Source organism: Chryseobacterium tongliaonense (assembly GCF_041224435.1).
Lineage (GTDB): Bacteria > Bacteroidota > Bacteroidia > Flavobacteriales > Weeksellaceae > Chryseobacterium > Chryseobacterium tongliaoense.
In genome coordinates, this window is the sequence record NZ_JBGFFD010000007.1 from 1 (window position 1) to 115343 (window position 115343).

Sequence of the window (115343 nt, forward strand, 5' to 3'; positions counted from 1 at the left end):
GTAGTTCTTCTCTTATGGGATCAGAGGAAATTTGCTTTTCTTTAGTAAGTTTGCCTTCTCTGTGAAGTTTTCTCCAATTGACTAGACTTTCTTTGCAAATCCCCAATTCTTGAGCTACCGATGATACATTGCCGCTTTGCTCACTTAATGAAACTGCCCCAATCTTAAACTCTAAACTGTAATTTTTTCTAACTTTTTTCATAACATTAAAGTTAAAGAGTATAAGAATCGTGTCCTAACAAAGGTAGCAACTCCAAAATCAATCATATACCCATTATTAAACATTTTATAAAGTGTGGTTTTTGTTTGACCTTTTCCTGAACTTCTCATAGTTCTATGAGTTCTCCGGAACAAACTCTATAGATTTTTTTTACTTTTTTATCAATAATTAATGAAATGTAAGTCCTATCCTTCATTGCAATACAATTTGAGGTTTTAGGACCCGATAATTTATTTTGTTTTAGTTGTAAAATATATTTATATGTATCTCCATCGTTATATTTATTGTTCAAAATATAATCTCTATCTACTTTTTGAGTTTTTACAATTGTATTTAATGTATTAAGTATTGTAACTTCATCTTTTCTATACAAGCTTGTCAAATTATTGAATGTCCCTGAATAATCATCCTCAATGGTTTCTTCCATTACAAAAATGGAATCTTTGGGGAAGTCAAATAAGATTTGTTTCCTATTACAATCATTAAATTTAGAATAATAAGCAGATAATTCATTAAGGTCTTCATCTTTTGCTTTATTAACTTTCTGTTTCTTTAGAAAAATGGAATAATCATTTTTCATATTTTCACTTATCATTTTTGTATAAATATCACATTGACTTTTCATTTTGCAACTAAATGCTGTAAGTAAAATAAATGTTAATAGAATTCTTTTAGTATTCATAATTATCTGTTGTAATTGGTTGATTTGTAGGATAATCTTCTGCTTTATTAATATGCAGATTTTTTTTATTATCAGGTGTTAAAAGAGATGTGTCTTCTCTATAAGGGTTATATTGTGTTCTAAGAGGGACACCATCCACTTGCCTAATTTTATTTTCTATATGAGAAGCTTTTATTTCGTCGACTGTCATATTTTTTCCACTGGGTGTTTGATACCAAGTATCATCTTTACCTTTTTGTTTAATTGCATCTGATTTAGCATGTCCTAACTCATGCCCAAGCACTAAATAGGGATCAGCATCTTTCAATCCTTCTGTAGTAAGCATTGAAACGGGTTGGTCAGTAATATGAACTGTCCCGAGTCCAACTAAATAAGCATTATCTTTTCCAAGCATTATTTTTACATCATTACCTTTTTTTGAAAAGAAATCAATGAGCTCTGATTTACCTGCAGAATTTTCTTTGAGTTTGTTTAAACTTTTTATAATTCCCGTAACCTTAGAAGTATCCCCTTCATATTCCGTAGTAGACCATCCTCCCTTACCATCTTGTCCATATATTTTACCATCCATATATTTTACTTTTTGTTCTGCTCCCCATTTATCATAAATACCTAAAGAAATAATAATATCTTTTCCGTCCGGGTCAATAAAACGTATTGGATCATTTGCTGCATAATTATACGCAGAAAATTGAACATATTTTTCTGCTTTTTCATCAATCACACCCCATCTACCAACATCAGCCATATACAACCTTGCTCCGTAGTCGTACATCCCCGTTTCCTGTAGTTCTTTTCCATTGTACTTATAATTCTTATAACTACTCTGAGCAAAATACGCACTACCTGTTTTCAGGTGGTTCATTCCGAAAGGGTAATAATCATTGCTGTCTACAATTTCAAGAGCTCCTGCGCTGTTTCTTGCGAAACTTACTCTCGTATTTCCCAAGTGGTCTTTGTACTGATAAATATATTGATTTTTTTGATAATCATAAAAACCTTCTGCAGTTGGAAAAAACTGAAGTTCAGGGTCTTTTAAACCGGTTACCGCTTCACCTAAAAAAGAATCTGGGGTAAAAGCCTGTACCTCAAATGCTCTTTCTGATACATCCGTTGCCAAGGAACTGGTACCGGGATCACCTGTGCCCGGGCCCGAAGTGGCTTTACCATAATACTGGAAGCCATCTAAATAATCGGTAACTTCTTTTGTGATGGTGGTTCCTGCAATCCCTATTGAGGTTTTGGTATTTTCTTTTCTTACTTTTATACCATCTGCCCTGTATTTGGTGGCAATATCTGAGGTTACCTGTCCGAAATTGATGGCAATTGTATTAGGGAGGTTTAAGTAATTATAGCCGATTCCTGTGATCTGTTTGTCAGCCATATTTTTCATATTCCCGTTCAGGTCATATTCAATTGCAGAGCCTACTGTTCCTTCATAACCTGTACTGTTTCCACTGTTATCTTTGATTTTAATGGCCTGGTTACCCTGGTAATCATAGACCAGATTATCAATGACAGTGGCTATGGTGTTTCCGTTTTCTATAACAGAGGTCCTGTAAAGGTTTGTTATATTTCCGTTTGGATCATAAGTCAGTGATTCTGTATTTTCTTTGCTGTTCGGGTTATTCGGGTTCTGATAGTATCCTGCAGTAAGCCTGTCGGATTTATCATAGGAATAACCATACCTTTTCGGTGTCAATGAAGGATAATCTCCCAGAGTCTGTACAGCCCGCCAATCTACCTCGGCGATATTCCCATTGTATTTCGGTGCTACATTTTTACCCGGAAACTGTACTGCATCCGGATTTTCTACACCATCACGGCTCGTATATTTAATTTTGTAGGCGAATAATTTTCCACCCAGATTAGATACAGCCATCTGACTTTTATTGATTTCCGACAGCCAGCCCCGGATATTATAGTTGTAATCGATACTCTGCAAAGGAGCTGAGCCCGAAACAGATCCTACTTTTTTATTGATCAATTGTGAAAGCTCATTGTAAGAGTTTTCTGCCAATAATTCCTCGGAATTGCTATCTACCTGATGGAAATGTTTCTGCATTCTGCCCTGGTCGTCATAAGTAAAATGCTCTTTTACTACAACTTCAGGAGAAACCCGTGTTTTTGCATGATAGGTATAGGCTTCATCTACCAAGCCTGTAAAATTAAGCTTCAGGTCTTTATTGGTATAACCGCCTAAATGATTGGTCGATTTAGTGGCAATTACCCTTCCTTTGGAGTCATAATACTGATAGGTTCTGGTCCACTGGTCATCTTCAATATTTTTAATATAGGAAGCCGTCAGCAAACTTTTGGTAGATGCATCATCACTGCTTCCCAAATTCTGAGCAAGTGTGTACTGGCCTAAAACAGTTGCAGGAATCGATAAGGCGTCCGGAGGATAAGTATCATAATAATTAGTTGTCAGAAGCTTCATGTTGGTCGTAGGATAACCTTTGTTATCATAATAAATATCTACACCCAACAAGTTAAACGGAGTACTACTTCTTTTTTCATTATTATAAGGATTAGCTGCCAGATTGTTTAAAACATTTTGCAATACCTGTCTTGTTGCAGTATTTGAAAAGAATCCTGTATAAGCCACTCTTCCAAACTCATCATATTTGGTAAAAAGCCAACCTTTCGTATTAAAGGTATTATTAAGGGTTCGTAAAACACCATCCTGCACAAAAACCAGTCTGTCTTGTTTATCATACACAAAAAATTCCCAATCTTTACCCGGAAGCTTTTTTTCTACCAATCTGTCTTGTCCGTCGTATTTATATTGATAACACAATTCATTTAGAATGGTAGCAGTAACAGTATTGTTATTCTGTTCAATTTTCTTTACCGCTTGGGGCGGAATCACAAATGCTTGCTGGTTGTATTCATTATACACATAATAAGTATCTAAATTTTGTGTTCCATCAGTTTTACGAATCAGAAGGGTTTGCCCACGACCGTTTTTAAATTGAATCACAGGGCTGCCGTCTTCATCCGTTATGGTATTTTTATATAAGATACCGGCTGCATATAATCCGGCACTTCCTGCAGGGATTGATAAAGCTGAGATTGTATTGGAAACACCACTTACAGTATTAATCGTAGTTGTGGTGACAAACTTTTTAACCTCACTCGCTGCATTGGTCTCATACTTAAATTTTTGAATATGTCCGGAACTCATCTTCCATTCATCCCCTGGGTTTGCCTGTGAAAGAATCCTGTCTAATGGTGATTTTTCAAGTTCCTTTTCACTGTAGGCATTGCTTACCCCATAATAGGTATTGGCGGTGTTTTCATCGGTTATGGCGGTGTGGATCAATGAATTCTGCGTAGCTACAGGAACGGGTAGTATGTCTTTTACCTGTCTTCCAAATCCGTCATAGATAACAGGAGTAACCATGTCTTTCCCTGTAGGAGTTACCTTAACGGCTATAATCTGCTTAGCCCTTCCGAGTCCGTCAAAATAGGTAATGGTTTCGGATTTCTTAGTACAATCCCCGCTTAAGCAGGTTTTCGACTGTATATAATTTTCCGTACTGGTTTGTCCATACGATATGCAGGCAATGGCCAGACTGAATATAGTAATCGTTTTTGTTATTAAATATCTTTTCATTATTTGTGTGGCTATTGTTTGTAGTTGTAATTATACTCTTTCACTTTTTTAAAGACATAGCTTCCGGTACTGTCTTTTTCCCTTATTTTTACTTCCTTAAGCCTGTTTGCCGTGTCATAAGTATACACCTCACGGATTCCTGTAGGTGGGGTAATACTTGTTACCCCAATTAACGGATCATAAGTGAAAGTGGTAACCTGATAAGCCGAAAGACCGGTATTCTTCCTGAAATTATCGAGTGCTGTAATAAGTGCAGGTTCATTAGCCGGGGTAGTAGCATCCGAATCGGATGCAGTTACTATGGCTGGGACAATCCCTAAACTCTCTAACTGAGTATAAGTTGCGCCTTCTACTTTGGCAATAGGCTGGGTATTGTTATAACCCCAGACAATGGCTACCGGCATACCGTCTTTGGTGGTATACTGCAAAATATTGCCTTTAGAATCATACTTATCGTAAGTAATATCCGTAGAGGCAGCACTATTTAATTTATCATAGGATTTTTGAGATAATGGAAGCAGTAAACTCCCTGTTTGAGTAGTCGGTAATGCCGTTGGATATAACGTTTCTGTTTTTGACAAAGTTTTAACCGTACTGCCTACAGTCTGCGTAGTTGTAGTCTCCAAGGGAACAGCAATCATGTTTTTATCGAGCATTAATTGATTTCCTTTTTCATGAGCATATTTGTAGGCAGCTTCATTAAATGACGCATCAGGCTGAATAGTTTTCTGGCTTGTAAGCTGATGGTGGAGCGGGTTGTTATAAAAATACTGGGTCTCGGTTTTTACAGCCTCCCCGCCTAAATAATCTGTTGATTTCTGTGATTTTAAATAGTTGAAGTAGGAAACGTTTTTGTACTGTACAATATCCAGATTATCCAACTGATCATCAAAAGCAATAACATCACCAATATTTTTACCATAGCATTGATGTTTGTAAAGTAACGTTACATTATTAGCTCCTGGTGTATAGCAGTTTTTATAGCCATCCGCAGATTTCCTGAAATGATTATGATTGGTAGTACAGTAAGTTTGTTCATATGTTGCATTAATATTTTCAGCAGTACAGGTCTGTGTAACATTCATTGATACCGGAACATCATAATTTTTCCTGATGGCAAAACCATCAACCTGAGTTTTTCTCGTGGTGTCTTCTTCATAATTCATCTCCACTGTTCTTACAAGATTATTTCCATTGTCCAGATATTTGGTAAGAATCTCATTCCCGTTGCTCCAGCCAAAGTTCGTCCAAGGTGCTGATTTTATATCTGCTCCCCGTAAAATTTGCCCGAAATAATCAGATTCTATGGAATATTGATGAACAATGGTTGATTTACCATCAATAACTTCCTGCACGGTTTTGTAAAAAAGATTAGGATGCGTGGCATTGAGCTGATTGATATTAGATGATGTTAAAGCATAATAGGTAAATCTTTCCACTCCCCATGGAATACCTCCCCCAGTACCTCCCGGTGGCGGATCCTGAACACAGGTTCTGGTTTTGTTTAATCCCTCTGTAAAAACAGGTTCTCTAACCACTGTTGCATTCGAAAATGACTCTCCAATATCTTTATAGATGAACTTACGGGTTGTGGCAACACCACTTTCCGAATTATCAATAATTTTACTGATTCTTACTCCCGGAATATCAGTCTGTACATCACCATAAACGGCTTCAGCTGCCGTATAGTTAGTTGCTACAGATGATCTTGTACACTCAAAAGAAGTGGTAATCGAGAGTTTTAGTAACAAGTTTTTGGGAATCTGGGCATAAAATGTATTCCCATTTAAAGGCAAAACAAATGTAGTTCCTATAGCAGTGGTGGATCCTCCTTGATTTTTAATATAGAATGGAATAAGTTCCCCACTCGGTTTTGTAAGTTTAACGACCGCTCTGTGTTTTCCTGTTACCTGTAGGCTGGGATCACATTTTGTGGCATTGAACGATGCTGACCCACCAAGCATAATTTCTTCATCTTTGATGGAAGTAAAAGTTTCTGACTTTGTTATATTCGGATTTGTCACATCAGTGTCGGTACTTTCAGCTGCTATTGAAAGACCATTGCTTTGACCCGGAGTAATAAGTTTATACTGTTTTTGGGTATGATTTTCATAAGAAAATTCAGAGTTTCCTTTGGTTGGATAAATAATTTTTTTAAGCATTCCAACCTGTGATTTAGTAGGAACTACTCCCTGAGTTGCGCCGGGGTAAGATACTGATGGTATTGAAAGCTGAGGAATAAGATTGGTGTTGGTTGATATTCCATTATAATAACCTCCCGTATCTCTGGCAAAGGAAAGCCTTACCGGAAGCTCTTCAGGATTGGTATATTCAAATGAATGAACCGCTTTTGATATATTGTCATTGATACTGTTTAAAAACAATCTTTTATTAGCAGTAAGGGTATAGTTAAAATTGATATCATTGATGGTTACAGAATTTAGTTTTCTGACAACTTTGGAAAGCTTTTGATAATCTTCATTTCCTGTGGAGGTAGTATATTCAAACGTAATTTCTCCATAGTTAGGATTATTGCTATAAATTCTTTTGACCTGTTTTCCACCCACAGACTGTAAATGACTAATCAGTCCTCCAACCACAGGCGGAAGGGAAAACGCCGAGCCGCCACACACTGAGGGTTGTGCTGCTCCTAAGGTATATCTCATCATTTGAGAATTACTCAATGTGGCAGAATATCCTGCATTCTGATTCTCAATAATAATTTGTTCCCCATTGGACGGGTCTTCAATTTTGGTCAGATACCACGCTGTTGTATTGCTCGATAAAAGGGAATGCCCATCACCTAAAGTCCTGTTCTCTGTGGTTTCCTTATCTGTAAAATAATATTTAATACCATCATCCATTGTGATGGTAAAAGAACTGCCTCCACTTTGTCCTTCAATGATGACATCCTTCTGAGAATACACAATAGGCGTTCCTCGTCTGTCAAATACAAACTTAATGCTGTTTCCATTAAAATTAGCCATATATAGATCCTGCTCCGAGTCGACCAAATCATTGGATGCATCCTGAAAGTACTGCATGACTGTTGGATGTCTTACCCCCAAGGTTCCAATATCATTTGGGAAAGAAATGTTTACATTTTCTTCATCAGGAAGGTCCCTGATGGTTCTTGTAATTACCCCAGCTGTAATCAGATTCCAGCCGAGTCCGGTGGAACCATTCATATCATCGATTTTAATCCCATTAGATCCGTAGCTAAGTGCCACAGGAAGGCTAAGATTTCCGGCTTTGTAATTTGTTAAAGGAATATTTATGTTCGCTGTACCTGTAAAAAGACTTACAGGGATATTTCCATAGCTTCCTAGTTTAAAAGCTTCCGGAGAGGAAGGAAGTATTTTGGGTAAGGTAGAGGGATAACTGCCGGTTACTTGCGGCCCTGATCCCTGCGCCGCAACTGTAATGACTGCAGAGCTAAAAAGTAAATTGATAAATTTATTCATTGTGTTTTTATTTCTTTATAAGTTTAGCATTCGCTGTTTTATTCATATCCGTTTTCACTACCACAAGGTAAGTTCCCTGAATAAGTCCCTGGGTATTAATCTTGGTCACCGGATTCTTTGTTTTCAGACTTTGTAATTGCCTTCCACCCATATCATACATCACAATCTCAGCTTCTTTGAAACCTTGTTCTGAGCCTGCCGAAGGAAACCCTATTTCCACATAAGCATAATCAGTCACAGGATTCGGGTAAATCTTAATATCCTGTTTTTCGATTAATTGGTCTATCTGTTTATCACCCAGCTTTACAATCTTCCAGTTCTCTTTTCCGAGTTCTTCAGCACTTGTACCTGCTAAAATTATAGAACCGTCCCTGTTAAGCTTAATATCCGAGAGTCTTTCTTCCCTTTTTCTGGATTCTCCTTTCACATGTTTTCTCCACTGTTCATTACCATTTTGGTCCAGATACAGCATCCAGAAAGTTTCATCATCATTTTCTATTCTTCCTTCTGCCTGGGTGTATCCTCCGAGCAGGATGCCTTTTGAAGATTTATCATCCAAAGAGTGTAAAACACTCATTCCCATGAGTACATCCCTGTTTTTAAAATTGTAGGGTTTCTGCCAGAGTTCTTCGCCTCTTTCATTAAGTGAGATCAGCCAAAGATCGGTTCCTTCTTCGATCCCAACCGATTTATTTCCTGATCTTTCCGATCTGGATTCTCCACCGATTAAATAGCCTGTTGATGTTAAAGAAAGGGTTCTTAAATGATCATCACCTTTTCCACCGAAATTCTTTTCCCATTCTACTTTCCCATCCTTGTTAAGTTTTACGATCCAATAATCTCCTTCCCCATAATTTTCTGTTTTCTTTGATCCTGTGGCACTACTTCTGGAATACATTCCTAATAAAGCTCCACCGTCTTTCGTTGGGATCATTTTCTCAACTTCATCCAGTCCTTTTCCTCCTAAAACCGTTTGTGAGATTTCTTTCCCATTTTTATCCAGCCTTACAATTAAAATGTCTTTTGATCCATAGCCTTTTGATGAATTCTGAACATTTCCAGCCACAAAAAATCCTAAGTCTGTAGTTTGAATTACTGATCTTGCCTCTTCGTCTGCATTGCTTCCAATAGTCTTTTGCCAAAGTTCATCTCCAAATTCTCCCAATTTTATAAGCCAAATGTCAGATCCTCCTTTGGAATCCTCTTTTTTATCCAGTCCCTTCCCGGAATAGGAAGTCCCGGCTAATAAACTGCCTCCTTCCTCAGTGGTAACAGTTGCAGATAAAAAGTCATGATTTTTTCCTACAAAGAACTTTTCCCAGACTTCATCTCCTTGCTGATTAAGTTTTACTAAGTGGAAGTCGTAGCCGTTGTTTTGTTTTTGGTCCTTGGTCCCTGAGCTTGCCGAAGGGTGAATACTGCTTCCTGTAATTAGATACTGCTGATCTATTGTTGTGGTGACTTGACTTAAAAAATCCTGGGTAGAGGATTTAATGTCTTTTTGCCATGCCACTTCTTGAGCAGAAACACCCAAGAATGTGTACATTGTAAGTACACCCATGTAGAATTTTTTCATCTATTTGCGCATTATAAGGTTAATAGTCAATTTAGTTAGTAAAATTTTGCAAATTTAACTATTTTTAATAGTTAAAAGTTTTAATTAATGAAATTTAATTTAAGTTTATCATGTTTAAGAGCTATATTACAAAGATATTTGTACAAGGCGACAAAGCATGTCGTATTATAAAATATGAGCTTAATTTTTTTGAAAATTGGCTATGCCCAGAACTTCTCATCTTTTTCTTAAACCGAAAAATAGAGAATATTGTTTAGTAGAAGAAATAGTGCCTCAAAAGTATTATAATCATGTTTTTTCATGTTATGGTGATTAGTATGCGGCTAAGATAATATCGACTCTTTTAATATTTAATAACTAAGGTTATAAGTTTAATAACTAAGGTTATAAATTTCATAAATCAATACATTAATATATTTTTTATACTTTAGCGAAATATTTCATCAACTATGACAACTTTAGGGACAAAACTTGCTAGATTAAGATCGAAAAAAGGATACTCACAACAGGAAGTAGCAGACAAATTAGGCATTTCACAACCTGCATATCATAAATATGAAAGTGATGAAGTTAAACCCGGTCTTGAAAATTTATTTAAGATTGCTGAAATTTATGATGTAGAAATAGGAGAATTAATGGATGATGTTCAAAACATTATATCACACAATACCATTGATTCTTATATAGCTAATGCTGCAGGAAATGTAATTAATCCTGTATTCAATATGCATTCGGAGGAATTAATCGAATGTGTTATGAAAAGTCAACAAGATCTTACTGAATTAATGACCAGTCAAAATAAATTAATTGAGATATTGATTAATAAACTAAAGAACTAGCATAATTATTAGAATCTAAAATTTATATTTTTAGAATAATTTTCTATCAGAAGTATTTTAATCTAAAATTCACACCTTAACTATCCTCTTACCTTAATAATAGTCTTTAAATATCTAAGTGACCTTATCCTTCCACTTTCTTGACCTTTGCCTGTTTTATAAGGTGAGTCAATCTTTACCATGCAGCTCTTAACAATTTTATTAATTTGTCTTTTATCTGCTACATTGACAAAAGCTACATCTCCAAAGAGCTTTATATAAAATTCTTTTCTCTGCTCCGGGTTTCTGGGAACAAGGGTTACAAAGTCATCGGAAAAACGGCTGAATATTTCTGCAAATCCTACTTTATGATTATTGATCCCTTTGGTGATCTTTGACCTTAGTCCATCAGCCCCAATCATATACCATGCGCAATTACTTTCTGTTGCATTGATAATTCCTTTAAGTTCCAGATAAGCGGTGTATTCAAGATCCCCGGCTTCATCAATGCAAATGAAAGGGTTTTCTAAAATATTGATCGCATATTTTACATTTTCCAGTATTTCATAATGTTTTCCGGTGGTGTCACATCCTAAACTGGCAGCAAGCTGGCGGATTAATCGTATTTTGGATTGCGATTGTGAAGCATCTACATAAAAAGCATTTTTCATTTGGCTAATAATGATTTTAGCACAGTATGTTTTTCCAATTCCACAATCATCAACCAGAATCATGGAGACCTGGTTTTGTTGGCAGAAATGAAAATTATCTTCAAGCTGCGTGTAAACTTCCGTTCTGGCTGTTTTCCAAAGATTATCATAAGCACTTACCTGAAGCTTTCTCCCAATAGTAAACCAGGTGGATGTCGATGTCACTTTTTCAATTTCTCCTTTCCGTATTAAATAGTAATCCAAGAAATCAATGCCTAATGATTTTGCATAGGCAGAGTGGGCTCCGCTAAAGTTTTCTTTTCCTTTTAACATGGCTTCCCGAATATTATGTTTTAATTCTGTAGTAATTTCCATATCTTTTTATTGTTCTTCGTCTTCTTTTTTGATTTCTAATATTCTAGCTTCTATTATCTAAAATTGGAATCCCAGCGTCTTGATGTAGAAGTTGAGTTTTGGCTGTGACCAGAGTTTATAGAATCTGTGCTTTCTGGAAACTCTGTATTTTTTATGGTTTCTACGTGCTTTGTGTTTTCTATAGTTTCCGAGTATTCTGTATTTCCTGTAAATGTATATTCTTCATTTTCTATGTCTTCTGTTTCCAGATGTATTTCTTCGGCAGTGGTATTATTGGGGATATATTTTCTAAGCCCCGGAATCTGGAATTTATTATTGAGAGTCTTTTTACGGTGGTCTATAATCATTACCTTTTCTATATTTTGTTTTCGCTCTTTCATAAAAGTATTAACAGTATTTTCATAAGCACTCATAAGTTCACGGCTTATATCTCCATCTTTATCTCTTTCATGAACGGATCTTGAATATTCGGGATGGGGAACCAGATCACAAAGCAGCATATCATCATAATAGATCATGGCTTTTAAAACGTTTCCATCATTGCCATCGAGCCAATAAATAGTAAATTCCTTGCCTTCAATACGTGTCATAAGACCTATCAGAGTTTCACTAAGCGCAATTTTTCCTTCTGATCCCAGAACAAAGGTGGTATTTCTGAACTTAACGATTCCGGCATTACAGCTCGATATTTCTGCCCTGCCAATATAAGGAAGAAAGGCAGCCCATTGGGTAGGCATGGTATTTTTATTCTGCCTTTCACAAAATACTTCCCACCTTGTTTTATCAGGATACAGGGAATGGGGCATATTATTCCATGTTTCTATATCATGTAAAGACTGTTCTATAATAGCATCGAAAGGAATAATAACTTCTGTGTCGCCGCTTTTCTGGTTTTCTTCTTTGAGTGCATGGGGTCTGGCCATCCAACCTAAATGGCTTTTTTCATGGCGGTATCTAAGCTCTTCAAATTTCCGTTCTACTACTTTTGATCTTGCTCTGTTTTTGTAAATGTTCACATGGTCAAATAGTACTCCGTTTTTAAGGAAAGTATCTTTAAAACTGCTATTGAGGGAACTTTCACATTCGAGTCCCAATGGGAGATTGAAGCCCCATTCTGAGTAGTTTCTAACCATCTGGCGGTAAAACTCTACAATGATTCTTTTTTTATCTTTCCCCCATACCCATACGGTCCAGGCTTCGGAGGCTACATCAATACCCATATAGAACCACGCCCGTTTCCTGTTATGATCATACATGAATGGAGGTTGCCTATCATCAATGGACAAAAGGGTTCCGGCCTCTTTTATTTTTTTGAGCTTATGCCATGGGATAAACTGCTGCATCAATTTTTGACGGTTTCCGGAGCGTCGTGCATAGGTACCTATTTTATTTTCCCATTTTCCAAGCCATGTGATAATGGAGTTTTCAGATATTTCTTTAAAGTTTGAATCCATACAATCATATTCTTCTCCGGTATTTCTATTAATGATACTGAGTTCACCTTTTAAAAAAGCCTGATATTGATCGGCTACTTCTGTTCTTGAGGGCTTATAGTCCTGACCGGCAAATAGATCATTTAACAGGTCTATCATTTCCTGAGTTACTTTTTTCCGGTTCTGGTTTTTCAGCTTCCCGGAAATAAGGCTTTCATAGTTAAAGTGGCTATGTTCCGAGCCGGGATGAGTTTGTTCTTTTTGATCAGATGGAACAATAAATAATTTCCATACCCTGTCAAAACCTCTATAAGAGGAAGGGATACTGTGGTGCGTGTTAAATAGTTTGGGAAGATATTCATTGAAAGTGGCAATGTCTGTACATAGTTGTGAGGCCAATCCCCGAAGAGAGGTATTGTGTGTTTTATTTGTTTTTCTCCATTCTGTTAGACGTGCTGTTTTTAATTTCTCCGCAGCGATCAGTACACTGGCATTTACAATATATTCTTCTTTGAAATTTTCTTTTAGCGGTGTGCCATCAGGGGACCGGTAATCAGTATAAAAGCGGACGGCAGTAGGATCATACCTAAAAAATGGGATAAGAGGATGGGTCATTTTACGCGGATCACCAATGCTGTCACGGATCTGCTCCGGTAAGCTGTCAAAATCTATCAACATCGGTCTGTTATAACATCCCCGCTGTACTTTTTTAATTCCATAAGGAAGGTGAGCGTACCTTCTAATTTGGGAGGTAAGGGAAGCCAAACAGCTATAGTAGGTTGGAATAAGTTCGTCTTTGGTAACGACTAATAAAGTTCCCCAATAATGTGGCATAATCTTTTTAACTCTTTTTGATATTCGTTGTTACGCAATCTTTGACCATTCCCAGTATCTTTTTTCTAATATTCCAAAGATTAAAATAAGCGTAACTTCCTCTCTACCAGCAAATATTGCTAGACTTTTTTAATAAAGCAAGCAAATAGGCTGGTTTTTTGCTTATTTGTGTTCTGCAATTTGCTGATGTGCTGTAATTTATATAGTAAAGATTATGAATGTTTAGAAATTTAGAGTTTCATATTGAATGGTTATATAACAAACTAAGGGATCATGGATGGTATAACAAATAAACAAATTAGGGAGTAAAGGAAGGGGAAATGACCGAATATGAATATCAGATTTCTTGTAATATTAGCTAGAATATAAAACAATTTCGGGGAAACACCATTAAACAGCTGGCTATCAATACTCTTTATTTAAAACCTCATGTCCCTATATATACTCGAATAATTAAAATGCGGGATTTTTGATGGGTTTTTCAGCCCCTATATATACTTGAATGTTACTTGAAAAACCAAGGTTTGCACCTCCAACTGCACCTCCAAGTGCACCTCCAACTTTTTTTATTGCAATTCAGGATGAATTTTTTGACTACGGCTTTTGTTTTAAAAAGATTAGTAGATGAATTAAGAAAAAGCAGACGAAAAGACCAGAATAAATACATATAAGTAGATGAAGATTACAGAAAATAAAAGAAAATTTTCACACTTTAATGTAAAATATTGTTTATCAGTATCATAATTATAAAACCCCATGTCCCTATATACCCTCGAATAATTAAAAAATGCCCTTTTTTGCCTATTTTTGGGCCCCTATATATACCCCAATCCGACTTAAAAAACCGGGTTTTGTAACCCCAAATGCAACCCCAACTGTAACCCCAACTTTTTTTCATGGCTTTTTGAGGAAATTAAAGATAAAAGTCATCATGTGAATTTTATTATATAGTGTAAGAAAACAATACATATTTAAATTGCTTATTACCAGTAATTTACAAAGAATAGTAATGCGGTAGTAATTATAAAAATAAAAGCCCTCGAAAGGGCTGGGATAATAGTAATTTTTTAATCCAAAATGGTAGTAAAATGGTAGCAAATAGTAATTTTTGGCAATTTCGTTTTTTTTCTTCACAAGCCTCAAAACCACTATTAAACCCTTTATTTATGGTAGTTTCAGCCATTTTATCATATTATTCTTTTTTGGCAGTTTCGTTTTAAGGGGAGTACTTTTTTCAAGTTTTTCGTAAAAATAATTAAAATAAATTTATCTGCGCAAAAAGATTGCATACTTGTACAATTACTTTGCATCAACAAAATGAGTGAACACATGGAATTTAATGGAAATAATTTGATTGAGCTTGGATACCGACCTGCAAAATGGTTTAAGGAAGCTATTGAATATATCAACGAAAATAATCTGGATGAAAATCAGATCAAAGAATATTTGGAACCATTCAAGCAACCGGAAATAATTCCTTTGCATGAAGCTCCAAAAGACTTTATCATCAACATCAGAGCAGAACATGAAAGTGAGAATGATAATGTGGAAAAAGTAATCAATACCATGAAAGTTTTGATGAAAACCCCAACATTGGTTGGCGGAGCTATTATGCCAGATGCCTGCCCCACAGGTCCTGAAGGGCAGATTCCGGTAGGTGGAGTGGTGATTGCAAAAAATGCGATTCATCCCGGATTTCATAGCGCAGATATCTGCTGTTCGGTAATGCTAACTGACTTCGGAAAGGCTGACCCAAAAGAAGTTCTGGATACTGCACATTCGGTTACCCATTTCGGATACGGCGGAAGGCCAAGAGGGGAGCAAATGGAAATGTCTCAGGAACTGATGGAAAGTTTCAGAAAAAATTACTTCCTGAATGATGAAAGGCTGATCAGCATTGCCCGTTCGCATATGGGAACACAAGGGGACGGAAACCATTTCCTTTTTGTAGGAGTTTCTAAAAATACGGGAAACACCATGCTGGTTACTCATCACGGATCGAGAGCTCCTGGAGCTGCTTTGTATGATAAAGGGATGAAAGTAGCCAACCGTTTCAGACAGGATATCTCACCGGAAACCTTGAGAGAAAACGCATGGATTCCTTATGATACGGAAGAAGGGAAATCATATTGGGAAGCGTTGCAATTAATAAGAACATGGACTAAAGAAAACCATACTTCCATCCATGATGCCGTTTTAAACAAAATGGGAACCGTGAAAGAAGACAGATATTGGAATGAGCATAATTTTGTTTTCAAAGATGGGGATTTATTTTACCATGCTAAAGGAGCAACTCCATTGGATGATAAATTTATGCCAGATATTACGGGACCGAGATTAATTCCATTAAATATGTCTGAACCTGTATTAATCGTTCAGGGAAAAACCAATGAAAGAAATCTTGGCTTTGCGCCTCACGGAGCGGGAAGAAATTTCAGCAGAAGCCAGCATAAAAGATCATTAGCCCATAAAACCATTGAAGAAATTTTTGCAGAGGAAACCCAGGGGCTTGATGTTCGTTTTTTCTCGAATGAAATTGATATTTCAGAGCTTCCGACCGCTTATAAAAGTGCTAAAAACGTAAGAGCACAAATTGAGGAATACGGGCTTTGTGAAGTATTGGATGAGGTGATGCCTTACGGATGTATCATGGCGGGTGATGTTCAGAAGAATGCTCCATGGAAGAAAAAGAAAAAATTCAGAAAAGCATAATTTCTGAAAAATTAATAAAATTAAGGCAAAGAAAGTTCCTATAATTTCCCATATTTTACTTTCCGCCTTTTTATCAGACAGGGCATAGGGAGTTCCTATATTTTTGGAAAATTACTCCCCGCCTTTTTAAAATGATAGGTAAAAGGAGTTCCTATAAAGCTAAAAATTACTCCTCACTTATTTTTTAATTTAAAAACAATGAAAACACTTAAATTATTCAATGCCGTAGTAGCAAGAAAGTCTGATGAAAAACCATTTGCTTCAGAGCTTGGTTTTATCATTGAACCCAATGCTATATGGGCTAAAAAAGAAATTATTCAGTATTATTCAAAGGAAAAACTGAATGGAAATGACCTGAATAAAACCTTTCATAAATCGTGGCAGAAAATCAAAGAGAGCACAAGAACGGAATTGTTTTTTGAGCAGATCAGTCATTATATTTCCACGTATGGAAGTAATTTTCAGGATGAAATTTATATTCCGGATGAAGTGCTGAATGTACCAGGTTTAAAGTTGACCTTTAAGGTTGTTAAAGGCTATACAAAAGAAGAAATGCAGGATAAATGCCTTTCTTTACTGAAATCGGGTATTGCCTTAAAAGAAGAAACCGTCGATGAATTGCTTTACATTCTGAATAAGGAACTCGGATATACATTTACAGGTAAAGAAAACATCAGAAACAAGGAAGCGATTGTAAAAATTGCCGACCTGTATCATATTTACCCTGAAAATCCGGTTGAATTTTTCCGTTATGTGATTTATAAAACGACAGATACCACTCTTTTAATCAAGAATGATGAGCTTATTAACGCGATCAAAGAGAGTAAGTTTGATGCCACTTCCCTGTTTGAAAGCTTCGGACTGGAAAAGCTTGCAGAAATTTTCAACAGGTTTAAGCCTTTATTTTTAGCCTATAAAAATAAATCACCGAAGACCATCAATAAAATTTCCAAACTGTCGAAGGTGTATCATCAGCCATTAATTTCAAATCCGTTGAATAATGCCACCAACTTATTGCTGGAAAACGGTGATCTGCACTGGCTGGAAAATGCCACTCCGTTTGCCTTATTCAAAGCTTTATCGGCTTGTCATGCAAGAATATATGGCCAGGATACCTTTGTGTACAGAATCAGAAACGGAAAGTCGTGGGTTCAAAAGGGAAAATCAACAGCTGTAAATCAAAAAAACTATGATTTCATTATAAGTTATTTAAAATCGAAATACGATCTTTCCGGAAAGAAAATATATTTCCCTGAAAATGTAGAATTCGGATTACCTACTTCTGAAAAAATGTTTGTGGGAAATTTCCCTACCGGAACGAGGTTTTATGGTGAAAGATTAGCGGTAGGTATTTACTGGGAAGATGCCTGGGGAGCGTATGATCTGGATCTTTCCGGATTGAATATTTCAGGAAAAGTAGGTTGGAACGCAGCCTATAACCAGGATAACGGACAGCTGATGTATTCCGGGGATATGACGTCTGCTCCGAAAGGTGCCGTAGAATACCTTTATGCAAGTAACAGGTTTAATACACCGACTCTTATCATGAATAATGTTTTTTACGGAGAAAATGATTGCGGTTATAAAATCGTCATTGGAAAAGGAGATCATATCTCATACGATTATATGATGAATCCTAATCATCTTTTTGCTGAAGTGAAGTGCAACTCAGTCCAGAAGCAAACGATTCTTGGAATGCTTCTTCCTAAAGAAGGAAAACAATGTTTTGTATTGCTGAATTTCGGAGCCGGGCATTCGCACGTTTCCGGAAATACAGAAGTTTCTATGATGGCGACCAGTGCGCTGTATCAACAATGGTACGAGCCGGTTTCTTTCAATAAACTTGTAGAAGAATTAGGGGCAACCGTCACTTCCGAAAAGAAAGGAGCAGACTTTGATTTTTCACTGGAAACTTTAGAAAAAGATAGTTTTATCCAAATTTTCAGACTATAATAATATCCTTTTTTTTAGCTGCCATTTTGAGTCATCGTTCTCAGAATGGCAGTTTTTATTTTCAACTTATTAAAAGTTTACTTTTAAACTAACCTTCTTTTGATATTTGCTATCGCCGGCATTGTCATAGCTATTTATTCTAAATTCTTTAATAAAAAAAAATACGCAAAAAGATTACGCAGAGCTATAATTATTTTGTGTCATCAAATTAAAGAGTCATGAAAGATAAAATATTAGCTAAATTAAAAGAAGTGGAAACAAAACACGATATAGAGATACTTCTTGCTGTAGAATCAGGAAGCCGGGCCTGGGGTTTTGCATCGCCCGACAGTGATTACGACATACGTTTCATATACCGTCACAAAAAAGACTGGTATCTTTCTCCATGGGATAAGGATGAAACCATAGAATTTATGACTGAAGATGATCTCGATGGCTCCGGGTGGGACCTGAAAAAAACTTTTCATCTGTTATTAAAATCGAACGCTGCTTTATTGAGCTGGTTCTACTCTCCTATCGTTTATATGGAAAATAAAAAATTTGTCGAATTGTTCAGACCTTTGGCAGACAGCTGTTTTTCCCCGATAGCCGTTTCTTATCATTATTTAAGCATGAGCAAAAAGTACCTTGAAGCCTGCAGAAGCGAAAAAGTAAAACTGAAAAGTTATTTTTACTGTTTAAGAACCACCCTTACCGGAAAATGGATACGGGAAAAAGGAACGGTACCGCCTGTTTTATTCAGTGATTTACTGGTTTTAGTGGATGATTTTACAAAAGCCAAAATAGAAAATCTTGTCGCTTTAAAAGCTACCAAAGGAGAATCTTATGAGCACCCAAATGACTGGGAACTGTTTAGATTACTGGAGAAAATGGTTTTGGAGAATGAGGAAGGAGCAAAAGGACTTTCTGGTGGGAAGGCGGATAAGCGTGAGATGGAAAGGGTTTTTAGGGAGATATTATACTAAAAAATTGTAGAGGATCTTTTTTTCAAAGAACTTTTTATTATTATAGATTAAGAAATTAAATCATGGAAATCAACGACCTGAAAAACAAAAACCTCATCCTCTTCGAAGCCGTCTCCGGAAGCCGTTCTTTTGGATTGGCTACGGAAAATTCTGATACGGATATCCGTGGAGTGTATTATTTGCCGAAAGAGGAATTTTTCGGGCTCAATTATATTCCGCAGATTTCCAATGAGACGAATGATATTACGTACTATGAAATCGGGAGATTTGTAGAATTGCTGCAGAAAAACAATCCGAATATCCTTGAAGTGCTGGCAAGTCCGGAAGACTGTATTTTGCAGAAAAGTCCGTTGATGGATTTGCTGGAACCGGAAGATTTTCTTTCAAAACTGTGTAAAGATACTTTTGCAGGATATGCTATTTCTCAGATCAAAAAAGCAAAAGGGCTCAATAAAAAAATTCTGAACCCGATAGCAAAAGAAAGAAAATCGATTCTTGATTTTTGTTTTATTCTTCAGAATCACGGTTCTGTTCCGTTGAAAAAATGGCTTTCAGAAACCGGAAAAATTCAGGAAAAATGTGGATTGATAAGCATTGACAATACGAAAGGAATGTTTGCTCTTTTCTACGATGAGCTGGAAACATTAAGCTATAAAGGAATTATCAGAGATGCGGAAGCCAACCAGGTTTCCGTATCTTCGATTCCGAAAGAAGAGAAATCTGTGCTTATCTTTTCTGCAACCTGGACGCCTATTCTACCTATTGTAAAGATTACAGAGAATACTGGAAATGGGTTTCCGAAAGGAATGAAGACCGCTATAACGTGAATCAGCAACATGGGCAGAATTACGACAGCAAAAACATGATGCATACCATCCGTTTGCTGCAATCATGCGAACAGATTTTTAAAACCGGATCATTGCAGATCCGCGTGGAAAACCGGGACGAATTATTAGATATCAAAGCCGGAAACCAACCGTATGAAGCCGTAATGCAGAAAGCAGAAGATCTGATAGAATCTATTGAGCATTATCACAGTACTTCTGTTCTTCCCGATTATCCTGATCTTGAAAAAACCACAAAAATTCTTGTGGAGATCAGGGAAAAATTATACCATCAGACAGAACAACTATAAAGTAATAAGCCATTGAACATTCATTCAATGGCTTATTTTTTCTTTGAAGCTTTAGCTGTTTTATTATAATCCAGACAAATATTAATCCAGTACTCAAAATCTTCTGCCTTACGAAAGCCCGCAGGTTCTACATAGCAATATCCTTTAAGCTGTTTTCCTTTCATGATCATGGGAAGAAAACCTGTTTTCGCGGCAACTTCCTCCTCCAGATCAGGGTTAAAACGGCACATCAGGTTGTCATGACTTACATTGATGCACATTTTCCCATTGACCAAAAATGACAAGCCACTGAACATTTTCTTTTCTTCCACCTCAATCTGAGGAATTTCGGAAAGCCATTCCCGGATTCGGTCTGCTAGTTGTATACTGAAAGCCATCGTTACATTTTTTTGATACTTAAAATTAAATAAAAATCCTGAGAAACACTGTGGTTTTTCAGGTTTCTTTAGAATTCAAATATTAATTAATTAAAATTTTACTTGAATTAATTATTGTTTTACGATAATTAATTATACATTTGCATTATCAATTAATTATTTTGTCATGAATCAGATCAAAATTATTTCAAAGATTCTTTATTATTTATGCTTTGTATTATCAGTGGGTTATCTGCTTACTTTTGTGTATTCAGTATTCTGTTTACTGACGGGCTTTGCTGTCACTCCATACAAACAAAATCTATATCTGCACATTAATTATCCGTTCACAGAACAGCCTTTCCTGAATATTGAGAACAATTCTCCATATATCATATTTTCATTTTTAACGGTTTTAATTACGTACGGAATTTTCTTCTGGCTGTCTGCGAAAGTGTTTAAAGTTTTCTTTCAGCCGAAACTTTTTACAGAAGCTCATATAACACAGCTTAAAAGATTTTATATGTATAATATTTTCTTCCCTTTACCCATTGTGGTTCTGGCAAGCTTCTTCGTGGAGGTGGAAAGTATCATCTGGGGATTGGTTTTTACTCATTTCATGTTAGGAATTTTCTGTCTGTTTCTTGCTAATATCTTCAGCCAAGGACTACATTTGCAAAACGAACAAGACCTATTTATATAATATGCCGATTATAGTCAACTTAGATGTGATGCTGGCCAGGCGAAAGATGCAGAGTAAAGAATTGGCAGAAAAACTGGGAATCACTCCTGTCAACCTGTCAATTCTGAAAACGGGAAAAGCCAAAGGCGTTCGTTTCGATACCCTTGAAGCGATCTGTAAAATCCTGGAATGTCAGCCGGGAGATATTCTTGAATTTAAGGAAGAATGATGATAGTGATGAGTTATGAGTTATAAGTTATAAGTTATGAATGATGAGTGATGAGTGATGAGTTGATAAATGCTCAGATAAATTCACAGGATTAGCTTTTGAACTTATTCTGATTAAAAAATTCAAAACTTTGGTGACTTCGTTGTTCCATTAAAGTTTTCAGCATAACATCTTTTTACCAACAATTTTACAATGCAATGGAAACGTTGCCAGGATTTCTATTACCCAAAATCAACACTATGAATACCTTAACCATTAACCACCTTAATCTCACCTACAAAAATGGATTTCAGGCCATTAAAGACATTTCACTGGAAATCGGGAACGGAATGTTCGGCTTATTAGGCCCGAACGGAGCCGGAAAATCTTCCTTAATGAAAACCATAGTAGGTTTACAGAAACCCAGTTCCGGAAATATTATCCTGAATGGAACCGATGTTTCCAAAAACCCTGATTATATCAGACAAAAACTTGGATTCCTGCCTCAGGATTTCGGGGTTTATCCAAAAGTTTCGGCTTATGATCTTCTTCAGCATATTGCCATACTAAAAGGGATTAAAGATAATTCCGAACGAAAAAATCAGATTTTAAACCTGCTGGAAAAAGTGAATCTTTCTGATTTTAAAAACAAGGAAGTGCATACTTTTTCAGGAGGAATGAGACAGCGTTTCGGTGTTGCCCAGGCTCTACTCGGAAATCCAAAAATCATTATTGTTGATGAGCCGACCGCCGGCTTAGATCCCGAAGAACGAAACCGTTTCAATTCTTTACTCAATGACATCAGCAAAGAGGTTATTGTAATTCTTTCTACCCATCTGGTTGAAGATGTCCGGAACCTTTGTTCGGAAATGGCCATTATGAATCGGGGAAAGCTTCTCAAAAAAGGAAATCCGAACGAGCTGATCGCCGAGCTCGAGAACAAAATCTGGTCGAAACCGATTGATAAAAACGACCTGGAACAGTATAACTTAAGTTATCAGATCATCAGTCAGCAACTGATTGAAAGGGAATTATACATCACCACATTCTCAGAAGAAAAACCGAAAGACTTCAGTCCTGTAAATCCTTTACTGGAGCACGTTTATTTCCATACCCTTACCCAAAACCACTAATCATGAACGCTATATTTTTATTTGAAGCCAAACGCAGCACCAAGCATTGGCTTGTATACCTCATTGCCCTGATTTTAATATTTCTCGGAGTTTTCTGCGGAAACCAGTTCAATCTTACCGTTGGAGAAGGTATTTATTTAAACTCACCTTATACGATTGGTTTTATGACAGGGCTTTTGAGTATGGTTATTATATTTTTTGCCATCATCTATTCCAATCAGATTCTTTTTAAGGATTGGGATTCAAGGTTTGACATTCTTATTTTCTCTTATCCATTTTCAAAACGAACGTATTTACAGGGTAAATTCCTGGCTTATTTTTTACAGACTTTTTTAAGTTTTTTGTTTTTAATGACCGGGTTTTTAATCGGGCAGAATATGCGGACCGGAAGTGAAATCCAACCCTATTTCAACCTGTGGCATTATGCATATCCGCTCCTGATCTTCGGGTTGATCAATTGTCTTTTAGTCTGCTGCTTTTTGTTTTTTATTTCCATGATTACAAAGAAAAAACTTCTGGTCGTGATTGGTGGACTTCTGTTGTATGTGATATACATGATTGTCCTGATATTTTCCAATTCGCCTTTTATGGCGGGAAGTTTACCGCAATCTCTGGAAACCCAGCAATTATCTGCTCTTATAGATCCTTTTGGAGTTTCAGCTTATTTTTTTGAAGCGAAAACCATTTCAGCGCAGCACAAAAATGAATCCGTTGTTTCACTTTCAGGATATCTGCTGACCAACAGAATAATTTTTCTGATTGTTTCAGGCGGTTTATTATTGCTTTCCTTCCGTTTATTTTCTTTTTCGAAATTTTCCTATAAAAAGCTTAAAAATAAAGATCAGCAGGTCATTGTTTCGGCAAATTCCGGTTTAAAAAATTACACCACTTCATCTGTTGTTTTCGGAAATATTTCTGCTTTAAAATCAATCGTTTCATTCGCCAAAATCGATCTTATTTACCTTTTCAAAAGCATTACCATCATTGCCGTTTCCATATTGCTTTTATTCTTTGTCGGGATGGAAATGTATGCTGAAATTGAGAAAGGAATTCGTCTTCCGCAAAAATATGCAAGCTCAGGACTGATGTCTACCACCATTTCAGAAAATTTTCATTTGCTGGGGATGCTGATTGTCACTTATTTCATTAATGATTTGTACTGGAGAAGCCATGCCTCGGGATTTTCGCTGATTGAAAAAAGTACTTATTTTTCAAAAAATAAACTGAACGGACATTTCCTGTCGATAAGTATTCTGCTTTTCTTTTTCACAGCAGTTCTTATCATTGAAGGGTTGGCTTTCCAGCTTCTTTACCGGTATTTCCATATCGATTGGGACGCTTATCTGGGAACGATTCTTTTCAATACTTTTCCGCTGATTCTTTTTTCCGGTTTTGTACTGCTGATCAATGATCTGGTAAAAAACAGGTTTATAGCTCTGGGAATTTCAATTCTGGCAGGTCTTAGTTTCGCAGGTCCGGTTTCAAAAAAATTCATTCCGTCTCCTCTGTTCAGGATTTTCTCAGATTATAAGGGAACTTACAGCGATTTTAGTGGTTATGGGATTAATTCGGTTGCCTTTGCAGAACGGCTTTTATTCGGGTTAGGTTTAATTGTTCTTTTATGGTTGATTAACGAATGGATCAAAACTAGAAAATGGAATCCTAAAAAAACAGTTTTTGTAACAGCTTTATTAATTCTCGGAATTTTCGCTGGCAACCTCTTTATGAAAGGTTATATCCCGAAAAACGAGGAAGATTCCATTTTAAAATCCGTCAATTATGAAAAGGAATTCAGGAAATATGAAAATCTCCCACAACCGACAATCACTGATGTGATTACGCAAATAGACCTTTATCCTTCTGAAAACTCATACCTGATTAAGGGAAAATACACGCTAGTAAATCAGACCGGTCAGGCAATCAATAAAATTTTACTTAATTTTCACCCTGATTTAAAAATAGAATCTGCCATTTTAAAAACAGCTTCCGAATCAATGAAGATAGATCAGAAGGTAACTGAAATTCATTTAAAACAACCTTTACAACCTAATGAAACCGCCTATCTTGATTTTAAAATTTCCTATCAGTGGTCTGCCATAAACGGTCATGATTCGTTTAATGCCATTATTGAAAACGGTTCTTTCATGCGGATCAGCAGGTATTACCCTACTTTCGGCTATCAGAAAGGAAATGAAACCGAAGATGAAAAAATAAGAAAGGAATATAAACTCGGAAAACCGTCAGAGTTAAAAAAACTTGAGGCACCGGAAGTCTTTGTAAAAGATTTTATCAATCTTGATATGACCATTTCTACAGAAAAAGGTCAAACCGCAATCGGAACCGGAGATCTCATTCATCATTTCACAAAAAACAAAAGAAATTATTTTCAATATAAAGTTGATAGTATTCCGTTCCGTTTTGCAGTTTCGTCGGCGAAATACAGACTTAAAAGCGTTCTTCACAAAGGAATTACCATCAATGTACTGTATCATCCAAAACACGGTGAAAATGTAAACCATCTGATTGAAAATGCAAAACTCACGCTGAACTACTGTTCTGGTAATTTTGGAAAATACCCTTTTAAAACCATCACTTTTGCGGAAATCTCTTCATTTACCAGAGGTTTTGCAGCAACAGCTTATCCGGCAGCGATCTTTATGCCTGAAGATATGATATTTCATGCCAATATTCATGCGGATAAAAAACAGGATGTAATTAATGAGCTTGCGGGCCATGAGCTTTCCCATCTCTGGTGGGGAAACAGCCAGATTGATCCCGATGACAGAGAAGGTGCCGTAATGCTTACCGAAACCCTTGCGATGTACACGGAAATGATGCTTTATAAAAAGATGCATGGAAAAGAAAAAATGATGGAAAGAATAAAGGTACATCAACAGATCTACGACAATGAAAAAGGATTATCTGACAACCAGCCCATCTATAAGGTAACAGGAGAAAATACACATATCTCTTACTCAAAAGGAGCAATAGCTATGGTGAAACTCAGTGAGCTGATCGGTGAAGATAAAGTAAATGCAGCCCTGAAAAATTTTCTGAATAACAATAGATATCCGAAAAAACCTACCTCATTAGATTTACTCAAAGAGTTTTATAAAGTAAGTCCCGGTGAATCTTCAAAAAAGAAAATCGATACACTTTTCAAAACAATATAGCTTCAAAAATCTCCGAAAATACGGAGGTTTTTGATTTTTTTACTTTGAACCGTTAAGGAGGAATAAGGTATTAAGAATTATTAAGCTAAGCTTTATTTGAATGGTGAGTTTTAAAATCAGAATGATTCATCTTAATCTAACTTAACTTCTGAATATTTTCTTAATGGTTTGAAAGATTCCGGAGCATTAAGCTATTATAATGGCTTTATTTATTTTTCTTTAAAATATAATAGATCGCACGGTCTTTTTCATCATTCGTTGTATAAGCAAACTGAAAGGAATATCCGTTGGCAGACATAAAATTAAGGGCATCCATCATAGAATTGAACTTCATATTTCTCCCTCTTTCATCCTTGATATTCGTTCCGTTTTTAAAGGATATGGATTTGGTTTCCTGTCCAAAATCAATCTCCACATTCACTTTCGTACTTAAAGAACGTCCTGTACCAATGATCTGAACATAATCAACATCAATATCTTTTATGGGAACATCATTAACAGTTTGTGAGAACGCAAAACAGCTGAAATAAATAAAGGATGTAACGAAGAATTTTTTCATAAAATAAAATTGTTTTCTGTTTCTAAATATAAAATAAATTTCAAAATTTCATTTAAAAAAATTGAAAATAAAAAATCCCTCAAGTTGAGGGATTTATTTATATCTGAGAATTAATCTTAAGCTTCGGTTGAAGGGTTTTGGTTTTCAACCGGCTTTTCACCTTCCGGTCTTGCCTGTCCTTCAGCTCTTTCCGGTCTGCCTTGCCCTTCCGGTCTCGGTTTTCCTTCAGGTCTTGGAGGTCTTGGTAAAAGAACCTTTCTTGACAACTTCATTTTCTTACGGTCATCATAACCCATGAATTTCACTTCCACTTCATCTCCTTCTTTGTACGGAACCTTATCTAAACGTGCCCATTCAATTTCAGAAATATGAAGAAGACCTTCAGTACCTTTTGCAATGGCTACGAAAGCTCCGAAATCCATTACCTTTACTACTTTTCCTTTGTAAACCTCACCTATCACAGGTACGAAAGTAATTTCGTTGATTTTAGCAATAGCCGCATTGATTTTCTCTCTGTCTGTTCCTGCAATCTCGATACGTCCGATTTCGCCAACCTCTTCGATTGCAATAACGGTATCCGTATCTTTCTGTAACTGCTGAATGATTTTTCCACCAGGCCCGATTACTGCACCAATGAAGTCTTTTGCGATCTCCATTACGACCATTTTCGGAGCATGTGGCTTCACATCAGCTCTTGGCTCGGCGATAGTTTCAGTGATTTTATTAAGGATGTGTAATCTTCCGTCTTTAGCCTGCATTAAAGCCTGCTCCATAATATCCATAGAAAGCCCCTGGATTTTGATATCCATCTGACAAGCTGTAATACCGTCTGCAGTTCCTGTTACTTTAAAGTCCATATCTCCAAGGTGATCTTCATCTCCTAAGATATCAGATAATACAGTCCATTTTCCTGACTTTTCATCCGTAATCAATCCCATTGCAATTCCGGAAACAGGTTTTGTAATCTGTACTCCGGCATCCATTAATGCCAGTGTTCCGGCACAAACTGTTGCCATTGACGAAGAACCGTTGGATTCTAAAATATCGGAAACAATTCTGATGGTGTATGGGTTTTCTTCAGGGATTACCGCCTGTAATGCTCTTTGAGCAAGGTTTCCGTGTCCTACTTCTCTTCTTGAAGTTCCTCTTAAAGGTCTTGCTTCACCTGTTGAGAACGGAGGGAAGTTATAATGTAAGAAGAATTTTTCGTCATAGTTAGCCATCACGCTGTCTACCATATTGGCATCTTTTATAGATCCTAAAGTAACCGCTGTTAAAGACTGGGTTTCACCTCTTGTAAAGACTGCAGAACCGTGAGCTCCCGGAAGGTAATCAATTTCTGACCAGATAGGACGGATCGTTTTAGGATCACGGCCATCCAGACGGATATTGTCTTCAAGAATCATCTGACGCATTGCTTCTTTCTCCACATCATGATAATATACTTTTACGAAAGGCGTTACTCTTTCCAATTCCTCTACATTATCTACATATTGTGCTAAGAACTCTTCAAGAACCGCTTTGAATTTTTCTCCTCTCTCTTCTTTTCCTGAAGGCTGTTTTGCAACCTCATATACTTTATCGTAAGTTTCTTTCCACACTTTTTCACGGATGGCTTCATCGTGATTTTCGTGGCTGTATTCTCTTTTAGGGAAAGACTTTCCTACTTTTTCAGCTAATCTTTCCTGAGCTTCGATCTGTTTTTTAATTTCAGCATGGGCAAAGATGATCGCTTCAAGCATTTCCTGCTCAGAAATCTCCTTCATCTCTCCTTCTACCATTACGATTGAATCTTTAGTCGCTCCAACCATGATATCAAGCTCAGAATTTTTAAGCTCTTCATAGCTAGGGTTGATAGAAAGCTGACCGTCGAATCTTACGACTCTTACCTCAGACATTGGTCCGTTAAAAGGAATATCTGTAATGGCAATCGCTGCAGATGCCGCTAAACCTGCCAAATCATCCGGAATAGATTTTCCGTCATAAGAAATTAAAGAAATCATTACCTGTACTTCAGCATGGAAATCTTCAGGGAAAAGCGGACGAAGAACTCTGTCTACCAAACGCATCGTTAAAATTTCCTGATCTGAAGGTCTTGCCTCTCTACGGAAAAAGTTTCCGGGAATTTTCCCACCTGCATAGAACTTTTCTCTGTAATCTACCGTTAATGGTAAGAAATCTACACCAGGATTTGCTTCTTTATTGGCTACAACTGTTGCTAAAAGCATTGTGCCACCCATTTTTACTACCACAGATCCGTCAGCCTGCTTGGCCAGTTTCCCTGTTTCAATTGTGATTTCCCTGCCGTCTGCAAGAGTAATCGTTTCTGTAAACGCTTGAGGTATACTCATAAATTTTCGTCTGTTGTACTCCGTATTGAGTACGATTAATATTTAAACTATTTAAATTTTCGTTTGCAAAGGTAATATATAATAATGATATATTAAATTTTCAAATGAATAAATAATACGGACTTTCAGACTACTATGATTAAATATTTTTGATTTAATGATGAAAATTCATGTAAGAATTTAAAAATTGATCCATAACCCGTAAAAACAAAAAGCAAGTTTTTCTAAAAGAATTCCGGCTTAAAAAATCATGTGTTGAGAATATTATTGTCTCAAAATAAGAAATATTGTATTTAAAGGCGAAACTGATATAAATATTAACATAAAAAAGACAAGAAAAGTTGCAGAAAAAAAAGTTCTTCCCCTATATTTGCCCAGTTCTTTAAAACAGATAAAAAATTTAAAGATTCCAGCTTACAACAACTGAAAGGGCTTTTGCAAATCTCTTTCATATAAATATGTGTGTCTATGATTAATAATGAAGTAAAATCGCAAGGCAGGAATTATACCGTTCCGCTTATTACCATCACTCTTTTATTTTTTATGTGGGGATTCATCACCTGTATGAATGACATTCTGATCCCCTATCTGAAACAGCTTTTCAAACTTACCTTTTTCGAATCGATGCTGGTGCAGTTCTGTTTCTTCGGAGCTTATTTTATCGGCTCGCTCATTTATTTTTTTATCTCCATTTCCAAAGGAGATCCTATCAATAAAGTAGGCTATAAAAAGGGAATTCTTTTCGGAATTTTCCTCGCAGCTTTCGGGTGCGTCCTTTTTTATCCGGCGGCTACTTTTTCTTATTACCCGTTATTTTTAGGAGCTTTATTCATACTTGGTTTAGGATTTACAGTCCTTCAGATTACTGCCAATGCTTATGTTTCTTTACTGGGTTCGGAAGAATCCGCTTCAAGCCGCCTGAATATGACCCAGGCTTTTAATGCATTCGGGACAACCATTGCTCCGGTATTGGGTGGCCATTTGATCTTTGAATTTTTCTCAGCTCCGGACGGATCATTCAGTGCGGTGGCAACAAGAATTCCTTATCTGATTTTTGCAGGAATCCTTTTACTTGTTGCTTTACTGATCTCAAGAGTGAAGCTTCCCTCTTTCCAGATGAATGACGATACGGAATTGGTGAAAGGTTGGGGAGCCTTACAATTCAGCCATTTAAAGTTTGGTGTTTTTGCTATGTTTTGCTATGTTGGTGGTGAAGTGGCAGTGGGAAGTTTTATCATCAGCTTCCTGGAACAGCCTCAGGTAATGGGATTCAATGAAATTATCAGCAAAAATTATCTTTCTCTTTATTGGGGCGGAGCGATGATCGGCCGTTTTCTGGGCGCAATTTCTTTAAACCAATCTATAAGCCAGGGGAAAAAAGCGATTTATATGTTGGGAGCAGCGAGTCTTGTTTTCCTTGTTATTTTCAGTATTGTAGATCTTACGTTTGCACAGATCAGCTTCTTCCTTGTATTTATTGTACTTAATTTTATTGCGTTTTTTATCGGAAAGGCAGCTCCTGCAAGAACGTTATCAATTTTTGCAGCAATCAATGTTATCTTACTGATCTCAGCAATGATAAATCATGGCGAACTGGCTATGTACAGTATTCTGGGAATAGGAATTTTCAACTCCATCATGTTTTCAAATATTTATACGCTTGCCATCTCAGGATTGGGAAAATATACCAGCCAGGGATCTTCTCTGGTTGTGATGGCTATTTTAGGTGGTGCCATTGTTCCTATTTTCCAGGGATATCTTGCGGACCAGTTTGGGGTACAGCATTCTTTTATCATTCCTGTATTTTGCTATCTGGTGATTCTGATCTTCGGGGCTTATTGTACGAAATACCTCGGGCATGTTGAAGCTGGCGAATCCAAGTCCGGACATTAATTATAGTTTAGTTAAATATATACTTTATTGTTTCTGGTTCCTTCAATAATCGATTTTATTATTATCGCAAAGAAAATTACGAGTCGGATATATCTAAGATGAGCAAAGTTTTTTAATCTATAAATAGATTTTCAAAAGAATGCTTCATAGCAGCTTTGCTTCTTTTCCTTTGGCTTTTCTTTAAAATATAGCAGCCGAATTTTAAAAGCTTTGTGTTAATAAAAAAATGATGAGTATAAATTACCAGAATTTAAAATAACAGGATGAGATTCTTTTAAGGATCTCATTTTTTGTTTCTGATCAGCACAGATACCGGTGATAAAGATATAAAAAAAGCAACTTCTTTCGAAGTTGCTTTTTATTTTGAAAATCCTGTAGATTATTTTCTTAAACCTAGTTCAGCAATAATTGCTCTGTATCTTGCGATATCTTTATTTTTAAGGTAATCTAGTAATCTTTTTCTTTTACCTACCAATTTTACCAAAGATCTTTCAGTTGCGTAGTCTTTGTGGTTACTCTTTAAATGAGCAGAAAGGTGGTTAATTCTAAAAGTGAAAAGTGCAACTTGTCCTTCAGCACTTCCTGTGTCTTGCGCAGATTTTCCGTGTTTTGAGAAAATTTCCTGCTTTTTTTCTGTTGTTAAGTACATTCCAATATTGTTTAATGATTATTATGTAACGGGTGCAAAAGTACGACTATTTTCTTAGTTGGCAAAACATTATTGATTCCATATATCAAATTTGATAGAAAAAAATGTTAAAAATTTCTTAAATAATTTTATGTTATCCCGTTAAAAGACAGTAATTTTGCAAACGAATTACAGATGAGAAAAATATTATTTTTTACTACGGTTTCCACTTTTTTATTAATCGGTATTACTTCGGTAAAAGCCCAGAAGAATGCCTCTGAAGACAAAATAAAAAGGATCTTATACTTCAATCCTGAGGTAGAGCCTGATATTGAGGAGATCAAAGAACCCACCAACCATGCTTTTTTCAGTATGGTTTCCGATAACCTGAGCAGATATAAGAAAAATAAAATGCTCAGAGCGGAAGTGCAAATTCCTTTTGACAGTATCGATACCAAAACGATTAATGATTATTGCACCAATAATGAAGCTGATTTTGCCATTGTTCCGAAAGTAAGATATTTCAAAGTGGGAATCGGGAGATATGTTTTCTCTAACCAGGTAGTGGTAAGCATGAAACTTTTTGATGCCGAAGGAAACTTCATTACGGAAACAGACTACGATACTTATCGTAAAAACATGCGTCTTTTAGGTTCCGCCGAAAATTCAATTAAAATTGCAACAAACGGTGCCATCAAAGGTATTTTAAAAAAACTGAGAAAAATAAAACCTTCTTCGGAAGCCGGATTTTAATCATTCTTTGTTTTAAATTAAAACTACGTTATTCCTATTTTCCGCATATAATTATCTGCAAAAAACATTTTAATTTGTTAAATTATCTAAGATATCTTCATTTAATAGTGAATAATTAAAATATTTTTATTACTTTAGTTTTATATTAATCTAAAGGAAGTGAAAAACACGCTTCAAATTTAGTAAAACAACTCAGGAAGTGGTCTTAAAATGCCAATATCCTGAAGTTTAAAATATACCAACCTTCATTTTTTAAATTGATTCAAACACCCGTTCTTTTACGGGTGTTTTTTATTTGATCTCCGTTTTTGAAAAGAAGAAAACTTTAATTAATCCTTAATTTTCCCGGTTCATTACGCTATCTTAAAAATTTGAATTATTTTTGCATATCCAAAAATTTCACGTTTTGAATTCCAGAGACGAACTTATCTTTAACCCTGCCGATATTGCCGAAACTCTTAGTGGACTTCCCGCTGATGAGAGGTTACTGGCATTTCTGAAGGTTCCGAAACAATACAAAGCGGAAGTTTTTTCCCATCTTGACCCTGATTTCCAGGAAGAAACGATCAGAAGTATCGGAAGTGATGAAGTTTCCGAGATCCTGAATGCAATGACTCCGGATGACAGAACAGCATTGTTTGAGGATTTTCCGGATGAGCTTATTAAATACTCCATCAATCATCTTAACCCACAGGAAAGAAGAATTGCCTTAAAGCTACTGGGATACAACTCAGATTCTATTGCCCGTCTGATGACTCCTTATTACATCCAGATCCGTAAAGAGTGGACGGTAAAAAGGTGTCTGCAACAGATAAAAAAAGTGGGGAAAAGGGTTGAAACGATGAACCATCTTTATGTGGTGGATGAGAGAAACCGACTGATTGACGATATCGCTTTAGGAAGCTTATTATTAGCGGAAGAAGATACTTTGATTTCTGAAATCACGGATAATCACTTTGTTGCCATCACGACCGTTACTTCAAAAGAAGACGCTGTAACCTATTTTGAAAAATATGACAGAACTGCTCTTCCCATTATTACGGAGGCCGGAGTTTTGGTAGGAATTGTAACGATTGATGACATCCTCGACCAGATCGAACAGCAAAATACCGAAGACATTCAGAAATTCGGGGGTCTTGAAGCATTAGACGATCCTTATACCCAGACTTCTCTTGTAGAAATGATCAAAAAGAGAGGAATGTGGCTGATCATCCTTTTCTTTTCTGAAATGCTTACGGCTTCAGCAATGGGATATTTTGAAGATGAGATTCAAAAAGCGGTTGTACTGGCTTTGTTTGTTCCTTTAATTATTTCCAGTGGTGGAAATTCCGGTTCTCAGGCTGCAACCCTGATCATCAGAGCCATGGCCCTTCAGGAAATCGGTTTGAAAGACTGGTGGTATGTAATGAAAAAAGAGATTTTCACAGGTTTATGCCTTGGAGGAATTCTCGGAGTTATCGGCTTTTTAAGGATTATGATCTGGCATGAAGCGGGCTTCTTCAACTATGGAATGTATTGGCCGTTTGTAGGATTAAGTGTTGGCGTTTCCCTAGTAATGATCGTACTTTGGGGGACTCTTTCAGGATCAATGGTTCCTTTTATTCTTAAAAAATTAAATTTAGACCCTGCCACCTCCTCCGCGCCTTTTGTAGCAACTCTGGTAGACGTTACCGGGCTTATTATTTATTTTTCCGTAGCCGGACTTTTCTTAACCGGGAAACTTTTGTAATTTTAGACAAAGTCTAATAATGAAAGTTATATCTCTTGTCCCTTCTATTACTGAAGCATTATTTGATTTGGGGTTAACTGAGCATGAAGTCATCGGAAGAACCAAATTCTGTATCCATCCCAAAGAAAAAATAAAAAACATCCCTGTTATCGGCGGAACAAAAAACCTGAACATTGAAAAGATCAGAAGCTTACAGCCCGATCTGATTATAGCCAATAAAGAGGAAAACGTCAAAGAGCAGGTAGAAGCTTTAATGGAAGATTTCAAAGTAGTGGTAACCCATGTTGAAACCGTTGAAGACAATTATTATCTGCTTAAAAATCTGGGTGCTATATTTAATCAGGAGGAACAAGCACAACTTTTCAATCTTAAGATCTATGAAATTCTTAATCAGGCTAAAGCTGAGACTAAAATAAAAGTCGCTTACCTGATCTGGAAAAACCCTTATATGACCATTGGCTCGGATACTTTTATTCACCACATTCTGGCTGAAATAGGATTTGAAAACAGTTTTAAAGATAAAACCCGTTATCCTGAGATACGGATTGAAGACCTTGCCGATACTGATATTATCATGCTGTCGTCCGAACCTTTCCCGTTTAAAGAAAAGCATATTGAGGAAATAAAAGAAGTATATCCGGACAAAAAAATTATCATCGTAGATGGAGAAGCCTTTTCATGGTACGGGACCCATATTGCGAAATGTGAAAATTATTTTAAGGAGCTGCTTCTGGAGATGAATTTCTAGGACTGGTGGCTTCGGGAGCCTCAGCCACCATTCAAATTCCAATTGCAGATACAAGCACAACAACAAGATACAAGGTCACAGCATAAAAAAACTCCGGTTCATAAAACCGGAGCTATTATTTTAAACCACAAAAGTCTCAAAAACTGTGAAGAAAAATCTTCAGATGACACTCTTAATAAACTATAAATTTACTTTTGGAACTTTTGTGGTTAGAAATTAAAACTTATAAAATTTTAGAAACCTCATTACAAAGCCACTCCAATAATTCGCGGTCTTCGGCTGTGAACGGATCTATTGTATGGGAATCGATATCGATCTGGCCGACATTTTTTCCGTCTTTAAAGATAGGAACTACGATTTCTGCTTTGGTATCAATCGAACAGCTCAGGTAATTGCTTTCCTGGTGAACATCAGGAACCACAAATGTTTCATTAGAAACGGCAACCTGACCACAAATACCTTTCCCATAAGGAATAATTGTATGATCTGTAGGTGCTCCTACGTAAGGGCCTAAAATCAATTCTTCCTTATCTCCGTTTTTAAAATAAAAACCGGTCCAGTTGAAATAAGAAATTTCCTGATCCAACAAATGACAAACTTTCTGAAGCTTTTCTTCAGTATTATGTTTCGGACTTTCAAGAATGGAAGAAAGCCTTTTTTTTAATTCTGACATGATATTATTTATTTTAAGAGAATTGTTTTAAGGAAAATTCTTCTTTATATCCGAACATTCCGCGCTCTTTTATCATTTCTGCAACACCTTCCGGAACCTGGTTTTCCCAGCCTTTGATATTGCATGCAATTTTTCTTAATATTTCTCTGGAATAAATTTCCAGAAACTCCGGATTATAGTTTTTAATATCTACAATACGGTTGTTGAGTTTAAAGTATTTGTAAAGTTCTTTAAGGTTTTCTTCTACTTTAAGGTTTGAAGAATCCAGTAATTCATGGGTTTCAGGATCTTTGTAAGGATACAGGTATACTCTCATCCCGTTTCGGAAGAATTTACCGAAAGCTTCAAGAATCCCACCTGATAAATCTTTATAATATTTCTCTTCAAATACCATCAACAGGTTGTTTACTCCCATTGCTACCCCAATATTTCCATTCGTGTACGAAGAGAAATAATCGATCAGCCTGTAGTATTCTGAGAAATTTGAAATAATAACGGTGTATCCCAGTCTGCCCAGAATATCTACCCTGTCCATAAAGTCCCTTTCATCAATATCTCCGTCTGCCCTGAGGTTTGAAATGGTAATTTCAATTAATACTTCTGTTTCTTCCTGGGTACAGATCGCATCTTTCAGGAACATATCCAATCCGTTCCGGAGCATATCGATATTCACCTTCGTTACCGGCCTGAAACTCCCTCTTACTGCAAAAATATTTTTCTTGTACAGGATATCCGCAGGCAGCATGTTGTTTCCTTCGGAATTGAAAATCACAGCGTCTGTCATTCCGTTTTTCACTAACTGCAGAGACATCAGTCTGTTGTCTACGTAGGCAAAAGCCGGTCCGCTGAAATCGATCATATCAATTTCCAGATTATCGGTCGCTACATCATCGTAAAGAGATTCGATTAACCTTCTGGGATTATCGTAATAAGTGAATGCCCCGAAAATAAGGTTTACCCCAAGGTTTCCTAATGTTTCCTGCTGTAATGTGGCATCATTTTCCTTGAATTTAACGTGAATTACAATTTCATTATAATCTTCATTTTCACATACCTGAAAACGAATACCTACCCAGCCGTGGCCTTTTAATGTTTTATCAAAATTGATGGTGGTAACTGTGTTCGCGTAGGAAAAAAATTTTCTGTTCGGATTATTTTCTCTGGAAATTCTTTCTTCAATCAGCGCTACTTCATATCGAAGCATTTTGCGAAGTCTGTTTTGGGTAACATATCTGTTTTTTACCTCTTTTCCGTAGATGGCATCACTAAAATCTTTGTCGTAAGCTGACATTGCCTTAGCAATTGTACCGGAAGCTCCTCCTGCTCTAAAAAAGTGTCGAACAGTCTCCTGCCCTGCTCCAATTTCCGCGAAAGTACCATAAATAGTAGGATCTAGATTAATTGTTAATGCTTTTTGTTTAGGAGTTAGTTTCTGATACATTAGGACATTAAATTTTTTGTAAATTTACCAAAATTAATACCAACCTCAAAACAAAATGAAGTTGAAATTTTTAGGAACCGGAACTTCTCAGGGTGTACCCGTTATTGGCTGTACTTGTGAAGTCTGTACATCGGATAATCCAAAAGACAAACGCTTTCGGTCTTCTGTAATGATGACAACGGAAGAAAACAAAAAAATACTGATCGACTGTGGCCCGGATTTCAGGCAGCAGATGCTGATAAACAACGAAAGCACGGTAGATATCACCCTAATTACCCACGAACACAACGACCATGTTATCGGTCTTGATGATATGCGCCCGCTTATTTTTAAAAGCGGAAAAGATATGCCTTTATACTGCTATCACAGGGTCGGGCAGGAAATCAAAAAACGTTTTGCCTACGCTTTCACTGATGTCAGGTATCCCGGTGCACCTGCTTTTGATCTCCACGAAATTGAAAATGTACCTTTTCATATTTTAGATACGGATATTACTCCCATCGAGGTGATTCATTATAAAATTACGGTTTTCGGATATAAATTTAAAAACCTTGCTTATATTACGGATGCCAACTTTATTTTAGACCCTGAAAAAGAAAAATTAAAAAACCTGGATGTTTTAATCCTGAACTGTATCCGTAAGTTTGATCCGCATCCTGCGCATTTTATTCTTCCCGATGTAATTCAACTGTATGAAGAGCTAAAACCTAAAAAATTATTTTTAACCCACATCAGTCATCATCTCGGGTTGCATGACATTGAAGATAAGCAGCTTCCGGCCGGAATGCACCTTGCCTACGATGGTTTGGAAATAGAATTTTAAAGAAAAGTTTACAAAAAGTTTTAAAAATCGTAAAAAAGTTTTTATATTTGCACACCAATTTAAAGCATGCCCAGGTGGCGGAATTGGTAGACGCGCTGGTCTCAAACACCAGTTCTTAGGAGTACCGGTTCGATCCCGGTCCTGGGTACAAGACCGGAAAGAGGTGATAATTCACTTTCCTTCCGGTTTTTTTTAGCTTCTAACTCATTTGTAATCTGATAGATATACGAGATTAAAACATTAGCTCTAGCGGTTCGATAATGATTTTCAAAAAATTCCAGTTTTTCAGGGAATAGTACTTTTTAGGATATGGGTTTACCGTTGGCTTTCAATTCAGATAATAATATAGTATACAGTTTTGACAGTTGGTTTACTGCGGATACAAAAAGTACCCATTATAATCATGCCCTATATTATTTGCACTTATATAATTATCAAATTCGAACGGAAAATCCTTTTCTGTAAAAGCAATATTATCATGTTGTTGGAAAATAACTATCAGCGTTAACCGAGTAAAAGAATGCTTATGCGATGTTAGCAACAGTCTTTATTTGTCTTTTAATCAGTTTATCTATTCGTCTTTTGTTTTCCTGCTGTAATAAAGATGGATATAAATTCATTAAAACATTCACAATCATAATTACTAATCCAAACAAATAATTTTCTGTATAACTTTTGTATAAGGCAAAAAAAGTCACGAATAAAAATCCGATAAGATGACTTATTTCTGCAATTGTCATTTCTTTCCGTAATTCAGTCAGTTCCATTTTTTTATCTTTTAACGACACTTTCTGATTAAAGAACTTAAAAGGAGTGTTTTTCACAATCCATTTGAAGTATTCAATTCCAATATTCTTATTCATTGTTTTACTTGTGATAAAATTCAGATTAGATATCTTTTTATAGAATTCTGTTTTCACAAGAATTCCATTAATAATCATTCCAACTATCCAAGAAATAAATGATATTGCTATTCCGAATGTTAAGTATTTGATTGTCATTTTTCAACTTGTAGCTAACTTGTTTATAACCTTCATCAAATGTAGGCAATACAACTAAATAGGTTGGCTTTGTGCAATTGATGTAAGGGTTTATTTTTATAAACTGCCAAAATACAAAAAAACAATGCAAAAACTGCCTTGAATTTCTTTAATCGCTTTATTGGTTTTCAGAGTTGGTGAACAAAAAGCGTCCAACCCTTGAACTTATGTGATACCTTTTGCGTATTATGCCCGATACTTAAATCGTTACGCAGATAGCAGACAAAATCCGTTGTGTTGAAATAAATACCAGGTAATACCGGTCTGGAAAGTTTTCCAGATGATCCACATTTTGAAAGAGAAAGGTTCGAAGATGGATGGAAAAATCTTCTTGGACAGAACCTAAACATGTTCTCGAAAAACCAGCAATTTAGCGACTTATGAAACCTGGAGTACCTGACCATAGGTTTTCTTAAAAAACGGCTGATTTTACACTTACTGCCCACAATTTTTTACGATATATTTAAAAAAAGGTATTTTTATATTAAAAAACAGAGAAACATGAGAGTACTATTATGGAAGGGATTGGAGCATAATTCCTTAGAACACTGCATCATTAGAAATGAGGAAGAGACAATTACCGTTAAATCCGTTATCTTAGGAAATACCAGTGACTATATCTATACAGTTGACTATATGGTGGTGCTGGATAAAAAATGGAACGTTCTGAAATTTTTAATCACATCTGAAATCAACGGGAAACAGCATCTCATGACAGGAGAGAAATCGGGAAACGAATGGACCATCAATCACGCCAATAATTCAGATTATACCGGATTCCATTATATTGATATTTCACTTACCCCTTTTACGAATAGTTTACCTATCAATAATTTACTGCTTGCACAGAACGAAGAGAAAAATATTAAAGTTATCTATATCGATATTTTAAAGAATGAAATAAAGCCTGTTGAACAGAAATATACAAACATGGCAAAAAACCGTTATTTATATATGAGCATTGAATCAGGTTTCTCAGCACAGATTGTAACTGACGATGATGGTCTAGTAAAAACCTATCCTGATCTCTTTGAATTAGTTGCCGAAATGAGTGATAAGTATACAGTATCGGTCACACAATAATTATTGATTTCTGATATTTTTCATATAATATCGCAATTGCCACTCCGAAAGAATTGTTGATTGAAAAAGTGCAGCATATTCTTCCTTTGGATGAAAAGTTTGAGGATTTAAAGTCTAAAACTAACAGATGAATCTCTGTTATCAGAACGATATAACTTGATCTCCTCACGTGCAATTGCCTAAAAAAAAGAAATAGTATTTGAGAAATAGGAAAAATGTTTATTTTTTGTTGTTTGACAACGCCAATACAAAAAATATTGGCGTTGTTTTTTAATGAAACAGTATCTTTTTCAATTTACTTTTACGTGTTAAAACCAGCTTATAATAAAATTAACCAACTACATTTGCAATTTACTTTACATTAAACAATAGGGCTTAGACCTCCGTCAATCAAATAATTCGTTCCTGTGATATATACTGCTTCGGAAGAAACAAGAAATGCCACAAGGTTCGCAATCTCTTCAGGTTCAGCCATTCTCCCCAACGGGACCTCTCCTACTCTGCTTATCACCGTTTTGAAAGCATCATCTACCGAAATATTTGATGACTCAGCAATATTTTCGATAAAATCCTGCATTAAAGGTGTCTTTACAACACCAGGAGAAACGGTATTTACACGGATTCCTTTCGGACTTACTTCGTTAGCCAGCGCTTTAGTGTACGCATTCAGCGCAGCTTTGGCAGCGGAATAAGTCATTGTCATATCCCAGATTGGTTGTTGTGCAGCGTAAGTGGAAATGTTGATAATGACTCCAGTTTTTTGCTCTATCATCGTGGGCAATAACGCCTTGTTGACACGAACAGCCGCCATTAAATTCAATTGAAAATCTTCATTCCAATGTTCATCTGTCAGTGTACTGAAGCTTCCACCCATACTAAGATTTGCGCCCGCATTATTTATAATAATATCGATTTTGCCAAATTTATCCAGAATTTCTTTGGCAATAACTTCTGCACCTGCAGATTGAGCAATGTCCGCCGAAATAAAATAATATCCATTCGGATTTTCTTTAGGCTCTGTTCTCGCAGTTACAATAACTCTTGCTCCTGAATTGTGTAATTTGTCGGCGATTGCCTTTCCGATACCTTTTGTTCCTCCCGTTACAAGAGCGATTTTTCCATTTAATTGAATCATATTTTTTTTTTAAATTGTTATTTATTTTGAAACGATCGTTTTAAAATTGGGTAAAAATTTTATCTCTTTAATTGACGGATAACAAAATCTGCCATATTGAGGATTTTACTGCGGTCTTGGTATAACACAAATGAATTATACCAACCTATAAATACACTGCCCAAATAATCAGCAATAGTATCGGCAGGTTCATTATCGGGAATTTCATGAAGATCCTGGGCGCTTTGTATTAGATTTTGTAAGAATTGATGATTAAAGTTATCATAGGCATTGATTATTGCTTGAATTTCGACATTTTCGCCGTCGGTTTCAAAAGTCGCTTTTATGCAGAGACAGCTATTTGGCTCGGTTGTGATAATATCGGCTCCGTCTCTGATGAAATTTTCGAGGGCCTGTAACGGTGAATCATAATTTTTGTAACGTTCTTCAGTCGCCCGAATCCGCATTTCCGTATAATGTTTGATACACCTTATAAACAACTTTTGTTTATCGCCAATCGTATTGTAAAGACTGCTGCTATTGATTTGCATTGCATCGGTTAAGTCGCGCATAGAAGTTGAGGTATAACCTTTCTTCCAAAAAACTTCCATAGCTTTCCGAACTGCCTGTTCTTCGTCAAATTCTAGTGATCTTGCCATAACGGGACAAAGATATAAAATATTCTGAAATGATTGTTTTAAAATTGGAAATTTTTGTTTTTTGCAAAATAAATTATGATGATACGTTACCTTAGATATATTTAATCTTTCCTTTTTATTGGCAAGCCCACTGTACCCCTGTTGAAGACCTAGCAATTGTACTTTAGAAAAATAGTTGTCATTTCAATCATTATAAAAATCTGTCATAAATTGATCTACTATCTTGTCCGGTTCCATCAATAATTTGCCGCCCTCTTCCGTCATAGGCTTGTCAATCAATGTGGAAATGATTTCAAAAACTTTTACCTGCGTACCTTCTAACTGAAGTTTTAGTGAATTGTTAAAACTTTGAATCCCGGCTTTTGTAGCACAATAGACAGCAGCTGACCTCTTTGGCACGATTAACTCATCAATACTGACGTTTACAATTGCACTGTTTTCATTTTTTAGCAATATAGGCAATAGTGATCCAGTCAGTTTTAATGGCACACTAAAGTTTAAAGAAATTTCATGATCGGCTTTACTAAGAAAGTTTGGTTCATCCAAAATATCATAATTGTACTGAACAGCAGCACTGTTGACCAATATATTTATTTCCGGATATTCCTGCTCAATAATAGAAACCAGTTCATCTATCGAATTTTGCTCAGTTAGGTCTCCGACAAGTACAATCATTTCAGGAAAATCCTTTTTTATCATCTCAAGTTCTTCTGAGTCTTTTCCTGTAATAATGACCTTATTTTTCAACAATAGGAAACGCTTTGCCAGAGCCAGCCCCACACCAGAGGAACCACCTGTAATTAATATGGTGTTGTTTGTAGTTCGCATTTTATTTATTTTAGCCTTCGTTAAATCTTCAAAAGAAATTTCTTGTTCTATAGGAATGTCTTTACTTTCAAATTAATGTATACTCAAAAGATTGGTATCCAGACATGTTCCTATCAGAGTATTACAATACCAAAGTTTTTTTGCTATCAAAATCATTAAGGATGAAAGAGAGAAGTAACATTCATTGTCAAACTGCATTACACTCATAGTTGCCAAACCTGGTGAAAAATCAGTCTGCTAAAATTCAATGTTCATTCTCGTCGACTCATTTCTAAACAGCCACCTGGATGTTACACTACTCAAGACCACAATTGTTAGATCTTTAGGTTTGTTTATTTATTCTCCAAATTGAGCATGAGATTAGTAAAAATACTATCAATAGAAAGAAAACAGTTTCTTCATTTTAATGTTCAATATTTACTGTGCAAATATGGACAAGCAATTGCTAAATTCCATTTACATAGGTAAAGAAATTATTTACTTAAAATTTTTCTTCTTATACGGCTGAGCTGTGTAGGAGTTACACCAAGATAGGAAGCAATATGATATTGTGGAATTTGCTGTTCTAATAACGGAAAGTCTTTCTGGAAAATATGATACCGCTTTTCTGCATCCAATAGGACTATCTCGATTTCCCGTTTTTCTTTTTGTAAAAAAAGCTGTTCTGCTAAAATACGTGCTAAACGCTCAATGTCGGGAAATGTACCATAGAGATTTTGTATATTTTTAAAATTGGCCACTAATAGATTGCAGTTAGTAAGAGCCTGTTGATTGATTGGGCTTGGTTTTTTAGTAATCAAGGAGGTATATCCACCAATAAAACAATTTGGGAGAAAGAAATGTTTGTTATATTCAACACCTTCATTATTTCTGTAGAATGACCTAAGGATTCCTATTTCCAGAAAACCAATTTCATTTGCAATCTCACCCTCCTTAATAAAATAATCGCCCTTTTTCAGGATTCTAGGAGTGAACAACGCAGAAAAGTTTTTCCAGCTTTCAGCTGAAACAGGCGAAAGTCCATTTATAAAAGATTTAAAGTTATCCATGAGTCCGATCGTTGACTGAAGCGTTTGTGTTTCGAATAAAAGCAAATTGGAATATTCAAGATTATCTTTCAAACTTATTTAAAAACTCCAATTTGATCTTTATTGATTTTTCGTGGTTCAAATATACAAATGATTAATTAAGGAGCATCGTAGCGGTATGCCAACAATGAAAATAAGGTTTTAAACGAAAAGATGGTATTAAAAGTATCACCCATATATTAATATTGGCATGATATTATTTAATGAATGAAAGGTTGTGGTTAGCTTAATAATCAAACCTTATTCTAAATGATTTATAGTGTTTCTCAAATAACCTGATTATGCTGTTATTAGGTCAAAAGAATTTACAGATGCGAGGACCGTAATTGGAGCTAGCTAAGTGATCTAAACGGGCATGGTAAATGAGGAATAAAGAAAAATTAATTAAATTCGTTTAAACTATTAAAACTCATATTTATGTCCGAACATGCTGATATGATGTGGCAAGTAAATGTTTTAAAAGGCCTTGGGCCGATCAAATTTTCCATGTCGCGTTCGCAGGTTGACCAACTTAGTGCAGACATTGGCCCAATTCAGGCTGAAAGAAGTGATACAGTTCAAAGTCAGCAGGCTGGACTGGAAGATCTTTATAAAATGTTTCCCGATTTTTTTAGCGACGAAGATTTCAAAACAGTTTCAGAAGCAATCACAGAGTTTAGCCCTGCATCGGATGACAAGGTTATAGAGTTCAGGACAAATGGTTTATCTTTCGAATATACATCTGGTCGGCTTACAGAAATTTTCGCTGATGCAAGCTGTAGAAAGCTAACTTTTATGAATTTTCCAGTTTTTCTAAGCGAACCCGTTACATTAATAAAGGAATTAAGCCGCAGCTTGAAAGAACGGCCCCTCATATACCAACAGGAAGTGATATTTCCAATACATAAGATCTATTTATTTGGATTCGTAGAGGAGTTAGATGGACTAGGTCAATATCAGATTGGACCGTCCCGTCATAGAAGTATCAGCTGGCGAAACAGCGTCAGGCCAAATTCTGTCGAACTATCGGAGTACCATCCTTTGGATTTTGACGGATTAGCTCAATAAAGAATGTTATTATAAAACTTTTTTTCAGAACATCACATTTTGTTATTTCACGTTTAAATTCCTTGTTGATATATCGCAAACCTATTTTTCGCCGTTATACGTATAGAAACGGCAGGATTATATGACGAGAAAGATGTTGTGGGACCAATGGTTACAAACGAAGTAACAGGCTTTGTAGGTCAGGTATTAATTCGTAAGGATGGAAAGTAGTTATCTGCCGAAGCAAAAGATAGTACGAGAGCAATCAATTTGTACCATCATTCCTCGGCAATAGACTATCCAATGAGTACCCTGGATGTTGTCGGTGTATGTTTAATAACGGAAAATATATTGGGTCTGAACGGACGGCCTGCACAGAAAAAAGGAGGTCTCTATCTTCCTGAAACCATTGAGTCGTCTAAAACAATTTGAAATCGATACCTTTGACGAGATCGGGTAAAGTTTAATGTATAAACCTATTCAACACAACTTTTAATATGAGAAGATCATTGATCATTATCCCACTATTTCTTGCTACATTTAATGTTACTGCACGGGCATAAAATAACAATATAAAACAACAGACAAAAATGAATAACACAACAATCCTACACACAGCCAATGAATTTGTATCAAAAGGCGATTATGAAAGTTTTTTAGCTTACTGTACCCCTGACACAAAATGGGTTTTTGTAGGTGATCGTATCCTTAATGGGAAAGAAAGTCCGTGCATATATGAAAGAGTTCTATAAAGAACCACCGGTGTTCAGTGTCGAAAAGGCTATCGAAGATGGCGATTTTGTTATGGTAACGGGGGAAATCCGATTAAAAAATAAAGCCGGAAAATATGAACATTTTGATTATTGTGATATCTGGCGATTTGCGGATGGCAAAATAGCAGAACTAAAAGCATTTGTTATAGAGAAGAAACCTTAAAGCATCACTCAATTACATTAATTCTGGAGACAACATACTTGAATGTACCAGATCATATTTTTATAAAAATGTCAGTTGTGCAATTCTTATACAATTAAACTACATAATTTATAAAACAAATAATGCTTTATTATTTGGCATGATACATTAAAATATATAGTTACCTGAATAAATTCATCAGCACCACCAAAATACCAATAATCACTATCGGTCATTTCGTTTTTTAGAATGATGTCATACAAAAACCTTAGTTTACTGTTAAGAGATTTAGCTTTCAGATTAGACATTGTTTACTTTAATTGTAAGAATCTGAAACTAAGGATTGATTACTAAAAGAGAAAAGGTCAGGTTACATATTAATTAACATTTATCTAATCTAAATAAATAACTTTTAATCAATAACTATTTTGTAATACCCATTATCAGCAGACCAAGTTATATTTTCTAAAGTTAAATCGTTAATTTTATAACCATCACAATCGCCTGTCAATTTTTCAGAGGATATTTTAAATGAAAATGTTCTTACAGGATCTGCATTGAGATAAACATTATAGTCCCTGGTACCATCAAACAGACCTACATTTTTCAATAAAACCCTTTTATCTTCACGAACTTCAATCTTAATTCCTGCAAAATTTCCATTTCCGTTATCCTGTTGTACTACAATTTTGGCACTGGTAAGAGTTCCATTTTGGATCAGATTTTCACCCGAAGAATTTACAAATTCAAAAACTGTAGGTTCAGAGTTTACATAACAATCCTCTTTGCAATTTTGTAAAAATATCACACTTACCATTATTAAAGTGAGTGATTTTTTCATAAGACTTATTTGGTTTAAATTTAGCTCCTAAAATACTGAAAAAGTTCTCTAAGTTATTACATTATTACGAATAAGACTTTATGATTTTTTATCCAACCGTTCACGGCCCCGGTTAAAAAATTCAGCGAATGCAAATGGGTGTTGTTCCTCAACAAAAAAAAAGACTGGAAAACCATCACCAAAGAGAAACTTCATTTTGATGTAGAACCATGCCCCTGCTGTAAAACAGGAATAGTTCTTTCTATTTATACCGCAAAGGAACATGAAATACTGACACTGATCATTCAATAAACGTATACTCACCTCACCAACGTAAAACATCTTCGTTTCAAAACCCATAATTATTGGCCCGACCACCAAAGGTTAAGTCAACAAAGGTTTAAACCGAACCTCAGCTGCGCTGCGCTTCATTTAACCCCTATATGTTAGCGGTAGTTTTTATATTTGGTTAAGCTATTAAGTTTTCTTTATAAAATTTTACATAGTCAGTTATTACATTATGAAAAGCTTCTCCTAAATAAATTTCAAAATGTCCGTAAGGATAATGTTTTATGATAGATTTTTTTGCGTTCTTGGCATATTTTGAGGTAACATTCGGTGGAGCAACGCTATCTTTTTCACAAATTGCAAAATATATAGGACAATCTATATGCTTTATTTTATTCTTTGGTTCGTAGCATAGAACCTGGAATGCAGTTCTTGCCCAAACTTTTCGCTTGAAATTAGTTTCTTCTGGAACCAATGAATAATAACCCTTGTAGTCAGCAACAGGCATCAATGAGGTTGAACCTGGAGGCCCGCCTAAATCTACCAGTATCGGTTTCAGTCCTAAAAGTTGAGAAATTAAATCTGCAATGCTTAAAATACTTATTTTGAACGCACTGAATAAATTAAGTTTCATACCGCTCGCAATGCCACTTGTAAAAGGACATTGAGCTATAACTGCTTTAATATCCTGACGTTCTGCCGATAATGTAATGACGTGACCACCACTAAAAGAAGATCCGAAAATACCAATCCGGTTTGCATCTATCCCATCTAAAGTCTTCGTGAAATTTATTGCGGCGTTCCAATCTTCTAATTGTAATTTGGCATTAATATTTTGCCTGTCTTTGCCTTTGCTTTCGCCAAAATTTCTATAATCAAACAGAAAGCATGCAAATCCAGCTTCGGCGAAGCTTTCAGCATATACGTCCAGTCGCATTTCTTTTGTTCCACCAAGTCCGTGCGCCATTACAATTATGGGTAAAGGCATTTCTGTGTTTGGTTTATAATACCATGCGACACATTCAACTCCATCTGAAAGGAAGGATTTACCAGTTTTACTATAGTTCATTGTGTTGTTTATTAATTAGATTGTTTTGTCACGCTTTGTTTAAAATTCCCGCTAACGAATCGATATTTGCGATGGCAGGATATTAGAATCCCGTCACGCCGGTACCGAAGTTGATTTTTGTTTTATTGTTAAAAATAAGAGGTCGAGAGGGCCGAAGCATTTCAGCCTCAGCCGCTCATCGAACCGTACGTGAAAGTCTCCCTTCATACTGCTCTTGTTATTCAGTCAATATACTATTCCTCTTTGCCAGTGATAAAACAAATGCCTGTTCTGTTGTATTTCGCTTTGGCAGGCTTCCAGCACTTTGGCTTTGTTGCAAGTGGCCGGCCGGTCTTTATTTAATTCATATCCCTGCGGTAATACCCCCATCAATTATAAACTCCGATCCTGTGGAATAACCTGATTCATCAGAAGCAAGATAAACTACTAAAGAAGATACTTCCTTCGCATCGGCAATTCTTCCTAAAGGGATGTTGAGTTGTGACAACTGCTCCTTTGAAACCCCGCTCATCATTGGCGTATCAATCATTCCCGGATGCACAGAGTTAACCCTGATATTATATTTGGCCAAATCCACCGCTGCTGATTTGGTCATTCCTCTAACTGCAAATTTAGATGCACTATAAGCAAACCTGTATGGTGCCGCAACCAAGCCTGCGATAGATGATATATTGACTATTGACCCCGTCGATCCTTTTTTCATTGAAGAAACTACTGCTTTCATACCCAGAAAAACAGATACCTGGTTTATCTCTATTACTCGCCGATATAAAACTTCTGACAGCTCTTCTATTGAGGCAGCCGTATCAATACCTGCATTATTTACCAATATATTGACCGGGCCAAAAGTTGTCTCAGCGGCTTCAATTACTTTATCCCAGTCCTCTTTGTTCGAAACATCATGTTTGACAAATAGTGCGCTGTGATCTCCCAGAGATTTGGCGACTTCCAAACCTTTTTCTTCGTTAATATCTGTGAGTACAACTTTTGCACCCTCTGCAACAAATGCAACTGCATGGGCCGCACCCATACCTGATGCTGCACCTGTAATAATCGCTACTTTACCTTTTAATCTGTCCATGTTTTATAAATTTGTTATTAAATTTTATTATTAATAGTACGTTATCATAAATTCTGCGTCTGTAATGAGTATTTAATTACTGCTCACCATTAACCCCTGAGGCTTTTTTATACTTAGCTTCATTGATCTTATATTCTGCCTTGGCATCAAGAATCTCCGATTTCGCTTCCTGCCAGAGAACCTGTGCTTTCAATACTTCTTCTGCTACAACAGTTCCCGCGTCGTATCTGTCTTGGTTCAGCCTGAGATTTTCAGTGGCCTGAACAAGGGATTTTTCAGCAAGCTCGATGCGTTTAACAGATTGGTTGAGCTGCATCACTGCATTCTGTATTTCCAGCAGCAGAAGTTCCTTCGTCTCTTCCAATTCAAGCTTTTGAGCACTGGTTTTATACTGCTGCTCTTTTACTTTCTCCTTTCTTGCTCCCCAGTCATAAATCGGAATGTTTACAGACAGCATTCCCAAAAACCCCTGCATATTATTTTTCATATTGATAGGATTAATATTTTTACCAAAACTGGAAAAGCCGATTCCTGAAAGTGCTACCGTAGGTTTTCTGTCTCCATCCAATAATTTTTCCTGAAGTTCATTTATTTCTACTGCCTTGGCAAGAATGGATAGCTCAGGTCGGTTCGTCGGCTGCAGCTGGCTGTCTGCTAAAACACCGTTGAAGCTGCCACTTACAGAATCTTCCACATCAAAATCGGAATTGGGAAATCCCGCGATCTGGGCAAGGCTTAATTTGGCAATGCTAAGACCGTCTTCTGCACGTTTGAGATTGAGTTGCGCCTCATTCTGCTGAACTTCTATTTTCAACAGATCATTTTTATACGTCAGCCCTGCATCAAAAGAATTCTTCACATTGGTATGCAGCTGATCCAGAAGTTTGATGTATTCTTTTGCCAGTGCTATTTTCTCCTTGGCATTTACAATCTGCCAGTACATGGTTTCTGCAGAGAGTTTTACCTCCTCTTTGGTAAGGTCCTTCTGCGCCATCTGCAGATCAACGGCCGTTGAGGAAAGCTTTTTCCCGGTTTCTACTTTTCCGCCGGCATACAAAACCTGGGTAACGTTCACATTAGCACTTCCCAGTACTTCCGGTATGAGGTTGGAAAGCGGTTTCGAGAAATAATATCCTCCCACACTTCCGTCCACGGTAAGTTTCCCTCCCGCTTCCGCAGCCGTTCTGGCAGCCTTGGCAGCTTCTATATTCTGCTGCGCCTTTTTGATCTTTTTGTTATTCTCCAATGCCAGATCTTTTACTTCATCCACAGAAACCACGCGCTGCTGCGCATGAAAACTGACCGCCGCGGTGAATATCAGCACCAGAACTATTTTTGATATCGTATTGTATATGATTTTCATTTTTTTTTACATAAAGGTTGCCCTGCAGCAATAAACGAAAGAGCTTATGAACAAGAAATTCGTACAGGACAACCGGTTAAAAATTGATATTATAACTATTTAGTGATGGGGTTTAGGTTTGTATAAAATGACCTCGTCGTCCAATTGATCTTCAGGTGTTTCATCTTTAGCTACCGGGTCTTTCAGAAGCTTGTAATACATCACCGGAACAATGAAAAGCGTAAAGATCATTGAGAAGATAAGCCCGAAAGCCAGCACACTTCCCAAAGGTGCCCACATCGGGGATTTACCAAGGATCATCGGAACTACACCTACGGCCGCCGCAGCCGATGTAAGGAATATGGGACGCATTCTTCGTTTGGCAGCCGCCATAGCAGCCGCCTTATGGGTGTACCCATGTTCACGGATTAGCTCATCGGCATAATCTACTAAGATGATCCCGTTTCTTACTACGATACCGATCAGACTGATAATTCCCATAAAGCCTGTCATTCCCAATGGGTTTCCTGTAATGAACAATCCGAAGAAGGCCCCGAAAAGGCTAAGAAGGAACGTGCACAGGATAATGAGCGCTTTCCCTAAACTCTTGAACTGGAACAGCAGCGTAAGGAAGATCAGGATAAGACTCACAGAAAGCGAAAGCATCATTCCCGGTGTATTTTCCAACGTTGATTCCGCATCTCCTCCATATTGAATGGTCGTGCCTGCCGGAAGCGCAAGCGCCTCAATTTTTGGCTGGGCCTCTTTGAGGATTTTTGACGGCTTAGGACCAAGCTGCGCTTCTGCCAATACACTGGTGTATTTGATGCCGTTCCTCCTTAAAATGACACCGATATGCCATTCCGGTTGTAATTTTGCTACTTCCTTCAGAGGGATCTTTCCACCGAAATATGACTGTATATGCAGATTTTCCAGGGCATTCATATCTTTTCTGCTGATAGAATCATATCTCAGAAAAATATCGACAGGTTTGTCTCCTTCCCATAAGGTAGAAACGGAATATCCTTTCAGTCCGGCCCCAAGGGTCTGGGTAATGGCCTGATTGGTGACACCAAGACGATTGGCCTTTACATCATCCACATTCAGCTTTACGCCCATATAATCATACTCACTGCCAAGACGTACATTGTTGGTTCCCGGCGTGTTCTCAAGGATCTTTTTCACCTCAAGGGATACTTGCCGCTGATCGGCTTCATTATCACTTACCACACGGATATCAATTGGTGAACCTTCCTGAAAGCTGAGCTGCTTCAACTTAATGTAGCCATCAGGTATAAAGTTCTTCAGTTTTCCCAGATATTCTTTTACCATTTCATTAGATGCATCGTTACCGATTGTCGTAATGAAAACCTGTGCAAAATATTTTTTGGGAGATTCCGGCGCATAGGAAGTATGGAATCGCGGTGAGCTCATTCCTACAAAGCTGGTGATATCTACTACCCGATTGTCTTTTTTAAGGATCTTTTCAAGCTCTTTTACCTTAGCTTCCGTTTTCTCCAAAGAGGTTCCGTTAGGCATCCAGACTTCCATATTAAACTGGTTTCTTTCACTAAGCGGGAAAAACTCCGGATCTACTTTGGTGGCCATAAATAGGGAACTGACAATTGATAACACCCCAATAAACATGGTCATTTTAGGCCATTTAAATGCTACTCCAACTCCATTATCAAAAACGGTCTGAAGATGATCCAGCATATTTTTTTTCACCGGCCGGTCACTCATTTTATGCTTTAATCCTTTTTTAATGAATACATAACAGGTGTATGGCGTAAGAAACAGAGCAACAAGCATCGATGTAATCAGTGCTATAGCGACTGTGATGGGTAGTGAGAACATAAAGTCCTTTGCAATGCCATCCATAAACAAAGCCAACGGAGCAAATGCAAAGATGATGGCCATTGTTGCCGTAAAGATCGGGAGCGACAGCTGCTGGGCGGCCTGCCAGGCTGCCGTCCACGGCGTTATGCCTTCATCCAGCTTTTCAATATAGTTGTCGACGACGACAATGGCATTATCCACCACCATTCCGAGAACGATGATCAGGGCAGCAAGGGTAACCTGGTGAAGCTCCAGCCCCACGATCTGCATGAGCCCAAACGTAATCACGATAGAGATTGGTGCTGCTGCTGAAGCCACACCAGCTACACGTATAGGAAGCAGCAGCATCACCACAAGCACGACAGAACCTATCGCCATGGCAAACTCCACCATAAAATGACTGATACTTTCACCAACCGCTTCCGGCTGATTCACAATCGTTTTCATATGGATATCCGGTGGGAAATCTTTCTGAATGTCCTCGATCTTTTTCTCCACTTCTTTCCCGAAGGCGACGATATTGTTTCCAGGCTGCATATCAACGGTCAGTACCATGGCCTTTTCATCTCCTACCCTCACAAATGAGGAAGGTTCTTCAAAACGTCTTTCAAGGTCAGCAACGTCTTTCAGTCTTACAACATTGCCTGCCGGAGTGGTATATACGATCTGCTCGGCAATATCAGACATATTCTTGTACCGGCTGTTGGTGTATACCGGGATGATGGCATTGGAACCTCCGGATATTTCTCCATTATATCCTGTTACATTCTGCTGTTGAATAGCATTCACCAACGTATTAACACCAAAACCGTATTGCTGTAATTTCTGATCATTGATTTTAATGTAGATCTGCTGCCTTTGTCCTCCAGATCTGTTGATCTTGGAAACCGTAGGAATCACCTTTAATCCGTCTTCTAGCTTATCGACATAGCTTTCGATCTCAGCGTACGATCTTTCTTTGGAGGATACAGAGATGATCATGGCCGTTACATCGGCAAAATTGCTGTTGATAAATGGCCCGACGACTCCGGCAGGAAGTTTAGGACGGAGATTCGCATCCATATCAAGCTGAAGGGTATGCCAAAACTTCTTACGGTCTTTCACATTGGTGTTCATTTCTACGGTAAAGAACACCTGCCCCTCTTTAACTTCAGCTTTTACTTTTTTCTTTTTGATCTCTTCAAAGGAGAAAAGATACTGTTCAATTTTTTTTGCGACTTCCTCCTCAACCTGATGCTCATCGGCCCCAGGATAAAAAGCGTACACAGCAGCTGTAGGCATATCGATACGCGGGTTCTCGCTTCGTGGCATATTCATCAGGGAATTGATCCCCATCACCATCAATAGCACCACCAGCACGATCACCACCTGCTTGTGCTTCATCGCAGCTTCCAGAAAATGCACTTTTTTATTCGTCATTTCTTTCATTTCTTCTTAATTTAAAACTTAACTGGTTTACCATCTTCCAGACGTGTCTGCCCGGAAACAACGACCTGGTCATCCGCAGCCAGTCCGCTTTTTATGATTACATCGCTGGTACCTGCCATATTCTCCATCTCTACTCTCTTTTTAAATGCAGTGGCGCCATTCTTAGCAGATTTCACAGTATACACATAGCTTGAACCATCAGGACTTTTAAGTACTGCCTGGGCAGGAAGGATAATAGCGTCTTTGCTTTTACCGGTATTAATGTTGATGTCGGTAATCATCCCCGGCAGGATTTGTCCTCCCGGATTATCGAGTCGGATCTTTACCGTGTACGTTCTGGAATTATCATCTGCCTGAGGATTGATAATGGTAATATTCCCATGGATCTTACGATCGAGACTTGGAATGGACACCTCTGCAGGAGTTCCTATTTTAAGGGCACTGATCTCGTTTTCAGTGATGGATGCAGTCGCATATATCTTATCGGTCTTCACGATAGTAAATGCCGGAACGCCGGGTGCTGCCGCGGCGCCGGCTTCGGTAAGCTTTTGGGAGACGATCCCTGAAAAAGAGGCATAAAGCTTTGTATCTCTCAGGTTCTTCATGGCAATATCCCGATTGGCTTTAGACTGTGCCAGCGCTACCTTTGCGGCGATATAATCTCTTTCCGGTAAACTTTTTTTAAGATACAGCTGGTTGAGACGGTTGAAATTGTCCTGGGCCTGATCCATTCCTGCGCCTGCAACAGCCAAAGCATTCTGATAGGTGCTGGTTTCTATGGCTGCCAAAAGCTGGCCTTTAGATACGCGCTGCCCTTCCTGAACATATACTGCGGTAACACGACCGGAAACTCCGAAACCAATGCTCACACTGTTGTCTGCCAGAATATTTCCACTGTAAGAGAATGTTTCAGGGCGCAAAACCACCTCTATCTTCTGTATACTTACCCTTACAGGCTCGGCTTTAACTGTAGGTTGCTCCTTTCCGCCACATGCTGAAAGCAGCAACAGACTTCCTAATAAAAAAAGACTTTTCTTTTGCTTCATTATCATAAATAAAATTTTACTGTTAAGAGAATTTAAATCTGGAATTCGTTCACCCTACAAATTTGGGGGAAGAGAACATAAGACAAAAGGTCTGTTTGTGCCTGATATTGGTCTAAACCGAACCATTATTAACGGATACTTACCAATGTAATTTCAGATCGTATAAAACTTGAAGAAAAATAAAAAGTTCCTGATCCTTATGATCCCGGAACACCTTTCTTAAAAATCCAACAATTTGTTCAGATTTTGACCATTTTATACCCAATTCAGACCTTTTATTTTAACATTCTAATAGAGAAATTTGCATTATTAACCAGTACGACAGAAAATACATGAAGAGCCACACCGTGTCTGTAACAAGTGATCTGATTGGTAAAAAAGAGGTTTGGGAATTGATTACAGATTGGCTATGGAATTTGTTGGTGGTGAAAAGAATTGTGAAAGATACTCCGAAGGGTCTTAGAATAATCGTTGAACAGATAAAAGACAGATATGAAAAACAGTATGCTTTTTAAAACAAAATTTAAAAAAATTATAGATGCTTTCTGGCTTAGGGAGGATATCCTGGAAACAATTCCCAACTGCCGGTGCGAATATCTCGATAACAATTTCAGACACTTAAGTGTATCATCTGAAACCTTATTTTCTGAAAATGAGCTTAAGCCGCTATTTGAACTGTATAAAATGGAGTTTTCAATTGTAGAACAAAATAACTCAATACCTGGGATAAACCATGTTACATACAGATAATCCATCAATAGCTCTTTCAAGTGCAAAAGAAAAAATAAAGGATACCGCAAAATATCTTCTGTTTACAGAAGGTAGGTTCAGTGCCACCACACAGCAGATCGCACAAATTGCTCATACGGACAGAACAGCGATACACTACTATTTTCGTACAAGAACAAATCTTGTTCGTACCATTATTGATGAGATCATCAACGAGTTTCCGGCTCCCTCCTGGGAAGACATCAGGGATCTGCCCCTAAAGGAGAAGCTTATAAGATATATCAGCTACAATACAGAAAAAAGTAAAAAATATCCCTACTTAGATATTTATATTATCACCCAACAGGAATTTGAAGGATGCACAGAGAAATTGTTCTTTCCGTGGCTGGAAATGATACCCGAGATCCTGTTATGTATTCATGATGGAAGCATACGTTACAACAATCCCGTGGAGTTTTTGGCCGATCTGATCTCTATAGTTTCGGGATATCATATCGCTGCTGTTTATCTTCAGAATAGGTCAGATGTCATACTCTCACCGACTCTCCATGATCGCCGAACTGAAAGGATTATAAATTTCTTTCTACAATCAATGTGAAACCAGGGTCATTTTAAATGACGTATAGATCATAATGAGGAATTTTCAGGAATATAAAATTTAAATAACTTTACTAACACTTCTATAAAATATCATATGGTCCATAAAGATATTGTTTTCCACAACCTGCACGAACTTTTCAAAAAGTTTGATAAAGATGATGGCCATCAAAAGATCAACAATAACTTCTTTATCATAAAGGAAACTTATGATCTTGATGAAAATGATTATCAATATCCCTTCAGAACGGATAATACTGCTGTTATGCTGATCACAGAAGGCGAAGCGGATATCCAGATTAATTTTGAACAGATAAAACTTAAAAAAGATGACATCCTTATTCTTACACCAAATTCGATATTCTATCCCGTAAAAACAAATTCTCCCCTGAAAGCGATTGGTATTGTCTTTAACGATTCATTCGTACAGCAGAATGTTCAGCTTCACATGCACTACATCAATGAGATCATCTTTTTCTCTGAAAGAAATACTCCGGTTTTACGTAGCGATATTAATGAAAGGGCTGCATTCAAATTTTTGATCGATAAGATACGTATCGCGGATGAGCAGGAAAATTACTATTCGAAGGATATTATCAATCATTATTTCAATGCGTTGCTTCTGGAGCTGATGGTTATGTACCGTCTCAAAGACAAAAGAATGATCGATACCAAAACATGGAGAAAAAAGGATCTGATCAATCAATTTTTGGTACTTCTTTCCGAGCATTCAAAAAAAGAGAGGACCGTTGAGTTTTACGCCGAGAAGCTTTTCATATCCACGAGTTATCTGACGCGCATTATAAAAGAAGCCTCAGGTGAATCTACGCGCACTATCATTACCAACTCGGTAATTATGGAAGCTCGTGACCTGCTTCTTTACTCAAACCTTTCGATCACACAAATTGCAGAAGAACTTAATTTCAGCGACCAGTCCTTCTTCGGTAAATTCTTTAAAAAGAAAATGAAGATGTCTCCAAAGATGTTCAGGGCAAGAAATAAATGAAAACTACATACAACACATCGTGTTAAACGACAGATCACATGGGATTACCTAAAGTGCCACAGTCATAAATGGTGGTTTTCGCAGTAAAGGAATTTCATATTATAACCAGAAAAATTGTCACAAGCACCTACAGATAGAATACGGGGCTCATAAATCAAAATACTATGCCAGTTAAAAATAAGAAAAAGATCGTCATCATCGGTGGTGGGTTTGCGGGGATAAACCTAATGCGCTCACTGGCTGATCAAGATGAATTTATCATTACCCTGGTGGACAAAAACAATTACAATTTCTTTCCGCCTCTTATCTACCAGGTCGCCACCGGCTTTCTTGAACCTTCGTCCATAAGTTATCCGTTTAGGAAATTGGTCAGAAAACATAAGAATGTTCATTTTTGGCTGGGCGAATTTAATGAAGTAGATCCCGACAAAAACAAAGTAATTCTGTCCACAGGCGAATTATCTTACGACTACCTTGTCTTTGCCACAGGCACAGTGTCCAATTACTTCGGGATGGAAAATGTCAGCAACAATGCTATTCCGATGAAAACATTGGAAAACGCGCTTAATATGCGCAATCTTTTATTGCAACGAATGGAAGAAGCCTCAAGAAGCCAAGATGAGCAGGAGAGAAAGGAATTGTTGTCTATTGTCATTGCCGGCGGAGGTCCGACAGGTGTGGAAGTAGCAGGAATGCTGGCAGAAATGAAACACAGTATCTTTGCAAAAGAATATCCTGAGCTCTCGTATTTAATAAAGGAAAACAATCTATTTTTGGTGGACGGTGCCAGTGCCTTGCTATCGCCGATGACAGAGAAATCTCAACAATATACTTACACCTCATTGGTTGATCTCGGAGTGACGGTAAAACTCAACACGCAGGTAACAGATTTTGACGGTAAACAAGTCTCGTTTAAAGACGGCTCGGTCATCAACACAAAAAATCTTATTTGGGCGGCAGGTGTTACCGGACAACAATTTCCTGGCATTCCTGAAAATAGTTACGGCAGAGGAAAACGGCTGTTGGTTGACCAATACAATTGTGTTCGGGGATTCCAAAATATTTATGCTATTGGCGATATATCCCTACAGCAGACCGACCCCGGTTTCCCTGACGGACACCCACAGTTGGCGCAGGTTGCCATTCAACAAGGGAAAAGACTTGCCTGCAATCTGTGTGCAGCCGTAGACCATAAACCTTTAACAGCATTTGTTTACAATGATAAAGGTTCAATGGCTATTGTGGGAAGGAATAAAGCCGTTGCCGATATTTCCGGCAAAACGCATTTCAATGGCAATTTTGCGTGGTTTATGTGGATATTCGTCCACTTGATGTCTCTTGTCAATTACCGTAACCGTATTAAAACCTGGTTCAACTGGTCTGTTGCCTACATAACACACGATCAGTCTCTACGCTTTATCATCAATTCTAAGAACCAAAATTAAATCGATAATAGTTTAGGACAGGAAAAAATCCATTCAAAAGTATATCAGCAAATTAATTATGAGCATTTTTCGACTGTAAGACATTTAATTTGCCAGCCGCATTATTAGCTGTGTATTGAACATAGATATCCCCCATCTCCTTGCTGCGAATGACATAGAATTTGATTGCTTCCCCAGGGTAGCCCATATCTCCTTCTCCACCCTTATTCGGGTCCTGCTTATTGTAACTGTCATATTCCTTCTGGTTTATTTCTCCGTCAAAAACCTTTACAGCCCCTGCAGATTTCAATAGATCTTCCATACTTTTTTCAAAGTAATGCTGAGAAAATTCCTCTCCCTGTTCTGCAGTGATATTTGCTTTGTAAAGCTGTCCTTCAAATGCCGTCATCTTGCCATTTATGGGAAAAAAGCAAACATCAAAATTTTTCTTCAAAGGTTTATTCATTTCTTTCAATCCTTTTGGCAAGATCAAGAAAGGGAAATTGCCCAGATCGGCAGTTGAATAGGGAATACGTTCAATGTCAAACTTGTTCTCCGATTCTGCATCATTAGTTGGTTGTACTGTTTGATTTTTAGAAATTTCCTGGCTTTGATTTTCTTTTTGTGTTTTATCGCAGGCAAGAATAGTAACTGATGTTACAACTAGAACGATTATTCTTTTCATATTTTGGTAATTTCGTTATTGGTAATTATAAACTTGGGTTCTGTACAAATTTCGAAAAAAAAAATCTAAGATTTCTTGATTTTCCGTGAAATACAATCACAGTGAGCAAATATTGCTTTAGTGTTAGAATAAAAAATATATAGTTTTAGTATTAAATAATTTTAAATTCAATTGGTCGTAAACTTAATAACCTGAAGACTATGTCCCGTTTCATCCGCGATTTTGTCCGTTTCCTACCAAAACATATCAATAAAATTTGATGATGAAAATATCCATGTGGCATTTACAAAACAGTTTGATACAAATGGTACATTGCAGCTCAATCAGACTATTTACGTTTCTCATGAAATTAAAATCAAGCTTGCCAAATTAAAGCTGTCTGCCGGAATAACAATAGATTACGGAGGCGATATAAAAAACCAAACCGATTCCTTTACAAGTTTGGGAAATGAGCTCTGGAAAAAGCATCAGTATTCTCATGAGACGGGTTCGATCAATTCATATTATTTGGCAGTTTTGCATCGTTAATCATCCTAAAAACCAATAATAAAATACTCTATAATAGTATGTTATCAAAAAAGATAACTTTTTTGAGCTGTTATACTTTTCAGACTTCCGTGAAGCAATGAAGTTTTGTAGGAGTTACGCTCTTACCACCGCACAAGCGGAGCTTTCCACCAGTCATCCTGACCATTCTCACTATAATATAGACCGAAGGAAGGTGATTGCTTCCCGTTGTCATTAGGGAGCTGTACACGTAGCATATACCGTCCTTTACGTAGTGGCAGGATCATGGCCTGTCGCTTGTTTGCTGTCGTAATATCAGCATGAAGTAGCAGTGAATCATTGAACATAAGTTTTGTTCCTACCGGCGGTGTGAGTTGAAGTACATAATATCCATCTTTGCTGATCTCAACCCAGCCGTCCATAATACTCGAAGTGCCCGCTTTGAATATGCCTGATAATTGATGTTCAGCTTTCCATTTGCCCACAGCCTTTTTGGGCTGTAAATAATCCCCTGAATGTAGCGCTATCGGGATCGGATGATCATAGCGACCGCTTGGTGAAAAGGAAAAGAGTTTAATTTTTTCCGGTTCGCTTATCAATAAGTGATCATCCAATTTTTCACTCTTTCTTGTCGGTATTGTGCCGTCTATAGTATAACGTATATCCGAATAGTCAGTTGGAACATAGATTTTCACCGGCCGATTTTTCAATACAATTCCACTATTAGGGTAACACTGGGCATTTCGCACATAATATCCGAGATAGGAATATTTAAGTCCGTCATATATAGACTTAAACGGAGTGGAGCTATGTATTTCATCAGTGTATAAAGCCGAACGCCAATGTAAACCTTCTGGTGCAGTCACTGTCAGTACACTATCCATCATTTTGCGGGCCATTTCATTATAAGAAACCTTTTCACTGCGTCCACCGATACTCAACACGGTATTGGAAAATTGCATCGTAGGCAGTCTACTGGCGGCCAATCGCGGAATTTGCTGCCCGTCATTGTGCAGAGCCGGGTCAGCAGTCACATAAAAACAAAACATGTTCTGTCTTTCCAAAAGTGTATAGAGTGTGAATAACCCTCCGAACGATCCTCCGAATAAACCATTCTCTCCATTCGTGCGATATTTTTTGTTGATGTATGGCAGAAGTTCTTTTTCAAAAAACGCAAGATAATTTGCTGCACCGCCGGAACTGTCCACATCTGGGAATTTAGTTGGGGTCAGGTCACGATCACGGAGGTTAATACCGTTAACGTAACGATTAGGTACCGCTACAAGAATAGCCGGTGGTGCAAACTGCATGTTTACCATGTAACTAAAGATTTGTGTAAACAAAGGACCGTCCCACTCTCCGTCCAGAATATACCATACGTCATAATGTGCAGAGTCACTATGATAACCGGCAGGCAGAGTGATGACAATGTTCCGCTGTTCTCCCAACACGTTTGAATATATCGAATCTTTTATTGGCGTTCCAAACTGAGCCTTCAATTGGCTGCAAAAAATGATCAATATAGTTGATGTAAATAAAAATAGTCGCATAGTTATTTATTTAAGTCTATAATTGTATCTCGATATAATTAAGATATAAATATACTTAAATGATCGGAAGTATATGGCCAGCAATGTATTAAAGGAACAGATTTTAATTATAAATAATTGTTTTTGTATTATCCGATAATTACAAAACAAGATAAGTCTAATAGAGAAATCAGGTATAAAATTGTTTTAAAAAAAAGAATGGCTAAAATTAGCCATTCCCAGGATGCTGTAAAAATTATAAAAATAGAAGTACCTACAGTTGCTTAAAAGCAATGGCATCAACTTCGATGAGCATACCATCTAACGCCAGTTTTGGAACTGGTATTAATGTACTTGCAGGAAATTTATTCTTATTCCACACCTTATGCATTTCTTCTGTCCATATTTTGAGTTTCTCCTGATCGTGGTCAACAATCAGTATTGTAATTTTAAGTACGTCATCAGTTGACAGATCTGATGATTTAAGTACAATGCTCAGGTTTTGCAGTGCCACTTTGACCTGCCTCCTGAAATCATTCGAAAGCCTATGTTCTACACCTTCTCCACCGCTTTGCCCGGAAACAAACACATAACTTCCGTTGCCCGAAGCAGTTACAGAGTGAGAAAATGCAAATGGCATAGGATCGAAAAGTCCTGGCGGGTTTTTATATTGGATGTTTGACATATCGTTTTGATTAGGGACCAGATTATTTTCAGTTTTAAAACAACCTGTAAACAATAAAATAAAGAGTGGAGATATAAGAAAATATTTTTTCTTATCTGTAAAGTATTTAAAATTAATCATAGCTTGAAAAAAATTGGTTGAGCTGAAAAATTTGTGTAACAGCAGCCTCAGACCAATAGGCAGCATCATGAGCACCCGGTCTTTCTTCATAGATGTGAGGAATTTTCAATGTAAGTAATTGCTCGTGAAATTTTCTATTTTGTGTAAGCAAGGGATCTTCGGTTCCGCAACTGATCAGGATTTTTTGTCGGCTGTTCTTGAACCTGTCTATTTGCGAAATGGCTGTGTAAGAAGTCCATTTTTCAGGATTTTCACCTAATAATTTGGGAATACCATACTCTTTTCCAAAAGGAACAAAATCTATAACGCCACACAGACTGCCAATAGCCGTGAAGGTTTTCTGATGTCTTGCACCAATATACAGCGCACCGTGTCCGCCCATACTCCAACCCATCAAACCGGTTTTCGATTGATCCGATTTGTATCTTTTCTGAATATATCCGGTCAATTCTTTGGCAATAAATGTTTCATACTTTAAATTGGGACTGTCAACATACCAACTGTCATAATTTCCGTCTGGTAACACGAATATCATCTGCATTTCTTCACTGAGCTTCGCTAAGGACGGAATATCCTGTGTTAATGTTCTTTTGGGATAGCCACTGTAGCCGTGCAGTATATAAACCGTTGACAGTTTCTTATCCTTACTGTTTGATGGGTGCACCACAAGGGTTTTAATTTCCTTGTTCATAGACTCACTGTAAATATTCAATGAGTCGATTTTTTGAGAAAACATTTTGGTTCCGATGCAGGTAATGACCAAGGCTAATAATGATTTTATCATTGTAATTGATTTTTGTGGAAGCAAAGTTAGATTTCAAAATTCTCAAAATTCTATACATATGTTGAGGGATCAAAAACATTTCAATTTTTGAAAATTCATTTAATTGTATTTCAATTTTTACTTTATCTTTATACGATGACAGCATTTTGGGAATTTATAAATCACTATTCTTTAATCTCTGAGGAATCAAAAAAGATATGGTCTTCTTTGTTGAAAACATCTGAAATAGCAAAGGGAACGATTTTTTTAGATCAGGGCACAATTCCTAAGGATATTGCTTTTATCAGAAAAGGACTGCTTTCATATCATTATCTTAATGAAAAAGGTGAAAAAATAATTAAAAGGTTTTTCCCGGAAAATTCGCTCGTAGCCTCTACAAGCGCATTGCTAAAACGAGAACCAGGACATTTTTCTATTGAGGCTTTAGAAGATACCGAGCTTATCAGTTATTCTTTCAGTGATTTCAAAGAATTGACAACAAAATATAATGATATCGCTAATTTCTACATTACCTATTTGGAACGTCATTGGGTTATTGAAAAAGAATTTTCCGAAATCACGCTTAAAGCATCTACGGCAAAACAAAGGTATTTAGAGTTTGAGAAAAATTATCCTCCGTTAATCTCACGTTTGAAGCTTCATCAGATAGCATCTTATCTGGCAATTACTCCTACTCAGCTCAGCAGAATCAGGGCTGAACTTTAATTATTTCCTCAACATCCATAAAGGATTTTCTCATTTTTTACGGATACATTTGTCATCTGTATTCAAAATCATTACGACGCAGAATTGAGTCTATTTATATTCTATCAAGGACCAATTAATCAGTTAGAGTTTATGAAAGGATTAAAAGTAAGAGGAATAAATATAGAACAAAATGCATTTCGTTTTAGCTTTGCTTCGATGAATAAGAAAGAAATTGTATACGCTGTTCATTTGCTAAGTCTGGAATTTAAAAGAAATATGAATAAAAATTCAGTTAGAAAACTTCGTCTAACTTTAGTAAATAAGCCATATTTCAATTTTATAATAGATGAAATCTTAACGAATATTTATACCGTAAATTCAATATTTCACATCTGATAATTGTGAAATTCTTTCTAAATCTTCTATTAAATGTTTCGATATCTCTCCGGTTACCGTACAATAAAGGGAGAATTTTTTTAAAAGTTCTTCCTTTTTCTTTTTCCATTCTCAAATTATACTATATATATCGGTTTGAATTCAAAATTTGTCAATAATAGTTTATGATATTATTAACAAATTCCAGGCAATCACTCTCCAATATAATAAAAATCAATACATTAAGTATTATTTTCATTAATTTTACTTACTCAATTACAAGTTTATTTTATAATCTTACCGGAATAAAATATTTTGTTAAATTAATGGTGGCAAAAACATAATATGAAAAACACTCTATGTTATTTATTATTTATTATTTTTTTTTCATGCCAACAAACTTCATCAGTTGACGGCAATGATTATTTATATCACTTAAATGACGAAATAATTCAGGTTGATTATAATGCTCCTAAGTTAAAAGCCATCTCTGACAGAGAACTCAAAAAATATAAAGCAACCCATGACAAGCTCTATCTCCTCAGCAGTAAATATGCTGAAATGTTCTTATATGCAAAACCCTCAACAAAGGCTGAGCAAATACGTTTAGATTATGAAATGCTTAAAGTAAACGATGACAAATATCAATATATAACCATTGCCTGTAATTTTAACCTGGCGTCACAATTTGAATTTAGCTCACCAAAATGTCGTTTGAGCTTCTGAATAAAGCAATTGCTATAGATGAAAAAATAGGAAAGAAATTTTTCCTTCCCCATCTTTATCATATGAAAGGAAAACTATACTTAAATAAAGGAGACTGTTCCAATGCCATGCTTTATTATGATAAAGCATTAAAAAATTATAATAAAAAAACTGAGTTACTTTATATTGCTTCAATGCATAACAATTTCGCTATATGTTATCAAAAAATGAATAAACTGGATTTGGCGATTAAAGAATGTTATACAGCAATTCATATTTTGGAAAACAAAAGCTATCATCCTCAAACAGTCCTTGAAAAAGATTTCATCTATTATGTTAAAGGAAGGCTGAGCAAATATCTGATTGAGAAAAAGGATTTTTCAATGGCAGAAAAACTATTGAATGAAGCATTAGAGTTTTATAAAGGTGTGACTGGTAAACTGAATAAAGATTACAATATTTATACAATTGAAGCGGCAGAAGACTTATTTGAAATATATACTGTTACCCGGCAAAAAGAAAAGCAAAGACAAATTATTAGCTTTTTGCAAGAACTGGAGCCTCACCTTCTTTATCCTATTGAAAAGATTAAAGTCAAAAAAGTGTTTCTAAAATACTATGCAGCAAATTCAGATATACAAAATCTAAAATTAACTGCTGATAAACTTGTTCTTTTAAATGATAAATATAATGAAGACATAAACAAAGAGCTTAATAAAACGTCTGACCTTTTAAGTGATTATATAATTAAAAGTGTGAATCAGAAATATGATTATGAGATCCGGGATAAAGAGAGAAAAAATATAGGACTGGTCATTTTTATCTTCTTGCTTACTTTAATATTTTTGATTTTAGGTTTATCTGTAAGAAACAGGAACAAAAAAGAAAAAGTGATTGCTGAGAAACAAAGATTGATTCTGGAAGCAAACAAAAAGATTTTAGAGAAGAATTTACAATTCAATAAGGAGCAGGTTAAAAATTTACAGTTAAGCCTTCACCTTAAAATAGAGACTGAGAAAACATTTTTAGAAAATCTAAAAAAAATAAAAACAAGGAAAAATATTAATACCGAACAGATCTTAAATAATTTACTCATAAAAGTGAATAACTTAATTTTAATAGATAAGAAAAATAATGATCTGCTTAATGAAAGTTCTTTTGAAAATAAACTTTTTATAGAAAGACTCTCTAACAATATCCTCTTTTAACTAAACAGGAATTAAAACTTTGTGTCTATTTCAGGCTTAATTTATCTTCAAAAGAAATTTCAATAATTGAAGACATTACAGACGGAAGTGCAAGGGTTTATAAAACGAAAATAAAAACCAAAATGGGATTGCCTAAGGAAACGGAACTTAACCAGTTCTTAAGTGACTTTACTCTTCTTAATAATACCAATCAAGAAACATCCTAAAGTTCTAAATATTACTGCTTATTTTGTCAATTTGGAATCCAATAAACTAAAAGTATGCTTACTTATAAACCTTAACAGGAAAGTATTCTCCGGAAAATAGTTCTAAATCAATTAATTAATCGTATCTTTGTAAAGAGTTTACATCAGATGGAGTTAATAATTTAGTAAAATTCACTCCAATTCTTTTTCAAAAGGAAAACATTAATCAGTTAAGTTTTTTCGGAATTCAGAAATCATGTAAGAAAAGAAGTAACAAACTTAAGTTTCCTTTCTTTAAACATCTTCAAAGAATTCAAAAGAAAAATTACAAAGAGCCGGACATTCCGAATTTCGGGATTCCGATGGAAACATCAAGATTGAAGACCTTAATTCTTCCGCTTCAATGCATCTTAGTGCATTAAAGATATCAGTGAAACAGTGACTGAATGTATTTAACGATCATATTCAGAATCTCATTTTCAGGCCGCGTTTGAAGAACAAACAAAGCATTACATACAGAATAACTAAATACTAAAAATAATTTATGGCAGATTCTTTCTCTAAAAAAGAAAATTTCAAGAAAAAAATTCAAAAACAAAAAGAAAAAGCGTTAAAGCGCGAAGAACGTAAAACCAACAATAACAAAGGAAAAAAGTTGGAAGATATGTTCACTTATGTAGATGAGTTCGGACGACTTACCTCTACTCCTCCTGAAGAAAGACAGGAAATTAACCTGGAAGACATCCAATTGGGCGCAGCACCAATCATTGAAGAAGATGTACGCAAAACAGGTATCGTTACATTCTTAAGTGAAAAAGGCTATGGTTTTATCACTGAAAACAACTCTAAGGAAAATGTATTTTTCCATAATAACAATTGTGCTGAGCCTGTAAAAAAAGGAAATAAAGTTTCTTTTGAAAAAGAAAAATCGGTAAAAGGTTTTTCTGCAATCAATATCCAATTGGTAAAATAATAACAACAACAATTTTTTAAATAAATTATAATGCAAGAAGGCACAATAAAATTTTTTAACGAAGCAAAAGGCTTCGGATTCATTTCTCCTGCAGACGGAGGAAAAGACATATTTGTACACTCTTCAGGATTGAACACAAAAACAATCCGTGAAAATGATAAAGTAGTTTTCGATGTACAAAAAGGAGAAAGAGGACTAAACGCTGTAAATGTACAGTTAGCATAATAATATTCCATATATTAATATCGATTAAGCTCCGAAAGGGGCTTTTTTTATGGAACAAACTTTTCAACAAACAGAAGAAGTTTATCAAATAGCCTGATTGAGATTAAAATAATTAACACCATTCAATCTGTACCCATAATAATATACACTTCTGTGTCTGTACCCAAACTTAAGAACTCTATAACTTTGCAGTATATAAAAGCAAAGCAAGTATGGAAACCACTCTTCAACATCAGCAGCAGCTTCAGTTCTCTGAAGTTTATATTGCAGATATCACAGCATTAAAAGATATTTTTCTTCAGGTATCAAATCTGAAAAGAGTGAATGAAATTTTTGGTATTCCCTTTCTTTTAATTAAAAAAAAGAAAAATATTACAGGATTTGCAAGCCTGATCATCAATGAAACCGGAGAAACGGATTTTAAAGTATATCACAAACCGGATTTAAAACCTGAAGAAAAAGAAGCATTTATCTGCCATGCACGAAAATTTTTCAAAAAGAATAATTCCGGAAATTACCGAAACTCTGAACAGCTGAAAAGCAGCATCGACAGAATGATCAATTGGTTAAATATTTGATGTAAATTATTCCGTATCTGATTCATAATTCCCAACGATTTATCTAAAAATCTTCTATGCCTAAAAAAGAGGTCTTATATCTTAAAATAGCAAAAGCAATCACAGAGCAAATACAGAGCGAAACACTTCAGTTCGGTGACCGGCTGCCATCTCTCCGGAGTGCCCAGAAATTACACAATGTAAGTCTGAATACGATCAAACAAGCCTATATGGAACTGGAAAGCCGTTCTTTGGTTGAATCCCGCCCGAAATTCGGATATTTTGTCAGCCAGATTTCACAACGGAAACTGGCATTACCATCAGTAGTAAAGCTTAAGGAATCTGAGATAAAAAAGACACCCGAAGATCTGATCGACAAAGTTTTCGGAACCATCTCCAATACGGACGTCACCCAATTTGCGTTGGGAATTCCCGGAAAGAGCTTCCTTCCTTTGGCAAAGCTGAAAAAAAGTATGCTCAATGTGGTAAAAAGCAAAAATGACAGCGGAACGAATTACGAGCCTGTGCAGGGAAATGAATATTTGCGCCGTGAAATAGCCCAATGGTCACTGGTTCTCGAAGGAAAGATCACTGAAGATGACCTGGTCATCACATCCGGTACGATGAATGCAATTTATAATTGTCTGATGGCGGTCACAAAACCCGGAGATTCCGTAGCGGTGGAAAGCCCGGTCTATTTTGGAATTCTTCAGGCCATTCAGTTGCTCGGGCTAAAGGCAGTGGAAATCCCGACCCATCCTATTTATGGTTTGGACCTTGATGCATTAAAGGAACAGTTACCTAAAATTTCAGCGTGTTGTTTTGTGACAAATTTCAACAATCCTTTAGGGTTTCAGATGCCTGATGATAAGAAAAAAGAGCTTGTACGGTTAATTACTGACTACAATGTTCCTCTGATAGAAGATGATATTTACGGTAACCTTTATTTCGGAACAGAAAGACCAAAGCCCTGTAAGTTTTACGATGAAGCAGATCTTGTGATGTGGGTGGGATCGGTTTCCAAAGCTCTGGCTCCCGGATACCGTGTAGGCTGGGTGGCACCGGGGAAGTTCAAAGATAAAATTATCCGGCAGAAGCTTCTTCAGACGGTATGCAGTCCTTCGTTCTATTCAGATGTCATTGCGGATTTTCTGGAACACGGGCGTTACGATCACCATTTAAGAATGTTCAGGAAGAAATTATATTCAAATTATCTCCAGATTCAAAAATCTGTTGCGGCTTATTTCCCGGACAACACCAAAATCTCTGAACCTAAAGGCGGATTTATGCTATGGCTGGAACTGGATAAGAGAATCTGTACTGAAAATTTATATGATGAAGCTTTCAGTAAAAAAATAAGTTTTGCACCGGGAAGAATGTTTTCCCAGTATAATCAGTACGGAAACTGTATGCGGTTAAATTATGGACTGGAATGGACAGACCGTGTGGAAAATGATCTGGAACGGTTAGGAAAAATGATTAAAAACAGTATATAAACAACGAATCAAAATTATAGAAAAATGACAGAAAGAGCCGACGAAGTAAAAATAGTGACCTATCATCCGAAATATCAGAAAGCTTTTAAGAACTTAAATGAAGAATGGATCACCACTTTTTTTAAAATGGAAGAGAAAGATTATGAAGTATTGAATAACCCGGAAGAATATATTATCAATAAAGGCGGACATATTGTATTTGCTCTCATTAATGATGAGGCAGTAGGTACATGTGCCCTGATACGGTCTAAAGAATCTCCTACAGTGTATGAGCTTGCAAAAATGGCAGTAAGCCCGAAAGCACAGGGAAAGCAAATCGGATATTTAATAGGGAAAGCCCTGATAGATATGGCAAAGGAAAAAAATGCCGGACAGATTTTCCTGGAAACAAATTCCATATTGGTTCCGGCTGTCAGGTTATATGAAAAACTGGGCTTTAAACATGTTCCTGTATCCGAATCACCTTATGAACGCTGTAATGTAAAAATGGAATTAAACTTTGATTAGAACAAAAAATCCCTCTTGCTGAGGGATTTAATTTTTATCACTTTTTCCGTTAAAATGTTTTTCAAGGACTTCATTCCTGTACCTGAAGATATATTCCAGTTTCTTTTTCACAAAAAGGGAGAGATTGCCCTGATGGGCAATCTCTCCGAGAAACCCTAAAGGCAGCTCATAATCTACCGTATCTTTCATCAACACTCCCCGATCATTCACGATGAATTCATGATGGTGTTTCCATAATTTGTAAGGCCCTTTCTTCTGAATATCGGTAAAGCTTTTTTGAAATGACACCTGTGTGATCTCCGTTTGCCAGTTCATCCTGATTCCAAGAACCGGAGAAATATGATAATCGATAAGCATTCCTTCAAAGATGCTGTCATCTTCAAACTTAGTCAATACAGTAAAACCCATATCCTTCGGGGTAATCTCGGAAAGGTTATCAGCTGAGGAAAAAAATTTCCACGCTGTTTCTATATCACAATTCAGTTGCTGTTCCCGAAAAAGTCTGTGGATCATTATTTATTTTTTACAGAACCTATTTATAATGCTGAAATATCCCAAAATCTGAAGGTGTCCACCATGCCGCTTTTTGTCCGGCTGCTTTCAATGCATCATTAGCCCAGGTATTGCAGGTATACAGGAAACTGTATTTTCCTTTCGCATCATAGAAAGCATCATTATCATTGTACACAGCATCGGTAGGAATCAAAACAAAATTTCCGTTCCGGTCTTTATCAAATTTATCTTCTACAAACCGTATCAGACTTTTGTACTGTGTCCTGCTGATCATCATCATTTTGCAGTCCGAGCCTTCTTTCATTGTCTGGTAATAAGTACAGTGCATCGCTGATTCACTGAGCCAGAATGCCGCTTTGAAAGCCGTTGAAAACTTCAGGTCTGCCCAGGTTGGGGTATCCAGATAAAAACCTTTATCACCCCACCCTACACCTATATACTGATAATCCGTTCTTTTGGATTTTGTATTCGAAAACGGAATTTTTGCACTCCAGTCCTGTAAATCATTCTTCACAGGCATTACAATATCCGTATGCACACCATTGGTATAAATATAAACCGGGATCTCCTTTTTTTCACCGTCATCTTTCCCTGATACTTCTATAAAAGGCAGAAAATACCCTAATGCAGCGTAAAGAACAACAATCCCGATAATGATTCCGATGATTTTCAGGACGTACATTAATACCATTTTCACAGTCATGTTTTTTAATAAAATTTAATTTATATTTTTTAGTAAAAGTATTTGTTTTAATCGGAAAAATGATTAAATTTAGTTACGAAATATTACACAAATATGCGTAAAAACACTAAATCTCAAAAAAGGTTTAAAATAAGAGTAAAAACAGCTCCTAAAAGAGTACAAAAAAGACGTTGATTTTCTGTGGGATTTTTATCTCCTGAAAGTCAATTTTTGTTTTTAGGAAGGGCTTTATAACAGCTTCTTATTTTCATTAATCTTAATCTCCTTAAATCAATAAATTTAAGGCATGATCATTAACCCTCTTTACCTTTGGAATCAAAAAATTCCAGACAGATATTTTCACCTAAAATTTTATTCTCCATTTTGAACAATTTCATATTATTACTCTTCTTCATTTCATTTTTATCTCCCGCACAAAACAAAAAAATCTATTTTAAAACTGATCATTAATCTTCAAGGAATCTAATATTCCTTTTTAAGCCTGCAAATTTGGTTCTTTTTACGGGTGATTTCCTGAATATTTCAGAGAATAATTCCTGGGTAATTTCTTTCCATTCTCCTTTTTTGAAGTTTTTGAGAAATTCATTAGGAGTGAATTTGCTTTGCAGATTGGGTGCGGAAAACCGGTTCCACGGACAAACATCCTGACAGATATCACAGCCAAACATCCAATCTTCCATTTTATTTTTAAAATAGTCCGGGATCTCGTTCTTCAATTCGATCGTAGCATAGGAAATGCATTTACTTCCGTCAATGATCTTATCCGATACAATCGCATCTGTGGGACAGGCATCAATACATTTTCTGCAGGTTCCGCAATGGCTGGTGGTTTCATTATCGGGAATCAACTCCAGGTCGCAAATAATCTCCGCTAAAAAGTAAAAAGAGCCGTTTTGTTTGGTGATAAGGTTGGCATTTTTCCCTACCCAGCCGATTCCTGATTTTCTCGCCCAGCTTCTTTCCAGGACAGGTGCCGAGTCTACGAATACCCTGAATCCGAAGTCACCGATCTCCTGTTGCAGCTCCGCAACCATTTCATGGAGAATCTCTTTGATTACTTCATGATAGTCTTCTGCATAAGCGTATTTCGAGATTTTATAATTTCCGATAGTATTGATCTGCTCTTTCGGAAAATAATTATAGGACAGTGAAATCACCGATTTTGAGCCTTCTACCAGCAATCTGGGATCAAGCCGCTTATCGAAATGATTTTCCATATATTTCATTTCACCATTGAAATTATTCTTAAGCCAATTCTCAAGAGGCCTTGCATCTTCTTCCAGAAATTCCGCTTTGGAAATACCACAACTTTGAAACCCAAAACTTTCAGCCTTGGATTTTATGAGTTGAGAATATTTTTCAGCGGTTGAATTCATAATTTCGCATTGCAAAACTAAGATTATTTTATAAATTTGTTATAGTTTGGATGTCTGAAAATACTTCATACATTCTTTTTAAACTTTAACATTAAATATTTAAGATTATGTCATTAATAGATGTATTAAAATCAGGAAATTACGAGTTAATTGATGTTCGTGAGCCAATGGAGCTGGAAATGGACGGCAATATAGAAGGAGCAAAAAACATTCCTTTGGGTGAAGTTGAGGATAGAAAAGAAGAGATCCTGTCTATCGAAAAACCGGTGGTGATCTTCTGCAGAAGCGGAAACAGAAGTGGAAAAGCTCTGGAATACCTTAATTCCCAAGGTTTGGCAGACGGCTATAACGGCGGTGGCTGGGCTGATCTGAAAGCGACTATAGAAGCTAATCAGGGAACATTTTAAGAATTATTAAAATCGGGAGTCTATTTACCAGATTTCCGGAAAGAAAATAATTAAGGGGATTTTATTTAAATCCCCTTTTTCATATCTTTAAATCATGATGCACCTCCACGAAACCTTCAGAAAAAGTTGCCTTCCTTTTACTTCCGATCAGGATCTTATCAACAATTTATGGTGGGAAATTGAGCAGAAGTATTCAGAAAAAAAGAGATATTATCACAACCTGGAACATCTCGGAAATATGTTTTCGGAGATTGAAGCGATAAAAGACCTTATTTCTGATTTCAGCAATATTTCTTTTGCTATTTTTTATCATGATGTGATTTATGATGCTTCTTCAAAAACAAATGAAGAAAAAAGTGCGGAATTTGCTCAAATAAGGTTTCAAAAACTTTCTATCGATCAGGAATCTGTGGATCAGGTTTGTAAACAGATCCTTGCAACAAAAATGCATCAAAAGTCCGGTGATATTGATACTAATTATTTATTGGATGCCGATCTTTCAATTTTAGGAAAGGACTTGGAAACCTATCTCGATTATACCCGGAAGATCAGAAAAGAATATTCTATTTATCCTGATTTTCTTTATAAACCCGGAAGAAAAAAAGTTCTTCAGCATTTTTCAGAACTGGAAAACATCTTTAAAACGGACTATTTTAAAGATCAATATGAAGTTCAGGCAAAACTGAATATTGAATATGAACTCCGTAGTTTATAAGCTTTGACTAAAATCTGCTCTTAGTGAGACGTATTATTTTTCACCACAGGTTTCACAGATTTGCACAGATGTTATGAAGCCATTGAATTCTTTTTTAATGGGGTAGTTAAGCCCTATTGATATTTTTTTACCACGGATTTTACGGATTTACACAGATTATTGCCGTAATTAAAAATCTGCGCTATCTGTTAAATCTGCGAAAATTAACTTCACAATTAAAACTGTCTAAGAAACTCCAAAGCTTTATTTATAACCAGATCCGGAACTTCTTTATGCGGAGTATGTCCCACATTGGGAATAATATATTTTTCCGCCATCCCACTTACCTGACTAATGGTTTTTTCAACCTGGTCCAATGTTCCGTATTCATCAGCTTCCCCCTGAATGAACAATAACGGACAGGTAATATTCTTCAAAAGGTATTCAATATTCCAGTTTCTGTAGTCTTCACGAAGCCAGGTTTCGGTCCATGCTTTGAATAACATTTCAACTTTATTTCCATGATATTTCTGCAGACGTTTAGACAAATCGGTAGTTTTATAAGCTTCAGATGCATCAGAGACACCCTTTAAGGTCACTTCCTCCACAAAAATATGGCCGGCTTCACAGATCACACCTTTTATTCTTTCAGGATATTTGCCTGCTGTAATCAAAGCAATGGTTCCGCCGTCACTATGCCCGAAAAGTATGGCATCATTAATGTTTAATTTTACCAGCAAATCATTTAATAGATCGGCTTCCAGCTCCATATAATTCGTTGGCCTCTCATAGGTCTGCATCGGATCAGATTTTCCATAGCCGATCCGATCGTAAACCAAAATATTACATTGGGCTTGTTCTGCAATCCTGACTGGCAGATCTCTCCAGAGCTGTACGCATCCCAGAGAATCATGCAGGAAAATGATTGTGGGGCTGTTTTTAAACAGGCTGTTGTATTCTGTATAAAGTTTTTTTCCGTTTACTTCAATTAACTTATTCTGCATTCAATCCCACTCCATTAAAAATTAGGTATTCCGGTTTCCTCAAATTCTTTCAATAAATTCTTGAAAACAGTTTCCACGGGAAGAATTTCATCGATTAAAGCTGAAACCTGCCCTATTTCCAATTCGCCTTCTTCCATATCACCTTCAAACATCCCGCGTTTTGCTCTTGCCCTGCCTAAGGAAGTGATTAAAGCTTCTGTATTTCTTCCGCCCTGGTAAATTTCTTCCAGCTCATTAAAGAACTTATTTTTAACCATTCTTACCGGAGCCAGTTCTTTTAAGGTAAGGTGGGTATCTCCTTCATTCAGTTCCAGAATTTTCTTTTTCCAGTTTTCATGGGCGCTGGCTTCTGTTGTAGCGGCAAAACGTGATCCTATCTGCACTCCGTCTGCTCCCAAAATCATCGCAGCTTTCATTTGTGAGCCTAAAGCAATTCCACCTGCGGCAATCAACGGTTTTGAGATATGTTTTTTCACATTGGGAATTAAACAGAAAGTAGTGGTTTCATCTCTTCCGTTATGGCCACCTGCTTCAAAACCTTCGGCAACTACGGCATCTACTCCTGCATCTTCACATTTCATTGCAAATTTTGTAGAGGAAACAACGTGAGCTACTTTCAGGCCTTCTTTCTGTAAAGTTTCGGTATAAGTTTTAGGATTTCCTGCGGAAGTAAAAACAATCTTCACTCCTTCTTCCAGAATGATCTGTATCACTTCATCAAGATTCGGGTACAGCATCGGAACATTCACTCCAAACGGCTTATCTGTTGCAGCTTTGCATTTCTGAATATTTTCCCTCAATATATCAGGGTACATGCTTCCCGCTCCTATTAAGCCCAATCCACCGCAATTGGAAACTGCCGAGGCAAGCCTCCAGCCCGAATGCCAGATCATTCCGGCCTGGATAACGGGATATTTTATGTTAAAAAGTTCTGTAATTCTATTTTGTGTTGATTCCATTTCCTGAAGCTTTTTCGCTGTATTAAAGTCTATAAAATTGCTCATACTGTAAAAGTAATAAAAACATGGAATCCAGGAAATATCGGATAAAAAAAACCTTCAGAAATTCCGAAGGTTTAGAGTTTATTTTTTGATAGATTCTTTTTTCCAGGTTGCTTTGAACTGGCAAGAATCGTAACGGCCGTCTATCGATATAAATGTGGTCGGAAGTTTAGAGTTGACAAACTTTTCAACCATTTCATTCCGTTTTTTATTCAGAGCCATTTGTTTTATTCTGTCGTAATCTGTTTCCAGGGTAATCTGGTGGGCAGGAATCACATCTTCGATTTTCACAATTTTCACCACTTTTCTTTTTCTTTCATCTTCATCATCAAAAGCAGTTGTGATATCATTTTTATTTAGCCCTGCAAGCTCATAGCTGATTGTTCCGGGGATACTTTCTTTTTCAATCTTGTTGGAACCGTCAGATCCGGCAATTACTCCACCGTTGAATTTGGTTCTTTTATCATCCGAAAATTTAAAAGCAGCATCTTTAAATGTTATTTTTCCGTCTGTGATCAGTGTTCTGATACTGTCAAGTTTGCTTTTAGCCGTTTTAATCTCTTCTTCTGTAGGGGTTGCCATTAAAAGAATATGTCTCGCATCATAAATTTTTCCTGATCTTTTTACCAGCTGAATAATATGGTATCCAAATTCGGATTCTATAGGTTCTGAAATTTCACCTTCCTGAAGGTTCAGGGCTGCAGCCTCAAACGGCTTCACCATCTGACCTTTGGAAATATTTTTCATCAGACCTCCATTAGATGCTGATCCCGGATCTTCAGAGTATATTCTTGCCTGACTTTCAAAGGTTTCACCGCCGGCGATATCCTGTTTGATTTTTTTAAGCTTGTTGATCAGTTCATCCTTATGAGCTTCTGTCAATTTAGGATACATCATGATCTGAGCCAAGGAAACCTCGTCTTTGATTTCCGGTAACTGCATTTTATACAGGTTGTAGAAGTCTGTCACCTCGTTTGGCGTAACGTCTGCTTTTTCTGTTACTCTCTGGTATTTCGCCTGCCCGTAATATGAATCTGTATCTATTTTTTCAATAGCATTCTTCATCTCATATCCATTTCTGAATTTATAAGCGGCTAACATTGCTTTTTCGTCAGGAAACTGAGAAAGTAACTGGGTATATTTAGCATTTGCCTGCTCTTTAATCGCAGCAGAACGGTTTTCAATTAAGGTATCTTTTTTAGCTTCGTAAACAAGGAGTTTGTTATTAAGAAGATTTTCCAAAAACTCACATTTATCTACATTAGAAGCCCCTTGCTGCTTTCCATAGTTCATCTGTTCTTCCACATCAGATTCCAGAACAATTTCATCACCGATTACAGCAGCAATACCATCCACCAGGTCTCCTTGTTTTAGCTGAGCATTCATGCTGTTTGTCGCCAACAACATTATAAAAACTCCAAAGAGAAAAGTGGTTTTTAGTTTATTTATCATTTTACTATTTTAAACAAGTTGCAAATTTAGAATTCTTAATGAATTACTCTAAATTTTTTATTATAAATATTTCTTAAAAAGACGTATTTATTGCAGTTCAACATCAAATGTCGTTAATTCTTTGAATTGTCTCAATCTGCTGAATACATCCGCTTCTTTTACTTCCAGAAGTCTTTCCGTTCCGAATTTCTCAACGGTAAATGATGCCATTGCAGAACCTACGATTAATGCAGACTTCATTGTTTCAAAATCGAACTTCCCTTTTTTAGCCAAATAAGCGGCAAAACCACCTGCGAAAGTATCTCCTGCACCGGTAGGATCAAAAACATCTTCCAATGGTAATGCCGGGATCGCAAATATTTTATTATCATGGAAAAGTAAAGATCCGTGCTCGCCTTTTTTAATGATAACATATTCAGGGCCCATCGTATGAATCTTTTTAGCTGCTTTTACCAGAGAATATTCTCCTGAAAGCTGTCTTGCTTCTTCATCATTAATAGTGATCACGTCTGTTTTAGCAATCATATCCATTAAAATATCCAAAGCGGAATCCATCCAGAAGTTCATGGTATCTAAAATAACCAGTTTAGGACGTTGGTTCATTTTTTTAAGAACGGACAACTGAACGCCCGGGTGAAGGTTTCCTAAAAGTAAAATCTCTGCATCCTGCATAGAATCAGGAATTTTAGGATCGAAATTTTCTAAAACATTTACTTCTGTAGCTAAAGTATCTCTTGTATTTAAATCATTATGATATTTTCCTGCCCAGAAAAATGTTTTTCCTTCTTTTACGATTTCAAGTCCTTCAATATTTATATTTCTGTTGGTAAACATATCAAGATGCTCTTGCGGGAAATCTCCTCCAACAACAGAAACGATTCCTGAATGTATGCCCAGAATAGATGAAGTAATTCCGATATAAGTAGCGGCACCTCCTAAAATTTTATCTGTTTTACCAAATGGTGTTTCAATTGCATCGAATGCAACACTTCCTACAACTAAAAGTTTCATATATTTTTCAATCTATTTTAAATAATTATTTTTTCCATTCAAAAGTGTCCAGCAGGTGTTTCATATCTTTTTTGATATAATCTACCGCAGGGGCTAGGGAATCCGGCTTCGGTCTTGTATTAAAGTATAAATAAGCCGTCACGAAATGACGTGTGCTGTCTGTAATGTAAAACTGAAGGTTGGAAGCAGCCTGACCTTTCAGCTCATAGAAATTACCATATACCTTTTTTTCAGGGTATTCGAAAGATTTGGTATCAATGGCACTGGCTTTAATCGTATGCTCATAGACCATTTTTTCCGCTTCTTGGATATGCGCTGCAAAATCATTCTGGATCGGATAATAGGTCACGAAAATTTTGGCTTTCATTTTCGGATAATTCAGGTAATACCAGCACGGCCTTTTGGCATCTGTGATTTTAGCAAAATCAGAGTATTCAAAACTGTAAGCACAGTTAGATTCAAATTTCTGGTATTTTGGTGCGGGATATTCCAAACGTAGTTCTCCGTAAGGTTTAGGAATAGGATCTTTCCCACATGAAATTAAAAGCAATGAAGCAAATATAAAAATGACTTTTTTGATCATTTTGCAAAAGTACAAATTAGATTTCAGATTTTATAAGACAAATTTCAGTCTTTCAATGAGTTTTGAATATAATTCTCCAAAGGTTTTGGAAATGATTTTTCATGAGAAGCTTTAACATCGGTAATGAGGTATGAATTCCGGGTTGTAAAATCTTTCCAGATATCTTCTGAAGTGACCTCAACATCGGAAATTTCAATCGTTAAATTCTTGTGTGTCAGCTTATGGGTAACTGTTTTGGTCTTCTTAATAAACGGTTCCAGCTCTTCGGGAATCGAAGGTAGAAATTCAAACAGTTTTTTCCAGATGAAATCATCTTTCCGCTGCTGAATTAAAAACCGGTTCTGGTGATAAACGAAATAATAGGTAAAATGCAGGTCTTCCGTCTTAACTTTTTTGGTTTTAACGGGAAAATCCGACATCCGGCTCATGGAAAATGCAAGACAGCTTTCATGTAAAGGACATGCTTCACAAAGCGGGTTCTTCGGTTTACATATCTCAGATCCGAGATCCATCATAGCCTGATTGAAATCTCCTGCATTTTCAGGCATTACCAGACCTGCAAGCTCAGAAAAATACGTAAACGCCCTTGAATTCGAAATATCAAAATCATCAGCGAAAACACGGCTTAGTACACGATAGAAATTACCGTCTACCGCAGGCATTTTACCATCAAAACAGATACTTGAAACTGCAGCGGCCGTATATTTTCCGATACCTTTGAGTTTTAGGATTTCTTCATATTCACGAGGGAAAACACCATGATACTCATTCATGATCTGCTGTGCAGCTTTGTGGATATTGATCGCCCTGGAATAATATCCCAGTCCTTTCCAGTATAATAAAACCTCATCTTCTTCAGCTTCTGCCAAAGTCTGAACATTCGGAAACCTTTTTATGAAATTATTATAATGATTCAATCCCTGACTGATTCTCGTCTGCTGGAAAACAATCTCACAGATCCAGATTTTATAGGGGTCTTTTGTTTGTCTGAAAGGTAAATCCCTTGCATTTTCTTTGTACCAGTCCAGAAGCTTTTCTCCGATATAAAGAAAGTCCGGATTGCTGTTATTCTTTTCCAAAAACTTAGTGTTTAGTTCTGCCGACATCGTTTATTGAGATGCTACGGCTACGCGCAGCATCTTATTATTGTACAAAGATAAAACTATTTATTTTTCTTCGCTTACCGAATATACGGGAGCTGCTCTCAACCATTTATACTTGAGGTTTTTTTCTGCTGCAATAAGACGGTGGTCATCCAGCTTTTTGAGAAAGACATACATAGAGTCTTTTTTCAGTTTCAGCCTTTGATTAGAAAGAAATTCAAACGGGTATTTCATTACAGAATCCGTTTTGGTTTTTAAAAGGGTGCCTGAGCTTACCTTGTAAATAAAGATAGCCTTACCACGGGTTGAGGAGCTGTCTACAAGCTTCATTTCAGAGCTTGCAAGCACAAGGTCGCTTCCGTCATAGCATTCATCTGCATTCATGACATAAGCTTTACCTTCTTCTCTTTCATTGGCAAACAGGTCTACTTTATGATCTTTCGAGATGGGTTGCTTTTCACAGCTTGCCATAAAAGCCATTAATAAAAGGGGAAGAAAGCAATAATACTGCAGTCTGTTTTTGATCAGATTAATTTTCATATGATTTGGTAGAAAAAAACCGATGTTTTTGAATACATCGGTTTTTATTGTTAAAGTGGGTTGAATTAATCCTGAATGTATTCTGCATCCCATTCGTTACCATCATCTCCTTTGTGCCCGTCTAATTTAATAACGAAACTTTTTGTAGGGAAATAAGGTGTTAAACGGATATCCAGCCATACTCTGTCTTTATTTACTTTATCCTGTTCGAAACGAACGATTTTGAATTTTTCAATAAGCTTATCCGCTCCTTTGATATTATCCAGGAACGTTACGATCTGTCTTCTCAGGTCATCTTCGTTTTTCGCATTCCAGTTTTCGAAAGCTCTTCTGTTTAAGAAATCTAATAAAACTTTGGTTACATAGTCAAATACACGAACAACGGAATACGTTTGAAGCCCGATATTGTCACCTGTAAATAATGTTTTGGCTGAGAATGCCATGATCTTACCATATTCATTAACCATTGGTACCAATCCCATTTTTTCCAACTGAGAAATTTCACTTTTCTTCAATTCGAATTTTACGGCATCTACTTCGTTGATGTTACCATGCTTTTTACCTGCAGCTACCTGAGACATCAATGTTTTATGAATTTTCCCGGCCAATGAGGTTGAAGGCGGAAGCTCTACGTTTTCCTCTTCACCTACTTCTTCTGCTCTTCCACGTCCTACAAGCCAGTTACAGGTCATGATTACATTACTTCTGTGAAGCTCACCTCCTGTAAGGTTAGCAGAATGGAATAAATCTACAACATCATCCGGTTTATCAAGGTTAGCAAAATCGGTAACCATCATTACTTTGTTTTCGTTACAGATTTTCGCCCATTTTTCGATCACTTTATTGGATCCGAGATATCCTGGAACCGCAAGGATAGAATAGTTGTCTCTAAGGTCTAAACGGTCATAGTAGCTCTTGAATTCTTCGGCAATGGCATCGATAAACAGCGGATTATCAAGATCTGAAAGCTGCTCAAGGCTTGCATTGACGATGTTTACATTATCTACTTTGTCGAGTTCGGTGTTTTTGTAAAACTGCGCAACTGTTCTGTAGTTTGTTTCTAACTGACGAACTGCATCGAGTGTGTTCTTCAGATTAGATTTTAAGTTCTGTTCGGCTTGCTGCGCTTTATTTTTGCAGGTTTCAGCCATTTTATCAGCAGATTCGTTTCCTTCTAAAAGGCTCACCCAAAGGTTGATTTTTTGAAGTAATTCTTTTCTTTCTTCTGCTTTATTATTGTCATTAAGGAAAATTTCTTTCCTTGCCTTCCTTGTAGGGTTCATATTGGCAATACCATCTACAACAGATTCTACGAATCCAAACCCACCCATTTTATTGAGTTCGGCAAGGGGATTTCCTTTCGGCTGCCCCGAGTGTTGTTGCTGCTGACCTTGTTGTTGGTTTTCTGCCGGTTGTAATTTACTATCCATGATTAGTGTAAAGTCTTTAATTATTTTTCAAGTTCTTGTGCCACGTCCTTTAATACTTCTATAAAAGCAGCTCTTGTCTGCTCGTTCTCCAGCATATTACGCAGAATTTTATTAGTTTTCAGCTGACGTACAATTTTATTATATTGCTCTTGTTCCATGCTAAGTTGCTGTAAATAATTTGATTTCTGGGTAAGACTTTTAGGAGTGAAGTCCCCAAGATTTTGAAAACGGAATTCTTCTTCCACTACATTACCGTCTTCGGTTTCGTGCTGTACACTTACTGAAGGTTGGAAATGTTTGAAAACATCCTCCACAGTCTTTAATCCTGTTACAATTTCAGGGGTATAAGATTCTTCAGTTGTAAGCTGGCTCACAATCAATGACTTATTTTCCTGTATTTCCTGAATAGCTTCATTAGCGTCTACTTTTACCTCGTTTCCGCCAACACCATAATTAAACATTGCCATATTATTATTATTTTGAGATTTTTGATTTAGTCTGGATTTGTTTTTTGCTGATGAATCAAACAAGTCACCAATCCAATGTTTAAATTTAAAAAAAAACTGTAACATACAAAATTTTGCTAAGATTTTTCTTGAAATATTTAATTCAGTCAATTATATGCGATCCAAAATTCCTTTTTTCATATCACTAATCTATGAAAAAAATAATAAAAAAAACGCATCAAAACAGATGCGCTTTTTTTTCTAACAATTTTTGGCTGTATTACCAAATTTTTATTCTGTCCTGAGGAGCTTTATATAATTTGTCTCCAGGTTTGATATCAAATGCTTTTATAAAGGCATCCTGGTTTACCAACGGACCGAAAGCCCTGAAATATCCGGGAGAATGCGGATCTGTTTTCACCTGGTTTACCATATACTGATCTGTAGATTTTGTTCTCCAGACTGTTGCCCAGCTCATAAAGAATCTCTGATCCTGATTAAATCCACTGATCAATCCTGGATTTCCGTGATCTTTAAGATACATCTGCAATGCGTCATAAGCTACGGCTACTCCGCCTAAGTCACCGATATTTTCTCCACTTGTGAATTTACCGTTGACAAAACTTCCTTTTACCGGTTCATAAGCATTATATTGTGAAGCAAGCTGCCCTACTTTTGCATCAAAGTTTTTACGGTCTGCATCCGTCCACCAGTTATTAAGGTTTCCGTCACCGTCGAAACGTGAGCCACTGTCATCAAAACCATGAGAAATTTCGTGACCGATCACCGCACCTATTCCGCCGAAGTTTACCGCTGCATCTGCTTTTGGATTATAGAACGGAGGCTGAAGAATAGCTGCCGGGAAAACGATTTCGTTATTTGAACCGTTATAGTAAGCATTTACGGTTTGCGGAGTCATTCCCCATTCTGTTTTATCAACCGGCTTTCCTACTTTATCCAGGCTTCTCTGATATTGCCATGCCGATACATTCTGTAAGTTGGAATATAAGGTTGCTCCCTGTTCCGGTGATTCCACTTTCAATTGAGTGTAGTCTTTCCATTGATCAGGATAGGCAATTTTTACCGTGAATTTAGATAATTTCTCCTGAGCTTTTACTTTTGTTTCTGCAGACATCCAATCCATATCATTAATGTGGGTCTTGAATGATTTTAAAAGATAGTCGATATACGTTTCCATTTGCTGCTTAGCCTCCGGAGTGAAATATTTTTCAACATAAAGTTTACCGAAAGCTTCTCCAAGAACACCGTTTACCAGAGACAGACCTCTTTTATTCATCGGACGCTGTTCTTTTTGCCCCTGAAGGTATTTGGAATAGAAATCGAAACGGATCTGTTCCAGGTTTTCATCCAGGTTGCTTGCATTTCCATTGATCACATGATATTTTAAATAATCTTTCAGCAACGGAAGGTTTTTCTGATTCATGAACTGATCCATATTCTGATAATATTTCAGTTCACCAACGATTACTTTGTCTGTTTTCACTCCTGCATCCGACAGGTATTTAGCTAAATTAACATTTTTAACCAATCCGGATAGCTCAGATACATTTTTTGGGTTGTATCTTAAGTTGGCATCTCTGTTTTGCTCTAATGTTAAAAGATAATTAGCCAGTTGCTTTTCAAAATCCACAACATTCTGAGCTGCCTGTGTTGAATTTTTATATCCCAATACCCCAAATAATTTGCCTACATAGCTTTGGTATTCAGCCAGAGTTTTAGTATTGGCTTCGTTTACTTTCTGATAATAATCTCTTCCCAGACCAAGATCCGGACCGCCAAGATATACTGCATTCATTTTAGAATTCTTCATATCTGCACCCACTCTCCATCCGTAGAAAGAGTTGTCGCCTAATCTTGTTGCTTCCAGAAGATATTTCTGAAGGTCATTCATATTTTTAATGGCATCAATTTTAGCAAGATCTCCTTTGATCGGGGCAAGGCCATCCGCATTTCTTTTGCTCAGGTCCATGAAAGAAGCGTACAGATTCTGGATTTTCTGTCCTTCAGAACCTGCTTCATATTTTTCAGATAAAATCTTGTTGAGAATATCCAGAGAAGCATCATCCACATTTTCTCTCAAAGCATTGAAAGATCCCCAGCTCGCTTTATCAGAAGGAATCTGAGTTGTTTTAACCCAATTTCCGTTAACGTAATTAAAAAAATCATCCTGCGGACGAACGCTTTTATCCATATAGGACAAATTGATCCCTTCTTCCTTCACTTCTTCTTTTACGGGTTCTGCAACAGCCACAGTCGTTTCTGTCTTAGTAGTCGTCGTCTCTGCAGTTTTGGCCGTACCGCACGAATTTAAAAATACAATACCTGATAAGGCAAGTATTCCAATGTTTAGCTTTTTCATTAAAGGTAATTTTTGATTTTACACAAACTTATCAAATATACAAATTTAGAGAATACTATTTTGTGTAATTTGAAAATGAGGAAATTTATTGAGTTATAAGTGATGAGTTATAAGTGATGAGTTATGAGTTATGGATAATAAATGACTGCAGGTAAATTGTCTAATATTTTCTAAATTTTCCGCTTCCTGTTTTTCCTTCAACTTCTAGCTTCTAATCTCTAGCTACTAACTTCTTTCAAACAAAAAAACCGCTCATTTCTGAGCGGCCTTCTATTTTTTACCAGATTTTGATTCTGTCCTGAGGAGCTTTGTATAATTTGTCTCCCTGTTTTACATCGAATGCTTTGTAGAACGCATCAACGTTGGTTAACGGACCGAAGCTTCTGAAATATCCAGGAGAATGCGGATCTGTTTTTACCTGATTGATCATGTATTTTTCACTTGACAATGTTCTCCAAACAGTTGCCCAGCTTAAGAAGAATCTTTGATCTTGTGTAAATCCACTGATTACGCCAGGATTTCCTTTGTCTTTTAAATACATCTGTAATGCATCGTAAGCAATATTTACCCCACCTAAGTCGGCGATGTTTTCACCGTTTGTGAAGGTACCGTTTACGAAAGTTCCTTTTACCGGCTCATATTTGTCGTATTGGGCAGCAAGAGCTTTTGTAGCTTTCTCGAAGTTGGCTTTATCTTCCGGAGTCCACCAGTCTACCAGGTTTCCGTCTGCATCAAACTGAGCTCCTGAATCATCAAATCCGTGGCTCATTTCGTGACCGATAACAGCACCGATTCCACCGAAGTTTACAGCAGCATCTGCTTTAGGGTTGAAGAAAGGCGGCTGAAGGATTGCGGCAGGGAATACGATCTCGTTGTTTACCGGATTGTAATAAGCATTTACCGTTTGCGGAGTCATTCCCCATTCTGATTTATCTACCGGTTTTCCGATTTTAGCTAAATCTTTATTGTACTGCCATTCTGTGATGTTCTGAAGATTGGAATATAAATTTCCTCCTTTAGCTTCAGAAACGATATTTAATTTAGAATAATCTTTCCATTTATCAGGATAAGCAACTTTTACAGTGAATTTATTTAATTTCTGCATTGCTTTCTCCTTGGTTGTTGAAGACATCCAAGCTAAATTGTTGATGTGAACTGCAAAGCTTTTCTTTAAGTAATCAATTAATTCAACCATCTGGGCTTTAGCTTCTGCAGGGAAGTATTTTTCAACATACAGTTTCCCGAAAGCTTCTCCAAGAGAACCATTGATCAGCTCATAACCTCTTTTGTTAAGAGCTCTTTGCTCCTGCTGTCCTCTAAGGTATTTACCATAGAAAGCAAATCTCATATCTCCAAGTTTTTCACTTAAATAAGATGCGCTTCCGTTGATCATATGGAATTTCAGATAATCTTTGATTACCGAAAGATTCTGAGCACTTACCAGTTTATCAAAGTTTTTGTAATATCCTAATTCACCGATGATTACTTTATCTGAACTTACTCCTACTTTTTTCAGATAGGCAGGAAGGTCAACATTTTTTACCAAAGCGGAAAGCTCCGTCATTGTTTTCGGGTTGTACTGAAGGGTATTGTCACGGCTCTGCTCATTGGTAAGATAAGTCTGTGCAATGCTTTTTTCATAATCTACGATTCCTTTTGCTGCTTCGTCTGCATTTTTGTAACCTAATTCTTTCAGCATAGAAGCTACATATTTCTGATATTCAGCAAGTGCTTCCGTATTTTTATCGTTTACTTTCTGATAATAATCTCTTCCTAATCCTAAAGAAGCATTACCTAGATAAACAGCATTCATTTTAGAGTCTTTAAGATCTGCATCCACACCCCAACCGTAGAATGTATTTTCACCTTCTTTCGTTACAGAGGTAAGGTAGTTCTGAAGGTCAGTAAGGTTTTTGATGGCATCAATTTTAGACAGGTTTTCCTGAATAGGCTTGATTCCGTCTGCATTTCTTTTCTGCATATTCATGTACGTTGCGTACAGGTCCTGAATCTTTTTTCCTTCACTTCCGTCTGCAAATTTATCTTTCAGAAGCGAGTTTAAAATCGTCATTGAGTTATTGTCTGTATCATCAGCCAATTTGTTGAAGCTTCCCCAAGTCGGCTTATCAGACGGGATCTTGGCTGTTTTCATCCAGGTTCCACTCACATAGTTATAAAAATCATCCTGTGGACGAACAGATGTGTCCATCAAACTAAGGTCTAAGCCTTTATCCGTTGTATTCACTGTTTTTGTAGTTGCTTTAGCTTGTGCACTCACCATGTTCTGTGAGCATATTCCCGTTAATAAAAACAAAGAAAGCGTTAGTTTTTTCATTAGAATAACAATTTATGTAAATATGTCTCTTTTTTTTGAGATTCGTTACTTTCTTTTAAAATAAAATTAATAAATATTTAAGACGTTATTACTTCTTTTACATTACCGGTCCTTTTCAGGAATCCCCACGACTGCATTTCGCCTTTCAACGCTTTTCTCAAACTTCTGAATAATACGATGTACATCAGCCATCTGTATCCAAACCGCTGCGGGATAATGTAGAGTAAATTAATTAATTTTTCTCTCTGCATCATGAAGGCTATAATTGCTAAAGAGGCGTCTACCAGAAGGAATAATAAGTAATATGTGAATATTTTCGATCCGTTTCCGGACAGGATTCCAAAAAGCATAAGAAGGTCTGCAAGCGGTGAAAAAAACGGTATAATGTATTGGAATAACAGGATATTCGGCATTGCCCAAAGTCCTAATCCTTTATATTTCGGATTTAAAAAAGTCTGTTTCTGTTTCCAGAACATCTGCATAATTCCGTAGGTCCATCGGAAACGCTGTTTCAAAAACTGATTTACGCTTTCCGGAGCTTCAGTTACCGCTACGGCTCTGTTCTCATTTGCAACGGTATAGCCCTCCCGAAGAATTTTCACTGTAATGTCACAATCTTCGGCTAATGTATCTGATGAATATCCGCCAACCTCATCAATCACTGATTTTTTAAATGCTCCAATCGCTCCAGGAATTACGGTAATCGCATTGATATTCGCATAGGCAAGCCTGTCAAAATTCTGACTTGTCGTATATTCTATGGCCTGCCATTTTGTAAGCCAGTTTACCCGGTTTCCTACTTTTACATTTCCTGCCACGGCTGCAATCTTTTCTTCGGGAGCAGCATTTAAAAACCGGGCAATTAAATGTTGAACGGCATTTTGCTGTAGCTTGGTATCGGCATCAATGCAGACTACATATTCGGCGTCAGTATGGGAAATTCCGAAATTTAAAGCTGTGGCTTTTCCGCCGTTTGATTTTGTAAAAATCTTTAATTTAGGATGGTTTTTAAATTCCGTTTCAGCTTTTTCATAGGTTGAATCCTTACTTCCGTCATCAACTACAATAATGTCAAAATTCGGGTAAGACTGTTTTAATAAATTGTTTAAAGAGGATACAATATTCACTTCTTCATTATAAGCCGGAACGATAATGGAAACTTTCGGATAGGATTCCGGCACCGGAAACTGACCCAATTTTTTCTCTTTTCTTCGTTCTTTTATTGCCCAATAAGCCATTAATATTAATCTTATCAATCCCAATCCGATAAAGATGGTAAAAAGCGCAACCAGAAAACGGCTTATCTCATAAATTACGGTTGCCAGAACCAGATTAAGCTGCATGATATAATAAGATTTTGTTTTAGGGATCCCGGGCATCAGCTCGTTTTTACTTTTATGCAGAATGCTGGCAAGATTCGTAAAATGATAACCCTGTTTCTGTAAAGCCGGAATTAAAATATTGAGTGCTTTAACGGTTTCTTCACGGGTATCTCCGCCGGCATCGTGAAGCAAGATAATATTTCCCCGCTGTTGTTTTATGCCTTCCATCACCCGTTTTACAATTTCATTGGCTTTAATTCCGGGCTGCCAGTCTTCGGGGTCAATACTTTCACCGATGTCAAGATAATTCTGCTGTCTTGCGAGGGCGACCGGAATAATTTCTTCTGAAGTGGTAGGCTCGGAATCCGCATTGTAAGGTGCCCTGAATAAAATGGTACTGTGCCCGGTGACGCATTCTATCAGTAAACGGGTCAGCTTAAGTTCCAGCAAAGCTCTTTCCGGGCTTACTTTGGCTACGTTTTCATGAGTAAAGGTATGATTCCCGATCTCGTGCCCTTCTTTATAAATCCTTTTAACAAGCGGAAGGTTTTTTTCTGCGTTTAAACCAATCAAAAAGAATGCAGCAGGAGCATGGTATTTTGATAAAACATCTAAGATCTGAGGCGTGTACGTTTCATCCGGTCCATCATCAAAAGTCAGCACAAGGTCTTTCTGTGGGGCTTCTCCATATTTTTTCACCTCATAGGAACTGGGATAGGTTGAATAATTTTCATCGGTGATGATCTTTTCTTTAGGATCTATTTCCAGGGCAATTTTACCGTCATGCGGAGTATTCAGGACATCCAGCACTTCACCGTCACCGATATAATCTACCATGGTCTGGCCTTTTACATTTTCAAGGCTTTTCATATTCAGTTTTGATAATCCTGCGAAAGTGAGATCTTTATCGTAAAAGTTCCAGATTCTGCTGTCTTCACTGCCCAGTCTCCAGAGCGCAGTTCCGGCCAGAGGTAATTCGGATGTAAACCTCATGGTATTGAAAATAGAAGCTGCATCATTGAAAAATACGGTATGGGTGTTGTTTTTAAAGTCTTTATAGGAATAATTAAGATTAAAAGTATTGTCGTCGAAATTAATATTGGCTTTGCTGGCACCGGCTTTTGTGATCGCTTCCATATAAGAAACCGAAGAATTATCACCGGTATTGCTGTTCCAGTCGTAGCCGTAAGCTCCCAGTCCGAGAATGATTTTATTCGGAGTGGTTTTTTTCAGGATTTTCTCTGTTTGTGCTTCAATCCATTTTTGAGAAGAAATCGGCCCGGAATCACCCGAAGAAGAATATTCATCATAGGCCATCAGTACAAAATAATCTACAAAGGGATTCAGTTTTTCAATATTATAATCGTCATTATCCGTCATAATATCCATCGTAACCAATAAATTATTTTGTTTGAATGTGGTTGAAAGCTCATTCATAAAAGCAATAAGGTCTTCATCCGAATCCAGGTTCATATCTTCAAAATCGATGTTGATCCCTTTAAAATGAAATTTGATACACTGCTGCGCCACCTTTTGAATAAGCTGGGTTCTTCTGTGTGGATTTTTTAAAACTTCAGCCAGTCCTTCAGCACGGAATTCACGGTCGAAATTATTACTTAAGATAGGCATTGCAGCCACTCCCGTTCTTCTGATCACCTTATATCCTTCAGGATCTATATTGGTTTTAAGGTCACCGGTTTTCGGATCGAGGAAAAACCATTCGGGAAAAACCAGATTGACGTGTTTGATATTTCGTTTTAAAGACATCAGCGACTGCGGATCCCATGCCACATAAAATGCAGAACGGATACCACCCGGAAACTGGGCCCAGTTCCTGTTTTGATTTTGAAGTCTTTCGGCTCTCGCCTTTTCAATTTTGGAAAGATTGGTATGAATCGTCTTTTCTGAAATAAAGCTTCTGAAACCTTTGTATTCTTTTGAAATTTTATTCTCCTGAAGATAAGGTTTTGCTGCAGTAATCACAGCTTTATAATCTTCTTTGAAGGGTATTTTCGGACTCTTGTCCAGCTTCATCATTACGCCCAGTGCCAGAAAAAGAAGCACTGCAATAAAGATAAAAACCCGTGAGCTCCACTGTACGTTTCTCCAGCGTTTTTTGTTATTGGTTTGAAAAATCTGTTTTGAGTTTTCCACGTCTTGTTATTTTTGAATTGAATTTCAAAAAGCGTGAAAAACCGTATAAAAATTAATTAAAAAAAAATTAAAAAATCTACTGAGCTTTAGCCATTTACCAATATCCCTACCAGATCCTGAATAATCTTCTGGGAAACAAAATAGATAAAATCCTGTCTTTCTAAATGAGGCATGTACAATTTGAATGACTGTTCCTGATCCTTAATCCTGATCGTATAAAAAACAGTTCCTACTTCTTTTCCGTCCTCTCCTTTCCCCGGACCAGCAACCCCTGTTGTAGACAGAGAAATATCAGTATCAAATAATTGCTGGCAGCCTCTTGCCATTTCCTGAGCCACCTGTTCGCTTACTACGGTGTACTGGTCTACCGTATTTTCAGAAACTTTTAATATTTCAATTTTCTTTTCTGTGGCATAAGGCACAATTCCGCCCATAAAATATTTTGAACTCCCGGAATTTGAAGTGATCAGTCTTGCCAATTCTCCGCCCGTACAGCTTTCCGCCGTAGAAATCGTCATTTTTCTTTCACCCAGTAATTCTCCAAGAATTTTTTCAATTTTATCTTCCGTGGTCGCAATAATACGGTCGCCGATGATAGGAAACAGCTTTTGAATTTCTTCTTCAAGCTGCTGTTGCAAAACCGTTTCGTTATCTCCGGTTGCCGTTAATCGCAACTTAACACGGGTACCGATCGGTAAATAAGATAATGCTAGATTTTCAGGCAGGGCAAGCTCCCAGTTTTCAATCATATCCGCTAAGATACTTTCAGGAATTCCTACTACCGAAACTATTCTTGTAGCAATATAATTCAGATTAAAATGATTTTTTAAATAAGGAACGATCTGATCTTTAATGAGTGGTTTTACTTCGTAAGGAACTCCCGGGAGACTGAAACTTAATTTACCATTCAACTCCATCATCATGCACGGTGCCGTTCCGTACTGGTTCTGAAAAACCGTAGATTTTGAAGGGACAAAAGCCTGTTCCCTGTTTCTTTCAAGGATATCAAGACGACCACGTCTTTCCATATACCCTTTAAGGTGTTCAAAGGTTGGTTCATCCAAAGCAATTTCATCATTGAAAAATTCGGCAAGTGCTTTTTTGGTTTTATCATCTCTGGTAGGGCCCAGTCCGCCGGTTGTGATTACCAGGTCCCCTATTTCAAAAGCAGACTGTAATGTATTTTTGATGATTTCAATTTCATCTGAGATCGTAAAAATCTGAGAAACTTTGATGCCTATATTTTTAAGTTCAGTAGCAATAAAATTAGAATTGGTATCCACCGTGTTTCCGGAAAGGATTTCATCACCGATGGTAATAAGAACAGCATTTTCCATATGTTAATCTTCGAAAAATTTTCTATACAAATGACGGAAAATTCTGCATGACCGACAATATAAATTGATTTTTTCTATTTTTGAAGGGAATTGTTTAAAACTATAATTAAAGTTATGTCTAAATATGATGATGCTTCATGGCATTATGGTGGTGATTTTCCGGAAGAACTTCCTCAAAAAAACAGTGCAACACATACAGGAATGTTTCTGAACTGGTGCATCAACAATGATTTGATTTCTGAAGAACTGAAAGAAGATGCCGGAGAAGAAATTGAAAAATTAAAGCGGAGAGAAATCACAGGTGCAGAATTTATAATGGATTCAATGGATGGAAAATTTTCCGAATATGATCTAAGTGATATGGGAAATGCCTTCGCAAAAGATTATTATGCAGATGATACAGATTTCGGGAATAAATTCAGTTCATTTGCTGATGATTATGTCAATCTTTTTGACGCTAAAGCCGAAGAAAATGATTATGAATATGAAACTTTTTATCATATTGAAGACACTTACGAAAACTATGATCTGATGAAACAGCTTATTGCTCACCGTTTTGAAGAATGGAAAGCATATAAAAGCCTGAATTAAATCATACAATAATAATCAATATCAATGTGAAAATTGTATGATGGGAATTCCCCTCCTTCGGAGGGGAGTCAAAAATTCTTAAGAATTTTTGACGGGGTGGTTTTCAGCAGGATAATTATCCAAGAACGGTTACCTCGAAATATTCAAAATTACTGATAATGCCTTACCCAGATCAATTCATCCGTATTATAACCGATTTTCTTTGCTTTTTCTAAAAATCTTTGTCTTATGCTTTCAGGGATTGTGGTAGTACGGGAAAGAATCCATAGGTATTTTAAACTGTTTCCGGCCACAAGAGCATACTGGTAATCTTCATCGATATCAATCACGTTATAACCCGCCCAGATCGGTTTAAAGAAAGACACTTTCAGCCGGGCCTCTGTTTTATCTTTTACAAACCGGGCCTCACCTATGGATTCTTTCCATTCTTTTTTGACGTAATTGTATCCTTTATTATCAACACGGATCGTTCCGTTTGGATTCTGAGAATAGGTAGCGGTAACATTATCCATATCTTTCTCAAATTTGTAATCGAATCTGGCGATTTCGTACCACCTTCCTAAATATTTTTCCGGGTTGAAATGAGCTACAGCCACTGCACCTTTGGGAATTCCCACCGAAAAGGAATTAAAAACTACTAACCCCAAAATACCCAACGAGACGGGAATGGCAACTTTCTGAAAATTTTTCATAATAAGATCCGTTTGTGGTTACTATGAAAAGTTCAAAAATAATGCCTTTAGGCTGTTAATAAACGATAATTCTAAGAGAAAACTTTCAGGAAAGCATCTTTAAATGTCCCTGAAACTTCAATCTCCACCTCATCGGCAAGCATTACCGTACCGCTTTTATGGTAAGATTTCACATAGTTGGTATTGATTATATGAGAACGGTGTACCCTCACAAAAGGAACTTCCAGCAAGTCATCAAAATGTTTTAAAAACCTACAGACCATTTTCTTTGAGCCATTGGTAAGATAAACCTGTGTAAAATTCCCATCTGCCTGCAATCTCATGATATCTTCGGTTTTTACTACATCAAACCCCTGTAAAGTCGGCAGGATAAGCTGTTGCTTTTCAGGTTTTAATTTAAGATTCTCCAGTAAAATTTTATTCCGGTTGAGCTCTTCATTTTTTTCAATACTCTCGGAAACTTTATTCACTGCCAGAATAAGCTCCTGTATATCGATCGGTTTCAGAATATAATAACTCGCCGATTTATTGAGTGCCTGCAAAGAATACTGGGAAAATGCAGTAATAAAAATGGTTTCGTAAGAATAATCCCTGGTAGCTTCCAACACATCAAAAGCATTTCCATAAGGCATTTCCACATCCAGAAAAACCAGCTGAGGCTGCTTCTCAACTATTAACGGAACCGCTTCTTTTATATTTTCAGCTTCTCCGAGGATTTCAACCTGAGGGCAGTATTTTGTGAGATAGCTTCTGAGAACCTCTCTTGCGATAATTTCGTCGTCTACGATTACAGCTTTTATTTTCATTTTTTTAAGTTATAGGGATCAGTGAAAGGGAAATACTATTGATATGTTCCGTTTTTTAATTTTAAAATGTGGTACAAGGTTTTTGAAGTTTCGTTTTCTTTGCAGTCTCCGTTTAACTCTTCGGATCTTATAGCAACAAATATGGTTTTGATCTTAAGATCTGTGAAGTTATTCGTCTTTGCTTTGTCCAGTATTATCACTGAATGATGATCCTGAAATTCACCTAAGCATCTGGTATCCCATTCTCCACTGTGAGAATTCAATTCAAATGTATTTAAAATTTTTTTGAGGGTCTTGCCTGCAGGATAGTACAATGAAACCGTTTCTGAGGAATAGGGATTGGGCTGGCTGCCATTGGCAACACTTATATTTACACCAAAAGCACGGATACCATTGCCAACATTGTATAATCCGGTGTCTATGGTAATACTTCTCAGCATCACGGCATCGGAAGTGATTTCCACCGGATCAAAATACTGGTTTTTGATTTCTCCGTTTCCGTTTGTGATCACAATATAATTCCGGACCACAAAAAAGTCTTCTTCAACCCTGCCCTGCAGAATGGGAAGAACAGCAATATATGAATCTGCTGCATTCGGCATTTTCTTTTCGGTACAGAATTCCTCTTTGATCCTGGTTTTGTCAAGTTTTAAACTTTTTACGATCTTATCAAACCTACTGATATTGATCTCCTGCCCATGTAAGATTCCTGTCCATAAGAATATCAGTAGTCCTGTAAATAAATGCTTGTTCATTTTCAATATAACCCGGAAAATATCCGGTATTAAAGTAAAAATAAAAAATATTTAGCTTACCGTGCAATTTTGAGTCGTAAAACTCAAATTCTCCCTTCCCTATACCCTTTTCCATTTCCATGCATAGATTACAATAAGTATGGTTAGCAGGCTTTCCAGCAGAGCCAGGAAGACATAAAATGCACGCCACGCAGTAAGGGAAGTCACGGCTATGGGTAACATGACGGTGGTAAAAAATATTCCTAAAACAATATTAAGTACTCTGTTGATCTTCGGTTTTAAAATAAGGGAAAGAAAGACCATCACCGCAGGCAGTGACAGTGCAAATGCTGCAATGAACAGTTTGGTAGGTGTATCCAGCAGATTCGTTCCTTCTACCAATCCTTTTGCTTTATGAGGTACATACAATTCAAAATAATCTCCGTAGAGATAACATAGTGTGACAGCGACCCAAAGTCCTGAAAGTATAATTTTGATATTGACTTTCACATCTTCAAATTTTGTAAAACTATTCATTTGTTAAGCTTTTTTAATTATTTTTTTCGAGAGATCTTTTATTTTTTTTCCTCACTCCAACTATCAACAACCATAAACATATGCCGATTTCACCTATGGAAGCAGGAAGTGTTATGTAACGCGAAACAGCAAAATCAGAAAAGTCAGGAATGATGGTTCTTCCCAATACATTAAGTACATATCCTGCACACCCCAACATTAAAAACACACCTAAAATTTTGGGCAGAAAATCGGATCTATATACCAGATATCCAAATGGCAAAAGCCAGAGTCCCCAAAAGATCTGAGTAATTAAAATTCCTTTATTGTAAATAGTCAGCAGAAACATCACCTGCGAATGCAGCTGTTCTGTATTAAACGACTTTAAATATTCGGCTCCTTCAACGATAGTGAGAACAGAAAATTTATTTTGCAGATTATAAACGAAACAGGAACACTGATCAGTGCCAGAACAACCATCAGTTTTGCGTAGGTTCCATTAACATCTTTCAATAATTTGTAGAGTACTAAGGGAAGTAGTGTAAATGCAATATAACAGATCATACTTCCGGCAATACTTAATCTGAAAAGCTGAGATGAGGAAGAAATATTCTGAAAAGTAAGCGCAGGGTTTTCCTGTACTATAAGCTTTGAAGGCACATACATTAAACTGAAAAGTCCTGTCAATACGACAACAAGATAAAGAAGTCCTGCCAGCCGGGCTGTTTTGTTTTCAATGGTCATCTGTTTATTTTTATCTAATAAGACGACACTGTTCTTAATTTGTTACAACACAGCGAAATACATAAATAAAAACCCAAAATCCTTTTAAGTATTGATATGTCTGTAGCTAATCTCTACAATAACTCCCGGTTCATCCTTTTTATCCGTGACTTTACACTGAATCTCCTGGTGGTACAGGTCATTCAGCAGCTTAATTCTTTCAAGTGTATTTTTCATACCTCGGCCTTCTCTCGCCTTCTGATGTTGCGTTTTCTGTTTTTTACTTTCTTCAATTCCGATTCCGTTATCTTCAATGGTAATTTTCAACTGCTCATCATTTTTTTCGAAATTCAGTTTCAGGAATCCTTTATCTTCCCTGTATCTTAATCCGTGCCAGACTGCATTTTCCAAAAACGGCTGCACCAGCATTCCCGGAACCTGCAGGTTTTGCATGCTCAGATTTTCATCAACATTAATTTCATAATCAAATTTATCTGCAAAACGCGTTTTTTCGAGGGCGAGATAATTCTGCAGTAAATCCAGCTCCTGCTGAAACGGAATAAAATCTTCGGTGGAATTTTCCATGACACCGCGCATCAGCTTTGAAAATCTGGTTAAATACTGATTGGCTTCGAGCTCATTATTCGTGGCAATAAAATGATTGACACTATTTAAACTGTTAAAGATAAAATGCGGATTCATCTCTCTACGCAGCGACTGCAAAGCAATTTTTTTATTTTTGATCTGAACTTTTCTCAATGTCAGAAAAATAAATATGATTAATCCCAGTAATACAACCAAAGCTACGATCAGGCTGTAATTAAACACATTTTTCTTTCGGATAAGCTCATCTTTCAACTCTCTTTCTTTTTCCAGCTGTACAATTCTTTGTTCGGTATCTTCAAGGATTTTATTATCAACCAGGCTTCTGTCTTTGGCGACAAGACCCGGCAGTTTTCCCAGAAAATCACGATACAGTTTTACAGAAGCATTGGTATCATCGGAAACATTATAAAGGCTGTCCAGTTTTTTCACACTTTTCTGTGCTTCCAGCGTGTGTCCTTTTTCTATGGCTAAACTATAGGATTTTTTCAACAGGTCAACAGCTTCTCCGGTATCATTTTTCTTAATATAAATATCAGCCAGCTCCTGAATCTGCTCAACTTCTTCCTGTGAATTACTCTTTACGAAATCTTCCTTCAGTACATTTTTCTTTGCCTCAATGGCTTTATCATAATTCTTATTTCCGACATAAAAATTGGTCAGCTTTTGATTGATCTCCAAGGCTTGTTGTGGTGCCTGCTCTTTGGATAATTTATATGCATTATTCAGGTTTTCTTCGGCTTTCGGAATATCTTTCTGCTCTATATAGACATCTGCCATCTGGCTGTAGCTCGTTGCCAGCTCTTCTTTTTCATCTCCTTTCCTGCTCAGGTCTATATTACTTTGTATTGCTTCTGCTTTTAGTTCGGGAGAAGATGAAGAAAGCCTCGCCGCATCATTAGAGTTGACAGCTTTGGTTCTTGGAGAATAATTTACTTCTGCCGCCCTGCTGTAGTTGCTAATGGCCGGCGTTATTTTATTCTGCTTTTCCTGGGATTGAGCCAGCTTCCGACTTACTTTTTCAATATTGGATTTATCGTTAAGCTGCTCGTAGATTGTTTTAGCCTTCGTAAAATATTCCTCACTTTTTGGAAAATTCCCGCTGTTGAAAAAGGTTTCTCCGATGTTATAGTAGGAATCAGCCTGCGCAGACGGGTCTTTATTATCAACTGCCTTTCTAAGCTTTTTACTCTGAACCTGAACTTCCTGCGCCACATTATTATTGACTTGAGAATAGAGCATATTCCCAAAACAGATCAAAAAAAGAAACACAAAAAGTTGTAGCATTTTCATAAAACAAAGATATACATATATATAGTTTGCCAAAAACTATTCACCAAGTGAAATCACGTACTCACCAAGTTAACCGTTTTAAACTTTTGTTCCGTGGTTAAGTTTGTATCGGATTTAAATTTAAAAATCCGAAAGATCGAAATTCAGTATCTATTGAATTTTAGGGTAAAATATGACATCAAAAAAACAGACAGCCTGATTATATTCTCTCTCATGGAAATCTTATAACAATCTTAGGTGGCTGTTTCATTATATTTGATGAAAGAATAAACAAAACTCATGAAAAGATTTTACCTGTTGTTTTTGATCTGCTTTTTAGTCCATAAGATTGATGCGCAGACTTACATTCAGAACGTAACGGTGGTTGATGTGGTGAATAAGAAACTGATCCCGGACCAAACAGTAGTGATCAGTCAAAACACTATTTCGGATATTAAACCGGCGAAAAAAATAAAAATTCCCCAGAATGCAAATATCATTAACGGAAACGGGAAATTCCTGATGCCGGGAATGACAGATGCCCATGTTCATTTTTTTCAGAGCGGAGGCTTGTATGCAAGACCGGACGCGCTGGATCTGAGAAAACATATACCTTATGATAAAGAAATCAATTGGGTTCATCAGAATATGGAAGATTTTCTGCAACGTTATCTTAAAAGCGGAATCACTTCTGTGATTGATGTAGGGGCAACCTATAATTTTCTTGCACTCAGGGATTCATTTTCAAAGAAAACCAATTTACCGTCTGTATATATGACCGGCCCTCTTATCACAACCTATGAGCCTGAAGTGTTTAAAAATCTTGATAAGAATGAACCTTTCAAACTGGTTGCATCCGCTGAAGAAGCCAGAAAATACGTGCAGGAACAGCTTCCCTATAAACCTGACTTTATCAAAATATGGTATATCGTAATGGCCAGTCCAAAAGAAATGGAAGCTGCCGCAAAAAAATATGAACCCATTGTAAAAACCATCATTGAGGAAGCCCATAAAAACAATTTAAAAGTTGCAGTACACGCTACAGAAAGAATCACGGCACAAATTGCAGTACAAAACGGCGCCGATTTTCTGGTACATGATGTAGAAGATGAGGTTGTTCCTGATAGCTTTGTAAAACTTTTAAAGGATAAAAAAGTAGTTTTGAGCCCTACCCTTACGGTGGCCGACAATTATTATAAAACATACGCACAGAAAAACAATTACAACAGCTATGAGCTGGAAAATGCAAATCCGAAGGCCATCGGATCAATGTATGATCTGAAACACTTATCCGGTTCTGCAGATTCACTGATGATCAATAAGCTCAAAAAACGTTTTAATCTGCCGCAAATAAATACCCAGATCGGAAAAACAGATTCCATCAGGTATGTGAACCTTAAAAAACTGTCAGACGGAGGAGTAACGATTGCCGTCGGAACAGATGCCGGAAATATCGGTACACAACATGCAACTTCTTTTATTGCAGAACTTAAAGCAATGAAGGAAAGCGGAATGAGCAACTGGCAGGTTTTACAGTCGGCAACCATCAATCCTGCTAAGATCTTTAACAAAGAAAATTCTTCAGGAAGCATTGCCATCGGAAAAATTGCAGATCTTGTTTTATTGAATTCAAATCCTGTTGAAAATTTAGATAATCTTACCCAAATCGATATGGTATTTAAAAACGGGAAGCCTACCGCATCGGATAAAATCGTTAAAATAACTCCTGAAAGTCTTGTACAGCAGCAGGTAAATGGTTACAATGCAAGAAATATCGATGCCTTTCTTGAACCTTATGCAGAAGACGTGGAAGTTTATACTTTCCCTAATAAACTATTAAGTAAGGGAAAAGAGGCAATGAGAAAAGATTATAGCAGAATATTTGAAAGAATGCCTGATCTGCACTGTGAAATCACCAACAGGATCATTAATGGTAATTTTGTGATTGATAAAGAAAGTGTTTCAGGGATGAGAAAATCCGTGAAAGTGGAAGCAACCGCCATTTATGAAATAAAAAACGACAAAATATCAAAAGTTTATTTTATTCAGTAAGCTTTAAAATACAGGTTTAAAAGGCAACTCTTACGGGTTGCCTTTTTTTGTTCCGCTTCACCAAGTCAAATCCTCATTTCACCAAGTCTCGGGATTTCCGGTTCCGGATCCGGCTAATTTTACATCAGAATTTAAAACCAGAAATTATGAAATTGAGACATTTTTTATTGATCGGAATCTTTACCGCAGGAAGTTTTATCAACGCACAGGAAGTAAAGAAGAATGCAATTGAAGTAACAGGAGTTGCCGAAATGGAAGTAGAACCGGATGAAATCATCTTTAATATAGGAATCAAAGCCGACAACAAAAATGAGCTGGCCGATAATGAAAAGAAATTATTCGAGACTTTAAAAAATAACGGGGTGAAAAATGAAGACATCAAATTCAAATCGATGTATCAGAATCTGTATTCAAAGACCACCAGGTTTACCAAAAGTTTTCAGTTTAAAATCAATGCCAAAACCAATGTCAGCAAGCTATTTGAAGACCTGAACCAAAAATGGGTAAGCAATATCAATATTGCCGAGATCAAGAACACAAAAATCGCAGAGTTTAAAAAGACCGTTAAAATACAGGCCTTAAAAGCAGCGAAAGAAAAGGCCGATTATTTACTGGAGAGCATGGGTAAAAAAGCAGGAAACCCTCTGGAAATTGTAGAAATAGAAGATTACACAAGTGATACCGTGATCCCTGTGGCCGCCTATGCAAGAAAGTTAAGCAATGTACAGATGGAAGCCGATGCATCACCCGATTTTTCTTTTGATAATATTGAAAACATCAAATTGAAATACAGCATTAAGACCAGATATGAAATTCTGTAGAAACCAGATTAAAAAAGGCAGTTCGCAAGAGCTGTCTTTTTTTATTTCTTCATAAAAACAACTCACCAAGTCAAACTTCGCTTTCACCAAGTCTTCCCGTTTTGAGGCTGAAATAGAGATAATTTTATTCCAGGAATTAAAAAATAATAAGCTATGAAATACTTTTTAATCATACTGACCTTTTCCGTTTCGTTTTTCAAATCACAGGAACTCAAAAAGGAAATTAATGTAAAGCAGGCCACTCTTTTTCTTCAGGGTGCAAAGGTTTTCGGAAGCACCTATGTCACCTTACAAAAAGGGAAAAATACGGTAAGAATTATCAATCTTCCGAATGATATTGATGAAAACACGTATAAAATTAACCTTGAAAAAAATACAACCCTTCTTTCGATTACCCCACAAAACAATTTTCTGAAAACTGATGAACTTTCTGAAAGTGAGAAAAAACTGGAGGATGAAAGAAAAAAACTGCAGCGACAGGTGAATCTCCTGAATATTCAGATTAAAAACTTAACCGGTGAACAAAGTATTATTAATGATAATCTCAAAGTTTCAACCAATGACAAATCCACACCTCAGGAACAGCTCATCAAACTGACAGAGTTTTACAGAAAAAGAATGCTTGAAATTGATAATCAGGTCTTTTTGCTGAACGAACAGAAAGGTGTTCTGGATGAAAGTATTGCAAAAATCAATAAGCAATTCACAGAAGAACAGACCCATAAAAATCAGAATAAAAAAGAACTCCTTCTTGAAATTCTTGCTGACCATGAAATGAATTTAAACCTGGGAATCAGTTATATTGTTTCCAATGCAGGATGGGTTCCTTCTTATGACCTGAGAGCGGAATCTACAAAAAAACCTTTTGAAATTGTATACAAAGGAAAAATATACCAGAAAACAGGTCAGGACTGGACAGATGTAAAACTGTTTGTCTCTACCTATAAACCATCTTATAACCAGAACAGGCCTATTCTGGCTCCATTATATGTCGCGGAATATACCGCTTACGATTCACAGAAAGAACTTGCAGATTATTCCGTGAAAGCAAAAACAGCAACCACTAATGCTTACCAGATGCGTGAAGAAGCTGTTGTACAAAGCCAGATTCCTGTGGCTACGGTTTCTGACAACCAGATGAATGTGATGTATGAGCTGAAGTTTAATCAGACTATTATGAGCCAGGAAAAAGAACAGTATGTGATTCTTGATAAAAAAGAAGTGAATGCAACTTATAAGTACCACACAGTTCCCAAGCTCAACAACCAGGTTTTCCTGATGGCATTTGTGAAAAACTGGCAGAATCTTAATCTGATTTCCGGCGAAGCCAATATTTATTTTGAAGATAATTATATAGGCAAAACCCATATCACAAACAATTATGTAAAAGATGAATTCCCGATTTCTCTTGGTGTAGATGAAAGAATTACCGTCAAAAGAATAAAGCTTGAAGATAAAACGACCCAGAAAACATTCAATGCCAATAAATGGGAAACAGAGTCTTATCAGATCAGCATCAGAAACAATACTAAAGAAAATATTGAACTTGAAATCCTGGATCAGCTTCCGATCAGTGAGAATTCTAAAATTTCAGTAAAAGCCCTGGAAACCGGCGATGGAAATTTTGATGAAAAAACAGGAAGCATTCTCTGGAACAGAAAAATCAGCAGCGGAAGTTCAGAAAAAATAAACTTCTCTTATGAAGTGAAATATCCGAAAGAAATGCAGATCCAATATTATAGCCGATAACCTTATTAAAAATATAAATAATGACAACTTTTAAAATTTTAACATTAGCCACAGGTGTAGCTTTTTTGAGCTCAAACAGCCTGTCAGATTTTCGATGTGTCAACCAGAATTCAACCGTAAAAGCATCGACGGAAAACAATTCTCCGGTTCCGGCAAACCAGCAGACAGTTAAAGAAAATAAGATTCAGGTAGCTCTTCTGCTCGATACTTCAAACAGTATGGATGGATTGATTGACCAGGCAAAATCCAGACTCTGGAATATCGTGAATACCCTGACCACCTTAAAATATAACGGACAGTCCCCACAGATAGAAATTGCCCTTTACGAATATGGTAATGACGGACTGAATGATGAAAATTATATCAGACAGGTGACTCCACTCACGCAGGATCTCGATTTGGTTTCAGAAAAACTTTTTGCCTTACGTACCAACGGCGGAAGTGAATATTGCGGTGCCGTAATCCGGGATGCATCGATGAATCTGAACTGGGACGCCAATGAAAAAAGCATGAAACTCATTTATATCGCGGGGAATGAACCTTTCAATCAGGGAAGAATCGATTATAAAGATGTTATTACAAAAGCCAGAAATAAAAATATTTATACCAATACCATTTTCTGCGGCGACAGAAATGAAGGTATTCAAACCTCATGGCAAAACGGAGCAAGTCTGGGCAATGGAAAATACTTCAATATCGACAGCGACAGAAAAGTGATTTATATTGAAACTCCTTATGATGTAAGGATCTCAGATTATAACACCAGATTAAATGATACCTACATTTATTACGGAAGCAAAGGCTCCGAATACAAAAGTAAACAGATCATGCAGGATAAAAATGCAGAGGTACAGTCTGTTTCCAATGCTGTGGAAAGAACGGTTGCCAAATCCAGGAAAAATGCCTACAAAAATGAACACTGGGATCTGGTAGACAGGGCAGAAAAAGATGCAGACTTCATTACTTCCGTTAAAGAAGATGAACTTCCTGCAGAGCTGAAAGGTAAAACTAAAGAACAGATTAAAAAAGCCATAGCCGTAAAATCTGCAGAGCGTGAGAAAATCCAGAAAGATATTGAAGACCTTTCTAAAAAACGCAAGGATTATATTGATGATGAAATGAAAAAACGGGGAAGCTCGGATTCCGATGATCTCGGAAAAGCAATTGAAAAATCAATTTTAGAATTGGCTAAGAAGAATGGGTATAGTAATTAATATTAAATATAAGCATGGTGACTTCGAGAGTCTCAGCCATCATGCTTATATCAGTGTTCTCTTTATCGGTGGCTGAGGCCCTCGAAGCACCAATATTTACCTTCCGAATTTAAAATATCTTGATAACGGATGTTTTTTATTTTTCATAAACAGGGAAGCCATTTCCATTCCTGTGACGGAAAAAGTAATTCCGTTTCCTCCAAAGCCCAGTACGAAATAAGAATTTTTAAACTTCTCATGTTCCCCGATATAAGGCAAACCGTCTTTCGTTTCTCCAAACGTTCCGGCCCAGACAAAATCTGTGTAAAAATGATAATCCGGTTTTATTTTTTTCAAAACTTTCAGAATCTCTTTTTCCTTTTTATTAAGGAGTGCATCCCGTTTTCCGGCGTTTGAAAAATCTTCATCACCACCGCCTATCAGCAACCTGCCGTCATCTGTGGTTCTCATATACATATACGGCTCATCGGTGTTCCAGACTAAGGTATTGGCTATGTTTTTAAATTTGGTATCATCAATTTCAGAAACAACAGCATAAGTACTTTTCAGATCAACAAAATTTTCTTTGATCAGTGTTTTGCTTTCGTAACCGATACAATAGATTACTTTTTTTGCTTTAATGAGAGGACCGTTTGTTGTTTTCACCAGATTGTATCCTTTATGATATTCTACAGATTCCATTTCTGTCTTATCAAAAATTTTCAGTCCTTTTTTATGATTAAATTCCAGCAGTTCATGCACAAATTTAAAAGCATCAATACTTGCGCCCTGCTCTGATACAATACCGCCAAAAGTATTTTCAAACCCGAATGTATTGAGAATCTGATCCGGCTCCAGCCATTTTACTTCAAATCCGGCTTTTTCCCTGGCTTCAAATTCTTTTTTCAGCCATGACACATCTTTCTTTTTTGAAGCAAAATACAATGATTTTTTTCTTTTAAATCCCGTTTTTGACTTTATTTTTTTCGTTAAACTTTCAAGAATATTGATGGATTCAGAACATGCTTTATAACTTTCAACAGCCCCTTTTTCTCCAATCTTTCCGATCAGTTCATACAATGGAACATCTATTTCATACTGCAGCATGGATGTTGTGGCTGACGTGCTGCCGTTGCCTATTTCCCTTTTATCAATCAGAATTGAAGTATACCCATCCTGTATCATTTGATGGGCTATTAAGCTGCCGGTAATTCCACCTCCTATAATGAGAACATCGCATTCCTGATCAGATTTTAAGGAAGGATATGAAGACATCAATCCATTCTTTAAAAGCCAAAACGGTTCATTAGATTTCAGATTCATATTAATATTTTAACTAAAATACTAATAACTTCTGTGATATTATCAACGAAGATGATCAATTTATTCAAATTAAAATAATTCATCATATTCTTAATTAATATTAATATTCTACATAAAAACAAAAACATTTATATATTTTTTAACAATTTTCAAGCTATTTACGGTGTAATTATTGTAGTGTGAATTAAAATCAACCCACATTAAAATATTATATTATGATAACGATTATTCCGGAAGCACCTGAAAATGTTGCAGCATTTAATGCCACAGGAGAAGTAACGAAAGAAGATTTTGAAAACCTGGTAATTCCCTACGTAAAAAAGAAAGTTGATGAGTTTGAGGAGCTTAATTATTTATTATACCTCGATACGGATCTGAGTAATTTTACTGCGGGAGCATGGTTACAGGATTTACTTTTAGGCTTGAAAAATTTAACGAAGTGGAACAGAACAGCCATTGTAACCGATAAGGAAGGGGTGCAAAACTTTACTGATATTTTCAGTGTCTTAATGCCTGGTGAATTCAAATCTTTTCCTAAAGAAAATCTTTACAATGCTCTTTACTGGTGTAAAAACGGCAATGAAGTAGAAGCTTAAAACAGTACCATCTGATTTTTCTTACTGAACTGATGCAAAAGCACGAAAAAATAGCTGGAAACTCAGGAAGTATTTTAAAGATTAAACATAAGAAAGAGAAGCAGTTGCTTCTCTTTTTGTTTTATTTATCACATGGAACGCATTCCACATCAACTTCTTCTTCAGATTTTGATGACCGGTACAGATACATATACCTGATACTGATCAAAAGCCCGATGAGCGTCATCCCCACTCCTACCAGAGACGGATAATTGAACGGCAGACCGTGTTCTAAAGGAATTCCACCAAAAAATGCTCCCATAGCATTCGCAATATTGAATGCCGCCTGCATGAATGCTGCCGCCATCATTTCACTTCTGGGTGCCGCTTTCATCATCATAATATTAATCGGTGCCGCAACAGACATGGATAAAGCCCCGCAGATAAATGTCAGCGTTAAAGCTATATTCTGATATTCAGAAAGAAAAAATACTCCGGTCAGAGAAACCATCATCAGAAAAAGTAAAAGGCAACATGTTTTTTCAGGTCCCAATTTATCCGACAGAAACCCGCCAGCCAAATTTCCCACAACCATTCCGCTGCCTGCGAGAATCATTACATAAGCCATCTGGCTGCTTTTAATTCCGGCAATAATCGTCATCAAAGGGGTAATATAACTGAGCCAGGTAAAAAGCCCGCCAAAACCAATAGCGGTAATCATCAATACCAGCCAGGCCTGTTTCTTTTTAAGGAATTTCAGTTCTTCAAGGAAATGAGTTTCTTCATTGGTTTTCATTTCCGGGAGCCAGAGTTTTAAAAATACCAAAGCAATCAAACCGATTACTCCTACAATCGCAAAATACCAGCGCCAATGGAAGGCATGTCCTATATAAGTCACCAAAGGCACCATAGCAAGATTAGCCACCGTAAGTCCGGTAAACATTAATGATATATACAGCGCTTCCTTTCCTTTTCCGGCAAGCCTTGAAGCAACCACAGTTCCTACTCCGAAAAATGCACCGTGCGGTAAACCCGACATAAACCTGATAATAAGCATTGTAGTATAATCAGGTGCTACAGCTGATAATGCATTAAACAGAGTGAAGAGAATCATAAGCACGATCAATACTTTCTTGGGCGGGAATTTCACAGAGTATCCTATCAATATAGGAGCTCCAATCACTACTCCCAACGCATAAGCTGAAATCAGATGTCCCGCTTCCGGAATCGTAATCTGTAATGTTTTTGCCATATCAGGCAACAATCCCATAATGGTAAACTCCGTCGTTCCTATCCCTAAACCACCGATAGCAAGTGGTATAATTCTTTTGTCTATTCCCATTTGTTTTTTACTTGAATACATTTCAGAAATCAGCAGCAATTATTGATTTTCTGTTTTGAAGGTGCAAAATTCGATAGAAATATTCACTTTTACTTCCACCCAAATGATAAAAATTTGCTCCATATTAACCTTTTTATGTAATTTTAAATCATTAAACAATCAAAGCAGAACCAAATGAAAATTCAGAAAGAAATTGTTGAGTTTGAAAAAGGAAAGTCCTTTAAGCTTTTTGCTCCTTCTTTAAAAAATTGTTTTTTCTGGCATTATCATCCTGAAATAGAGCTTGTTTATGTAGAAGCTGTGAACGGAATCCGTCATGTGGGAAAAGACATTTCGGGGTTTACAGACAGTGATCTTCTGCTAATCGGTTCCAATGTTCCTCATCTCAATTTTGATTACAGGATTCAGACTGAATGCAAGCAACTGGTTCTGCAGATGCGGGAGAATTTTCTTCAGAATCTTATTCTTCCGGTTCCCGAATTTGAAAATATCAGGCATCTTCTGGAACGTTCTTATCTGGGATTATCTTTTTCAGGAGAAACAAAAAAACAGGTCGTAGAAAAGCTTCATGCCATGAGGGATATGAATCCTTTTGAATCTCTGATGATATTAATTGATATTTTACAAACTCTGGCGGACTCTGCCGAAGTAAGGGAACTCAACAATGATGATACCCGGGTAAAATGGTTTCTGAATGATAAAATCAGGATGGGAACTATTTATGACTACATTCACGAAAACTATGATAAAAAGCCCAATGTCAATGAAATTGCAACAATTGTAAGCTTAAGTACGCCTGCCTTTTGCCGTTATTTTAAAAAGCAAACGAATATGACCTTTACAGATTTTGTTAATAATTACAGGATCAACCAGGCTAAATTATTTTTACTGAAAGAGTCTTCGATTACGGAAGTTTGTTTCCAGGTAGGTTTTGAAAGCCTTTCTTATTTCAATAAACTATTTAAGCAACATGTTGGGGAAACACCTTCTGAATTCAGGAAAAAGCATCTGAATAAAATTGAAGTGAATGGCTGATGAACAGGTTAAACGCAAAGGCGCTAAGCTATTTTTATACTTCATGTTTTTAAGGCGCAGGGAAATCAGAGGTTTTTATATCCAATATAATTTGGTTGAAAAAGCTGTATGGAATTAAGTTATATGGAATGACAAGTGCCATGAAAGAACTTCCACCATCCCACCATCAATTTTTATCTTCGATAAAAATCCTTGCGCCTTAAAAACAGTCTGAAAGGAAAAATCGCGTCTTAGCGTTTAACCCAAAAACAATTACAAATCAGTTCCAACCGAACTCATGACCTATTAAAATGATATAAATAAAAAATCGCTCCAGTTTGAAGCGATTGTATTTTTTAATGAATATGTTTTTCTGCGTGGTACGAACTTCTTACCAAAGGTGAGCTTTCCACATGTCTGAATCCTAAGCTTCTTGCGAAATCCCCGAATTCATCAAACTCTTCAGGGGTAATGAATTTTTTAACCGGCAGATGTTTCTTAGTCGGCTGTAAATACTGGCCTAAAGTAATTACATCTACATTTGCATTTCTGATATCTTCGATCGTCTGGAAAACTTCATCTCTTGTTTCTCCCAATCCAAGCATTACTCCGGTTTTTGTTCTTCTTTGTCCTGCTTCTTTTAAATATCTTAATACCTCAAGGCTTCTTTCATATTTAGCCTGAATTCTCACTTCTCTTGTCAGACGTTTTACGGTTTCCATATTGTGGGAAATCACTTCCGGAGCGACATCCACTAATCTGTCAAGGTGTTTTGTAAGGCCCTGGAAATCCGGAATCAATGTTTCCATTGTGGTTCCCGGAGAAATTCTTCTTACGGCATTTACAGTTTCACTCCAGAGAATAGATCCCATATCTTTCAGATCATCACGGTCTACAGAGGTAAGAACGGCATGCTTGATCTTCATTAATTTTATGGAACGGGCAACCTTTTCAGGTTCATCCCAGTTTACATCCAATGGTTTTCCGGTTTTTACACCGCAGAAACCACAGCTTCTCGTACAGATGTTTCCTAAAATCATGAAAGTTGCTGTACCTTCTCCCCAGCATTCACCCATATTCGGGCAGCTTCCACTCTGGCAAATCGTATTTAATTTATATTTATCAACCAAAGTTCTCAATTCACGATAGTTCTTCCCTGTCGGAAGTTTTACACGAATCCATTTTGGTTTTTGAACGGTAGTGTCTTGAACTAAATTTTCCATTTCTAAAATTGAAGTTCAAAGTTAAGGAATTTTTAATGGAAACCATCTAACAGAAAAATTGATGGAACTGATAATTGAAATATAATTGTAAATTGAGTACACTTAAATTTCACCCAATGAAGAAGCTGTTTTTTATTTTACCAATTGTTTTTACTACGCCTTGCTTTGCACAAAGAGAATTTCAGCCTGCAGGTTCGGAAGTTATTGAAACGGTAGACGGCGACTTAGACGGCGATAAAATTCCGGAAAAAGTAATCATCTATAATACAAAAGAGGAAGGAGAGCTAGGGAATATCCGGGAAATTCAGATTCTAAAAAAAGTAAACGGGAAATGGACTGTTTTGGAAAAATCCAGAAATGCCATTCTCGAAAGCAAAGGTGGTGGGATGATGGGTGATCCGTATCAAAGTTCGGCTATTGAAAAAGGCATTTTAAACATTACCCAGGCCGGCGGAAGCAGCTGGAAATGGGGATATACCGATAAATACAGATTTCAGAACGGACATTTTGAACTGATTGGTTATTCTTCGAGCTCCGGAAAACCCGGTGAATACTGGAAAGATATAGACTTCAATTTATCTACAGGGCAAATCATCTACGAAAAAGAAGTTGAAAACACCACTGATACTTTTAATGGGAAAACCGAAAAGGAAACTTCTATCAAAAAAGGACTGAAAATAAATCTGCAAAATAGAAACCTTAAAGAACCACGAAAATTCGTTCTTCCAAAAACTAAGGCAGAAATCTACTTATAGAGCTATACTTAAAATCAACTGTTCTCAGATTTAATTATCTTCAAACTCATTGTTTTTCAATAGTTCGGCTAATACTTTTTTAGCACGCATCACTCTCACTTTGGTATTTGCAATAGAAATTCCCAGTTCATCTGCAATTTCTTTAATGCTTTTTTCTTCAAAGAATCTGAGCTTTATAATATCCTGGTAGTTGGCATCCAGAGATTCAATGGTTTTAATAATTTTCTTTTGCTCTTCATCAGAAATCATTAATTCTTCAGGAGATTTGGCGTATTGATTTTTTACTTCTTCGAGATTTTCGGTAGGATCCTGATTTTCGCGGCTCCTTTTTCTCCAGAAATCGATCACCGTATTTTGTGCGATGGTAAGAATCCAGGTTTTAAACTGAAAATGGGGATCATACATATCCAGTTTTGACAAAACTTTTGAAAAAACATTCACGGTAATTTCATCTGCATCATTTTCATCTCTTACTTTTTTCATCACAAAAGAAAAAACATCCACCCAAAACACATTAATGAGTCGGGTCTGGGCCTTCTGGTCCTTCTCTTTTGCTTTCTGAATCAGTAAGAATAATTGTTCGTCGTTCATTACTAACAAATATAATTTATTTTAGGCAAAAAAGCTAAAGGGCAGATTGGCAAATTTGTTAATTCGTTAAATCATAAAACTGCAGGTTGCAATTATCTTCTTAACCTTGAATTTCTTATCTTTGCACGATTAAATTTTAAAGAAAAATATAATGAATTCCTTTATTGAAGAACTAAAATGGCGTGGTCTTTTTGCCGATATGATGCCCGGAACCGATGAACAACTGAATAAAGAGGTAACTACTGCATATATTGGTTTTGATCCAACCGCTGATTCTTTGCATATCGGAAGCCTTATTCAGATAAAAATTTTAGCTCATTTTCAACAGCATGGCCATAAACCCATTGCTTTAGTAGGTGGTGCCACAGGAATGATCGGAGATCCGTCCGGAAAATCTGCAGAGAGAAACCTTTTGGATGAAGTAACACTTTTGCATTACGTCGATTGTTTAAAAAACCAACTTTCAAAATTTTTGGATTTTAACGGAGAAGGAGCTAATAAAGCAGAATTAGTGAATAACTATGACTGGATGAAAAACATCTCTTTCCTTGATTTCGCTAAAAATGTCGGGAAAAACATCACGGTAAATTACATGATGGCAAAGGATTCCGTAAAGAAAAGATTTTCGGGAGAAAGCGGTGCAGACGGAATGAGTTTCACTGAATTTACGTATCAGCTTATCCAGGGCTATGATTTCCTTCATTTATATCAGAACAATAATGTAAAACTGCAGATGGGAGGTTCTGACCAGTGGGGAAATATCACTACCGGAACTGAACTTATCCGCAGAAAAGCTCAGGGTGAAGCATTTGCATTGACAGTTCCTTTGATTACCAAAGCAGACGGATCCAAATTCGGAAAATCTGAAAGCGGTGAAAATTACTGGCTGGATAAAAAGAAAACCTCTCCTTATAAATTCTACCAGTTCTGGCTGAATGCCACGGATGAAGATGCTGAAAGGTTTATTAAATTCTATACATTCCTTGGAAAAGAGGAAATTGAAGATTTAATTGAACACCATAAAACCGCCCCACATGAAAGACAGCTTCAAAAGAAATTAGCTGAAGAAGTTACCGTTTGGGTTCATGGAAGAGAAGAATATGAAAAGGCCCTGAAAGCTTCGGAAATTCTTTTCGGACGTTCTACTGCTGAAGACTTGGTAAGCCTTGATGAAGAAATTTTCCTGGAGGTTTTTGATGGAGTTCCACAAAAAGAAGTGGTGAAATCTGATGTTTTGGGAGTAAATATCATTGATTTACTTTCTGAGAAATCGGGTTTCCTGAAATCTAAAAGTGAAGCTCAGAGAGAAATTAAAGGAAATTCAATTTCTGTAAATAAACAAAAAGTAAATGATACTTTTACAGCTAATGAAAGTGATTTTATTGACGGTCAGTTTTTATTGCTCCAAAAGGGAAAGAAAAGCTACTTTATTGTAAAAGTAATCTAATAAATTAATCGGGCGGGCTCTATGAGCCCGCCCGATCTCGCTTCCACATTCATATGAAATCTAAAGACTAATTTTTTTTTATCACCAATTTAATTTTAGCACACATGTTTTTTTATAGAATTTATATTTATGTAGATTCGGTTTTATTTAAAATTTATATGTAATTCCTCCTTTACCGCCGGAAGCTACCGTTCCACCACCGAATTCCACGTTCACACCAAAATGATCCGTGAAATAGTATCTGGCTCCGGCCTGCCCTGCAAAGCCAACTCCTGAAGACTCTCCTCCAAAATAATCATAATCAGAACCGTTATACTTATAAGAGAATGAGTTGTAAGCCAATGTCACTCCGGCGTAGAGATCCCACTTATTCGGAATTTTAAAAAGAGTGTTAAAGTGATAATTCCCGTTAACCCCGATCCCAAACCAGCTTCCTTTAATATCGCCGGTGTATTTTTCAGTGCTATAACTTCCTTCAATCCCCACTGTAATGTCATTATGTATCCCGTAATCAACTCCTGCATACACGGGCATTCCCCATCCGTTTGAAAATCCAACCCCTGCATTGATCTGGGCTTCTCCTTTCTGCACTCTCTGTGCTGTCATCACTCCAAAAAATGAAATCAGGCCCAGTAAAAAAATCTTTTTTTTCATTATTAAAATTGTTTTTTTATTTAGTTTCGTTTATTAAAAATTATAAATTAAGCTCATTGTGCATGTCGGATTAGAATAACAGTGGTAATTATAAAATTTTATGAAAAAAAACATTATTATTGATAGGGTGATTCAGTTGTAATAGAGATTTACTTAACCTGAGATTTCCATATATCCGCATGCACGATGAGTATTAATTGCTTTTTCCGATCTGTATGGTATTAGAAATGGTATTCTTATCTGTTTCTATCTTAACAATATAATTTCCTTCAGGATAATTCTGCAGATTGATGATATGCTTACCTCCTATCTGGATGATTTGATGCTGTAATTCTGTGAAAATCTGTTTTCCGGTCATATCATATATTCTGATCGATTTCATTTTAACATTTGAAGGGATATTCATCCATAGTTTTCCGTCTTTAACCGGATTGGGATATACCATTATTTTTTTTCCTGCCTGAATATCTTCCGTAGCCAGGCTAGCATTGGTAGTATACTGAAAGTTTGAAGACTGAGGTGATGATATAGGTGATATAAGATTCACTATTGAAAATGTAGCGATTATTTCCCTATTGTTTTTATACCATGCATAAGTGATCGTTTCTGTTACTGTAGTTGTACCTGCACCGGATGATGTTATGGTACTCACTTTTTTCACTCTCAACACATTGGTAAAAGTACCTGCAGGAGTTATAAGAGTACCGTATCCATCCGCTGTGAACACATCATTGGTAGATGTCGTAATGGTGTTATCCGTTACTGAAGAAGTATCTGTAAAAGATTGTCCGTAAGTAATTGGAAATGTAAGTTCAATCGGAGTATCCGTATAAGCGTAAGTAAAATTCATTGTCTCATTACGGGCTCCTAAATGTTCAAACTGAGTGTCTGTAAGACGGAACATATTTTTATCCGGGAATTGAGCTCCACTGCTGGGGTCAATTACTGCTATATACCGATTTGCTGTGGGAAAAGCTGAACATTCCGGAATACCGGGGCAAACTCCCCAAAAAAATGTAACCCCGTTCGCCGTTCCCTGGATATTGGAAAAATCCCAGGTTACATTCGCTCCTCCATTACCGGGAGCATATGCTCCCGGAGCAAAGGAAACATCTGTATATGGAAAAGTTCCGGTAATTATATCTGCGCTGGTAATAGTAGGCTGTGCCTTTAGCTGTACGTTAAAAAATATACATACAATAATAATGAGTAGATATTTTGTTTTCATATTTTAAATTTTTCGAATTATAATTTTTAAGATTTCATTTTTGTCTCTCACAAGAAATTTCAAGTACAAATGTTGCTTAACCTCAGCTCAAAAAAAACTGTATGAATGAATATTTTATAAAAAACAATAGAACTTTTTATAAAAAGTTTACCACCAACAACAATTTAAAAACCTCAATTACAGATAATTAAATAATATATATATATTTCAAAGTGTCCTTCTATACAGGACGCGTTTTGAAAGCGTTTTAATTTTTAATTTTACGTCAGCCAGTATTATATTCATGAAAATATCATGGCATTATATTAAAACACTTATAATGAAAACAAAATTGAAATCCGGTTTAAAAAAATTATCACGAAAAGAACAGCTTAAAATTGCTGCCGGGAACGCATCAGCAATTGAAGACCCTGTTTACGGTAACGGAGGTGGTGGCACCAATAATGGTGGCGGTTCCGGAAATATCGCGGCAGTAGAATGCTGGATAGAAATTGACCGGTGTGTATGGAAAAATAAATGTACCAATGAATATAGCCAGACATGCTTCAGGCCATCTACCGAACTTTTAGGATCAGAATAAAAATTTAAAAAAATAAAATAATATGAAAATACAATTTAAAAACAGCTTAAAAAAATTATCCCGAAAAGAACAGTCAACAATCATTGCCGGACAGCTTTCTCTTGAAGGTGGGCCTGGTGGAGGTGGAGGTGGAACCAATAACGGTAACGGTTCAGGAACAGTAGATCAATGTTCAAATATAATAATAACCGAAGAGTGTCCTTCAGATATTTGCCCTAATCAATGTGGCAATATCCTCTTGTAAAGGCCATTTTAATTAAGACAAATTTTCTGCATTTAATTTCTCAATATACTGAAACGGGGTAACTCCCGTTTTTTCTTTAAATGTTCTTGCAAAAGAAATTCCGCTTTTATAGCCTACAAGATCAGCCAGTGCCTGGGTAGTATAATTCCGCAGCTTTTTATTTTCAGATAATTCCTTCAGAATATAATTGATCCTTAATTCATTGGTATATTCACTGAAAGATTTCTTCATATATTTATTGATCGTCTGTGAAAGATAAGTGGTATTGGTTCCCAGCTTTTTGGCTGCATAGGCCTGGTTAAACTCATTTTTAAGATAGACCTTTTTGTCTTCCAGCTCAAGCAGTTTTTCCATGATCTCAGCTTCTTTTTCATTGCTTATCGTGAAGCTGCTTTTATTCTGCGGGTTGTTTAAGCTGCTGTTTTTCACCTGAAGCAATATTTCATCCAACCTGATTTCTATTTTTTTCTTTTTCCGGATCTGAAGCAGTAAATATCCTGTAATACAGCCTATCAAAACGATCAATATGATAATAAGAAATAAGCGGCTCCTAAGTATAGAGGAACTTTTATTAATCTCCTCATTCAGATTCTTGGAATTGATTTCCCTGTAAATACTGGCTATATTTTTCTTTTCCAATTCGGAATTCTTTTGGTACAGTTCAATGAATTTGTTGTTATAAAATTCTACAGAATCTGCCTTTCCTTCTTTTAAATAAATCTTGGATAAATAATCCTGAGCAAAAATATAATCTATATTTACCAGAGAATCTTTCTCCATTGAATGGGACATTTCCAGGAAACTCCGCTTTGATTTCAAATATTGATTCAGCTCATAATAATTCACACCTAAATTATACTTAAGATTGAGAATTTCATCTTTAAGCTGCAATGAAGTGTAGAGATCTAAACTTTTCAGATAATATCCCGATGCTTCCTGATAATTTTTCTTTTTATTATTTAATGTCCCCAGTTTCAGATATGTGCCTGCCAACAGCTTTTTATCTTTTGTGGAACGAAGCAGCTGGTTAAAATTCTGCAGGGCACTGTCTGCATATTTTTTATTCTTATCCGGGTCTGAGATATATTTATCAGAATACAGGTGGCCTAAATTGGAAAACAGGTTGTTATAAATAATCTCAAAATTTTCTTTTTCATATAAATGTTTATTCTCTTCCAAGAGCTCAAGCACTTCCCTGGTTTCTAAAATAGCATCATCCGTTTGTTTTATATTCAGTTTTACATAGGCAATATTTCCTTTGATCTTTATATGTTGCCGGATATCATTATTTTTTTGTGCAAAAGAGTCTGCTTTTATAAATTTTTTTAATGCCTCATTGGGTGATTCATCGGCCATATCGGTGTTCCCGAGAATATTGTATATATGCGATAAGGTCACATAATTCTTTTCTGTTTCAGGAATTTTCTTTAAATAGGTATTAATTTTTCCAAGATAACCCTGAGCAGCATCTTCCTTTCCGGTAATAGTCAACAAGTATCTTTTTGCAGCATAGGCAAATGCCAGATCAGCATTGTTTTTTGAAGCAAAAATTTTATCTGTATATACTAAAGCACTGTCGGTTCCTATT

General features: G+C 36.6%; 101 protein-coding genes, 1 tRNA gene and 2 pseudogenes (1 of these 104 running past the window's edge). 47 read left to right on the forward strand and 57 right to left on the reverse strand.

Annotated features, from left to right (window positions below; all coding sequences use genetic code 11):
- The 5 genes from AB8P06_RS14565 to AB8P06_RS14585 all read right to left on the reverse strand — a co-directional run.
- A partial coding sequence (locus AB8P06_RS14565) for a transposase (RefSeq protein ID WP_369842833.1) occupies nt 1-202 on the reverse strand: 202 nt, incomplete at its 3' end.
- Between the two features lie 124 nt (nt 203-326).
- Nucleotides 327-902: a hypothetical protein gene (locus AB8P06_RS14570; protein ID WP_369842835.1), complete on the reverse strand. Its 576-nt coding sequence runs from the start codon at nt 900-902 to the stop codon at nt 327-329.
- Nucleotides 892-4521: a DUF6443 domain-containing protein gene (locus AB8P06_RS14575; RefSeq protein ID WP_369842837.1), complete on the reverse strand. Its 3630-nt coding sequence runs from the start codon at nt 4519-4521 to the stop codon at nt 892-894. The genes AB8P06_RS14570 and AB8P06_RS14575 overlap by 11 nt, the downstream gene beginning before the upstream one ends.
- 11 nt (nt 4522-4532) lie before the next feature.
- Nucleotides 4533-7985 (reverse strand): hypothetical protein, encoded by a 3453-nt coding sequence (locus AB8P06_RS14580; protein ID WP_369842838.1) that lies wholly within the window; start codon nt 7983-7985, stop codon nt 4533-4535.
- A 7-nt stretch (nt 7986-7992) separates the two neighbouring features.
- Nucleotides 7993-9561, reverse strand: a complete 1569-nt coding sequence (locus AB8P06_RS14585) for a T9SS type A sorting domain-containing protein (protein ID WP_369842839.1) — start codon at nt 9559-9561, stop codon at nt 7993-7995.
- Nucleotides 9562-10010: 449 nt separating this feature from the next.
- Between AB8P06_RS14585 and AB8P06_RS14590 the strand changes: the two genes are divergently transcribed.
- Nucleotides 10011-10400: a helix-turn-helix domain-containing protein gene (locus AB8P06_RS14590; protein WP_369842841.1), complete on the forward strand. Its 390-nt coding sequence runs from the start codon at nt 10011-10013 to the stop codon at nt 10398-10400.
- Between the two features lie 80 nt (nt 10401-10480).
- On the opposite strand, the gene AB8P06_RS14595 is transcribed toward AB8P06_RS14590, so the two are convergent.
- Nucleotides 10481-11404 (reverse strand): AAA family ATPase, encoded by a 924-nt coding sequence (locus AB8P06_RS14595; RefSeq protein ID WP_369842843.1) that lies wholly within the window; start codon nt 11402-11404, stop codon nt 10481-10483.
- 53 nt (nt 11405-11457) lie between these two features.
- Nucleotides 11458-13671, reverse strand: coding sequence for a hypothetical protein (locus tag AB8P06_RS14600; RefSeq protein ID WP_369842845.1), 2214 nt, complete (start codon nt 13669-13671; stop codon nt 11458-11460).
- Nucleotides 13672-15000: 1329 nt separating this feature from the next.
- Between AB8P06_RS14600 and AB8P06_RS14605 the strand changes: the two genes are divergently transcribed.
- The 4 genes and pseudogenes from AB8P06_RS14605 (at nt 15001) to AB8P06_RS14620 (ending at nt 20436) form a co-directional block, all read left to right on the forward strand.
- Nucleotides 15001-16383 carry an RtcB family protein gene (locus AB8P06_RS14605; protein ID WP_369842847.1) on the forward strand — a complete coding sequence of 461 codons (1383 nt, stop codon included), beginning with the start codon at nt 15001-15003 and terminating at the stop codon, nt 16381-16383.
- Between the two features lie 198 nt (nt 16384-16581).
- A complete protein-coding gene (locus AB8P06_RS14610; protein WP_369842849.1) occupies nt 16582-18336 on the forward strand; it encodes a hypothetical protein in 1755 nt (584 codons plus the stop codon).
- 218 nt (nt 18337-18554) lie between these two features.
- On the forward strand, nt 18555-19301 hold the full coding sequence (locus AB8P06_RS14615) for a nucleotidyltransferase domain-containing protein (protein ID WP_369842850.1): 747 nt from the start codon (nt 18555-18557) through the stop codon (nt 19299-19301).
- A gap of 62 nt (nt 19302-19363) precedes the next feature.
- Nucleotides 19364-20436 (forward strand): annotated as a pseudogene (locus AB8P06_RS14620) (nucleotidyltransferase domain-containing protein).
- A 32-nt stretch (nt 20437-20468) separates the two neighbouring features.
- On the opposite strand, the gene AB8P06_RS14625 reads toward AB8P06_RS14620, so the two are convergent.
- Complete coding sequence (locus AB8P06_RS14625; protein WP_369842851.1) at nt 20469-20813, reverse strand: TfoX/Sxy family protein; 345 nt, start codon at nt 20811-20813, stop codon at nt 20469-20471.
- Between the two features lie 166 nt (nt 20814-20979).
- Here AB8P06_RS14625 and AB8P06_RS14630 point away from each other — a divergent pair, with 166 nt between their 5' ends.
- The 4 genes from AB8P06_RS14630 (at nt 20980) to AB8P06_RS14645 (ending at nt 25988) form a co-directional block, all read left to right on the forward strand.
- The gene (locus AB8P06_RS14630; protein ID WP_369842852.1) at nt 20980-21495 is read left to right on the forward strand and encodes a DUF2975 domain-containing protein; all 516 of its coding nucleotides are present in this window, start codon (nt 20980-20982) and stop codon (nt 21493-21495) included.
- 1 nt (nt 21496) lies between these two features.
- Entirely contained in the window at nt 21497-21703 is a 207-nt protein-coding gene (locus tag AB8P06_RS14635; RefSeq protein ID WP_369842854.1) for a helix-turn-helix domain-containing protein, read from the forward strand.
- Nucleotides 21704-21942: 239 nt separating this feature from the next.
- The gene (locus tag AB8P06_RS14640) at nt 21943-22815 is read left to right on the forward strand and encodes an ABC transporter ATP-binding protein (protein WP_369842855.1); all 873 of its coding nucleotides are present in this window, start codon (nt 21943-21945) and stop codon (nt 22813-22815) included.
- A 2-nt stretch (nt 22816-22817) separates the two neighbouring features.
- On the forward strand, nt 22818-25988 hold the full coding sequence (locus AB8P06_RS14645) for an ABC transporter permease/M1 family aminopeptidase (RefSeq protein ID WP_369842857.1): 3171 nt from the start codon (nt 22818-22820) through the stop codon (nt 25986-25988).
- Between the two features lie 205 nt (nt 25989-26193).
- Here AB8P06_RS14645 and AB8P06_RS14650 read toward each other — a convergent pair whose 3' ends face one another.
- Entirely contained in the window at nt 26194-26547 is a 354-nt protein-coding gene (locus AB8P06_RS14650; protein WP_369842858.1) for a hypothetical protein, read from the reverse strand.
- 116 nt (nt 26548-26663) lie between these two features.
- Nucleotides 26664-28898 carry a polyribonucleotide nucleotidyltransferase gene (locus tag AB8P06_RS14655; RefSeq protein ID WP_369842859.1) on the reverse strand — a complete coding sequence of 745 codons (2235 nt, stop codon included), beginning with the start codon at nt 28896-28898 and terminating at the stop codon, nt 26664-26666.
- Between the two features lie 468 nt (nt 28899-29366).
- On the opposite strand from AB8P06_RS14655, the gene AB8P06_RS14660 reads away from it, so the two are divergent.
- Entirely contained in the window at nt 29367-30791 is a 1425-nt protein-coding gene (locus AB8P06_RS14660) for a sugar MFS transporter (RefSeq protein ID WP_369842861.1), read from the forward strand.
- A gap of 379 nt (nt 30792-31170) precedes the next feature.
- Here the strand turns inward: AB8P06_RS14660 and rpsO are convergent, their stop codons facing one another.
- The gene (gene rpsO, locus AB8P06_RS14665; protein WP_007846353.1) at nt 31171-31440 is read right to left on the reverse strand and encodes a 30S ribosomal protein S15; all 270 of its coding nucleotides are present in this window, start codon (nt 31438-31440) and stop codon (nt 31171-31173) included.
- A 174-nt stretch (nt 31441-31614) separates the two neighbouring features.
- Here rpsO and AB8P06_RS14670 point away from each other — a divergent pair, with 174 nt between their 5' ends.
- From AB8P06_RS14670 to AB8P06_RS14680, 3 genes are all read left to right on the forward strand, one after another.
- Nucleotides 31615-32172 carry a pyruvate decarboxylase gene (locus AB8P06_RS14670; RefSeq protein WP_369842862.1) on the forward strand — a complete coding sequence of 186 codons (558 nt, stop codon included), beginning with the start codon at nt 31615-31617 and terminating at the stop codon, nt 32170-32172.
- Nucleotides 32173-32578: 406 nt separating this feature from the next.
- Nucleotides 32579-33901: a magnesium transporter gene (gene mgtE / locus AB8P06_RS14675; RefSeq protein ID WP_369842864.1), complete on the forward strand. Its 1323-nt coding sequence runs from the start codon at nt 32579-32581 to the stop codon at nt 33899-33901.
- A gap of 19 nt (nt 33902-33920) precedes the next feature.
- Nucleotides 33921-34649, forward strand: a complete 729-nt coding sequence (locus AB8P06_RS14680; protein ID WP_369842866.1) for an ABC transporter substrate-binding protein — start codon at nt 33921-33923, stop codon at nt 34647-34649.
- Between the two features lie 223 nt (nt 34650-34872).
- Here the strand turns inward: AB8P06_RS14680 and AB8P06_RS14685 are convergent, their stop codons facing one another.
- Complete coding sequence (locus AB8P06_RS14685) at nt 34873-35322, reverse strand: XrtF-associated fRMsr-like GAF protein (protein ID WP_369842867.1); 450 nt, start codon at nt 35320-35322, stop codon at nt 34873-34875.
- Nucleotides 35323-35335: 13 nt separating this feature from the next.
- Nucleotides 35336-36763, reverse strand: coding sequence for a TonB-dependent receptor (locus AB8P06_RS14690; RefSeq protein ID WP_369842868.1), 1428 nt, complete (start codon nt 36761-36763; stop codon nt 35336-35338).
- 55 nt (nt 36764-36818) lie between these two features.
- Between AB8P06_RS14690 and AB8P06_RS14695 the strand changes: the two genes are divergently transcribed.
- Entirely contained in the window at nt 36819-37586 is a 768-nt protein-coding gene (locus tag AB8P06_RS14695; RefSeq protein WP_369842869.1) for an MBL fold metallo-hydrolase, read from the forward strand.
- A gap of 68 nt (nt 37587-37654) precedes the next feature.
- Nucleotides 37655-37734 (forward strand) — tRNA-Leu (locus tag AB8P06_RS14700).
- A 376-nt stretch (nt 37735-38110) separates the two neighbouring features.
- Here AB8P06_RS14700 and AB8P06_RS14705 read toward each other — a convergent pair.
- Nucleotides 38111-38587: a glycosyl-4,4'-diaponeurosporenoate acyltransferase CrtO family protein gene (locus tag AB8P06_RS14705; RefSeq protein ID WP_369842871.1), complete on the reverse strand. Its 477-nt coding sequence runs from the start codon at nt 38585-38587 to the stop codon at nt 38111-38113.
- A gap of 540 nt (nt 38588-39127) precedes the next feature.
- On the opposite strand from AB8P06_RS14705, the gene AB8P06_RS14710 reads away from it, so the two are divergent.
- Nucleotides 39128-39709 (forward strand): putative glycolipid-binding domain-containing protein, encoded by a 582-nt coding sequence (locus AB8P06_RS14710; protein WP_369842873.1) that lies wholly within the window; start codon nt 39128-39130, stop codon nt 39707-39709.
- A gap of 361 nt (nt 39710-40070) precedes the next feature.
- On the opposite strand, the gene AB8P06_RS14715 is transcribed toward AB8P06_RS14710, so the two are convergent.
- The 4 genes from AB8P06_RS14715 to AB8P06_RS14730 all read right to left on the reverse strand — a co-directional run bounded on the left by AB8P06_RS14715 (nt 40071) and on the right by AB8P06_RS14730 (nt 43431).
- Nucleotides 40071-40844 (reverse strand): SDR family oxidoreductase, encoded by a 774-nt coding sequence (locus AB8P06_RS14715; protein WP_369842874.1) that lies wholly within the window; start codon nt 40842-40844, stop codon nt 40071-40073.
- A 59-nt stretch (nt 40845-40903) separates the two neighbouring features.
- Nucleotides 40904-41482, reverse strand: a complete 579-nt coding sequence (locus AB8P06_RS14720; protein WP_369842875.1) for a TetR/AcrR family transcriptional regulator — start codon at nt 41480-41482, stop codon at nt 40904-40906.
- A 183-nt stretch (nt 41483-41665) separates the two neighbouring features.
- On the reverse strand, nt 41666-42310 hold the full coding sequence (locus AB8P06_RS14725; RefSeq protein ID WP_369842877.1) for an SDR family oxidoreductase: 645 nt from the start codon (nt 42308-42310) through the stop codon (nt 41666-41668).
- Nucleotides 42311-42783: 473 nt separating this feature from the next.
- Nucleotides 42784-43431, reverse strand: a complete 648-nt coding sequence (locus AB8P06_RS14730; RefSeq protein ID WP_369842879.1) for a Crp/Fnr family transcriptional regulator — start codon at nt 43429-43431, stop codon at nt 42784-42786.
- 384 nt (nt 43432-43815) lie between these two features.
- On the opposite strand from AB8P06_RS14730, the gene AB8P06_RS14735 reads away from it, so the two are divergent.
- The 4 genes from AB8P06_RS14735 (at nt 43816) to AB8P06_RS14750 (ending at nt 45360) form a co-directional block, all read left to right on the forward strand.
- On the forward strand, nt 43816-44445 hold the full coding sequence (locus AB8P06_RS14735) for a hypothetical protein (RefSeq protein ID WP_369842880.1): 630 nt from the start codon (nt 43816-43818) through the stop codon (nt 44443-44445).
- 282 nt (nt 44446-44727) lie between these two features.
- Nucleotides 44728-44856 (forward strand): hypothetical protein, encoded by a 129-nt coding sequence (locus tag AB8P06_RS14740; protein WP_369842882.1) that lies wholly within the window; start codon nt 44728-44730, stop codon nt 44854-44856.
- Between the two features lie 158 nt (nt 44857-45014).
- Complete coding sequence (locus AB8P06_RS14745; protein ID WP_369842884.1) at nt 45015-45176, forward strand: nuclear transport factor 2-like protein; 162 nt, start codon at nt 45015-45017, stop codon at nt 45174-45176.
- Nucleotides 45160-45360, forward strand: a complete 201-nt coding sequence (locus AB8P06_RS14750) for a nuclear transport factor 2 family protein (RefSeq protein ID WP_369842885.1) — start codon at nt 45160-45162, stop codon at nt 45358-45360. The genes AB8P06_RS14745 and AB8P06_RS14750 overlap by 17 nt, the downstream gene beginning before the upstream one ends.
- 391 nt (nt 45361-45751) lie before the next feature.
- Here the strand turns inward: AB8P06_RS14750 and AB8P06_RS14755 are convergent, their stop codons facing one another.
- From AB8P06_RS14755 to AB8P06_RS14780, 6 genes are all read right to left on the reverse strand, one after another.
- On the reverse strand, nt 45752-46180 hold the full coding sequence (locus tag AB8P06_RS14755; RefSeq protein ID WP_369842886.1) for a hypothetical protein: 429 nt from the start codon (nt 46178-46180) through the stop codon (nt 45752-45754).
- A 448-nt stretch (nt 46181-46628) separates the two neighbouring features.
- On the reverse strand, nt 46629-47516 hold the full coding sequence (locus AB8P06_RS14760; protein WP_369842888.1) for an alpha/beta hydrolase: 888 nt from the start codon (nt 47514-47516) through the stop codon (nt 46629-46631).
- Nucleotides 47517-47859: 343 nt separating this feature from the next.
- The gene (locus AB8P06_RS14765) at nt 47860-48597 is read right to left on the reverse strand and encodes a glucose 1-dehydrogenase (protein ID WP_369842890.1); all 738 of its coding nucleotides are present in this window, start codon (nt 48595-48597) and stop codon (nt 47860-47862) included.
- Between the two features lie 76 nt (nt 48598-48673).
- Entirely contained in the window at nt 48674-49960 is a 1287-nt protein-coding gene (locus AB8P06_RS14770; protein WP_369842892.1) for a TolC family protein, read from the reverse strand.
- Between the two features lie 99 nt (nt 49961-50059).
- Entirely contained in the window at nt 50060-53206 is a 3147-nt protein-coding gene (locus tag AB8P06_RS14775; protein ID WP_369842893.1) for an efflux RND transporter permease subunit, read from the reverse strand.
- An 11-nt stretch (nt 53207-53217) separates the two neighbouring features.
- Nucleotides 53218-54252 carry an efflux RND transporter periplasmic adaptor subunit gene (locus tag AB8P06_RS14780; RefSeq protein WP_369842894.1) on the reverse strand — a complete coding sequence of 345 codons (1035 nt, stop codon included), beginning with the start codon at nt 54250-54252 and terminating at the stop codon, nt 53218-53220.
- A 332-nt stretch (nt 54253-54584) separates the two neighbouring features.
- Between AB8P06_RS14780 and AB8P06_RS14785 the strand changes: the two genes are divergently transcribed.
- From AB8P06_RS14785 to AB8P06_RS14805, 5 genes are all read left to right on the forward strand, one after another.
- The gene (locus AB8P06_RS14785; RefSeq protein WP_369842896.1) at nt 54585-54767 is read left to right on the forward strand and encodes a hypothetical protein; all 183 of its coding nucleotides are present in this window, start codon (nt 54585-54587) and stop codon (nt 54765-54767) included.
- Nucleotides 54745-55002, forward strand: coding sequence for a hypothetical protein (locus AB8P06_RS14790; RefSeq protein WP_369842897.1), 258 nt, complete (start codon nt 54745-54747; stop codon nt 55000-55002). Before AB8P06_RS14785 ends, AB8P06_RS14790 begins: the two co-directional genes overlap by 23 nt.
- Complete coding sequence (locus tag AB8P06_RS14795; protein ID WP_369842898.1) at nt 54986-55579, forward strand: TetR/AcrR family transcriptional regulator; 594 nt, start codon at nt 54986-54988, stop codon at nt 55577-55579. Before AB8P06_RS14790 ends, AB8P06_RS14795 begins: the two co-directional genes overlap by 17 nt.
- Before the next feature lie 96 nt (nt 55580-55675).
- The gene (locus AB8P06_RS14800; RefSeq protein ID WP_369842900.1) at nt 55676-56584 is read left to right on the forward strand and encodes a helix-turn-helix domain-containing protein; all 909 of its coding nucleotides are present in this window, start codon (nt 55676-55678) and stop codon (nt 56582-56584) included.
- 164 nt (nt 56585-56748) lie between these two features.
- On the forward strand, nt 56749-58029 hold the full coding sequence (locus AB8P06_RS14805) for an NAD(P)/FAD-dependent oxidoreductase (protein WP_369842902.1): 1281 nt from the start codon (nt 56749-56751) through the stop codon (nt 58027-58029).
- 52 nt (nt 58030-58081) lie between these two features.
- On the opposite strand, the gene AB8P06_RS14810 is transcribed toward AB8P06_RS14805, so the two are convergent.
- Nucleotides 58082-58693, reverse strand: coding sequence for a hypothetical protein (locus AB8P06_RS14810; RefSeq protein ID WP_369842903.1), 612 nt, complete (start codon nt 58691-58693; stop codon nt 58082-58084).
- Between the two features lie 276 nt (nt 58694-58969).
- Between AB8P06_RS14810 and AB8P06_RS14815 the strand changes: the two genes are divergently transcribed.
- Complete coding sequence (locus tag AB8P06_RS14815) at nt 58970-59221, forward strand: hypothetical protein (protein WP_369842905.1); 252 nt, start codon at nt 58970-58972, stop codon at nt 59219-59221.
- A gap of 122 nt (nt 59222-59343) precedes the next feature.
- On the opposite strand, the gene AB8P06_RS14820 is transcribed toward AB8P06_RS14815, so the two are convergent.
- The 3 genes from AB8P06_RS14820 to AB8P06_RS14830 form a co-directional block, all read right to left on the reverse strand.
- Nucleotides 59344-60750, reverse strand: a complete 1407-nt coding sequence (locus AB8P06_RS14820) for an alpha/beta hydrolase-fold protein (protein WP_369842906.1) — start codon at nt 60748-60750, stop codon at nt 59344-59346.
- 253 nt (nt 60751-61003) lie between these two features.
- Nucleotides 61004-61414, reverse strand: coding sequence for a RidA family protein (locus AB8P06_RS14825; RefSeq protein ID WP_369842908.1), 411 nt, complete (start codon nt 61412-61414; stop codon nt 61004-61006).
- 112 nt (nt 61415-61526) lie between these two features.
- The gene (locus tag AB8P06_RS14830; RefSeq protein WP_369842909.1) at nt 61527-62318 is read right to left on the reverse strand and encodes an alpha/beta hydrolase; all 792 of its coding nucleotides are present in this window, start codon (nt 62316-62318) and stop codon (nt 61527-61529) included.
- A gap of 207 nt (nt 62319-62525) precedes the next feature.
- On the opposite strand from AB8P06_RS14830, the gene AB8P06_RS14835 reads away from it, so the two are divergent.
- The 8 genes from AB8P06_RS14835 to AB8P06_RS14870 all read left to right on the forward strand — a co-directional run bounded on the left by AB8P06_RS14835 (nt 62526) and on the right by AB8P06_RS14870 (nt 69236).
- The gene (locus tag AB8P06_RS14835; RefSeq protein WP_369842911.1) at nt 62526-63023 is read left to right on the forward strand and encodes a Crp/Fnr family transcriptional regulator; all 498 of its coding nucleotides are present in this window, start codon (nt 62526-62528) and stop codon (nt 63021-63023) included.
- 702 nt (nt 63024-63725) lie between these two features.
- Entirely contained in the window at nt 63726-64106 is a 381-nt protein-coding gene (locus tag AB8P06_RS14840) for a hypothetical protein (protein ID WP_369842912.1), read from the forward strand.
- Nucleotides 64088-65293 carry a tetratricopeptide repeat protein gene (locus AB8P06_RS14845; RefSeq protein WP_369842914.1) on the forward strand — a complete coding sequence of 402 codons (1206 nt, stop codon included), beginning with the start codon at nt 64088-64090 and terminating at the stop codon, nt 65291-65293. Before AB8P06_RS14840 ends, AB8P06_RS14845 begins: the two co-directional genes overlap by 19 nt.
- Nucleotides 65294-66022: 729 nt before the next feature.
- Nucleotides 66023-66451: a cold shock domain-containing protein gene (locus AB8P06_RS14850; RefSeq protein ID WP_007841612.1), complete on the forward strand. Its 429-nt coding sequence runs from the start codon at nt 66023-66025 to the stop codon at nt 66449-66451.
- A gap of 30 nt (nt 66452-66481) precedes the next feature.
- On the forward strand, nt 66482-66676 hold the full coding sequence (locus AB8P06_RS14855; RefSeq protein ID WP_369842916.1) for a cold-shock protein: 195 nt from the start codon (nt 66482-66484) through the stop codon (nt 66674-66676).
- Nucleotides 66677-66888: 212 nt separating this feature from the next.
- A complete protein-coding gene (locus tag AB8P06_RS14860) occupies nt 66889-67254 on the forward strand; it encodes a hypothetical protein (protein ID WP_369842918.1) in 366 nt (121 codons plus the stop codon).
- A 56-nt stretch (nt 67255-67310) separates the two neighbouring features.
- Nucleotides 67311-68729 (forward strand): aminotransferase-like domain-containing protein, encoded by a 1419-nt coding sequence (locus tag AB8P06_RS14865; protein WP_369842920.1) that lies wholly within the window; start codon nt 67311-67313, stop codon nt 68727-68729.
- Between the two features lie 24 nt (nt 68730-68753).
- The gene (locus tag AB8P06_RS14870) at nt 68754-69236 is read left to right on the forward strand and encodes a GNAT family N-acetyltransferase (RefSeq protein WP_369842922.1); all 483 of its coding nucleotides are present in this window, start codon (nt 68754-68756) and stop codon (nt 69234-69236) included.
- Between the two features lie 27 nt (nt 69237-69263).
- On the opposite strand, the gene AB8P06_RS14875 is transcribed toward AB8P06_RS14870, so the two are convergent.
- The 3 genes from AB8P06_RS14875 to queG all read right to left on the reverse strand — a co-directional run bounded on the left by AB8P06_RS14875 (nt 69264) and on the right by queG (nt 71828).
- Nucleotides 69264-69749: an SRPBCC family protein gene (locus AB8P06_RS14875; protein WP_369842924.1), complete on the reverse strand. Its 486-nt coding sequence runs from the start codon at nt 69747-69749 to the stop codon at nt 69264-69266.
- 19 nt (nt 69750-69768) lie between these two features.
- Entirely contained in the window at nt 69769-70452 is a 684-nt protein-coding gene (locus AB8P06_RS14880; protein ID WP_369842925.1) for a TIGR02117 family protein, read from the reverse strand.
- 446 nt (nt 70453-70898) lie between these two features.
- A complete protein-coding gene (queG, locus tag AB8P06_RS14885; protein WP_369842926.1) occupies nt 70899-71828 on the reverse strand; it encodes a tRNA epoxyqueuosine(34) reductase QueG in 930 nt (309 codons plus the stop codon).
- Nucleotides 71829-71935: 107 nt separating this feature from the next.
- On the opposite strand from queG, the gene AB8P06_RS14890 reads away from it, so the two are divergent.
- A complete protein-coding gene (locus tag AB8P06_RS14890; protein ID WP_369842928.1) occupies nt 71936-72235 on the forward strand; it encodes a rhodanese-like domain-containing protein in 300 nt (99 codons plus the stop codon).
- Between the two features lie 94 nt (nt 72236-72329).
- Nucleotides 72330-72950 (forward strand): HD domain-containing protein, encoded by a 621-nt coding sequence (locus AB8P06_RS14895; protein WP_369842929.1) that lies wholly within the window; start codon nt 72330-72332, stop codon nt 72948-72950.
- 215 nt (nt 72951-73165) lie between these two features.
- Here AB8P06_RS14895 and AB8P06_RS14900 read toward each other — a convergent pair whose 3' ends face one another.
- The 13 genes from AB8P06_RS14900 to AB8P06_RS14960 form a co-directional block, all read right to left on the reverse strand.
- A complete protein-coding gene (locus tag AB8P06_RS14900) occupies nt 73166-73933 on the reverse strand; it encodes an alpha/beta fold hydrolase (protein WP_369842930.1) in 768 nt (255 codons plus the stop codon).
- 14 nt (nt 73934-73947) lie between these two features.
- Nucleotides 73948-74937, reverse strand: coding sequence for an NAD(P)H-dependent flavin oxidoreductase (locus tag AB8P06_RS14905; protein WP_369842931.1), 990 nt, complete (start codon nt 74935-74937; stop codon nt 73948-73950).
- Between the two features lie 78 nt (nt 74938-75015).
- Nucleotides 75016-76386, reverse strand: coding sequence for a peptidylprolyl isomerase (locus AB8P06_RS14910; protein WP_369842932.1), 1371 nt, complete (start codon nt 76384-76386; stop codon nt 75016-75018).
- Nucleotides 76387-76473: 87 nt separating this feature from the next.
- The gene (locus AB8P06_RS14915; RefSeq protein WP_369842934.1) at nt 76474-77397 is read right to left on the reverse strand and encodes a PfkB family carbohydrate kinase; all 924 of its coding nucleotides are present in this window, start codon (nt 77395-77397) and stop codon (nt 76474-76476) included.
- Nucleotides 77398-77422: 25 nt separating this feature from the next.
- A complete protein-coding gene (gldD, locus tag AB8P06_RS14920) occupies nt 77423-77980 on the reverse strand; it encodes a gliding motility lipoprotein GldD (RefSeq protein WP_369842935.1) in 558 nt (185 codons plus the stop codon).
- A gap of 44 nt (nt 77981-78024) precedes the next feature.
- Complete coding sequence (gene mutY, locus AB8P06_RS14925) at nt 78025-79086, reverse strand: A/G-specific adenine glycosylase (protein ID WP_369842936.1); 1062 nt, start codon at nt 79084-79086, stop codon at nt 78025-78027.
- A 60-nt stretch (nt 79087-79146) separates the two neighbouring features.
- On the reverse strand, nt 79147-79623 hold the full coding sequence (locus AB8P06_RS14930; protein WP_369842937.1) for a hypothetical protein: 477 nt from the start codon (nt 79621-79623) through the stop codon (nt 79147-79149).
- Nucleotides 79624-79688: 65 nt separating this feature from the next.
- On the reverse strand, nt 79689-81053 hold the full coding sequence (locus AB8P06_RS14935) for a DUF5458 family protein (RefSeq protein ID WP_369842938.1): 1365 nt from the start codon (nt 81051-81053) through the stop codon (nt 79689-79691).
- 20 nt (nt 81054-81073) lie between these two features.
- Nucleotides 81074-81520, reverse strand: coding sequence for a hypothetical protein (locus tag AB8P06_RS14940; protein WP_369842940.1), 447 nt, complete (start codon nt 81518-81520; stop codon nt 81074-81076).
- A gap of 259 nt (nt 81521-81779) precedes the next feature.
- Nucleotides 81780-83879 (reverse strand): M13 family metallopeptidase, encoded by a 2100-nt coding sequence (locus AB8P06_RS14945; protein ID WP_369842942.1) that lies wholly within the window; start codon nt 83877-83879, stop codon nt 81780-81782.
- 277 nt (nt 83880-84156) lie between these two features.
- Entirely contained in the window at nt 84157-86214 is a 2058-nt protein-coding gene (locus AB8P06_RS14950; RefSeq protein ID WP_369842943.1) for a M13 family metallopeptidase, read from the reverse strand.
- Nucleotides 86215-86291: 77 nt separating this feature from the next.
- Nucleotides 86292-89690, reverse strand: coding sequence for a trifunctional glycoside hydrolase family 18/polysaccharide deacetylase/glycosyltransferase family 2 protein (locus tag AB8P06_RS14955; protein WP_369842945.1), 3399 nt, complete (start codon nt 89688-89690; stop codon nt 86292-86294).
- An 86-nt stretch (nt 89691-89776) separates the two neighbouring features.
- The gene (locus tag AB8P06_RS14960) at nt 89777-91027 is read right to left on the reverse strand and encodes a CinA family nicotinamide mononucleotide deamidase-related protein (RefSeq protein ID WP_369842946.1); all 1251 of its coding nucleotides are present in this window, start codon (nt 91025-91027) and stop codon (nt 89777-89779) included.
- 114 nt (nt 91028-91141) lie between these two features.
- Between AB8P06_RS14960 and AB8P06_RS14965 the strand changes: the two genes are divergently transcribed.
- Nucleotides 91142-91618 (forward strand): DUF7832 domain-containing protein, encoded by a 477-nt coding sequence (locus AB8P06_RS14965; RefSeq protein ID WP_369842948.1) that lies wholly within the window; start codon nt 91142-91144, stop codon nt 91616-91618.
- A 149-nt stretch (nt 91619-91767) separates the two neighbouring features.
- Here the strand turns inward: AB8P06_RS14965 and AB8P06_RS14970 are convergent, their stop codons facing one another.
- The 6 genes and pseudogenes from AB8P06_RS14970 to AB8P06_RS14995 all read right to left on the reverse strand — a co-directional run bounded on the left by AB8P06_RS14970 (nt 91768) and on the right by AB8P06_RS14995 (nt 96934).
- Nucleotides 91768-92310 carry a lipocalin family protein gene (locus AB8P06_RS14970; protein ID WP_369842950.1) on the reverse strand — a complete coding sequence of 181 codons (543 nt, stop codon included), beginning with the start codon at nt 92308-92310 and terminating at the stop codon, nt 91768-91770.
- 71 nt (nt 92311-92381) lie between these two features.
- Nucleotides 92382-93116, reverse strand: coding sequence for a LytR/AlgR family response regulator transcription factor (locus AB8P06_RS14975; protein ID WP_369842951.1), 735 nt, complete (start codon nt 93114-93116; stop codon nt 92382-92384).
- Nucleotides 93117-93151: 35 nt separating this feature from the next.
- A complete protein-coding gene (locus AB8P06_RS14980) occupies nt 93152-93871 on the reverse strand; it encodes a PA3715 family protein (protein WP_369842953.1) in 720 nt (239 codons plus the stop codon).
- Nucleotides 93872-93970: 99 nt separating this feature from the next.
- Nucleotides 93971-94387: a DUF6326 family protein gene (locus tag AB8P06_RS14985; RefSeq protein WP_369842955.1), complete on the reverse strand. Its 417-nt coding sequence runs from the start codon at nt 94385-94387 to the stop codon at nt 93971-93973.
- A gap of 13 nt (nt 94388-94400) precedes the next feature.
- Nucleotides 94401-95110: pseudogene (locus tag AB8P06_RS14990) on the reverse strand (DUF4386 domain-containing protein).
- Between the two features lie 84 nt (nt 95111-95194).
- Nucleotides 95195-96934, reverse strand: a complete 1740-nt coding sequence (locus AB8P06_RS14995) for a tetratricopeptide repeat-containing sensor histidine kinase (protein WP_369842956.1) — start codon at nt 96932-96934, stop codon at nt 95195-95197.
- A gap of 330 nt (nt 96935-97264) precedes the next feature.
- Here AB8P06_RS14995 and AB8P06_RS15000 point away from each other — a divergent pair, with 330 nt between their 5' ends.
- The 4 genes from AB8P06_RS15000 (at nt 97265) to AB8P06_RS15015 (ending at nt 102800) form a co-directional block, all read left to right on the forward strand.
- Nucleotides 97265-99016: an amidohydrolase family protein gene (locus tag AB8P06_RS15000; RefSeq protein ID WP_369842958.1), complete on the forward strand. Its 1752-nt coding sequence runs from the start codon at nt 97265-97267 to the stop codon at nt 99014-99016.
- Between the two features lie 146 nt (nt 99017-99162).
- Complete coding sequence (locus AB8P06_RS15005; RefSeq protein WP_369842960.1) at nt 99163-99837, forward strand: SIMPL domain-containing protein; 675 nt, start codon at nt 99163-99165, stop codon at nt 99835-99837.
- 153 nt (nt 99838-99990) lie between these two features.
- The gene (locus AB8P06_RS15010) at nt 99991-101586 is read left to right on the forward strand and encodes a DUF4139 domain-containing protein (protein ID WP_369842962.1); all 1596 of its coding nucleotides are present in this window, start codon (nt 99991-99993) and stop codon (nt 101584-101586) included.
- A 20-nt stretch (nt 101587-101606) separates the two neighbouring features.
- Entirely contained in the window at nt 101607-102800 is a 1194-nt protein-coding gene (locus tag AB8P06_RS15015; RefSeq protein ID WP_369842964.1) for a vWA domain-containing protein, read from the forward strand.
- A 96-nt stretch (nt 102801-102896) separates the two neighbouring features.
- Here AB8P06_RS15015 and AB8P06_RS15020 read toward each other — a convergent pair whose 3' ends face one another.
- On the reverse strand, nt 102897-104102 hold the full coding sequence (locus AB8P06_RS15020; RefSeq protein ID WP_369842965.1) for an NAD(P)/FAD-dependent oxidoreductase: 1206 nt from the start codon (nt 104100-104102) through the stop codon (nt 102897-102899).
- A gap of 215 nt (nt 104103-104317) precedes the next feature.
- Here AB8P06_RS15020 and AB8P06_RS15025 point away from each other — a divergent pair, with 215 nt between their 5' ends.
- Nucleotides 104318-104698, forward strand: coding sequence for a SpoIIAA family protein (locus AB8P06_RS15025; RefSeq protein WP_369842967.1), 381 nt, complete (start codon nt 104318-104320; stop codon nt 104696-104698).
- Between the two features lie 121 nt (nt 104699-104819).
- Here AB8P06_RS15025 and AB8P06_RS15030 read toward each other — a convergent pair whose 3' ends face one another.
- Entirely contained in the window at nt 104820-106019 is a 1200-nt protein-coding gene (locus tag AB8P06_RS15030; RefSeq protein WP_369842969.1) for an MFS transporter, read from the reverse strand.
- A 174-nt stretch (nt 106020-106193) separates the two neighbouring features.
- On the opposite strand from AB8P06_RS15030, the gene AB8P06_RS15035 reads away from it, so the two are divergent.
- Nucleotides 106194-107054: an AraC family transcriptional regulator gene (locus AB8P06_RS15035; RefSeq protein ID WP_369842971.1), complete on the forward strand. Its 861-nt coding sequence runs from the start codon at nt 106194-106196 to the stop codon at nt 107052-107054.
- A 335-nt stretch (nt 107055-107389) separates the two neighbouring features.
- Here AB8P06_RS15035 and lipA read toward each other — a convergent pair whose 3' ends face one another.
- Nucleotides 107390-108256: a lipoyl synthase gene (gene lipA, locus AB8P06_RS15040; RefSeq protein ID WP_369842972.1), complete on the reverse strand. Its 867-nt coding sequence runs from the start codon at nt 108254-108256 to the stop codon at nt 107390-107392.
- Nucleotides 108257-108372: 116 nt separating this feature from the next.
- Between lipA and AB8P06_RS15045 the strand changes: the two genes are divergently transcribed.
- Entirely contained in the window at nt 108373-109011 is a 639-nt protein-coding gene (locus AB8P06_RS15045) for a hypothetical protein (protein WP_369842974.1), read from the forward strand.
- Nucleotides 109012-109041: 30 nt separating this feature from the next.
- On the opposite strand, the gene AB8P06_RS15050 is transcribed toward AB8P06_RS15045, so the two are convergent.
- The gene (locus tag AB8P06_RS15050) at nt 109042-109602 is read right to left on the reverse strand and encodes an RNA polymerase sigma factor (protein WP_369842976.1); all 561 of its coding nucleotides are present in this window, start codon (nt 109600-109602) and stop codon (nt 109042-109044) included.
- Nucleotides 109603-109753: 151 nt separating this feature from the next.
- Here AB8P06_RS15050 and tyrS point away from each other — a divergent pair, with 151 nt between their 5' ends.
- Nucleotides 109754-111049, forward strand: a complete 1296-nt coding sequence (gene tyrS / locus AB8P06_RS15055; RefSeq protein WP_369842978.1) for a tyrosine--tRNA ligase — start codon at nt 109754-109756, stop codon at nt 111047-111049.
- 147 nt (nt 111050-111196) lie between these two features.
- On the opposite strand, the gene AB8P06_RS15060 is transcribed toward tyrS, so the two are convergent.
- Nucleotides 111197-111703, reverse strand: a complete 507-nt coding sequence (locus AB8P06_RS15060; RefSeq protein WP_369842979.1) for an outer membrane protein — start codon at nt 111701-111703, stop codon at nt 111197-111199.
- 193 nt (nt 111704-111896) lie between these two features.
- Nucleotides 111897-112931: a T9SS type A sorting domain-containing protein gene (locus AB8P06_RS15065; protein ID WP_369842981.1), complete on the reverse strand. Its 1035-nt coding sequence runs from the start codon at nt 112929-112931 to the stop codon at nt 111897-111899.
- Nucleotides 112932-113250: 319 nt separating this feature from the next.
- Here AB8P06_RS15065 and AB8P06_RS15070 point away from each other — a divergent pair, with 319 nt between their 5' ends.
- On the forward strand, nt 113251-113511 hold the full coding sequence (locus tag AB8P06_RS15070; RefSeq protein WP_369842983.1) for a hypothetical protein: 261 nt from the start codon (nt 113251-113253) through the stop codon (nt 113509-113511).
- Between the two features lie 22 nt (nt 113512-113533).
- Entirely contained in the window at nt 113534-113755 is a 222-nt protein-coding gene (locus AB8P06_RS15075) for a hypothetical protein (protein WP_369842985.1), read from the forward strand.
- 12 nt (nt 113756-113767) lie between these two features.
- Here the strand turns inward: AB8P06_RS15075 and AB8P06_RS15080 are convergent, their stop codons facing one another.
- Nucleotides 113768-115343, reverse strand: partial view of a helix-turn-helix domain-containing protein gene (locus AB8P06_RS15080; RefSeq protein WP_369842987.1) — the 3' portion only. Its footprint extends 110 nt past the window's final position; only the last 1576 of its 1686 coding nucleotides appear in the window; the start codon falls outside the window, past its right edge; the stop codon is at nt 113768-113770.

Bases quoted from the DNA above. Each gene is read 5' to 3' on its own strand.
- AB8P06_RS14765 (WP_369842890.1), bottom strand. From the start codon at position 48,597: ATGGACAGATTAAAAGGTAAAGTAGCGATTATTACAGGTGCAGCATCA.
- AB8P06_RS14770 (WP_369842892.1), bottom strand. From the start codon at position 49,960: ATGAAAATCATATACAATACGATATCAAAAATAGTTCTGGTGCTGATA.
- queG (WP_369842926.1), bottom strand. From the start codon at position 71,828: ATGAATTCAACCGCTGAAAAATATTCTCAACTCATAAAATCCAAGGCT.
- AB8P06_RS15060 (WP_369842979.1), bottom strand. From the start codon at position 111,703: ATGAAAAAAAAGATTTTTTTACTGGGCCTGATTTCATTTTTTGGAGTG.
- AB8P06_RS15065 (WP_369842981.1), bottom strand. From the start codon at position 112,931: ATGAAAACAAAATATCTACTCATTATTATTGTATGTATATTTTTTAAC.
- AB8P06_RS14910 (WP_369842932.1), bottom strand. From the start codon at position 76,386: ATGATAAATAAACTAAAAACCACTTTTCTCTTTGGAGTTTTTATAATG.
- AB8P06_RS14860 (WP_369842918.1), top strand. From the start codon at position 66,889: ATGGAAACCACTCTTCAACATCAGCAGCAGCTTCAGTTCTCTGAAGTT.
- AB8P06_RS14795 (WP_369842898.1), top strand. From the start codon at position 54,986: ATGTTACATACAGATAATCCATCAATAGCTCTTTCAAGTGCAAAAGAA.
- AB8P06_RS14820 (WP_369842906.1), bottom strand. From the start codon at position 60,750: ATGCGACTATTTTTATTTACATCAACTATATTGATCATTTTTTGCAGC.
- AB8P06_RS14650 (WP_369842858.1), bottom strand. From the start codon at position 26,547: ATGAAAAAATTCTTCGTTACATCCTTTATTTATTTCAGCTGTTTTGCG.
- AB8P06_RS14980 (WP_369842953.1), bottom strand. From the start codon at position 93,871: ATGAACAAGCATTTATTTACAGGACTACTGATATTCTTATGGACAGGA.
- AB8P06_RS15050 (WP_369842976.1), bottom strand. From the start codon at position 109,602: ATGAACGACGAACAATTATTCTTACTGATTCAGAAAGCAAAAGAGAAG.
- AB8P06_RS14685 (WP_369842867.1), bottom strand. From the start codon at position 35,322: ATGTCAGAATTAAAAAAAAGGCTTTCTTCCATTCTTGAAAGTCCGAAA.
- AB8P06_RS14935 (WP_369842938.1), bottom strand. From the start codon at position 81,053: ATGGATAGTAAATTACAACCGGCAGAAAACCAACAACAAGGTCAGCAG.
- AB8P06_RS14775 (WP_369842893.1), bottom strand. From the start codon at position 53,206: ATGAAAGAAATGACGAATAAAAAAGTGCATTTTCTGGAAGCTGCGATG.
- AB8P06_RS14740 (WP_369842882.1), top strand. From the start codon at position 44,728: ATGAGTACCCTGGATGTTGTCGGTGTATGTTTAATAACGGAAAATATA.
- AB8P06_RS14900 (WP_369842930.1), bottom strand. From the start codon at position 73,933: ATGCAGAATAAGTTAATTGAAGTAAACGGAAAAAAACTTTATACAGAA.
- AB8P06_RS14725 (WP_369842877.1), bottom strand. From the start codon at position 42,310: ATGCGAACTACAAACAACACCATATTAATTACAGGTGGTTCCTCTGGT.
- AB8P06_RS14710 (WP_369842873.1), top strand. From the start codon at position 39,128: ATGAGAGTACTATTATGGAAGGGATTGGAGCATAATTCCTTAGAACAC.
- AB8P06_RS14960 (WP_369842946.1), bottom strand. From the start codon at position 91,027: ATGGAAAATGCTGTTCTTATTACCATCGGTGATGAAATCCTTTCCGGA.
- AB8P06_RS15005 (WP_369842960.1), top strand. From the start codon at position 99,163: ATGAAATTGAGACATTTTTTATTGATCGGAATCTTTACCGCAGGAAGT.
- AB8P06_RS14785 (WP_369842896.1), top strand. From the start codon at position 54,585: ATGAAGAGCCACACCGTGTCTGTAACAAGTGATCTGATTGGTAAAAAA.
- AB8P06_RS14585 (WP_369842839.1), bottom strand. From the start codon at position 9,561: ATGAAAAAATTCTACATGGGTGTACTTACAATGTACACATTCTTGGGT.
- AB8P06_RS14605 (WP_369842847.1), top strand. From the start codon at position 15,001: ATGGAATTTAATGGAAATAATTTGATTGAGCTTGGATACCGACCTGCA.
- AB8P06_RS14690 (WP_369842868.1), bottom strand. From the start codon at position 36,763: ATGTATCAGAAACTAACTCCTAAACAAAAAGCATTAACAATTAATCTA.
- AB8P06_RS15030 (WP_369842969.1), bottom strand. From the start codon at position 106,019: ATGGGAATAGACAAAAGAATTATACCACTTGCTATCGGTGGTTTAGGG.
- AB8P06_RS14895 (WP_369842929.1), top strand. From the start codon at position 72,330: ATGATGCACCTCCACGAAACCTTCAGAAAAAGTTGCCTTCCTTTTACT.
- AB8P06_RS15035 (WP_369842971.1), top strand. From the start codon at position 106,194: ATGAAAATTCAGAAAGAAATTGTTGAGTTTGAAAAAGGAAAGTCCTTT.
- AB8P06_RS14630 (WP_369842852.1), top strand. From the start codon at position 20,980: ATGAATCAGATCAAAATTATTTCAAAGATTCTTTATTATTTATGCTTT.
- AB8P06_RS14755 (WP_369842886.1), bottom strand. From the start codon at position 46,180: ATGAAAAAATCACTCACTTTAATAATGGTAAGTGTGATATTTTTACAA.
- AB8P06_RS14975 (WP_369842951.1), bottom strand. From the start codon at position 93,116: ATGAAAATAAAAGCTGTAATCGTAGACGACGAAATTATCGCAAGAGAG.
- AB8P06_RS14995 (WP_369842956.1), bottom strand. From the start codon at position 96,934: ATGCTCTATTCTCAAGTCAATAATAATGTGGCGCAGGAAGTTCAGGTT.
- AB8P06_RS14830 (WP_369842909.1), bottom strand. From the start codon at position 62,318: ATGATAAAATCATTATTAGCCTTGGTCATTACCTGCATCGGAACCAAA.
- AB8P06_RS14715 (WP_369842874.1), bottom strand. From the start codon at position 40,844: ATGATTCAATTAAATGGAAAAATCGCTCTTGTAACGGGAGGAACAAAA.
- AB8P06_RS14970 (WP_369842950.1), bottom strand. From the start codon at position 92,310: ATGAAAAATTTTCAGAAAGTTGCCATTCCCGTCTCGTTGGGTATTTTG.
- AB8P06_RS14640 (WP_369842855.1), top strand. From the start codon at position 21,943: ATGAATACCTTAACCATTAACCACCTTAATCTCACCTACAAAAATGGA.
- AB8P06_RS15045 (WP_369842974.1), top strand. From the start codon at position 108,373: ATGAAGAAGCTGTTTTTTATTTTACCAATTGTTTTTACTACGCCTTGC.
- AB8P06_RS14810 (WP_369842903.1), bottom strand. From the start codon at position 58,693: ATGAAAAGAATAATCGTTCTAGTTGTAACATCAGTTACTATTCTTGCC.
- AB8P06_RS14945 (WP_369842942.1), bottom strand. From the start codon at position 83,879: ATGAAAAAGCTAAACATTGGAATACTTGCCTTATCAGGTATTGTATTT.
- AB8P06_RS14670 (WP_369842862.1), top strand. From the start codon at position 31,615: ATGAGAAAAATATTATTTTTTACTACGGTTTCCACTTTTTTATTAATC.
- AB8P06_RS14600 (WP_369842845.1), bottom strand. From the start codon at position 13,671: ATGCCACATTATTGGGGAACTTTATTAGTCGTTACCAAAGACGAACTT.
- AB8P06_RS15070 (WP_369842983.1), top strand. From the start codon at position 113,251: ATGAAAACAAAATTGAAATCCGGTTTAAAAAAATTATCACGAAAAGAA.
- AB8P06_RS14750 (WP_369842885.1), top strand. From the start codon at position 45,160: ATGAAAGAGTTCTATAAAGAACCACCGGTGTTCAGTGTCGAAAAGGCT.
- AB8P06_RS14865 (WP_369842920.1), top strand. From the start codon at position 67,311: ATGCCTAAAAAAGAGGTCTTATATCTTAAAATAGCAAAAGCAATCACA.
- AB8P06_RS14705 (WP_369842871.1), bottom strand. From the start codon at position 38,587: ATGACAATCAAATACTTAACATTCGGAATAGCAATATCATTTATTTCT.
- AB8P06_RS14930 (WP_369842937.1), bottom strand. From the start codon at position 79,623: ATGAAAATTAATCTGATCAAAAACAGACTGCAGTATTATTGCTTTCTT.
- AB8P06_RS15075 (WP_369842985.1), top strand. From the start codon at position 113,534: ATGAAAATACAATTTAAAAACAGCTTAAAAAAATTATCCCGAAAAGAA.
- gldD (WP_369842935.1), bottom strand. From the start codon at position 77,980: ATGATCAAAAAAGTCATTTTTATATTTGCTTCATTGCTTTTAATTTCA.
- AB8P06_RS15015 (WP_369842964.1), top strand. From the start codon at position 101,607: ATGACAACTTTTAAAATTTTAACATTAGCCACAGGTGTAGCTTTTTTG.
- AB8P06_RS14890 (WP_369842928.1), top strand. From the start codon at position 71,936: ATGTCATTAATAGATGTATTAAAATCAGGAAATTACGAGTTAATTGAT.
- AB8P06_RS14850 (WP_007841612.1), top strand. From the start codon at position 66,023: ATGGCAGATTCTTTCTCTAAAAAAGAAAATTTCAAGAAAAAAATTCAA.
- AB8P06_RS14580 (WP_369842838.1), bottom strand. From the start codon at position 7,985: ATGAATAAATTTATCAATTTACTTTTTAGCTCTGCAGTCATTACAGTT.
- AB8P06_RS14625 (WP_369842851.1), bottom strand. From the start codon at position 20,813: ATGGCTTTCAGTATACAACTAGCAGACCGAATCCGGGAATGGCTTTCC.
- rpsO (WP_007846353.1), bottom strand. From the start codon at position 31,440: ATGTACTTAACAACAGAAAAAAAGCAGGAAATTTTCTCAAAACACGGA.
- AB8P06_RS14745 (WP_369842884.1), top strand. From the start codon at position 45,015: ATGAATAACACAACAATCCTACACACAGCCAATGAATTTGTATCAAAA.
- AB8P06_RS14800 (WP_369842900.1), top strand. From the start codon at position 55,676: ATGGTCCATAAAGATATTGTTTTCCACAACCTGCACGAACTTTTCAAA.
- AB8P06_RS15010 (WP_369842962.1), top strand. From the start codon at position 99,991: ATGAAATACTTTTTAATCATACTGACCTTTTCCGTTTCGTTTTTCAAA.
- AB8P06_RS15020 (WP_369842965.1), bottom strand. From the start codon at position 104,102: ATGAATCTGAAATCTAATGAACCGTTTTGGCTTTTAAAGAATGGATTG.
- lipA (WP_369842972.1), bottom strand. From the start codon at position 108,256: ATGGAAAATTTAGTTCAAGACACTACCGTTCAAAAACCAAAATGGATT.
- AB8P06_RS14645 (WP_369842857.1), top strand. From the start codon at position 22,818: ATGAACGCTATATTTTTATTTGAAGCCAAACGCAGCACCAAGCATTGG.
- AB8P06_RS14760 (WP_369842888.1), bottom strand. From the start codon at position 47,516: ATGAACTATAGTAAAACTGGTAAATCCTTCCTTTCAGATGGAGTTGAA.
- AB8P06_RS14590 (WP_369842841.1), top strand. From the start codon at position 10,011: ATGACAACTTTAGGGACAAAACTTGCTAGATTAAGATCGAAAAAAGGA.
- AB8P06_RS14735 (WP_369842880.1), top strand. From the start codon at position 43,816: ATGTCCGAACATGCTGATATGATGTGGCAAGTAAATGTTTTAAAAGGC.
- AB8P06_RS14615 (WP_369842850.1), top strand. From the start codon at position 18,555: ATGAAAGATAAAATATTAGCTAAATTAAAAGAAGTGGAAACAAAACAC.
- mutY (WP_369842936.1), bottom strand. From the start codon at position 79,086: ATGTCGGCAGAACTAAACACTAAGTTTTTGGAAAAGAATAACAGCAAT.
- AB8P06_RS14940 (WP_369842940.1), bottom strand. From the start codon at position 81,520: ATGGCAATGTTTAATTATGGTGTTGGCGGAAACGAGGTAAAAGTAGAC.
- AB8P06_RS14720 (WP_369842875.1), bottom strand. From the start codon at position 41,482: ATGGCAAGATCACTAGAATTTGACGAAGAACAGGCAGTTCGGAAAGCT.
- AB8P06_RS14840 (WP_369842912.1), top strand. From the start codon at position 63,726: ATGAAAAACACTCTATGTTATTTATTATTTATTATTTTTTTTTCATGC.
- AB8P06_RS14575 (WP_369842837.1), bottom strand. From the start codon at position 4,521: ATGAAAAGATATTTAATAACAAAAACGATTACTATATTCAGTCTGGCC.
- AB8P06_RS14915 (WP_369842934.1), bottom strand. From the start codon at position 77,397: ATGAAACTTTTAGTTGTAGGAAGTGTTGCATTCGATGCAATTGAAACA.
- AB8P06_RS14790 (WP_369842897.1), top strand. From the start codon at position 54,745: ATGAAAAACAGTATGCTTTTTAAAACAAAATTTAAAAAAATTATAGAT.
- AB8P06_RS14655 (WP_369842859.1), bottom strand. From the start codon at position 28,898: ATGAGTATACCTCAAGCGTTTACAGAAACGATTACTCTTGCAGACGGC.
- AB8P06_RS14950 (WP_369842943.1), bottom strand. From the start codon at position 86,214: ATGAAAAAACTAACGCTTTCTTTGTTTTTATTAACGGGAATATGCTCA.
- AB8P06_RS14570 (WP_369842835.1), bottom strand. From the start codon at position 902: ATGAATACTAAAAGAATTCTATTAACATTTATTTTACTTACAGCATTT.
- AB8P06_RS14805 (WP_369842902.1), top strand. From the start codon at position 56,749: ATGCCAGTTAAAAATAAGAAAAAGATCGTCATCATCGGTGGTGGGTTT.
- AB8P06_RS14880 (WP_369842925.1), bottom strand. From the start codon at position 70,452: ATGACTGTGAAAATGGTATTAATGTACGTCCTGAAAATCATCGGAATC.
- AB8P06_RS15025 (WP_369842967.1), top strand. From the start codon at position 104,318: ATGATAACGATTATTCCGGAAGCACCTGAAAATGTTGCAGCATTTAAT.
- AB8P06_RS14825 (WP_369842908.1), bottom strand. From the start codon at position 61,414: ATGTCAAACATCCAATATAAAAACCCGCCAGGACTTTTCGATCCTATG.
- AB8P06_RS14780 (WP_369842894.1), bottom strand. From the start codon at position 54,252: ATGAAGCAAAAGAAAAGTCTTTTTTTATTAGGAAGTCTGTTGCTGCTT.
- AB8P06_RS14595 (WP_369842843.1), bottom strand. From the start codon at position 11,404: ATGGAAATTACTACAGAATTAAAACATAATATTCGGGAAGCCATGTTA.
- AB8P06_RS14635 (WP_369842854.1), top strand. From the start codon at position 21,497: ATGCCGATTATAGTCAACTTAGATGTGATGCTGGCCAGGCGAAAGATG.
- AB8P06_RS14855 (WP_369842916.1), top strand. From the start codon at position 66,482: ATGCAAGAAGGCACAATAAAATTTTTTAACGAAGCAAAAGGCTTCGGA.
- AB8P06_RS14660 (WP_369842861.1), top strand. From the start codon at position 29,367: ATGATTAATAATGAAGTAAAATCGCAAGGCAGGAATTATACCGTTCCG.
- tyrS (WP_369842978.1), top strand. From the start codon at position 109,754: ATGAATTCCTTTATTGAAGAACTAAAATGGCGTGGTCTTTTTGCCGAT.
- AB8P06_RS14905 (WP_369842931.1), bottom strand. From the start codon at position 74,937: ATGAGCAATTTTATAGACTTTAATACAGCGAAAAAGCTTCAGGAAATG.
- AB8P06_RS14875 (WP_369842924.1), bottom strand. From the start codon at position 69,749: ATGATCCACAGACTTTTTCGGGAACAGCAACTGAATTGTGATATAGAA.
- AB8P06_RS14870 (WP_369842922.1), top strand. From the start codon at position 68,754: ATGACAGAAAGAGCCGACGAAGTAAAAATAGTGACCTATCATCCGAAA.
- AB8P06_RS14985 (WP_369842955.1), bottom strand. From the start codon at position 94,387: ATGAATAGTTTTACAAAATTTGAAGATGTGAAAGTCAATATCAAAATT.
- AB8P06_RS15000 (WP_369842958.1), top strand. From the start codon at position 97,265: ATGAAAAGATTTTACCTGTTGTTTTTGATCTGCTTTTTAGTCCATAAG.
- AB8P06_RS14610 (WP_369842849.1), top strand. From the start codon at position 16,582: ATGAAAACACTTAAATTATTCAATGCCGTAGTAGCAAGAAAGTCTGAT.
- AB8P06_RS14680 (WP_369842866.1), top strand. From the start codon at position 33,921: ATGAAAGTTATATCTCTTGTCCCTTCTATTACTGAAGCATTATTTGAT.
- AB8P06_RS14965 (WP_369842948.1), top strand. From the start codon at position 91,142: ATGTCTAAATATGATGATGCTTCATGGCATTATGGTGGTGATTTTCCG.
- AB8P06_RS14695 (WP_369842869.1), top strand. From the start codon at position 36,819: ATGAAGTTGAAATTTTTAGGAACCGGAACTTCTCAGGGTGTACCCGTT.
- AB8P06_RS14845 (WP_369842914.1), top strand. From the start codon at position 64,088: ATGTCGTTTGAGCTTCTGAATAAAGCAATTGCTATAGATGAAAAAATA.